This is a genomic window from Comamonas sp. GW821-FHT11H03 (assembly GCF_058807955.1).
Window position 1 is genome coordinate 234,888 of the sequence record NZ_JBXARF010000006.1, and the last position, 115,343, is coordinate 350,230.

Here is a 115,343-nt window from a genome sequence, read left to right on the forward strand (position 1 = left end):
CGGAATTGGTAGACGCACTAGTTTCAGGTACTAGCGGGTAACTCCGTGGAGGTTCGAGTCCTCTCCTGGGCACCAAATACGACAAGCCGTTGCATGCAAATGCAGCGGCTTTTTCGTTGACGAAGCCCCCCGCCAATGGCAAGCAGCACTGACCCGTGCGGCCATCGATTGACACCTATACGGGACTGATCTTCAGCCCAAGCTGGCTGACCAAAGACGCCCGATGTACCGCATCGGGCATTTTGCATTTTAGGGATAGGTGCGGCCTGCTCTCGTTGTACAGCCGGACCGATTCGCACACCATGGTACGTGCCTGCGAGAGATCCGCAGGTCGTTGCAGCAAGCATTCCATCACGTGCCAGCCAACGATCTTGCGCGAGCAGGCATCGGTCACCATCAGACAGGCAGCCTTCTCCTTAGGGGGCAGATACGTCATGTCAGCGCCCCACAACTGCGCACAGCCACTGGCCACTGTTTTGCCCGGCCCTCCTTGAATAGATTGGCATGCCGTCGGTAGTGATGAGGGCATGGGTGGTCTTGTGGTGCACATGCAGCGGCCGCACCAGCATGCGCGCTTCGCACAGCACGCCGAACAGTGCATCGCGCCCGACCTGGATTCCCGCCTGTTCAAGCGGCAGCTTGAGCAAGTGCAGCAGTTTGCGCGTGCCAATGCGTGGCTGATGACGCCGCTCTTCGCTGACCAACTCCACCACCGCTTTGTCCCGTTCGCTGCGTGCACGCAGGCAGACCAGGCGCTTCTAGTGCGCCTGACGGCTGACCCCCACGTAGCGGCAAGCCCTCGCGACGCTCAACGCTTGGACGAGTTTTTGCGTGAGGACTTGCCCGCAGGCTTTTTTGCGACCTGGACTCCGTAGTCGCGCTTGAGCACGTTTACTGCCGCTTCAAAGAAGGCCGCTTTCTCATTGGCCTGCTTCAGCTGCACTTCCAGTTCCTTGATGCGCAGCTCTGGCGTCAGCGGCTCGGGCGGCTCAGACATCTTCTGCAATCCTTTGCCCCTGGATGATGCAGCCCTCCACTCCTGCCGTCCGTGCTTGCGAAGCCGCACCAGTACGGTAGAGGCACCACGGATTCCGTACCGTTCGTGGACCTGCCGGCACGTCAGCTCTCCTCTTTCAATTTGATCGACTACAGCCAGTTTAAAAGCCAGCGTGTAGTCCCTCTGAGCTCTCTTAACCCATTGCTCCATTTGACTTCCCTTTCTGCTCTACAGAAAGGTGTCAACTCAATTCAGGACGGATCACACAAATGAAAAAGGGAGCCTAACGACTCCCTTTTTCTTTAGCAATCGCCTCTCATCGAGGCGATATGTCGCTTACTTGCGCAGCAATTGCTTGAGCGCGGTCTGCAGGCGACGGGCAGATGCCTCATCGCTGGCACTGCCCAGCACAGTCGCCACGTCCTGACCCCAGGTCTGCTGGGGCGAAGGATCGTTGCGGCGGGTCAGCATCTGCAGCTGCAGCGCACGGCGTGCCGTCAGCTGATCGGCAGGAGTGTGCACATCGGCAGCCATTTCCAGGCGCAGCAGGGCCTCTGCAGCATTGCCCTTGGGCGCAGCAGCCACAGCGCCGGACCAGGAAGAGCGCACAGGTGCCGTCACCTTGCCGCCCAGTTGCTGAGCCGATGGCAGCTGCGCAGCATCACGAGCCTGCCAGGCACCGAGCAACTGAGTCAGCGCTTCGCCGTGTGCCTGAGCCGCCAGCTTGCGCAGAGCTTCCTGGGCATGCTCCACGGCATCACGCTGAGCACGGAAGGCTGGATCGGCCAGGCGCGGCCCGCGCTCTTCGCGCGTGAACTCGCGGCGACCACGACCGGCATCGCGGCTGTCGCGACCATCACGGCCACCGCGCTCGCCACGCGCTGCATCGCGGCCACGGCCGCCATCCTTGCGATCGCCAGGACGAGCGCCTGCAGCAGCTGCAGCTTCCTTCCTCATGCCAGGGCGGTCATCGCCACGCACGGCCACCACGGGGCGTGCCGGCTTGGCCACTGCAGCGGCTTCGCTCGCTTGCGCCTCAACAGCTTCAGACGCTTGCTCCGTCCGGGCCTGGTTTTCATCAGACTTGGCGGGCTGAGCCTTGATGGCTGCTTCGAGCTCGGCCAGCGCTGCGTGAATCTTTTGCACATCGCCGCTGGCATTGGCCGCCTCGACCGCCTTGGACGCATCCAGCACCCGACGATCATGCTCGGACAACTCAACCGCCACCGGGCTGCGACCACCGCGCTCCACGCTCTTGCGATTGAAGGCATCGTCCAGCGGCTTGCGGAATGCATCCCAGAGTTTTTGCTCGTGCTTGCGATCCAGTGGCACCACCTGGGCTTCGGCCTGCCAGCGCTGCTGCAGCGCCTTCACGGCGTCGATGCGCAGACTGGGGGCGGCCCCCAAGGCCGTGGCTTCGTCGATCATGGCATGGCGACGCTCCAGGCTAGCCTTTTGTGCAGCCTGCAGGGGCGCTTCGGCAGCAGCCATGGCCTGCTTGAACAGGGGCTGCAGCTCGGCAAACAGCTTTTCGCCGATATGGCCGCTTTCACGCCAGCGCTCACCAAACTGGCGCAGCGCGCGCAACATGTTCTTCCAGTCCTGGCTGGCCGCATTGGCTGCAGCCCAGGCCTTGATTTCTTCGATCAGCGCCAGACGCTGAGCCTTGGCCTGCGTGCTGTCCTGACGAATCTTGTCGTGCCAGGACTCGACCACCTTGTAGGCTGCGTTGCAGGCCTCGTCAAACTTCTTCCACAGCGCATGATTGGCCACGGCACCTTGATCGGCCTGCTTCCACTGTTCGCGCAGGCTGCGCAGGGTTTCCTGGATCTTGCGACCACCCAGTGCCTGGCCTTCGGGACGGTTGAGCAAGGCTTCGGCCTTGGCCACCAGGTCTTCGCGCAGTTTCTCGGCCAGATGGCGCTGCCAACCCTCGGCTTCACCGGCGGCCAACAGGGCCTCATGCACTTCGCCCACCAGCGCTTCGTCCACAAAGCGGCCATGGGCCTTGATGGCTGCGCGCATGGCCTGGACGGCTTCGGAGCCGGCCTGGCTGTTGCCAGCTGCAGTTTCAGCCTTCAGCGCCTGCAGGGCTTGATCCAGGCCAGCCTTGGCGGCTTCCACCTGCTCGGGCGTGGGCTTGCCACGACCAGCAGCTGCTGCGCGCGGTGCAGCGGGCTTACCCACTTCCACAGCAGCGGCTTCGGGAGGCAGACCGCGAGCCACGCGGATTTCGTCGGCCCAGACAGGAACCGTGGGCAACGGCGCTGCCTCGTCGGCGGCAGCGGCCTCGGTCTGTGCCAGTGCAGACTGGAAAGCATCCCAAACCAGCGCCAGTTGTGCAGAGGCTGCCTCCAGCTGAGGAGGGAAACGGCCGTCCACGCTGCTCCAGCTGGCGTCGCCGGTCAGCTCCTTGGCCTGCTCCTGCCAACGCGCGACATCGACCCCCAGGGCTTCCAGCACCGCCTTGGCATCCTTCCAGGACTTGATGGACAGTACTTCGATGCGCTGCGCCAGCAGCAGCGCCACTTCGCGCTGCACCTGGGTGCGATGCTGCAGGTCTTCCACAGCCTTCACGCGCTCGCCCAGTCGGGCCTTGAACTGCGACAGAGGCTCGCGCGACAGCGCAGCACCGGCCTTGGCTGCATCACGCTGCCAGGCAGCTGCAGCTGCGGCATCGAAGGGCTCTGCAGCCAGCAGGGCCTGAGCCTTCTCGGCCCATTCCACGGAAATTTTTTCCTGATTGGCGGTACGACGGATTTCGTCAAGGCGCTCGCGCACGGCACGGGCAGCACTCTTGTCGCCCTTGCTCAGTTCCTTGTGAACGTCCTGGAGTTGCTCGACCGTGGGCTGAGTCGCCAACCAGTCGCGAATGCGCGCGGCGCGATCACCCGACGTCTCGGCGGAGAAAGCACCACCCGTCAATGCATCCAGCGGATGTTGCTCAGTATTCTTGGCAGAGGCCGGGTTCACTTCAGATGCATCAGACATGGTGCTGCTAGGAGAAATAGATGTCATGTAAGGGTCAGGAAATGCTTGGCAGCCAGCGCAGTCAACGCTGCAACAGGCCAGTGCCAACCCACATGAGGGCAGACTTTCCAAGCGCAAGCCCAGGCACATGAGCACCTGGGCAAACCGGTATTTTCGCCTTTATTTAAAGGCAAGCCAAAAAATGCGAAATCGAGGGGTGTTTTGCAGCACTTTCATCACTGCGCAGACAGGCTCAACTGGGCTCGTGGCGTCCAGTCCTTGTCCTGTGCATCCAGCTTGGGAGCACCCAGGAACAGACGCTCCAGCGGCAGCTGTTGCGTGGCTAGATAGTCCCGCACAGCCACGCCACGCGCCAGCGCCAGCTCGCGCATGGCGTCGTCGGGCACGTTGATGCTGGCCACCAGCAGCGCCGTCATCTGGTCGGCAGGCAGGTCCTTGGCCATTCCGACCATATTGCGGGGCTTTTTGATGTCGGCACGACCGTAAACGGCCTTGAGCAGAGCCGGGCGCTCGGCTTCGCTGAACTCCATCACCTCGTCGCCACTCTTGCCTTCGCGAATCACGTTGCGGCGCTTTTGGGCCAGCAGCAGACGGTCCAGCTCTTCAGTCTTCCAGGCCTCCTTGTCTTGGGCCTCACGCGACTCGCCCACCACCGTCATCTTGAGCGCGGGACGGTCGTTGAGTGCCTTGACGATCTTGGCCAACTGCTCCTTGGCCTTTCCATCGAGCTTGGCGCTGCCCGGCGCAAAGTTGACTGCGCCCGACTCGTCGCCACCCGAAAACGCTCCCGACAACAGCGCAAACGGCGCGGTCACGGCCTTCATGATGATGTTGCCGATCACCTTGAAGATGATGGGAGCCAGACGGAACTGCGGGTCGTTGAGCGAGCCGCTCAGAGGCACATCGAGATCGATCACGCCGTTGCGGTCGGACAGCAGGGCCACGGCCAGCTTGACGGGCAGCGATGCGGGCGCGCCTTCCACCTTGTCGCCAAAGGTCAGTTGGCGCAGCACCAGCTTGTTCGATGCCGTGAGCTGCCCATCAGGCTGCACCTTGTAGTTCACATCCATATAGAGCTTGCCGCGCTCGATGCCATAGCCCGCATACTTGATGGAATATGGAGACAGCGGCGACAGCTCCAGGTCATTCATCTGGGCGCGCACATCCAGCGCCAGAGGCTTGGCCAGCGGGTTGACCTTGCCGCTGATATCGAGCATCGCCGTACCCTGGGCCTTGCCCTTGATTTCAAGATCGGCCATTTGCGGCTCTACCTGGCCTGCAGGAGCCTGCGAAGAGAAGGCGCTCAGACGGCCGTTCAGCTCACTCAGATCGGCCGAGTAGTTGGGCTGAATGAAGTAGTCAGAGAACTGCACCTTGCCGCCCGTCAGTACAATGGGCCCGACCTTGATGATGGGCATGGGGCCGGCATCTTCGGGCTTCACGTGCTCGGCCACGGGCTTGCTGAGTTCGGGCTTCTCGCCAGCAGCCGCCTGTGCGTTCGCCTCTTCGTTCTGCGCGACGGACTGCTCGGACTTTTCGGTCTTCACGATGTCCTGCAGATTGATGCGGCCGTTGCGCTGCACGATGACGCGCGCAAAAAAGTCGCTCAGCGCGGTTTCACGCACGCTCACCCGCAGGGGCTGGGCCGGTTGCATATTCAGATCCAGGCCGCGCACCGCCAGTGTTTTCCAGGCCAGCAAATCATCGCCCAGACCCAGACCTGTGCGCGCAGCCAGTGCCTTGGCACGGTCTGCCGTGGAGTCATTGAGCACCGCCGTCAGCGCACCCTTGGCGGTACTGGGCTTGCCCACCTGCTCCTGCACCGGAGCTGCAAGCGTGGAGCGTACGCGCAGGTCGTTGAGCTCCACATCGCCCAACACGGACAACTGCGGCCCCTTGGCATGGGCCAGATAGTTAAGCTTGCCCCGGAAGTTGCCGTCGGCACGCACCAGATCCACATTGAGCTTGTGACCGAAGTACGGCTCCAGCGCATGCAACGGCACGGCACGGGCCTGCAACTGACCTTGCGCCGAAACAGGGGCCAGACCCAACTGCCCATTGAACTGAATATGACCTGCCTGCACACGGCGACTGGCAGCCAGCTGAGCCGAGACCTCCAGCGGAGTCGGCGCGGCCTTGGCCGCCAGAGGCTCGAAAGCACCCAGGCGTACGCGCAAGGCGCTCACATCCAGCTGCACGGGCCGCGCATTCCCACCTTGCACAGGTGCTGCATCGCGAAACTGCAACGCACCGCCATCCACGGCAATCGCTGCCAGCTTGACCGACCAGGGCTTGCCCGGCTCCGCCTTGCCGCCCTGCGTTGCCGGCTTGGCCGCAGACGCTGCCACGGGCAACCAACGCTCGTACATCCAGTGCCCTTGTGCGTCACGCATTGCCGCGAGTTGCGGCTTCTGCACGGCAATGGCCTGCACCTGCACCTGCCGGGCAGCAAGATCGACCTGAACGCCGCTGACCTTGATCTGCTCGATATTGACAGGGGCCTGCTTGTCCTGCAGCTGCAGTTTGTCGGCGGTCAGCTCTGTCACCTCTGCCACAACGTTGCCCTCACCCCAGGAGATCCGGGCATCGGCGCCCAGCATGGCGCTTAGCTGCGGCTTGAAGTGCGCCTCTATATAGGGCTGCACCCATTGCAGCGGCATCTGCTCGAGCTTGAGATTGAGCCTGCCCGCCTTGTCCGTGGCTTCTCCATCCACAGCCAGCCTGGCTGCCCCTTCCACCCGGGCCTGCTCAGCCGCTTGCAGGCCTGCAGTGGCCGTCAGTTGCAAAGGCGCATTCATGGGCCAAGCCAGATTCCTGGCCTGCAGCACCAAAGGAGCCAGAGTCAGGGCTGCAGGTGCCGCGCCTGTGGCCGCATCCCTCCAATGCACCGTAGCACTATCAATATCGAACTGCTTAACGCTCACTGCGAGGGGCTGGGCGGGCGTCTCGGCCTTGGTTCCCGCTTGGACCGAAGCCTTGGTGTCGGAGGAGTCAGACGCAGGCCCTGCATTCTCGGCAGGCGCTGCTGCAGCGGCGGACGGCGCATGCAACCCCAGCCAGTTGATCACGCCTTGCGCATTGCGGCTGGCATGAATCTCGGGTTTGACCCAGCGCACAGTCTCCAGCGCAATCTGGCTCTGCAGAGGTTGAGCATTCTGGAGCTGCAACTCCAGCGCCTCAAAGTTCAGCAGCGGCGCCCCCTGGCGGTCTTGCAATTCGACGTTGCTCAGGGCCAGCTTGCCGCTGATGCTGACTACAGGCTGATCTTTTTGCTCGAAGCTGATCTGCAGATCCGTATCGAGCACTCCCGAGAGGGGTTGCACGGGAACGCGGGCAGGCACATAGCCCAGATAAGGGGCCAGATCGATTCGATCCCATTTGAGGTGCATCGCCGTCTGACGGGTGTCGGTGAACGGCGTGCTCTCGCCCGACGTGTCGAACTGGCTGCCGTTGAGATCGAAAGCCAGATGCGGCAGCACCTTGATCTCGCGCTTGGACGCCAGATTGCTGATGAAAGGAATGCTCAGCTGCAAATCCTTGAGTTCATGCTTGCGCTGCACAAACTCGTCATTCAGTTCGATACGGCCATCGCGCAACGCAATGTTGTAGAGCGCGAAGCTCACGGGCTTGGACGGCTCTTCGTCCTTTGGCTCGGAGAGCCTGGCAATCACATCGTCGATATCGAGCTTGCCCAGTGAATACTGAGTCAGGCGCACCACCGGCGCATCGACCTCGATCGCATCCAGCACAGGAGCGAGCCTGAACAAGGACTGCGCGCTGGCATTGATGAAGATGCGCTTGATCTCCAGCTGAGGCTCCGCTGCGGACTTCAGATTGGCTTGGCCTGAAAGGTTTTGTGCATCAGAACCATCAGCTACTTTTTTTATAGCTTTATCAATCACCAGATCATGCAAGGTGATGGACATGGCCCAGGGAGCAAACTCGATCTTGCCTACATGCACGCCACGCCCCAGCTTCTCGGAAGCCTGTTTTTCCAGCTGGCTCTTGGCGACCCAAGGCACTACCGCCCAAAGCAGCAGCCATAACAGCAAAAGAGCAAGAACAGACCAGATCAGCCGACGAAGCCAGCGATTCGATGTGAGCAAGGACATGGGTAATTGTTATTGATGCAGAGAATGAAAGCCTTCCAAGACTCTCAGGGGCGGGACCCGCCACGCGCCCGGAACACCACTGTACCTTGAGCGCACCCTGGTGTATCTAGATTGCGCTCTATATATAGATAGAGGCAAGAGGCGGTTTACAGGGAGAAGTTTGCGCTATCGGAGCACCCGCCAGAGGCAGATGCGCGCGGAAAAATGCAAACAATGCGCTGCAGAAAAAGACTCGCCGGAAATGACAAAGCCCGGAAGTGGCGAAACCGACTTCCGGGCTTTACGGCCGGTACCAGACCGGACCGTTTTTCGCGGTTCAAGGAGGGTGTGGTCCTTGCCGCTGGAAGCAAAGATTGCTCCCTTTTGTGCCTCAAGCGAAGATAAAGAGCAAGTGCCAACAGCCCATGGAATCAAAGGCCTCGGCGGAGTTTGCTTTTCCTTTCCTTTGGCAAGCACCTGCAACGTGCAGGCAGATTCACTATATCTGTGCTCGCGTAGGGCTACCAGGCTTTTTGCACTTTATTTCGCCTTGATGACAAATAAAACGATGTGAGCGTATACACCTCTTGAGTCCGTGATTTTTTGCTGTAATTTTTCGAGCAAACTGTACATTCATACAGTTTTTATATAATTTTAAAATCTAAAAAGTATTTTTGTTAGTGTTGACTGAATATTTAGGGCGCTTCTAGAATCCGCCAGCGCTCGAAATGAGCGTTTTTTGTTTCCGCTGCCTCACGACTGAGCAGACCGATCGGCGCCCCAAGGGGCGCTTTTAATCGGCCCGCAGCAAACCTCATCGGCCAGTTGTCCTGGTTGCTCCGCGAGATTGATCCGGTGCGACCTCGGGCGATAGCCAAGAAAGGACAAGCTATGCCAGCGTCAGGAAAATTAATCGCCTCCGCGCGAACGTTGGGCCATAAGACGGCCCACGGTTTTCTTGCTCTTACTCACAACGGTTTCGCCCTGCTGGGCTTGGCCGTGGCCATTTCGGCCCTGATTTTGATCTCTCGTCCGGACCTGCGTCTGGCCGGCGCCACCGAACTGCGCGAGTGGCTCGACACACGCCTGCCCGCCAGCGCCGTTGTAGCAGCCGCCGAAGTGGAGGAAGCCCCTGCTTCCGCCAACATCGTCGTCGCCAGCGACCGCGCCACGGCCGTCAACCCCAAGAACCTGCCCAAGGAGCAGGCGGCTGTCGCCTACTGGCTCAGCAAAAAATACCGGGTGGCGCCCGAACCGATTGCCGCCCTGGTCAGCGAAGCCTATGCCCAGGGCAAGGCCAACAAGCTGGACCCGACGCTGATTCTGGCCATCATGGCGATTGAGTCGAGCTTCAACCCGTTTGCCCAAAGCTCGGTCGGCGCCCAGGGCCTGATGCAGGTGATGACGTCCGTGCACACCGACAAGTACGAAAGCTTTGGCGGCCAGCACGCGGCCTTCGACCCCGTCACCAATCTCAAGGTCGGAGTCAAGGTGCTCAAGGAGTGCATTGCCCGCGCCGGCTCCATCGAGGGTGGGCTGCGCTATTACGTGGGCGCAGCCAATCTTCCTTCGGACGGCGGCTACGCTGCCAAGGTGCTTGCCGAACACCAGCGCCTGCGCCAAGGCGTGGGACTGCAGGCCAGCCCGCTGATGACGGCCAAGTCCGACGAGGCCACCAAGGTCTCTCACGCTCAGCAAGTGGCACTGGCCAACTCCAACCTCTAAGCGGCAGATCCCTGCATTTCTCAAGCTGGCTGCGGCCAGCTTTTTTTATGCCCCGGCCAGGGCCAGCGGGAAAAACGGGCATAGGCTCTGCGGCCATGCCGGCTCAGCTACACTAACGGGTGTACGCAACTGGCGATAGGCGCAGAATTTTCTGCCGCTGACGTGGAATCCGGCAGACTGCAAGGTCTGTGAACCACCGGGGAGCGTACCGCCCAGGGTCGCAGCGACTGCAGCCTGCAAGCGTTTCAGCCGTTCGCCTGGGCAGCCCTTGGCCTCAAGGGAATTTCTAAGTTCACAGGACTGCCATGTTTCAACGCACCGATACCGTCGCGAAAGTCGACCCCGAACTGTTTGCAGCTATTGAAGCTGAAGACCATCGCCAGCAAGAGCACATCGAGCTGATCGCCAGCGAGAACTACTGCTCGCCCGCCGTGATGGAAGCCCAGGGCTCCCAGCTGACCAACAAGTACGCCGAAGGCTACCCCGGCAAGCGCTACTACGGTGGCTGCGAGCATGTGGACGTGGTCGAGCAACTGGCCATTGACCGCATCAAGCAGATCTTTGGCGCCGAAGCTGCCAACGTGCAACCCAATTCCGGCTCCCAGGCCAACCAGGCAGTGCTGATGGCTTTCGCCAAGCCCGGCGACACCATTCTGGGCATGAGCCTGGCCGAAGGCGGTCACCTGACCCACGGCATGGCGCTGAACATGTCCGGCAAATGGTTCAAGGCCGTCTCCTATGGCCTGAACGCCGACGAAGCCATCGACTACGACAAGCTCGAAGAGCTGGCACGCGAGCACAAGCCCCGCATCATCGTGGCCGGCGCTTCCGCCTATGCCCTTCGCATCGACTTCGAGCGCTTCGCAAAAATCGCCAAGGAAGTCGGAGCCATCTTCTGGGTGGACATGGCCCACTATGCCGGTCTGATCGCCGCAGGCGTGTACCCCAACCCCGTGCCCCACGCCGACGTGGTCACCACCACCACTCACAAGAGCCTGCGCGGCCCTCGTGGCGGCGTGATCCTGATGAAGGCCGAGCACGAGAAGGCCATCAACAGCGCCATCTTCCCCGGCCTGCAAGGCGGCCCCCTGATGCATGTCATCGCCGGCAAGGCCGTGGCCTTCAAGGAAGCCCTGACTCCCGAGTTCAAGGCCTACCAGGAACAGGTCGTGAAGAATGCCAAGGTGTTTGCCGAGACGCTGACCGAGCGCGGTCTGCGCATCGTCTCCGGCCGCACCGAAAGCCACGTGATGCTGGTGGACCTGCGTGCCAAGGGCATTACCGGCAAGGCTGCCGAAGCGGCCCTGGGTCTGGCTCACATCACCGTGAACAAGAACGCCATCCCCAACGACCCCGAGAAGCCCTTCGTGACCAGCGGCATCCGTATCGGCACTCCTGCCATGACCACCCGTGGTTTCGGCGAGGAAGAAACCCGCATCACCGCCAACCTGGTGGCTGACGTGCTGGACAAGCCCGAAGACGAAGCCAATCTGGCCGCCGTGCGCGCCAAGGTGGCCGAGCTGACTGCCAAGTTCCCTGTCTACAGCAAGTAAATCCTGCTGCGCTGAGCTGTCATGAAGTGCCCCTTCTGCAACCACCCGGACACGCAAGTTGTTGAAACCCGCGAGTCCGAGGACGGGGGCTTCATCCGCCGCCGCCGCCGCTGTGGCGGCTGCGACAAGCGCTTCACGACCTACGAGCGCCCCGAGGTCAGCTTTCCGACCGTGGTCAAGAGAGACGGCCGGCGCATCGAATACGAGCGCGCCAAGCTGCAAGGCTCTTTTCAGATCGCGCTGCGCAAGCGCCCCGTGAGCACCGAGCTCATCGATGCAGCCATAGAGCGCATCGAGGACAGGCTGCTCAATCTGGGTCAGCGTGAAATCGACTCCAGCCGCCTCGGCGAGCTGGTGATGGACGAGCTCAAGGGCCTGGACAAGGTCGGCTATATCCGCTTTGCCAGCGTCTACCGCAGCTTCGAGGATGTGGACGACTTCAAGAACATCATGGATGAGGTTCGCAGTCCCAAGGCCAAGGCCGCCAGAAAGCCCCAGGCCTGAGCGCCGCCATGACAAAAGCCACCCTCGGGTGGCTTTTGTTTTGTGTGCCTGGCGGTAGGCGAACGCTATGAAATAGTGAGCTTCTATCGCTTTATATAAAAGGATATCAGATAGATATTCATATGAAATCCTTAATGGACAAGCGCAATACGCTCCTTTAAAGGTAGCGTCATCGGGCCGCTGCGGCTTTGCTCGCGCACATGCTCGGCCAGGGCATCCAGATCCAGCATGCCGCCCACCACATCGATGCCTTGCGTGAAGATGCTGAAGTTGTCGCCGCCGCTGCCCAGATAGCTTTGCAGCCCCACACGGTAGTGCTGCGACATCTCGAGCTGCCGGCCGTTCAGGCGCAGCTCGCTCACGCGCCGGCCTGCGGGCTGGCTGCGGTCGAGGCGGTAGCTGAAGCCCTCGGACACCTGCAGGATGCGCGGTGCGCTCACGGTGTTGCTGCCGCTGTCGAATTGCTGCTCCAGCGCCTGGCGAATCTGCTCGCCCGTCAGGCTCATCACCATCAGCGTATTGCCGAACGGCTGAACGCTGAACAGCTGGCCATAGGTCACGCTGCCGTCGACCGCAGGCACCAGGTCGGCGCGCACGCCGCCGGGGTTCACAAAGGCTAGCTGCGCCCCGCCCGCGGCGGCATCGCGCGTGGCCGCGAGTATGGAGTCGGCCACGATGCGCCCCATCACGCTTTCGCCATTGACTTGAGGCATGCGGCTGGCAGCTGCGGCCAGCCGCCCTGCGTCGGCTTCGGCCAGCGGCCGGGCCGCAGCCTGGTAGCGCGCCACCAGCGCCGCAACCTGGGCGTCGGCATCAAAGACCGGAAATTCGGGCTGCAGGCCCACCAGACCGGCAGGGCTGCGATAGGCCTCGCCTTGCACAATATTCTGGCGCGCCGATTTGCGGCTCACGCGGCGTGTGCGCGCATCCACCGTGAGCCTGACCTCGGTCAGCAGCGTGCCGTACTGGCCGGCGCTGGTCAGTAAAAACGGCTTGCGGGCATCCACCCTGGCGTAATCGCAAATATAGGAGCGATGGGTATGACCGGAGATCACCACATCGACCTCGCCCGAGAGCTGCTCCAGAATCGGCACGATGGCGCCGGAGAGGCCTTTGCAACTATCGTCCTGCAGGCCGGACGTGGTGGCCCCGCCCTCATGGATCAGCACCACGATCACATCGGCCCCCTGCGCACGCAGCTGTGGAATCAGCGCATTGGCCGTCTGCGCCTCGTCGGCAAACCTCAGCCCCCTGACCCCGCTGGGGCGCACCATATGCGGCGTGTTCCTGAGCGTCATGCCGATAAAGCCCACGCCTATGCGCAGACCGTCCTGCTCGAAGAACTTCACCCCGGTTGCCGGCAGCAGCGGCCGGCCGTCGCCGCGCAGCGTATTGGCCGCAAGAAACGGGAACTGCGCCCCCTTGAAGGGCTTGCTGATCTGGCAGGGCTGCTTGTTCGTGAACTTCTCGCAGCCACCACTTTGCATGCGCTGCAGCTCGGCCACACCCTGGTCGTATTCGTGATTGCCGGTGGCCGCGAAGTCCACCCGCATGAGGTTGAGCACTTCTATCGTCGGCTCATCGAGAAACAGCGCAGAGACCATGGGCGAAGCCCCGATCATGTCCCCGGCCGCGACCAGCGCCACATGGCGGCTGGCCTGGCGACGCTGCGCGATGGCCCGGGCCATGTAGGCCACGCCGCCGGCGGGCACGGCGACGCTCTGCCCCTGCGCATTCTGGGCCGTCACCGCCAGCCCGGGCGGCTCCAGATGGCCGTGCAGGTCATTGAAGCCCAGCACGGTGATCTCCATGCTGGCCGGCCTGAGCGCACCGCCACCGCAGGCACTCAAACCCAGCGCGAGCAGCGCAGCGCACATGGGACGGGAGGCATTGCGAAAAGCGCAACGCCAGCCTGGCGACAAGGCGCGAGACTGGCGTTGATCCGGTTTTTTGTCAGCTGCAACCATCGGACTCTCCTGAGTCAGAGGTTGTAACGCACAAAAAGGTCTGGGCGATGTCAGCTGGCCGAGGCCGGAATCGGGGCCAGGCCGGAATCCACATCGGCATTCTGCGCGCGGTGGCGCAGCGCATGGTCCATCACCACCAGCGCCAGCAGCGCCTCGGCAATCGGCGCGGCACGAATGCCCACGCAAGGGTCGTGACGGCCCTTGGTGATGACTTCGGTGCTTTGACCTTGCATATCGATGGATTCACGCGGCGTGATGATGGAGCTGGTGGGCTTGATGCCGATGCGCACTTCCAGATCCTGGCCGGTGCTGATGCCGCCCACGATACCGCCCGCGTTATTGCTGCGGAAACCCTCGGGACTCAGCGAATCGCCATGCGTGGTGCCGCGCTGGGCCACGCTGTCAAAGCCTGCGCCGATCTCCACGGCCTTGACGGCATTCAGGCCCATCATGGCGTAGGCGATGTCGGCGTCCAGTCGGTCATACAGGGGCTGGCCCAGGCCGACCGGCATATTGCTGGCGTTCACACGCAGCGCCGCACCGCAGGAGTCGCCGCTCTTGCGCAGCTGCTCCATGTATTCCTCAAAGCGGCTCACATCGGCCACGGGCGCGAAAAAGGGGTTGTGCGGCACATGCTCCCAGCTCTCGAAACCGATGGGCAGCTCGCCGATCTGGGTCATGCAGGCGCGGAACTCGGTGCCGAACTTTTCCTTGAGCCACTTCTTGGCCACGGCACCTGCGGCCACGGTAGGCGCCGTCAGGCGTGCCGAGGAGCGGCCGCCACCGCGCGGATCGCGGATGCCGTACTTCTGGAAGTAGGCGTAGTCGGCATGACCGGGACGAAAGCTCTGCGCGATATTGGAGTAATCCTTGCTGCGCTGATCGGTGTTGCGGATCAGCAGGGCGATCGGCGTGCCTGTGGTCCTGCCTTCGTACACGCCGGAGAGAATCTCCACCGCATCGGGCTCGTTGCGCTGCGTGACGAACTTGCTGGTGCCGGGGCGACGACGATCCAGATCATGCTGGATATCCGCCTCGCTCAAGGCCATGCCCGGGGGGCAGCCGTCAATCACACAGCCAATGGCCGGACCGTGGGACTCACCAAAATTGGTGACCGTGAAAATAGTGCCGAAGGTATTGCCGCTCATAGGCTGCCGATTATCGTTGAAGTGATGATTGACGGCTGCGCGCTGTCATGCCAAAAGTCTTTTCACCATGCTCAGACCAGGCAGGACATGAAAAACCCCGCCTCGGCGGGGTCTGCAGCAAAAGCCGGGCGTGAAACGCTGGCTTATTCGGCACCCTGGCGTTCGCCTTCGGGCCAGTCGCGGATATAGGCCTTGAGCATGCGGTTCTCGAAGTTCTGGCTGTCCACCACGGCCTTGGCCACGTCATACAGCGAGATCACGCCCATCAGCATGCGCTTGTCCATCACGGGCATATAGCGCGCATGACGGTCCAGCATCATGCGGCGCACTTCGTCCATATCGGTTTCCATGGTGCAGGTCATGGGCGCGTCGTCCATGGCGCCGCGCACGGAGAGGTTCTCCACGCCGCCGGTCTTCACAAAGCCCTGGATCACTTCGCGGAAGGTGAGCATGCCCACCACATCGCCGTGATCCATCACGACCAGCGAGCCAATGTCCTTCTCCGACATCACCTGCACCGCCGCGGCCAGGCTTTCGTCGGGCGACACCGTGTACAGGGTATTACCTTTGACGCGCAGGATGTCACTAACTTTCATTGCTGTTCTCCGAAATCTGTTTGGCACACCGTGGCAGCTTTTGTCCTGCATGTGTCAGCACATGCGGCATCGCTTTACACAGAATGCAGGTGCGTGCACAAATATAGCCCACAATGGCTTGCATTGAGAAAAACTAAAGCAATGACGAAACACATGAATTTCTACATATTCATTCGTCTATCCGACCAAATCGATATTTGATTGCGTGCTTGATCACACATTGCGTCGATCAAAACCAGCCATGGAGACAAAACATGCCCGGCTACTCTGACCCCGGCTTTGACACCCTGAGCCTGCATGCAGGCGCCCAGCCCGACCCCGCCACCGGCGCACGTGCCGTACCCATCCATCTGACCACGTCCTTTGTCTTCGAATCCAGCGACCACGCGGCAAGCCTGTTCAATCTGGAGCGACCCGGCCATGTCTACAGCCGCATCTCCAACCCCACCAATGCGGTGCTGGAGCAGCGCGTCTCGGCCCTGGAAGGCGGCGTGGGCGCCATTGCCGTGGCCAGCGGCCAGGCGGCGCTGCACCTGTCGATTGCCACGCTGATGGGCGCGGGCAGCCACATCGTGGCCAGCACGGCGCTGTATGGCGGCTCGCAGAACCTGCTGCACTACACGCTGGCGCGCTTCGGCATCGAGACCACGTTTGTGAAGCCCGGCGACATCGATGGCTGGAAGGCTGCGGTGCGCCCCAACACCAAGCTGTTCTTTGGCGAGACCGTGGGCAACCCCGGCCTGGATGTGCTGGACATTCCCACCGTGAGCCAGATCGCCCACGAAGCCGGCGTTCCGCTGCTGGTGGACTCCACCCTCACCTCGCCCTGGCTGATCAAGCCCTTCGAGCATGGCGCGGACATCGTCTACCACTCGGCCACCAAGTTTCTGTCCGGTCACGGCACGGTGATTGGCGGCATCGTCGTCGATGGCGGCAGCTTCGACTGGGAAAAGTCGGGGCGCTTTCCCGAGCTGACCCAGCCCTATGACGGCTTTCACAACATGGTGTTCAGCGAGGAGTCCACCACGGGCGCCTTTTTGCTGCGCGCCCGCCGCGAAGGCCTGCGTGACTTCGGCGCCTGCATGAGCCCGCACAGCGCCTGGCTGATCCTGCAAGGCATAGAGACCCTGCCGCTGCGCATGGAGCGCCATATGCGCAACACCGAAAAAGTGGTGCAGTTCCTCGCCAGCCACCCGCTGGTCAGTCACGTGGGCCACCCCATGCTGGAGACCCACCCCTCGCACGCTCTGGCCAGCAAGCTGCTGCCGCGCGGCGCAGGCTCTGTGTTCAGCTTTGACATTGTGGGCAACCGCAACCAGGGCAAGAAGTTCATCGAGACACTGAAGGTCTTCAGCCATCTGGCCAATGTGGGCGACTGCCGCTCTCTGGTGATCCACCCCGCCAGTACCACGCATTTCCGCATGAGCGACGAGGCGCTGACCCAGGCAGGCATCGGCCAGGGAACGATCCGGCTGTCTATCGGCCTGGAAGATGCCGACGATCTGATTGACGACCTCAAGCGCGCCCTCAAGGCGGCCGAGAAAGCGGCCTGAGAGACCTGAACAAACATGGTTGCCACAACTTCTGCATCGCTGGACTGGAAGCAGTTTGAACAGACTTTATTCAGCATCTACTGGCAAGATGCTCAGGCGTTCCTGGCCGCGAACCCTCAGGAAAGCATCTACGCACTGGCACTGAACGGCCTGTACCGCGAGCAGGACGGCCCCATTTATCTGCCCACGCTGTCCGCCAATAGCGAGCGGGCCTATTCACAAATGGTGAATGCCCCATCGCCGCAGAGTCGCTTGTCCGAATTCGACCTGGATACCGGCCGGTTGGGCACTCTGCGCTGGAATCCTCCGGATTGGGAATGGGAAGCGCTGGATTCAGCCTCCGACTCTCAGGAGTTGGAGCAACTGGAGCAAGCCTTGCTGGCCGAAGCCAATAAAAGCACGCCTGCCCACTGGTTGCGTACCGAGGCGCACCTGATCAAGGCGCTGATCCGCATCTGCAAGCAGCTGACCAAAGCCTGTCAAAAATCGCCCTGGGCCAGCCAGCTCACTCCAGAGTTTGCGGTGCTGATCTATGTGCAAGACACTCAGGAATGCGAAGCCCTGGCGCGCCAGAGCATGGGGCAGGCGCGCTTTCTTGCCTTGTTTCCCAGCCATGACCTGGATGCGCAAAGACGCGCCAGAGTGGCTGCACTCTCCCCCGCTCAACAGCTGCAATACCATTTGAGCTGCCTGGAAGGTATCGGGTGCACGGAACTGGGACTGAGCCGCAAAGAGGCGCAATCGCTGGGCGAGGAGGCAGAAGCTGCTCTGCTTGTCATGGATCACCGCCAGGTGGCTCATGCGCTGCTGCCCATGCTGACTCGGCCTGGCAAACAGTGGCGTGCGGCCATGCTGCTGGCCCAGATGGCCTACCGGGACGAACAGATACTGACTGCACTGCGTCAGCAGGTGCAGGCCCCCATCCACAGCCCCGGGCAAGAAAGCGAGCGAGGCTGGTGCGCCAGTGCCCTGGGGGCGTTAGGCGACCAGGAATGGCTGCAGCAGCAAATAGGTGGCCCGGCCGTGCCTGCGGACAGGATCGCGCAAGGCATTGCCTACCCCTACCGCTCCTGGAACAGCAAGCCGGGAACCACGCCCCTGCACCTTGACTACGCGCCACTGGAGCGGGCGCTCGACCTCAAGCACCCGGCCTTGACCCAGGCGCTGAATGAAGAGCTATCACCTGGAGGTGGTTATTGCAGCCTTCGGGTTGCGGATTTGGAGCAAGCCCTGTGCGCTTTGCAGTCCGCTCACGCTCTGGTGCGCGTGCATGCTGCCTGCATCATGGGAGAGCGAAGCCTTGGTGCCGCTGCGGGCAGGCGCATCACCCCTGCACTGGCACAGGCCCTGAGTCACGACAGCAACGACGGCGTACGCTATCAGGCCATGCTGGGCCTGCGGTATTGGAAAAAAGCCAGCGCAGCGCAGCGAGCTGCGATTGAGCATGCCGCCGCACACGATGCCTGCGACAACATACGTGAGCTGGCTCAGCAATGGCTTGGTGAACACGGCTGAACCACAAAGAACAGAACCGGAGACAAACATGCAAATCAATGTGCAAGGCGCAGACATCTACGCCTACACCGGCGGCAAGGCTTTCGACGCGGCCAAGCCCACCGCCATTTTCATCCACGGCGTGCTCTGCGATCACAGTGTCTGGGCGCTGCAAAGCCGCTACATGGCCAATCACGGCTGGAACGTCCTGGCCATCGATTTGCCTGGCCATTGCAAAAGCGGAGGGCAAGCACCGGAATCCGTCGAGGAGGCAGCAGCCTTCATAGGCGCGCTGATGGATGCGGCAAGCCTGCAGCAAGCTGCGTTGATCGGCCATAGTTGGGGCAGCCTGATTGCCATGGAAACTGCGGCCAGGCTAAAGACGCGCATCAGCCATCTGGTGCTGGTGGGTACGGCCTTTCCCATGAAGGTCTCGCCCGCGCTGCTGGAGTCGGCGCTGAACACGCCCGAGAAAGCCATCCAGATGGTCAACACCTTCTCGCGCGCCACGCTGGCACCGCCCAATGGCGCAGGCAGCTGGGTGTTCGGTGCCGGCATGGCCCTGGGCCGCCGCGTGCTGGCCAGCAACGCTCGCACGAATCTGCTGCATGCAGGCTTCAAGGCCTGTGACAGCTATGCAGGTGGCGAAGCAGCCATGACGCAGGCCGCCTGCCCGCTTCTGTTCGTGCTGGGCGAACAGGACCAGATGACACCACCCAAGGCCGCAAAAGGCTTGATAGAGGCGGCCAAAGGCGCCGGCAAGGCAGTGAAGGTGCAGGTGATTCCCAACGGCCACAACCAGATGACGGAGTCGCCCGACGCGACGCTGTTTGCGATTCGGGATTTCCTGGCTGCATGAGCGATTAAGCTTGCGCCATGAGCCAAACCTTCCAGCACCACGGCCAGCTGGCTGCCGCCTGCGCCGAATGGGCCAAGATTTCACTGACTGGTTTGCAGCCCCGGCGCAATCTCAATCTGAGCGATAAAAAAGCCGACTGGAAGGAGGCACTGAGCGCGCTCAAGCGCTTTGCCGACGGCGATAGCTATAAAGCTCCCCAGGATTTCAAGGCGCATGCCGCACTGGAGAACTACTGGAGATGGAAGGAAGCGGGCGAGCAAGCGCGCTGGCTGCTGATCTATGGCATTGACCTGGGTCTGAGCGGCGATGTGCTGCGCCCCATCTACCAGGAAGTGGCCGCGCTGTGGATTGATGCTGCCTCGGTGGCCGAGCATGCGCGCGCCGGCATGGCGCAGGAAACTGGCGAGGACTATGGCGTAGGTGCGCCGGTCAATACACGCACCGACGATTACGCTATTGCCGTGACCCTGCTGTCACTGGCCACACTGCTGGATGCACAGGACGACGTCCCGGCGATTGATGAGTATGTGCTGGCGTTCGATACGGACCAGTTGCTCGATTATCTGTGTGCAGGCGGTCTGCAGTTGCAGCAAGTCAGTGAGGAGCTTTTCCACAAACGCCCTTACGGCGCCATGAAGCCTTTTTTTGAGCAGCTCGAAGCCCTGCCTGACCCACTGCTGCCCTATCTGCAAACCCAGTACCAGGAGTTTCTCAAGCTCTCGCCCAAGCAGCAGAAAAAAGGCGGCCCGTGGCTGGGCACGGGCTACTGGGCGCTCGAGGTGGCCGCCCTGGCCGTGCTCTACGGCTGGGATGACAGTGCCTTGCGCGCCAGCCCCCACTACCCGGCCGATCTGGTCGACTACGCACGCGGGCGACTGGCTCAAACAGAGTCAGGCGATTCTTGACAGAAAAGCGGCGATGCGGCGGCTGATGCGATCGGGCAGCTCGCGGTGCGGTACATGGCCGCCACCGGCAATGATTTCAGCCTCGCAAGGGCCTTGCGCCCAGGTGCAGATGTTCTCGGGATGCACCAGGGAGCCGAATTCATCGAGCTCGCCGTGAATCGCCAACACCGGGCAATGCACCTGCTTCAAGGCAGCATCCAGCCGGTAATGCGCAAAAGGCGGGCTCAGCCAGGTGTCCACCCAGGCCGACAGCACCCAGGCCGCCTTGTCGCCATGGTAGCGAGCGAGTCGCTCCAGCTGGCCGGGCTGGGCAAAGTTGTCGCGCGCCGCACTGATGCCCTGCAGCGTGCGGTCTTCGACAAAGCTTTGCGCCGATTCGGTGATCAGCGCCTGGCACTGCCTTCCATAGGCCGCCGCCACCATGGCCGCCATGCCGCCGCCCACGCTATGCCCCAGCATCACGAAAGCGTCCAGGCCCAGCGCCCGGTGAAGCGGCGTGAAACCGGCCTCGACCTCGCTCTCCACAAAACTGGGCTGAAGCCGATGCGGATTGGGGTCCGAATGGCCGAAGCCCAGGCGGTCATAGGCAATGACTTCGCGCCCGGTGGCCGCAGCCAGCTGGGCGGGAAATTCGCGCCACAGATCCACACTGCCCAGCGAGTCGTGCATCAGCACCAGCGGCGCCCTGGCCGCCTCGCCCTGGGCTTGCCAGCGCTTGACATGCAGCTGCCCGTCGGGCGTCTGAACACGGGTTTCACTGGAGCTGATCACAACGGGCGGCATGGTGTCGTCAAGCATGGGCAGGGTCTGGGTTGAATGGCGATGAGATGTGCTGCCACCTTAGCAAAAGAGCGCTCATGGCCGCTTGGCCAGAAGCTGGAGTGGCCGCAAAGATGGTGAATCTGGCCGATTTTGATCAGTCTTGGCCTCTACAGCCTGTCGTTCAGGTGACGAAGCGCGCTTGCGGCGACCTGGCAGCACTCGCTAACCCGCTGGCCCGCACAGGCGGTCGGCAGTATAAAAACAGCATCCACTTCAACGGGGTTCGCCATGTCACAGACCACGACCTCAGAACCGGACGGCGCTGTCAAGGCCAGCGTGGATCCGCGCCAGTTCAAGAGCTTTGCCGAGTTCTACCCCTTCTATCTGGGCGAGCACCGCAACGCCACCTGCAGGCGGCTGCACTTCATCGGCACCAGTCTGTCGCTGGTGTTTCTGCTGGCGCTGTTTTTGACGGGCGACTGGTGGTATTTGCTCGCAGGCCTGATCTGCGGCTACGCCTTTGCCTGGGCAGGACATTTCGGCTTCGAGAAAAACAAGCCCGCCAGCTTCAAGCGACCGCTCTACAGCCTTCTGGGCGACTGGATGATGTGGCGCGACATCTTGCTGGGTCGCCTCAAGATGTAGCACCGCACCGCCTCTGAAGCACTTGCGCCGGCCTGCTGTGCGGGCAGCGGATCGGCTGCCCATGGGCCATGCGACGCCTGCCTTCAAAGGTCCCGCCCTTAGTGCAGATATTCATAGATATCCGCCCGCCGCCATCAAACTCTATGAATATCTCCACCCGGGGCGGCAATCAACTCGGCCACGGTCATGGCATCGAGCTGGGCGCGCTGCCACAGCGGCCGCACCGCCTCGGACGGCTCAAGCAACAGGCTCTGCACCAGAGGCTCAACCCGCGTGGCCTGCGGATCGACCAGCAACACATAGCGCGGCTCGGTGCTCTCAAGCGACACATAGGCATCGGGCGGCTGTACGGCCCCTACCCAGTCCAGCTTGGCCAGCGCCTGCAGCACGGGTTGAATCTGGGAGGCTTCCACGCGCAGGCGGCGCGACAGCTGGTGCACATACAGGCCCTTGTGCGGCAGCTCGCGCTCCTTGGCCAGGCATTGCAGCACCTCCACCGCCAGCTCGAACTGCCAGCCGCGATGCCCCGTCATCCGCTCCACGCCGGCGAGTACCGTGGGCAGATAGGCCGTGACCAGAGCTCCCAGCAGCACAATGCTCCAGGCCACATACATCCAGATCAGCAGGATCGGCAGTGTGGCAAACGCGCCGTAGATCACCGAGTAGGTCGGCACGGACGACAGATAGAGGCCCAGCACCTTCTTGGCCACTTCCATGAACACGGCCACGAACACGCCCCCCACCAGCGCATGGCGCCAGCGCACCGGCGTGTTGGGCACATAGTGGTAGAGCCCTGCCATGCCGGCGGCCAGCACCACGAACTCTATGGAATCAAAGACAAAGCGCAGGCTGCCGGGCAGCGCATTGACCAGGCCCTTGGAAGCTGACATCACATAGGACGAAAGCACCAGGCTCAGGCCCAGCAGCAGCGGCCCCAGCGTGATGGCGGCCCAGTAGATCAGCACCCGCTGGCCCAGCGGCCTGAGCTGGCGCACGCGCCAGATGTTGTTGAGCGTGCGGTCGATGGTCAGGATCAGCGCAATGGCCGTGACCATCAGGATGGAAAAGCCGACCAGGCCCAGCTGGCTCGCCTTGGAAGCGAACTGCGTGAGATAGCCCAGCACCTGGCGCGCAATGGTCTCGGGAATCAGGCTGTCCATCAGCCAGCGCTCCAGCACCTTCTGCGCCTTGCCAAAAATCGGGAAGGCCGTGAACAGGGCCAGCGCCACGGTAAAGAACGGCACCAGCGCCAGCAGCGAGGTAAAGGTAAGACTGCTGGCGGTCACGCCCAGCCGGTCCTCCTTGAAGCGCGCCAGCAGCACCTGGGCCGTGTTGTGCCAGGGGAAGGTACGCAGGCGCTGCTGCGCACGGCGGCTCCTGCGGCGCAAGGCAGCCTTGAGCTCCTGCTGGCTGGGCATCTGGGGCTTGGGGATGCGCCCGGCCAGATCCTTGCAGCCCGCCGCCAGCGCCCTGGCCTTGTCGAGGCTGCGGCTGCGCGGGCGCTCGGCAACGCGCTGCGGGCGTAGGTCGGGACTGTCCGCGACTCCTGAAGCGTAAGCATGCGCCGCTTTTTGCTCCTGGGCTGACGTCGCATTCGGCGTGGAATAGCTGCTCCAGCCCTGAGCTGCCGTGCTGAATGCTGCTGCAGGCGATACGGCAGGAGCTGGCACGGGTTCGGGCGGGCTCATGCTGCGGCCAGGTTCGGCCATGGGCTCGAACACCGGCTCCAGCGGTATGCCCGGACCATCGAGGCTGGGCTCCTGGCGCTGATCGAGCGGCCCTGCGCTCGCTACCTGCGCTGCCGCAGGCGCGTGCGCCGAAGCCGGTTGCGCCGGACTGTCCCTATCCTCCGCCACCGGCCTGGCTTGCTGAGCCTTGCCTTCCAGCGCCGCCCAGAAGCCAGCACGCTCGTTTTTCTTCATGACGGCACTCCTTCTCGAACGCAAAAGGAGGACGGGTGCTGCGCAACATCAAGCGCAGAACGCAAAACAAAACGACCGGATTCAAACAAAGCTGGCATGACCGATATGATGCCACTGCTATGACCGACGCCCTCTCGCCCCAAGCCGCCGAAAACACTTCTTCACCAATCCAGCAGCCCGGCTCCGATGTGGCCGCCACGCGCTGGTTGGCCGTGGGCAGCCTGCTGGCACTGATGCTGCTGTGCGTGGCCTGGGAGCTGTGGCTGGCCCCGCTGCGCGAAGGCGGCACCTGGCTGTTTCTCAAGGCCCTGCCGCTGGCCTTTGCCGTGATCGGCCTGCTCAAGCGCCGCATGTACACCTATCGCTGGCTCAGCCTGCTGGTGTGGCTCTACTTCACCGAGGGCGTGGTGCGGGCCTGGAGCGATGCCGCGCCCAGCCGCTGGCTGGCGCTGGCAGAGGTGGTGCTGTGCGTGTTGCTCTTCATCGCCTGCGCAGCCCATGTGCGCCTGCGCCAGCGAGCCGTCAAGGCGGCCCGGCTCAATCAGGCGTAATGCCTTCGAACTGCGCCAGCGTCTGCACCTGCGCCGCCAGCGCATCGAACAGCAGCTGCGCGGCCGGTGACAGCGCACGGCGCGGGCGCTGAATCAGCAGCGTGCGGCGCAGGATGCGCGGCTCGTCCAGCAGGCGAAAGCCCAGATCGCCCTGCAAGCCCAGCGAAGGGTGACGCGCCGTCAGCGCCGGAACGATGCTCACGCCCAGGCCCAGGCTCACGGCCTCGAACAGCAATTGCGGATTGGACAGGCGCAGCGGTGTCTGCAGCAGGCTCTGCGGCATGCCCGGTGCCGAAGCCAGCAGCTGGCTGATGGCGGTGTCGGTGGTCAGCCCCACAAATGCCAGATGAGGCAGTTGGGCCAGATCGGCCGCCGTCAGCCGCCCGGCCTGCAGCAAAGGCTCATCGAGCCTGGCCACCAGCCCCATGGCATCGCTGATCAGCGGCTGGGTCAGCAAATCGCCGCCTGCCGGGTGCGCCGCTCCCACGCCGAAATCCACGCTGCCGGCCTGCACGCGCTGGGCAATGCCTTCGGCGCTGTCCTCGATCAGATCCACCTCGATGCCCGGATGCCGGGCCCGCAAGGCGGGCAGCACCGGCAGCAGCAACACCGCCAGCACCGACGGAGCGGCAGCAATGCGCACCTTGCCGCGGCGCAGCGCGGCCAGATCACCCAGGTTCTGAAAGCCCTGCTCCAGGCTCTCGAAGGCCTGGCGCACATCGAGCAAGAAGGCCTGACCGGCGGCCGTCAGCCCCACGGTGCGCGTGGTGCGGTCAAACAGCCGCAGGCCCAGGGCCTCTTCCAGCTGCCGAATGGATTCGGACAGGGCCGACTGCGTCAGGCACAGCTCGCGGGCCGCAGGGGCAAACGCACCCTGGCGCGCCACCTCGTCAAAGGCGCGCAGCTGGCGCAGACTGATATTGTTCGGAAAAACCGGCATAACCAAGCAATTTATTTCGATTGTCCGGTAGTCTGCCATGCTCTACGCTTGCGGCTTCATGGTTTTCCTGCCGCAGCGCTGTGCCTGGCTTAGGATTTCCGTCTGTTTTCCCTCTCTGCCGCCCCCGCTGCGGCCTGCTTGCCATGACTTCTACCGCTTTGCTTGAATCCCTGCGCCAGATTGTGGGCGCCCCCCATGTGCTGACCGAGGGCGATCTGACCGCCTACGAGCAGGACTGGCGCAAGCGCGTACACGGCAAGTCCCTGGCCGTGGTGCGCCCCGGCAACACGGCCGAAGTGGCCGGCGTGGTCAAGGCCTGCGCCGCAGCCGGCGTGCAGATCGTGCCCCAGGGCGGCAATACCGGGCTTTCCGTAGGCTCGACCCCCGACGACAGCGGCCAGCAGGTCGTGCTCAGCCTGACGCGCCTGAACGCCGTGCGCCATATCGACAAGGACAATCTGACCTTCACCGTCGAAGCCGGCTGCATTTTGCAGAACCTGCAGGATCTGGCGGACCAGCAAGGCCTGCTGTTCCCGCTGTCGCTGGCCGCCGAAGGCAGCTGCACGATCGGCGGCAATCTGGGCACCAACGCCGGCGGCACACAGGTGGTGCGCTATGGCAACACCCGCGACCTGTGCCTGGGCCTGGAAGTGGTGACGCCCCAGGGCGAGATCTGGGACGGCCTCAAAGGCCTGCGCAAGGACAACACCGGCTATGACCTGCGCGACCTGTTCATCGGCAGCGAAGGCACGCTGGGCATCATCACCGCCGCGACCATGAAGCTGTTCCCGCAACCGGCCGCCCAGCTCACCGCCTTTGCCGCCGTGCCGTCCATGGAAGCTGCGGTGCGCCTGCTGGGCCTGGCGCACCAGCATCTGGGTGCGGGGCTGACAGGCTTTGAAGTCATGGGCCAGTTTGCGCTGAGCCTGGTCGTCAAGCACATGCCGCAGCTGCGCGTGCCCTTCACCGAAAAGGGGGCCGACATGGGCGACGAAGCGCCCTACTGCGTGCTGCTGGAGAACAGCGACAGCGAGTCCGAACAGCATGCACGCCTGCGCTTCGAGCACCTGCTGGAGCTGGCCTTTGAAGACGGCTGCGTGGTCAACGCCGTGGTGGCGGAAAACCTGACCCAGGCCCATGACCTGTGGCATATCCGCGAGAGCATTCCCCTGGCCCAGGCCGAGGAAGGCCTGAACATCAAGCACGATATCTCGGTCGCCGCCTCGCGCATTCCCGCCTTTGTCGAGCATGCCGACGCCGTGCTCAAGCGCGAGATTCCCGGCGTGCGGCTGGTCAACTTCGGCCATCTGGGCGACGGCAATCTGCACTACAACGTGCAGGTGCCCGAAGGCGAGGACGGCAAGGCCTTTCTGCGCGACAAGGAGGCCCTGGTCAACCACCTGGTCTACGAGGCCGTGGACGCCTTCGGCGGCTCGTTCTCGGCCGAGCATGGCGTGGGTGCGCTCAAGACGGACAAGCTCGAAAAATACCAGTCCCCCGTTGCCCTGCAGATGATGCGCGCCATCAAGCAGGCACTGGACCCGCAGGGCATCATGAACCCCGGCGTGGTGCTGACGCGCGGCTGATCCCGCCGCCGCCGATAAAAAAAGCCCTGCCAGGATCGGCAGGGCTTTTTTTCTGGCCGCAGCCAGGGCTTCATTGGGTGGTCTCGATATTGCGCAGCATGCTTTGCACCGCACTGGGCCAGGGAATGTCTGCGCCGTCCACATCGGTGAACACGGTCTGCCGGCCCTCGCTGAGCAGCCAGACGCGCAGGCCGTTGCGCACCGGGTCGATCACCACGGCGGCCATTTCCTCGCCGCCCTGATGCTGGCGATTGCCCATCACGTACAGCACAGCTGCGGAAGGCTCCAGCGGACCCAGGGCCTGCAGGTTCTTGAGCAGCGTGTCGTACTGAGGGCCCATCAGCGTCTTCAGCCGCAGGGCCAGCACGCCATCCTTCACATAGTCCACTCCATCCCAGCGGTACTTGCCCTGCAGCGGCTTGAGGCTGTCCAGGCCTGGCTCGCCGTCCGTGGCCACATGGGGAACGCGCACTTCCTCGACGGGCGCCGTAGCCGCCGCCTCTATCTGTGCCGTGGCCGCCTCCTCGATCTGTGCCGTGGCAGCGGGCGGGGCCGCCGCCGCCCGGGCATCCGCTGCAGCGGCGGTGGGAGCCGGGGCCTTGGTCTTGTCGCAGGCGACCAGCAAGGCCGCAGCGGCCAGCGCAACCGCCGCAGTGCTCACAAAATTGCGTGACATGAGCTCACTCTCCTTGTTTCAGCTCGGTTGTTTTCCTTGCCATTGTGAAGCCAGCGACAGCGACTTTGGGACAGACAGGGCCGCAGGCCGGGTCATTGACAGCCGGCAAGCCGGCACGCTCGCGCACGTGGCACACTTCGGCTGTCGCGGCCCCTGCGGGCCCACCCTCTTCAAGAGCAGCGCCACCTTGTGTACGCTGACGGCACAGCCAGTCTTTGCAAGTCTTTGACCGCTTTTTGCACCATGAACTCCACCACCTGCACCCTGCGCCCCGTGCGCTGCCAGTACGAAACCTTTATGCGCCATGTGTTCGAGCACGGCGCATCCAAGACCGACCGCACGGGCACGGGCACGCGCAGCGTGTTCGGCTACCAGATGCGCTTCAACCTCAATGAAGGCTTCCCGCTGGTCACCACCAAGAAGGTGCACCTGAAGTCCATCATCCTGGAGCTGCTGTGGTTTCTGCGCGGCGACAGCAATGTGAAATGGCTGCAGGAGCGCGGCTGCACCATCTGGGACGAATGGGCCGACAAGGAAACCGGCGACCTGGGCCCGGTCTACGGCGTGCAATGGCGCAGCTGGCCCAAGGCCGACGGCACGCATGTCGACCAGATTGCAGAAGTCGTCAAGCAGCTCCAGAACAATCCCGACAGCCGCCGCATCATCGTCAGCGCCTGGAACGTGGCCGAGCTGGACCAGATGGCGCTCATGCCCTGCCACTCCTTCTTCCAGTTCTATGTGGCCGACGGCAAGCTCAGCTGCCAGCTCTACCAGCGCAGCGCCGACATCTTCCTGGGCGTGCCCTTCAACATCGCCAGCTACGCGCTGCTGACCCATATGCTGGCCCAGCAATGCGGCCTGGAAGTGGGCGACTTCATCTGGACCGGCGGCGACTGCCACATCTACAACAACCACTTCGAACAGGTGCAGACCCAGCTGTCGCGACAGCCCTTCGCCTATCCGACGCTGAACATCAAGCGCAAGCCCGACTCCATCTTCGGCTACGAGTACGAGGACTTCGAAGTGCTGGACTATCAGCACCATGCCGGCATCAAGGCGCCCGTGGCGGTCTAAACTGCTGCTCTTCGAATCACTATAAAAATAGAAGCTGCTATCGCTTGATAGAAAACGATTTCAAGTACTTTCATATCTGAAATCAATAACTGACAAGCGCTAGTAGCTTCTTTATTGATAGCTATGGCCATTCAACTCATCTACGCCCGCGCAGCCAACGGCGTCATCGGCAAGGACAACACCATGCCCTGGCACCTGCCGGAAGACATGGCGCATTTCAAGGAACTGACCCGGGGCTGCGCCGTCATCATGGGCCGCAAGACCTGGGACTCGCTGCCTGCGCGCTTCCGCCCCCTGCCGGGCCGCTGCAATATCGTCGTCACCCGCCAGACCGACTGGCAAGCCGAGCCGGCATCCGACCAGGTCCTGCGCGCCGCCAGCCTGCCCGAAGCGCTGGCGCTGGGCTGCAAGCTCTCGCAAGACGTCTGGGTCATCGGCGGCGCGCAGATCTATGCCCAGGCCCTGCCGCTGGCCGATGCCGTGGAAGTGACCGAAATCTGCCGCGACTTCGAAGGCGATGCCTTTGCCCCCGAACTGGGCGAGCAGTGGCAGGCCGTGAGCCGCAGCGAGCATGTCTCTGCCAATGGCCTGCCCTACCGCTTTGTCCGCTTCGAGCGGCAGGGCTGAGCCTTGTCGCGGGCTCGTGCCGTGCGGTATCGCATCGGCACCGGCCGGCCAGCAGTCCGGCACGAGACAAAACTCTCTTGCCCTCGCGGTGTTGCATTGCAACAATTGTCAGCTTCACTGCATGACTGTCGTATGACAATGGCAAGGTCGCCTGCTGCAGCCTGAGCCCTCCAACCCCGCAAGCCTATCGCCCTTTCATCATGAGCCTAGTCCAGCCCCTGCCTCCTGGCACCCTCGATATCGTTGGCGATATCCACGGCGAATATGCAGCGCTGGTGCAATTGCTGGGCCACCTGGGCTACGACCTCCAGGGCAATCACCCCGAAGGCCGGCGACTGGTGTTTGTCGGCGACTTCTGCGACCGCGGGCCGGACAGCCCTTCGGTGCTCGCGCTGGTCGGCGCCATGCTGGCCTCGGGCACGGCCCATGCGGTGCTGGGCAACCACGAAATCAATCTGCTGCGCGAAGATGCCAAGGATGGCTCGGGCTGGTTCTTCGACAGTCGCATCGACGCCGATCAGCCCAAGTACGCGCCTTTCGCGCGCATGCCGGCCGAGCAGACTCCCGCCATGCTCGAGCGGCTCGGTCAGTTGCCGATCGCGCTGGAGCGCGAGGATCTGCGCATTGTTCATGCCGCGTGGCGGCCCGAGCAAATTGCCATGATTCGCCAGTTGCCCAGCGGCAGCGCACGCGCTGCCTACGACCACTTCGAGACGATTGCCGACGAACAGGCCATCGCCCAATGCGTGGCTGAGCGTATGCGCCAGGAAGAACAGAGCTGGCCTTACAGCCTCGAAGACTATCGCCACGAGCCGCCGTTTCTGCCGGCCCATAGCGAGAACGAACTCAACAAGGCCATGGTCAACCCTCTGAAGGTGCTGACGGCCGGCGTGGAACGCGAATGCCGCAACCCCTTTTACGCGGGCGGCAAATGGCGTTTTGTCGAACGCGTGGGCTGGTGGAATGAATATGAAGAAGCGCCCGCCGTCATCGTCGGCCACTACTGGCGCCGCCTGCGCCCGGCCGACGCACCGGCGCATGGCTCGCAGTTTGAAAACCTGTTTGGCGCAACGCCCCCGCTGTCATGGCACGGCCTGCGCGGCAATGTGTTCTGCGTGGACTATTCGGTAGGAGCGCGCTGGCTAGACCGCCTGCGCGGCCACGACCCTGTGCAGCGCAGCAAGCTCGCCGCCATGCGCTGGCCCGAGCGCGTATTGGTCTTTGACGACGGCACACAGGCCATATCGGAGAATTTCGAGCACTCCGCGGTGCTGCGCGATTGAAGCCATCTTCCACGCCTGCCAGCCCCTGCGGCATCAAGACAGCGCTGGCCTGAGCCGCGCCTTGCCGCCGCCTGAAGCCAGCTCTGGGCCTCGACCTATTTCGCGGGCGGCTGCCGCGCGTGCTGCACCCACTCCTCAAAAGCAGAGCCGTCAGGCAGCACGCAGGTATTTCGATCAGCATCCGCCCCCTTCTCGGTGCGCAGCACGCCGCCCTGTTTCTTGCAGTTGGCTTCCGAGGGGTTGCCAAAATTGACCGAAACCGATTGCGCGCAGCCACCGGCCGCCGCCACGACGATCATCATCCCTGCCAGGCTTGAAACATGTTTCATGGGCTCAATGTAGCAAACCCCTGCACGCCGGCCCATGCGCATTGGGCTTCAGAGCCGCAAATGCCAAGGTCCGCCACCCGAGGGATCGCGGCGGACAGCCTTGCCGGCAACAGATCTTTGTGTGTGTGACCCGCAGAGTCATTCGTCGCCCAAGTCCCAGAATCCCAGGCGGCCAAGACTGCCTGCCAAACTCAAGCGATTCACCTGCCAACTCCGTGTAACTTCGATATGTTGCTCTTGCGCGCTTGCATAGGCGCTCATGGCATTGAGTACATCGGTCATGCTGCCCACGCCTGCTAGGTATCGACCTTGCATGATCTCTAAGGACTTCATCGATTGCTGGACTAATTGTGTCGTGTGTGAAAGATTCTCAGTCTCCATCTTCAAACTCGCGTGCTGCGTCCACACATCCATTGATACTTGCAACCGATGTGTATCCAGAGCCGCAATCTGAATGGCCGCTTGCGCTTGCGCTTCTTGTACTTGGTAAGTTTTCTCGAAACCGTGAAATATTGGGATGCTCAATTGCAGCCCTATCGTGCTTTCCTTGCGGTTGCTTTCAGCGCCTACGCTGCCTGTCATACGATTTTTTGCTTTATTCAGATTTCCCGTCAATGACAATGTCGGGCGACCCTGCGCCTTAACTTCAGCCACGGCCGCGTTAGCGGCGGCCACGCGCGCTTGTGCAGCTACCAGTACCGGATGTTTTTGCCGCGCCACCGCAATCAATTCGTCCACATGCTCAACGTAACGATGAGTTTGCAGATTCGTCTCGTCGACTATGACGGGCACAGGATCACTCGCGCTCAGCCCCATTCTTAAGGCCAGAACTCCTTGAGAGCTGACTAATGCGCCTTGTTCGCGCGACCGTCGCAGATTTGCTTGGGTGTAGGCAGTCTGTGCTTGATAGCGATCGGCCAATGCGGCGGCGCCGGCCTTATGCCTCTCGCTTGCCGCAACAAAGTGCTCTTTGGACATGGCTAAGACTTGCTCTGCCGCGGTTAAACGCCGATGCGCTGCTTGCACCGCAAAATACAGCTGAGCTGCGTCTAAAAATGCACGCTGCATTGCATCGTTTTGGTCGGCATTAGCGGCTGCAAGCAGCTCGCGCGCACCGTCTAGTGCCGATTTCCTATGGCCTGAATCAAATAGAACCCAACTAAAACTAAGCCCCCCCGATTGCACCCGGCTGTTCGTTCGCATTGGGCCACGCTCATCCTCGTAGGTCACCGAACGACCCGATGAATTGACGGACTGGCCATCGATACGTGGCAGGTATGCCGCACGTTTCTGGCCCAATTGAGCTAGACGCAGTTGCGCTCCGCTTAGCGCTTGACGTAGGGTGGGGTCATGACAAAGGCTTCGTTCTATTGCTTCAGCGAGGGCGAGCGGGGTGGCTATTTTTCCGGTTCTGCTGCAAGAATCACGGTCAGCGTGTAACGTCTGTTCAAGCGCTAGCTGGATTGGCTCAATCGCATTAGCTTTTGACCCCACGCCGTGGGCGGCAGAGATAGATGCAGAACAAGCGGTAGCAATCAAGAGGCTGAGGACGGCTAATCGACGCAAGAAAGCTGCTCCTCGTACCGGTTCGATGATGGACTATGGCTATGCAGGTCTGCGACGCGGCCATTAGCGAGGACGATGACTCGGTCGGCGCTGGCGATTGTTTCAGGCCGATGGGCAACGATAATGCAGGTAATCTTCAATGCTCTCACGGCAGCATTGACTCGACGTTCGCAGTCGGTATCGAGATGGCTGGTCGCTTCGTCAAGGAAAAGTATCTTGGGTCGCTTGTACAAGGCACGAGCCAGCAGCAGTCGTTGCCGCTGCCCGCCCGACAGCGCGGCGCCCATATCACCGACCAGAGTGCTGTATCGCATAGGCATACATTCAATATCGTCGTGTAGGCCTGCAGCTTTTGCGCATTCCATGACCCAGACCATGTCGGAATCAGGAGAGAAAAAGCTGATGTTCTCGGCAAGTGTCCCGGCGAATAACACGTCATCTTGCATAACGCTGCCGGAAATGTCGCGCAATGCGCCAACTCCTAGCGCCGTAATTTCCTGTCCCGACACACGTATGCTGCCCTGGCCGATTGGCAGGATGCCAAGCAACACTTTGCACAAGGTGCTTTTCCCACCACCAGACGGTCCCACTATCGCTACGGATTCACCCTCTGCAATGGTGAAATCAACCCCGTCAAGCACCCAAGGTTCCTGGTCCGAGTAGCGGTACCTCAAACCTTTCACCTCGATATTTGCGCGTAAATTTACGATTGATTCGCGGTCCATTTGAATCGCCTCATCCTCTGGAGGATGGAGGGCAATATCGGCGAGGCGCTCGCTATGTAGGCGCAACATGAACAGCTCGAAAACACGATCTATTAAGCTACCAACACGACCGCTGAACTGTGACTTGTACGCATAAAAAGCCATCAGCATGCCTACCGTGAACTCCCCGTCCATCACCATGGTGGCACCTAGCCAAACCACCACCAAGTTCTCAACTCCGAATAGCAGCGCATTGGCCTGCTGGTAAAAAAGTTGCAGCTTTTGAGATCGAATGCCTGCGTTCATCTGCTCAACGAATAGGCTCAACCAGGCTGAGCGTCGCAGATCAAGATGACGGAAAAGCTTGATTGCTTGGATACCCCGAATTGTTTCGAGGAAGTGGGTCTGCTGTCGAGCACCATGGACGATTTGCTCCTCAGTAGCGTCGCGCAACGGGGTGTACCAGGCGCATCGAATCATGGCGTAGATCGTCATGGCACCGACTACCACCATTGCTAGCTGGGGGCTAAAGACAAACATCAGCGTAACTGTCGTGATTGCCATCAGCCCGTCAAGAATGACGGACAGGAAGCTTGCAGTAAGGGTCTGCTGGATTTGATCAGCTGATCCAAATCGCGCGACCAAATCGCCCAAGTGCCTTTTCTCAAAATATTGGCTGGGCAATCTCAAAAGATGGCTAAAGACGTTGGTTCGCCATTGAACGCTAAATAGCGTGCTCATATGAATCATGGCCCAAGCGCGGGCGCTGCCGAGCACGACCTGCAAAATGAGCAGTGCCGAGAACGCTAGCACTAGCGTGTTAAGCAAGCCGCGGTCATCGCTGACAATTACGTTGTCGATGGTCCATTGCATTAAAAAGGGGCCAACGAGGGTGAATGCCTGCAACGCGCAGCCCAAGACCAGAATCTGGCCTAGCGAGCGTCGTAACCCGCTAATCTTCCCCATCAAACCAAGCAGCCGTATCCGGGGCTTAGCTTCTTTTTTCTGAAAGTCTGCGGACGGCCACAGTTCCAAGGCTATTCCTGTGAATTTCTTGGAAAAATCACTCAATGCCATGCGCCGGGCGCCGCAGGCTGGATCATGGATGTCCACGTGCCGGCCATTAACGGATTTGACGACAACAAAATGATCAAATTCCCAATGAACTAGGCAAGGTAACGACAAATTGTCTAGCTCATTCAACTCCAGTCGAAGAGCTCGCGTACCCAGTTTCAATTGCTGGGCTATTTGCATAATCTGCGCCAGAGTCATGCCTTTGAGCGACACACTGAAGCGCTGGCGTAATTCCGTCACATCTGCGCGGTATCCGTGGTAGCTGGCGATCATGGCGAGGCAAACCAGCCCGCACTCAGCCGCTTCTGTTTGTATAACCACAGGAAGGCGTCGGCCAAAGCCCAACGCGAGCGCATCGAATCCGTACATATCTTCTCCTACACCCGGCCCGTAAGACTGAACAACGGCTCAAGCACCCACTCATAGAGACGTCGCTTGTCCTGCATGATGTCTGCGTCCAAGTGCATGCCACTTTGCAGGGGGCGTGGCTGGCCATAAGCTAAGACGTCCTGTGCCGACAGCCCAACGCGTAGGCGATAGAGCTGCTCGGTACTGCTGTCCATGCCGTGAATTCCGTTTACGGTGCGAGCAAGCTCTGCCGGTGGAATGCTGGAGCGCGAGATCGACAGGACTTGTCCCTTATAGATGCCGAACTTTTGGTATGGGTACGCTTGATAGCGAATATTGACCGCATCACCTGATTTAATGAAACCGATGGACTTGCTGGGTGCGTACAGTTCCGCCTCCAACTGAGTGTTTGACGGCACAATGCTCACCAGCGGTAGCCCACTGTCAACGCTGTGTCCGACTTCGGCAAAGGCCGCAGTCGCAACTCCGGCCTCGGGTGCACGGATGAGCACGGTTCTTCGCGCTTCGCTTTCAGCAAGTTCCTGCTTAATGGCGGAAATCTGACGATCTGTTGCAGCCAACTGATTAGCCTGCCGCAGATCCAACCCCGATAGTTCGTTGCTTCGCTCTACGCGTTGCTGCTCTAGCGCGGCAAGTTCTCGTTCCAAGCCTTGAAGCACCTTCATCTGTGCGAGGTGGTCAGCCTGGCGCTGCTGAAATTGGTCGGTAGAGATGTAGCCTTTTTCGACTAAGCCCTGGTAACGCTGCGAAGCATCTTTGGTGATGTGAACCAATTGTCGCTGACTGACGATCTGGGCCTCCAGCGCTTTAGATTCCCGCGATATGCTGGCTAATTTGCTGACCAAGGTGTCGCGCTCATCGGCATGCAATTTACGCGCTTTGTCTAGTTCGCCAGTCAGTAGGTCGCGGCGGTCCGTGAGATGGCTGCTGATTTCCGCTTGCACCGGAGACGCGTTGGCATCGTAGCGTTCGCTGGAAATCTTATATAGCGGAGCACCGCGGGCTACCGTCATGCCCTCTGAGACGTATTTTTCTAGAATGACGCCGGCCTGCAGCGCGTAGACTTTCATCTGTCCGCCCACAGGCACTAATTGACCTTTTACCGTTGTCCGTTTGGTATAGGACCCCAGTATCAGTATTGCAAACAGCGTGACGGTCACGGTGCCTGCGAGAGTGACAAGCATCGTGAACGATAATGGCCGGGTCAGAATGATCTTTCCTAACCACGGCACAACCTCGGCAGAAGATGCCTCTTTTCGATAAAAATCGACTGGAGCCATACCCGTCACCGATTAGAAGACGGGTTCCAAGACATCTTGGCGGCAAAGCTCGGTGACAAGTGATCGAATCTTTTTAGGTGCGATGGCTTGGTGCTGTGACAGCAATTCACCGACTGCAATCCCCGGCGTTTGAGCAATTGACTGAATTACTGAAAGACTTGATTCGTCTAAATCTACTCGGGTTCCGTTTGCAATGAGGTAGTTTTTATCCATACCATGCAATGCAATCGCGCACAATCGCAGGCGCTGCTCGTCAGGCAGGGTGGCATCGCCTGGACTGCCCAGAGTCTCAATAGCTAACGACGAGTCGAGGCGGGCAGCCGCTAAATGCTCATCCTGAAACCTCCGGTAATTGTCGGAGTTGGCTAAAAAGGCTGCGATGTGGCTAGCCATTGCCTGGATGGTGTCTTGACTCTGGTCCCACTCAGAAAGAGGTTTGCGAAGTTCCACATACGACTTGGCCTGTTCGACGGCCCATGCGAGGTAATTGTGGGCAAGTGGCGGGAACGTACCAACCGATAGGTGAAATGTCGGCTCACCAAGGGGAAGAGGGTTGTGCCACCAGCCACGAGGCAGATAAAACACATCACCCGCTTCAAGCACGAAATCCATACAAGGCTGGTCCGGGCAAGGGTAGGCATGCTCGTAATCCTTGCTTTGCTGAGTGTAGATTGGGTAGGGCAGCGATGGTTCGTAAACAGTCCAGCGCTTGCGGCCAATTAACTGGATGGCAAATACATCGCGGGTGTCCCAGTGTGCGCGGAAGGAATCTCGTGTACCGAAAGCAGCGTAGATGCTACTAACCACTTGCTGCCCCGTAAACCGACAAATCTGTTTTGCAAGCGAGTCAATGAGTGGTTCATTCTTGATTTTATTGGCGATTAGAGTAGCTCCATCACGCAGATAGTCGTACACCACGGGTTTGATAAGGCGGTGTCGAAGAACGCCAATGTCCATGTACGGCTCCACATACAGGGACTTATCCACCGGGCCCCCATGTGAGATTTTGAAGTCTTTAGACAAGACATCGCACCGTCCGAAAACTTCGTTTGCAGCTTGCCAGGTAATCAAAGAGGGGGAAATTGCGCCACGGATTAGCAGCGGCTTTACCCCAAAATAATTCTTCTGAAAATCTGAAGAGGAAATGCCAAGCTCTAATTTCATATTATTAAGATTTTTGCTACTTGTCTTTTAACCGCGCAGCAGATAATATATTTACTGCACGGCAACTATTAATACAGTTGATTATTGATAATTAGTTCCGCTATAGTCAGTACCCGCTTCGTCTAGCATTCTTTGTCCCGCGCCGGCGGCCATTCCTACGTTGGCCCCGACCACAGAACCTACAATCGTATTGGCCATGAAAGACATAACGGTCGGAGCCGCGGGTCCAGTGACAAAGCCAGCAGCTGCGCCACCTAAGATCGCGAGGCCTAGCCCTCCCCATGAACCCGTACCAGAGACAGCGGAATGGGTTATAAACGTTGCACCCGACGATATACCTCCTATGACGGCTCCAGCGGGGCCAAATCCACCGCTAATCACTTCACAGTCACGTAAAGTTAGTTCTCTCATACATTTCCTTTCAAAATAATAACCACTTCTCAGCCATGGACGAGGCAAAACCGGAAGTAGATGTCATAAATATAAAAACTAATAGGTTTGGTTTTTTATCCCAATCTTTTTTCCATAACTTCCTTATTAGTTGGTAGGCGCCGTACAGCGCGAAAAAAACCGCGAACCAGGCAACACCCACTACTAGCATGTTTTCCCAGGTTCCGGTAACCCATGTGGCACCCATAAAATTCATCGCTTCCCTCCCAATTTTGGAAAATACGTAATGCCAAAATCAGCAAGAATCAAACTTAATGTAAACGAGAATGATTCTTTTTTAATCTAGCATTGAAAGTGAAAAGTCGGAAATTTCATGCAGAAACTGAGGGGGTAGTCAGTCCTTTTAAAACAAAAGCCACTTCTCGGCCATGGCTGAGGCATAAGCTGAAGTACATGTCATAAACAACACAACTAATTGGTTCGGTTTTTTATCCCAATCTTTTTTCCATAACTTCCTTATTAGTTGGTAGGCGCCGTACAGCGTGGAAAAAACCACGAACATAGAAACGCCTACTACTAGCATGTTTTGCCAGGTTCCGGTAACCCAGGTGGCACCCATAAAATTCATCGCTTCCCTCCCAATTTTGGAAAATCCGAAACGCCAAAATCAGCAAGAATCAAACTTAACGCAAACAAGAATGATTCTTTTTTAATCTAGCATTGATAGTGAAAAGTCGGAAATTTCATGCAGAAACTGAGGGGTAGTCGACTGAACCAGTGCGGTATGGCGATTTTTTCGGAGGCTACTGTGCCGTTGAGACTGGCTGGCCAGTAAATATTCCGATTTGCCACGCAAGCGAATCTATTATGGGTTCATTCTTGATTTTATTGGCGATCAGCGTTGCCCCATCTCAGGTAGTCGTACACCACAGGCTTGATCAAGCGGTGACGAAGATCGCCAATATCTCTGTAACGTTCCACATACCTGGACTTAGGGACAAGCCCAGTATGAGAGAGTTTGGAATCTCCTGCAAAGACATTGCAGCGTCCAAAAATTCCGTTTGCATCTCGCCAAGAAAACGATGAGGGTGAAAATGCTCTGCGCACCAGTAACGGCTTCACCCCAAAATATTCCCTTTGAAAGTCTTCAGAAGAAATTCCTAGCTCTATTTTCATTTTTATGATGAGTAGTGTTATTTGTTTTTAATAGTGCAATTAAAAATTGATGGGGCTCCGTAGAAAGATCTAAAGCATTGGGTTATTGATAGTTAGTACCACTATAGTTGGTCCCTGCTTGGTCGCTTATACTACTTTCGACCACACCACCGGCTAGGCCTGTGTAGAAGCCGACCTGAGATCCAATAATCAGGTTAGCACCCACCTGCATCGCGCTTCCTCCCGCAGGCCCTAACAAAAAGCCGGTAGCCGCACCTACAACAGTGCTGTTGAGTAGCCCGCCAAGCGAGCCGGTACCGCTACCAATGGTGGCACCAATATATGTCGTAGCCCCCGTCACTGCACCAATGCCAGCCCCCACAGGGCCGAAGCCGCCGCTTACCACTTCACAGTCCTGTATTGTTAGCTCTCTCATAATAATTTCCTTTCAACTAAATATCCATTTTTCGGCCCAACGGCCTATAACAACCGATACAGCAAGAGTCAGTGTGAAAAAACCGACGTTGAGTTCCTTTTTTCGATTTTTCTTTTGCATTTTCCCAAGTAATTGATAACCTCCAAAAATAATAAAGAAAACTATTAGCGTGATAGAAAATGTTACTAGGAAGTGAGAGGTTGTACCTAAATGCCATTTCGCGCCAAGAAAATCCATTTATTTACTCCTTCAAGATACCGGCAAATAGGCTGCAGTGAATGTAGGGTATATTCATAGTTTCTTTAGCTATTGGCCGTTTAAAAGCAAGCGCTGTCAGTGACTTTTGACTGGCAAGACGAGCAAGGTGCTCGAAACGAGGAACAGACTGCACATCTATAGGCGAGATCAGCCACTATCAGATCATTGCCGACACGCACGGATTAGCGATATTTTCCGGTGAGATTCTGAGGAAGGCTGCAGCAGGATTGTCTAAGATCAGAGCTTGCTGAGCGAGAACGACTGCTCCACTAGATATGTATCCGGCTTCTATGAACTCCTTCTTAATTCCTAGCCTTGGAAAAACTCCGAACCATTTATGACGGGGTGAACTATGCCAAATGTTCACCAATGCTAGGGGTTCGCAGCTTGAGCTGCTTTTGCAAGTTAGTTCTCTCACACATTTCCTTTCAAAATAACAACCACTTCTTAGCCATGGGCGAGACAAAACCGGAAGTAAATGTCATAAATATAAAAACTAATAGGTTTGGTTTTTTATCCCAATCTTTTTTCCATAACTTCCTTATTAGTTGGTAGGCACCGTACAGCGCGAAATAAACCACGAACCAGGCAACACCCACTACTAGCATGTTTTCCCAGGTTCCGGTAACCCAGGTGGCACCCATAAAATTCATCGCTTCCCTCCCAATTTTGGAAAATCCGTAACGCCAAAATCAGCAAGAATCAAACTTAATGCAAATAAGAATGATTCTTTTTAATTTAGCATTGAAAGTGAAAAGTCGGAAATTTCATGCAGAAACCGAGGGGGTAGTCGACTGAACCAGTGCGGTATGGCGGTTTATTCGGAGGCTACTGTGCCGTTAAGCACAAGTTGACTATGCAGCCGCCGCCGTCGTGAGAAGTGGCCCCATTCCTTTGAACAACGCAACCCTGTTGCTAAGCGAAATCCTCGGGGTTATGCCGCCTGCATTTGTGCAAACGGCAAAGCTGCAAAGTACGCCTCATCAGGGGTAGCCCGGTTGTGCGCCTGATGGGTGGCTGGAGAGGTGTCCAGCCCGCGTGAGTTTCGCAGCGGGGAAGCATGCCCGAACTCACCACTTGCGTGCACAGCATTGATGCGCCAGATACCTATTCTGCTGTACTCCCACTCCTGTATCTGCAGCCCTCGCTATCGACCAGGGCCTCTCTATCCTTAGTCTTTTAGCTGTGAAAGAACTGCTTGAGCCTTTCATAGAGGAAATCATTGAGCAACTTGATGCGCCGGGGTGTGTGTTCGCGCTGGGGAATGAAAACATGCACGTCCAGACGAGGGCCGCTGTAGCCGAGGGGGAGCTCTACCAGCGCTCCGCTGGCTATGAGAGGTCGCGCAAAGTAATCTGTCAGTTGGCCGATGCCTGCCCCCTGCAGCACGAGCTGCCGCTGTACGGCAGGGTCCTGCGTGATGAAGGAGAACGGCGGCTCCAGCATCGTCTGCCGGCGGGCCGATTGAAAGGTCCAGGGCCAGATGCGGTTGGTGCGTGGGTGCCTCAGGCCGATGCAGCAGTGCTGCAGCAGTTCTTGCGGGCTCTTGGGTGTCCCCTTGGCGGCCAGATAAGCAGGCGCGGCGCAGAGCATGTGAGTGAAGCGCCCGACTCTGCGCGCGACCAGCGATACGTTGAGCAGTGGCCCGCCGATCACACCGATATCCATGCCCAGGTCCACCGTGTCGGGCCAGGGGTTCTGCGTCACGAGTTCGATGCGGATATCGGGATAGCTTTCGTTGAACTGTGCCAGCAGTGGCGCCACCAGCAACTGCCCGAGACTCAGGCTTGAGGCCACCTTGATCGAGCCGGTGATGCCGCTTGCGCGGTCGCGCAATTCACGCTCGCCCTGGTCGATCGACTGAAGACCGACGCGGCAACGCTCATAGAACACACGGCCGTCTTCCGTCAATGCCATGCGGCGCGTGGAGCGGTGGAACAGGCGCACGCCCAACCACGATTCGAGCTGTGATATTTGCAGACTCACAGCCTGTGGCGTCAGGTGCAGCGATTGCGCGGCACGGCTGAAATTCTCTGCCTCAGCCACGTTCATGAATGTGGTGATGAGTCTAAGCCTGTCCATGGATTTACAAATTCTGCTTGAAGCTGTTTCAATCTTGCACCCACTGTGACAGCACGCGGGCGCTAAGTAAAGTTCGGCAAACATTCAAAATCGCCGGAGACACACAGATGCCCCACCTGCTTGGACAACTATTACTCCCCCTTTGCCTCGGCCTCGGCGGGGCAGCTTGGGGCGCGGCCGCGCAAACCGGTATGCCCACACATCCGGACAGGCCCATTACCTTGGTCGTCTCGTTCCCACCAGGAGGGGCTCCCGACCAGATAGCGCGCCTGTTGGCGCCCCAGCTTCAAGCGCGCTGGAAAAATCCCGTCATCGTGGTGAACAGGGCGGGAGCGTCGGGCAACCTGGGCAACGACTCCGTAGCCCGCGCCGAGGCCGACGGCCACACCCTGCTGGTGACACCGAATACCTTCACCATGGTCCCCCACGTGCTGCCGGCGGGCGGGCAGCATGCCGATGTCGTCAAGGACTACACTCCGATCGCGCTGCTCTCATCAGCCTCCATGCTGATGCTTGCCAACCCCAGACTCGGTGCAAAAACGGCGGGCGATGTGGCCCGGATGGCGAAGACACAGCCCGACCTGGGCTACGCCACCTCGGGCAATGGGTCTCCCATGCATATCGTGGGAGAACTGTTCAACAAGGTAGCTCGCGTGCAATTGCGCCATGTGCCCTACAAAGGCACGACACCGGCGATCAACGACGTGCTGGGCGGCCATGTGATGCTGACCTTCCTCGGCATGCCTGTTGCCAAGCCCCTGATCGATGCGGGGCGCCTGGTACCGCTGGCCGTGGCAGACAAGGCCCGCAGCGCTTTTCTGCCCAGCTTGCCAACCATGCAGGAACAAGGCTTTGCAGGGGTGGAGGTCGACATTTCCTTCGGCGTCTATGGCCCCCGCAACATGGACCCGGCGCTGGCTGACGATATCAACAAGACCTTGCGCGAGATTCTGGCAAAGCCCGAGGTCGCAGCCCAGTTCAGAAACCTGTACCAGAGCGTGGAAAACCAGTCACGCAGTGCTTTCGCCGAAAAGACCCGCACCGACTACAAGCGCTACGGCAAGCTTGTGAAAGAACTTGGCATCACTGCCGACCAGAAAGCCGGCCCCATGACGAACAAGACTCCCAACGTGCTGCTGATCGTCACCGACCAGCAGCGTGCCGACCACCTGGGCTGCGCAGGCAACACGCTGCTGAGGACGCCAAACCTCGACCGCCTGGCCCGCACCGGCGTACGCGCCAGTAACTTTCACGCTGCCAGCACCACCTGCATGTCCAATCGAGCCACGCTGATGACCGGACGGCTGCCATCGCTGCATGGCGTGGTGCACAACGGCATCAGCCTCTCGCGCGATCACACGACCTTTGTGGAACTGCTGCGCGCAGGAGGCTATGCCACGGCACTCATAGGCAAGTCTCACCTGCAGTCTTTTGGCTATGACGGCCCGGCACGCCGTCGCTGGAGCCATGGTGACCAAGGTGTCGCGCCGCCGCTGGAGCTACTGGACGCACGAAAGCGCCAGCGTGACGGCGACGGATATTTGAACGAATGGACGCCCGATTGGCGCAGTGGCAAGCGCATGGCGGTGACCACGCCTTACTACGGCTTCGAACATGTGGAGCTGGCTACGTTCCACGGCGACCAGGTCGACGGTGACTACGCCCGCTGGCTGGCCCAGCGCCACCCCACACCCGACAGTCTGCGCGGCCGTGCCAACGCCCTACCTTCGCCAGGCTACAGCGCGCCGCAGGCATGGCGCACGGCCATGCCCGAGGCGCTGTACCCCTCGGCCTGGGTGGGTGAGCGCGGCTGCAATTGGCTCAGAAAACATGTGCAAGGCTCGTCCGGCAAGCCGTTCTTTCTCAACCTGTCCTTTCCTGATCCGCACCATCCATTCACCCCTCCGGGACGGTTCTGGGATATGTACGAGCCTGAGGACATGCCATTGCCGCCCAGCTTCGGCAAGCCCGGCAACTCTCAACTGCTGGTCGACGTTCATCGTTACACCAGAGAGGGCGGCTCCCGCGAGGGTTACGGCGCCTACGCCGTAACCAGCCGTGAATGTAAGGAAACGCTGGCCCTGACCTACGGCATGGTCAGCATGATCGACGAGCAGGTCGGGCAGTTACTCCAGACTCTTCAGGAGTTGGGCATAGAGGACGACACGGTCATCATCTTCACCAGCGACCATGGCGACATGATGGGCGACCATGGCATCGTGCTCAAGGGTGCCATGCATTTCAGTGGGCTCACGCGTGTGCCCTTCATCTGGAAGGACCCATGCAGCCGGGCCGCTCCTCCAGTCCTGGAGCTGCCATCCGGAACCATCGACATTGCCAAGACCGTGCTGGCGCGCTGCGGGCTCGCCCCCTACAACGGGATCCAGGGACTCAATCTCCTGCCCTGGCTGGACGGGCAGTCGCAAACAGTCCCACCGCGCCCTGGTGTCATTGTCGAAAGCGAGCCCGTGGTGCTGCCGCACGGAAGAACGCGCCGCTACCGCCTTCGCAGCCTCGTCAGCGAAGAATGGCGCCTGACCTTGAGCAACTTGCCCGAGCTGTGCGAGCTCTACAACCTGCACGCCGATCCGCTCGAGCAACACAACCTGTGGCATGAGCGCGCTGCCGAGCGCGGACAGCTGTGTATGCAGCTGCTGATGGAGCTCAGCGAACAGGCTGATTGCTCGCCACTGCCGACGGCTATCGCCTGAGGTGCGTGCGGACGTTGGAGCGCAATGCTGGAGGAGACCCCGATGAACAAGCAATTTTTCTGTGCCGCTGCATTCCTGTGGGTGGGAGGCGCCTGTCATGCCCAGCCAAGCATCACGATCTATGGGTTGCTCGACACCGCTGTCGAGCACATCAACCATGTGGGTGCCACGGGTTCTGGGCTCACGCGCATCCCCAGCAATGCGGGCAACATTCCATCCAGGCTGGGATTTCGTGGCCGTGAAGATCTGGGTGGCGGAATAAGTGCCCAGTTCGTTCTCGAAATGGGCATCGCACCTGATTCGGGCGTCTTGAACCAAGGTGGGCGCGGGTTTGGGCGACAGTCGTTTGTTGGCCTAATCGGCCCCTGGGGTCAGGTTGGCCTGGGCCGGCAGTACACGATGCTGTTTTGGTCGATGCATGACGCCGATGTCATCGGGCCGGGTATGCACAGCATTGCGAACTTCGACAGCTATTTTCCGAATGCACGCGCCGACAACGCCATCTCCTACAAGGGCTCATTCTCAGGACTGACCGTGGGCATGACCTACAGCTTTGGGCGCGATACGGTCAATGCCGGCCCTAGCCCCGCCGGCACAAATTGTGCCGGCGAGAGTGGCACCGACAGGAACGCTTGCCGCGAATGGTCGATGTTGCTCAAGTACGACTTCGCCAGTTGGGGGACTGCGCTGGCTCATGACGTGCTGAAGGGGAGCTCAGGTGCATTTGGTGGTCTAAGCCAAAGCAGCATGAGCGACAAGCGCACCATGCTCAACGGTTATGTGAAATTCAACGGAATCAAGATTGGAGCGGGATTTCTGCGCCGCGACAACGATGGCTACAAGGTCTCCCCCCGCAGCGACCTGTGGTTCGTCGGCCTTTCATATTCTGCAGGGGCATGGACTTTCGACACCCAGTACTACCGGCTCCAGTACAAGTCCAATAGCGACAAAGGCCAGTTCATGGTGCTGCGTGGTACCTACCACTTCTCCAAACGAACCGCCGCCTACGCGTCACTGGGACACATGAAGAACAGCGGCAATGCCACATTCAGCGCTAGCAGCGGCCAGGCTGGCAGCCTGCCGGTCGCCGGAATCAACCAGACAGGCTTCGGCGTCGGTATCCGTCATATGTTTTAGCCAATGGCACTCGCCCAAATACGAGCCTGACGGAGATGCCGAACCAGCCTTGTTGCTGTGACATGGCTCAGTCACCTCGCTGGTACAGGCCGTCAAGGCCCTGGAGCGTGTGCGTAGCCTGATCGCACTATGGCTGTGGCACCGGCACGGCACAGCACGTGCAGGTGATGGCACATGTGAGACGGCTCAAAGGCATGTTCAGCACTCATAGGCTTGCGACTGCAACTTGGCCGCCTTATTCCAAAACGCGCTCGCTCAGCGGGAACTATGTGGCTGATACGATAGAAGAAGCTGAAAGCACGACCATTTTTTGAACACCTTTTTTGGGTTGCTGGCTGGGTAGCTAGAGCTAGAAACCTAAAAATCAGATACGCAACCCATTGAAATCAAGTGGGCTTATATGACATTGAAAATTGCCACCTGGAATGTGAACTCCTTGTCCGTACGACTGCCGCAGGTGCTGGACTGGCTTGCCGCCAACCCCGTCGATGCGCTGGGTCTGCAGGAGCTCAAGCTCACCGACGACAAGTTCCCCCACATGGCGTTCGAGGAAGCTGGCTACAAGGCTGTCAGCCACGGCCAGAAGACCTATAACGGCGTGGCCTGGATCACGCGCGAGCCGGGGCGCGATGTGGTGCGCAACATCCCCGGGTTTGACGACGAACAGGCCCGCATCATTGCCACGACCATAGACTCGCCAAGCGGCGAGATTCGTCTGATCAACGGCTACTTCGTCAACGGCCAGGAACCTGGCTCGGAAAAATTTGACTACAAGATGCGCTGGTTGCAGGCACTGCACGATTGGGTCCAGAACCAGATGGCACTGCATCCACGCCTGGTGCTGGTGGGGGACTTCAACGTGGCGCCCGAAGATCGCGACTCCTACGACCCCGTCGGCCTCCAGGACACGATCCACCACACGGTGCAAGAACGCGACCATTTCCAGCGCCTGCTGCAACTGGGCTTGAGCGATGCCTTCCGCATGTTCGAGCAACCGGAGAAAAGCTACTCCTGGTGGGATTACCGCATGCTGGGCTTTCAGAAGAATCGCGGCCTGCGCATCGACCACATTCTGGTCAGCGAGGCTCTCAAGAGCAAGGTCAGCGCCTGCAGCGTGGACCGCGCTCCGCGCAAGAACAAGCAGCCCAGCGACCACGCCCCCGTGGTTGTCACACTGGAGTGAGTCGGCACGCGGATCAGACGGCGCCGTGGCTGAGCCACTGCAAGGCCCGCAACTGGCCGCGCAACAGCATCACATGGCGCTTGAGCAGCTTGGTGACTTTGGCCGGCAAGTCCAGCTGAACAGTGTGCTCGGTGCGCTCCAGCCAGGTCTGCAAGCGCCGCAGCACACCCAGCCAGGTTTCGGCCGCCGTCTCTCCCAGGTAGTCAAGCCAGGTCTTGCGCACTCGCTGCAGCAGACCGCCCTCATCCAAGGCCATGGATAGCGGGGCCACCGCAACACCATCAAGCAGCTGCTCCAGCTCGGAAACCAGCTTGTGTGAATCGAGCGAGAAGCGGCGCAGGGCATCGACAGCCATGCTGGAGTCTGCGGCCGTCAAAAACTCTCTGGAGCTTTGCGCAAAACGCAGTGCTGCCTGTAACGCCAGAGCAAGACTGTTCCTCGCCATCTGGCCCAGTACAACCTCCGCGCAAGGCTTGGACGCGGGTGGAGCAATCGCACGGCGCCAGGCGGCCTTGACGGCTGCTCTGACCTGAGACCAGTCCAGCAGGCTGCCCCCGCAATGCAGCGACCAATGCTGGCGCAACTCGGCCTCCAGGGATTCGAAACTCCTGGCTCCTGCCGAAGCCGTCTGCCGAGCCCGATATCTGCCCGCCTGCCAGCCCAGCAAATAGGCGGGGTAATACTGATCAAAGCCACGCCCCGGGACGAAGTAAGGCTCGCACATATAGCGCTCGTGCCAGAAGGCTTCCTCGGCCTCCGGCATCTGCAGCAATGGCGACCAGGCGCTCGCATCCTGCGGGAAAGACCCCAGTGCAGGCGGGAAAGAGATGGATGAAGGCAAGGCAGACAACGCAAACAGTCCAATCAACAAAAGGCCTGTTGATTGTTATCCGTGCGCCATCTGCCTCATGTCGTCAACCGTGATTGCACCATGTAGGACGGATAAAACCTACCGCGAGAGCGAGTGAGCACTGCGACGCTTCAATCGAAGTTTTCGTTCTCCAGCCCCAGCTCCTGCAGCTTTCGGGTAATGGTGTTGCGACCAATCCCCAGTCGGCTGGCAGCCTCCACTCTGCGACCATGCGTGGCCGCCAGAGCCGTTCGCAGCAACTGTGCCTCGAACTGATGGGACAGCTGATCCCATACATCGTGGTGGCCTTGCGACAACAGTTCCTCGGCCTGCTTGCCCAACCCTTGCAGCCAGCCCTCGGTCGATGCCGAAGCGTCGCTCAAAGGCGTTGCCGCAGTGCCAGGCACGGACATGACTGCCGCCTCGGGCAGGTTGGCCTTGGAGTGGTCCAGGCCCACACCGCTGCTCAATGCGCCGGCAAAGACTGCCGTGTTCACCGATGCAGAGCTGCCCAGCACTTCAGGCGGCAAGTCCTTGAGTGCAATCTGCTGGGCCGGAGCCATGACGGTCAACCAGTGACAGATGTTTTCCAGCTGGCGCACATTGCCTGGAAAGCTGAAGGCCTGCAGGCGGCTCATGGCGGCAGTGCTCATGCGTTTGGGCTCCACCCCCAGCTGACGCGCGCTTTGCTGCAGGAAATGCTGGGTCAGCATGGGCACGTCTTCCTTGCGCTCGCGCAGCGCGGGCAGGCGCAGGCGGATCACATTCAGACGATGGAACAAGTCCTCGCGGAAAGCGCCGTCCTTGACGCGCAGCTCCAGATCCTGGTGCGTCGCCGCGATCACACGCACATGAGCCTTGACGGCCTGATGTCCGCCAACCCGGTAGAAATGACCGTCGGAGAGCACCCGCAGCAGACGCGTCTGCAGCTCGAACGGCATGTCGCCAATTTCATCGAGAAACAGCGTACCGCCTTCGGCCTGCTCGAAACGCCCCCTGCGCTGGGTCTGCGCGCCGGTAAAGGCGCCGCGCTCGTGACCGAACAGTTCGGACTCCAGCAGATCTTTCGGAATGGCGGCGGTATTGATGGCCACAAACGGTCCACCAGCAACCGGAGAATGCTTGTGCAGCGCTCGTGCAACCAACTCCTTGCCCGCGCCGGACTCCCCGGTGATCAGCACCGTGACATGACTCTGGCTCAGTCTGCCGATGGCACGAAACACGTCCTGCATGGCGGGTGCCTGGCCCAGCATTTCCGCCTGCACCGGTGCCTGCACATCGGCCACCTCCTCGCGCTGGCTTTCCTCCACGGCGCGCCGGATCAACTCCACGGCCTTGGGTACATCAAATGGCTTGGGCAGATACTCGAAAGCCCCACGCTGGAATGCCGAGACAGCACTGTCCAGATCGGAATAGGCCGTCATGATGATCATCGGCAGCCCGGGCTGCTGCGCCCTGACCTGCTCCAGCAGCTCAAGGCCCGAGCCGCCAGGCATGCGTATATCGCTGACCAGCACCTGTGGAGCCTGACGCTCGGGATCGCTGTTGTCCACATCAGCCAGGGCCTTGAGCACATCGCGCGGCTGGGTAAAGCTGCGAATGGGCCAGCCTTCACGCCCCAATGCTTTTTCAAGCACAAAGCGGATGGAAGGGTCGTCGTCCACAATCCAGATTGGCTTCATTCGTGCAACATCCTTCCCTTCTTCTGCATATTGATAATGTCAGGCTTTATGGCAGCGGTATCAGGATTCGGAAATCCGTCCTCCCCGGCTGGCTCTCGCATTCGATCAGGCCATGGTGACGCTGCACAAAGGTCTGAGCCAGCGTTAGCCCCAGGCCGGATCCGCCGTCTCTGCCCGAGACCAAAGGATAGAAAATCCGTTCCTTGATGGCATCTGGCACGCCTGACCCGTTGTCGATTACATGCAATTCCAGTGCCAATCTGTAGCGCTCGCGCCCCAGAGTGACCTGTCTGGCCACACGCGTCCTCAGAATGATCTCGGCATCGCCCTCTGCAATGCGCCGCCCCAGCGCCTGGGCCGCGTTCTGAACGATATTGAGCAGGGCCTGTATCAGCTGTGCGCTGTCGCCTCTGAACTCGGGGATGGAGATGTCATAGTCACGCGTGATCTTGAGCCCCTGGGGGTGCTCGACCAGCACCAGTGAGCGCACGCGCTCGCAGACCTCGTGAATATTGACATCGCCCACCTCATGCGGGTGGCGATGCGGGGCCAGCAACCTGTCCACCAGCGCCTGCAGGCGATCGGCCTCGTGAATGATGACCGTGGTGTATTCCAGCAACTCTGGCGTGACCAGATCCATCTGCAGCAGCTGGGCTGCGCCGCGAATGCCGCCCAGCGGATTCTTGATCTCGTGCGCCAGATTGCGAATCAGCTCCTTGTTCGCCAGCGCCTGCTCTCGGATGCGTTCCTCACGATCCTGACGAGCCTGCTGTTCCAGCGGCCACATCTCCACCATGACATGGCCAGCCTTCTCGGCCAGCGAAACAGCCGCGTGAATCGGCAGGGGCTCCTGCCCCAGGCGCAGCAGGCTGGCCTCGAAGCGCAGCGCCGCAAAATCGTTGGAACGCGCGCCACTGAGCGCCTTGTCCAGCAAGGCAGGCTCGGCAAAGCAGGTGGCGAAGTCGCTGCCCACCATGATGCGGCGCGACTGGCCCAGGGCGTTTTCCAGCGCCGCATTGACAAAGCGCACCATGCCGTACTCGTCAAGCACGGCAATCAAGGTGCAAAGCCAGTCCAGCGACTGGTAGCCGTTAGCATTGGCCTGATCCGGATCAGGCATGGAGATATCGGGAAGCGGGGCTGCAGTGGAACTCATGCGATTGACCAAAAATGACCAGCCCCAAGGGGCGGATTAGTTGACCGCAGGCAGCCGGTCCAGCTCTCGCTTGATGCCTGCGATATCACTTTCCTGGCGGGTGATATCGGCCTTGAGCTTGGCCACCCGCTCCGGGTAGCCCTGAGGATTGCGCAACTCCAGCGCCGTGCGCACGGGGTTGCCATCGTTGTACTCTGCCTTCAGCTCGGCCAGTCTAGCCTGGGCCTTGTTCAACTCGCCTTGCAGGATGGCGCGCGCATCGGAGTCACGTGCTTTCTGAGCGGCACTGTCGCTGCGGGCCGGGGCCGCCGGGGCGCTCAATGCAGAGCCGCTTACCGGCTTGGGCTTGGCCGGCGCCGCAGCGGCATTGCTACCCGAGGGTCTGGTGCCGTGAATCACCGTCACACCACTGCCATCGACCGGCTTGCATCCCTTGGCCTTGGCCTGCGAAACATTGTTGGTGTACTCATTGCCGCAGCGGTAGATTGCATCCTGGGCAAAAACCAGCCCGGATGCAAGACACAGCAACGACAACACATAAAACTTCTTCATTCGATCCTCTCAGGCAGACGGCGGCCGCAAGTCCGCAATACCCTGAGTATCGCTCCAAGCCTGCGGCTTTCATTGACTACTTGACCGCCACCAACCCGTTTGGTTCCTTTGCTGCCACGCGAGCTTCTGCGGGCGCTCAATAAAAAAGGCGGCTTGCGCCGCCTTTTTTGACCTCTGCTTTACAGCGAGAAGTACATATCGTATTCGACAGGGTGCACCGACTGGCGATAGCGAGTCACTTCGCCCATCTTCAGCTCGATGTAGGCATCCAGCATGCTGTCGGAGAACACACCGCCCTTGGTCAGGAACGCACGATCGGCGTCCAGGGCTTCCAGAGCCTGATCCAGGCTGTGGCAGACGGTAGGCACCAGCCTGTCTTCCTCGGGAGGCAGATGGTACAGATCCTTGGTCGCGGCTTCGCCGGGATGGATCTTGTTTTCCACGCCGTCAAGGCCAGCCATCAGCAAAGCTGCGAAACCCAGGTAGGGGTTCATCAGAGGATCGGGGAAGCGGGCTTCCACGCGGCGACCCTTGGGGTTGCTGACGTAAGGAATACGGATGGAGGCCGAGCGGTTCTTGGCCGAGTAAGCCAGCTTCACGGGCGCTTCGAAGCCGGGAACCAGACGCTTGTAGCTGTTGGTGCCAGGGTTTGTGATGGCGTTCAGGGCACGAGCGTGCTTGATGATGCCGCCGATGTAGTACAGGGCGAAGTCGGACAGGCCGGCATAGCCGTCGCCAGCAAACAGGTTCTTGCCATCCTTCCACACGGACTGGTGCACGTGCATGCCGGAGCCGTTATCGCCAGCGTAGGGCTTGGGCATGAAGGTTGCCGTCTTGCCGTAGGTGTTGGCCACGTTCCAGATGATGTATTTTTGCAGCTGCGTCCAGTCGGCACGCTCGACCAGGGTCGAGAAGCGTGTGCCGATTTCGTTCTGACCGGCACCAGCCACTTCATGGTGGAACACTTCGACAGGGATGCCGACCGCTTCCAGCAGCAGCGACATCTCTGCACGCATGTCCTGGGTGCTGTCAACGGGAGGAACGGGGAAGTAGCCACCCTTGTTGCGGGGGCGGTGACCACGGTTGCCGGTCTCGAACTTGGTGCCAGTGTTCCAGGGAGCCTCGTATTCTTCGATTTCGAAGAAGGGGTTGTGAGGCTCGGTGCCCCAGCGCACGCCGTCGAAGATGAAGAATTCGGGTTCGGGACCGAAGTAAGCGGTATCGCCTAGGCCGGAGGCCTTCAGATAGGCTTCGGCACGCTTGGCGATGGAGCGGGGATCGCGGTCGTAGGCCTTGCCATCACCGGGCTCGATCACATCACACTGCAAAATCAGCGTGGTTTCTTCAAAGAAGGGATCGATATTGGCAGTGTTGGGATCGGGAACCAGCTGCATGTCCGAGGCTTCGATACCCTTCCAGCCGGCAACGGAAGAGCCGTCGAAAGCATGGCCCGAGGTGAACTTGTCCTCGTCAAAGTGCGACACGGGCACGGTCACGTGCTGTTCCTTGCCGCGGGTATCGGTAAAGCGCAGGTCCACGAACTTGACCTCGTTATCCTGCACCATCTGCATCACGTCTGCAACGGTCTTCGCCATTAGATCTCTCCTGCCAACTTGGCTGATCAAATAAAGAATGAATAGTATCTAGCAGTTTGCGTGCCAACTCGACCTCGGTGCCTCACAACAACATCTGCGCACCGAAACCGAGCCTTGGTGTAAAGATATTCGGCACAAGACATAAGCACTTACCAGAGCCGCATCTGCAAACTGCACCAAACAGACGCGCATTGTCTCACTGCCAGAGCACACCCCACACATGCACCATCTTGGTGAATATATTGGCACCAATGTGGTGCATTTCGAAAATAAGATTGTTTTTGGTGCATGGCGCCTGATTCATGCCTGCTGCAGATGCTTCTCAGCGAGCCACCGAAGCTGCACCACCGGAATCATCTGCACCAGGTGCAAACGGAACCTGTGGATCAGCGGCACTCGGCATGGTCTGCACCCTCATCTGCTCCAGCGCCGCCAGACAGAAGTGAGCAAACCACAGTGCAGAGAAGGCAAACACCAGCGCATAGATCCAGATCGCAATCGGAATCAGAATCCAGAAAGCGGCCAGGAACAGCAGCCCGGAAATCCAGACCACACCGGGTGCTGTGCCCAGATAGCCGCAGATCACCCCCATCAGAATGAGCGACATGCGGTGACGGGCAAACAAGGCCCGGCGCTCATCCTTGCTGGCATGCTCGGACAAGGCGTCAAATGCCATGACCCTGTAGGTGAGCCAGCCCCAGATCAGGGGAGCCACCACCAGCATCAGCGGCGGGAACACCCATAGCGGCAAAGTGACAAACAAGGCCAGCAGCGCAATCAGCGTGGAGCCACCCGACCAGACCAGGCTGGCCACGGTAGAGCCGCCATGCTTTTTCTCCAGCCCGACAAAGCGCTTCTCGGCCACCAGCTGCGTCAGCACTGGTGACATGAACAGGCCCACCAGCAGCAAAACCAGCACCACGAGTACCGGCATTGCTCCCAACACCACAAAAATGGAAGCCACCACCTCCGAGGCATACCCAAGGCCCAGCCCTTGCAGCCATAGCCACAAGGCATGCAGCCAGCCCACCCCGTCCAGCAGGCTTTGCACCTTGAGGACCGCATCGGCCCAGAAGAAGTAACCAAGAAGCCAGGCCATCAAGGCCATGGCCAGCAGCGGCAAGAGTGACCAGACAATGACCCGCTTATGCAGGCAATACGCCAGGGCACGCCAAAAAGAGTCGAGTAGCAAGCTCATGCTGGCAAGCATACTCAAGGATTGACTTATGCGCGACCCATCAATCGCAGGACAGCCAGCCACTGCTGCGCCCAGAAGCCACGACCATAGTCGCGCAATTGTCCTTTTGCATTCGCTTGCACCTGATCGCGAATGCCAGTGGGGTCATAGCGCAGATCGAAGTTGGCCGTGCCAAACAATATGTCCCACCAGGGCAGCAATATGCCGAAGTTGTTGCCGTGCACCTTCTTGTTGCGCACGGGCGCCATGGGTTCGTGGCCAATACCGATGGCGTGATGGCGGCGGTGAAAGCGCGGGCTGATCCACAGGCGCTCGCCCAGTTGGCCAAACCAGATGCGCACGTTGGCATGCTGAAAGCTCTCGCTGAGCTGGGTCAGGGCCACGATGGCCACGAACTGCCCCGGAGCCACTCCAATCAGCTGGGCCACCAGCACGATGATGGCGTCATGGATCACGTCGTCGAGCAGGTGATTGCGGTTGTCGCTCCACACCGTCATCTGGCGCTGCGAGTGGTGCACGGCATGCAGCTTCCACCACCAGGCAAAGCCGTGCTGGCCTCGATGAATCCAGTACTCGACCAGATCGAAGACCACCAGATACATCAACAGACTGACCCAGCCATTGTCCGTCACGCCCGGCCAGATATCGTCAAGGTGAAAGCCCGGCAAGCCCCAGACATGGAGCTGGCCCATGAGCGAATTCCACAGCGGCTCCGTCGTGAAGAACAAGGCCAGCCTGAACAGTCCCAGCCGATGAATCAGCGTATAGAGGATGTCCACACGAATCGCCTGGCGGTCCACCACGGGCTCGACCGGCCTCCAGCGCTGCAGCGGCACGATCACCGCGACCATGACTGCTATCTGCAGCAGCCCCACCAGCAGCCAGCCCGTGGCCGTGTAGCCATCTTCGAGCAGGTTCGCCATGCCGAAATGGAACAGAAACGGCTGCACCACGCCTTCGAACAGACGTTGCTGCGCCTCACCAAACATCTGAACCAACCAATCCACGACTCACTCCTCCTGCAGCACTCAGCGGTGCTGCGCAATCCAGCCCTGATACGCCGGATGCTCGGCCAGCGTACGAAAGCAAAAACCCTTATCCAGCAGACCGACGATCAGCGGCTCCAGCACCGCCGGGGCCCAGGGATCCTGGCGCGACCAGATCCCCAGGTGCGCCAGCAAGATATCGCCGTTACCTATGTTTTTGAGTGCCTGGGCCAGCAAGCGTTCATTCGGATATTTGTCGCTGGGCAGCTCGTCGCCCAGAAAGCCTGCCGGCGCCCAGCCCACATGCTGAAAGCCGCCCTGCTGCGCTGCGGCAATCAGCGCTGGCGATGTCTTGCCGCCCGGAGCGCGATACAGCGGCAAGGTCTTGCGGCCCGTGATCTGGGTCAGCCGCTGGGCGGAGCGCGCAATCTCCTGCCGGTACTCATCGGCAGACACCACAAAGCTCTGGCCGGCCCTGGGCCCGGCCGAGGGCTTGACCTTGAAGTGCGTGACCTGGCCCGTGGCCTTGTCGCGAATATCGGCCAGCCAGTACATATGGTCGAAGGTATGGGATGCGAGCTGGTGACCTTCGTCGGCACGCGCCTTCCACCACGGGGCCCAGAAGTCACCCAGACTGCTGCCCCCCTCCTTCGTGGCCTCATTGGCTGCAAAGAATGTGACGGACACCTTGTGCTTTTGCAGAACCTGGGCGACCCACTGGGCAATGCCCATATGCCCTGTGTCAAAAGTCAGGTAAACCGCCTTGGAGCATGTGCCTGAAGCCATCTTCTTTGAAGCTTCGGCAGCGAAGGCTGGAACGGCAGGCAGGCTGCCGACCAGCGAGCCGAGCATGAAACAACGTCTTTGCATCCACCCTCCTTGAGGTGGTCAACACGAAAACCAGGCCGCCCCCGCCGCTCCGATGCGGCGTGGGACAAGCGCTTTAGCGCGCGGCGTGGGACAGCGTCCAGACCCCGTGGGGCGACTTGCCCACATTGACCTGATTGACCACCTTCTTCTCCACCGTGTCGATCACCGACAGCTTGCGCGCCCAGCGCGAGGCCACAAAGATGTAGCGGCCGTCGGCCGAGACATCCATGCAGTCCGGGCCGCCCGGTGCCGGGTAGTTGGCCACGACCTGGCTGCTGAGCATATCGATCTTGCTGATGGTATTAGCCACGCGATTGCTCACGTACAGATGGCGATCATCGCCGGCAGCGCGGAAGGCATGCGCTCCGGCTGCCGTCTTGATCTGACCCAGGCTGCGTGGCTCAGGAGCCGTGATGTCGAACACCTCGACGCCTTCGCCGCCCGTCAGGCCGACAAACAGCTTCTTGCCGTCAGGGCTGCCGTAGACGTCCGCAGGCATGGGGCCGGTGGGCACACGAGCCTTGATGGTCTGGGTGGCGATATCGATGGCCACCAGGGCATCGCTGTCCTGCATGGTGGAGTAAAGCGTCTTGCTCTGCGCGTCGATGAACAGATGGCTGGGCGTCTTGCCCGTGGAGACCCGTTTGACCAGCGTCGGCGTCTGCGTGGCCGCATCCCAGCGGTAAAAGTCGATGTGATTGAGTCGGTTGGCAGCCGTGACAAACCACTTCATGTCCGGCGAAAAGCGCAGATGGTACGGATCCACGATGTCGCGGATCACGCGCTGCACGGCACCCGTGCGCGGATCCACCAGAGTCAGCGAATCGCCCAGGGCATTGGCCACCACCAGCGACTTCTCATCTGGCGTCAGGTACAGGTGATGAGGCTCCTTGCCCGTGGGAATGCGCGACTGCTCTTTCCAGGTCTGCGGATCGATCACACTGATGGATGCATCCAGGGAGTTCAGCACAAAGATGGGCGTGGGGCCTTGAACGGCACGCGCTGCCTGTGCCGGCTTGACTGCGGCAGGCAGCGCAGGCGCTGTACCGGCCGGCACAGCAGCTGCGGGCGTGACTGCTGGCACTGCCGCGACCGCTGGTGCGGCTGCCTTGGCAGACTTGAAACCGGGCAAGGCCGAAGCCCCCAACCATGCCGCAGCGCCCACGCCCACGACCAATGCCACAGCAGCGCCAGTGCGCCCAATAGAAAGACGTCCCACAACCACCACCTTCTCAGAATCCATGCAGTGTAGCTGCGTCAATGCAGCCGCTGCCAACACAAGCCTTCTGGTTTACAAAGCTTGTTGAAATGCCGCGCCAACCTTGCCTGATCGGCGCAGGCCGCATCATGACAACAATTCAAAAACAGGAGCAGCTAGCTCCTGCTTTTATTACGGTACAGCTTTAAAAAAGCTTGAAACCGTTGAAATAAAGACACATGGCGCTCATTTATTGATGAACATCATTGCTCTATAAAAAAAGGAGCCCCAGAAGGGCTCCTTTGCCAACGTCGGTGACGGGTCCTCAGACCTTCCACTTCTCCGCCAGCTTTTCGGGACTCAGCGTGTCATAGCCTTCGAAAGGCTGGTGAATCCAGGGGTTGGTACCCAGATAGTCCACCGAGTAGTCAGGCTCGAAAGTCGACACACCCTTGGTCCAGATCACGGCGCTGCGCAGCTCAGTGATTGGAGCATAGTTGGTCTTGAGCATGGCGATCACGGCCTTGAGCGTCGCGCCCGAGTCCGCCAGATCGTCCACCAGCAGCACGCGGCCGGAAATGTCGCCCTTGGGCGTGGCGATGAAGCGACCGATGTCCAGATGGCCCTGCACCGTGCCGGCTTCGGCGCGGTAGGAGCTGGTGGACATGATGGCCAGAGGCTTGTCGAAAATGCGGCTCAGGATGTCGCCGGGACGCAGACCACCGCGTGCCAGGCACAGGATGGTGTCGAATTCCCAGCCGGACTGGTGGATCTTGATGGCGAGCTTTTCGATGAGACCGTGGTACTCGTCGTAGCTCACATACAGGTGCTTACCGTCTTCTGTCAGCATGGGCACAGTTCCTTTGAAAGTTCAGTAAAACCCGGCCCGTTCAGGCGGCGCTGTACGGGTTGTGCATCAGGATGGTGTGGTCGCGGTCGGGGCTGGTGGACACCATGGCAATGGGCACACCGGTCACTTCGGCGATACGGTCCAGATAACGGCGAGCATTCACGGGCAGCTTGTCGTAGTCGGTCACACCCACGGTGGAGTCTGTCCAGCCAGGAATGGATTCGTAGATGGGCTTGCAGCGCTCGATATCGTCCGCGCCCAGAGGCAGCAGGTCGATCTTCTCGCCGTCAAGCTCATAGCCCACGCACAGTTGCAGCTCTTCGATGCCGTCCAGCACGTCCAGCTTGGTGATGCACAGACCGGACAGACCGTTGATCTGGGCCGAACGCTTGAGCAGCGCGGCATCGAACCAGCCGCAGCGGCGCGAGCGGCCGGTGGTCACGCCCTTCTCGGCGCCCACAGTGGACATCACCCAGCCCGGAGTGCCTTCCTTTTCCCATTCCAGCTCGGTGGGGAAGGGACCGCCGCCTACGCGAGTGCAGTAAGCCTTGGTGATACCCAGGATGTAGTGCAGCAGACCGGGGCCCACGCCAGCGCCTGCGGCAGCATTGCCTGCCACGCAGTTGGACGAGGTGACATAGGGGTAGGTGCCGTGATCCACGTCCAGCAGCGTGCCTTGCGCGCCTTCGAACAGCAGGTTGCCGCCTTCGGCGTGCACTGCGTTGAGCTCGCGCGAAACATCGGCAATCATGGGCTTGATCAGCTCGGCATGATGCATGGCCTCGTCGTACACGGCGTCGAACTGAACTTCGCCATCCTTCATGTAGGCAGCCAGGCCGGCGCCGAAGTCGAAGTTCCTGGAACCCAGCACATTCACCAGAATGTGGTTGTGCAGGCTCAGCAACTCGCGCAGCTTGGTGGCGAAGCGCTCGGGGTGCTTCAGGTCCTGCACGCGCAGGGCGCGGCGGGCGATCTTGTCTTCGTAGGAAGGGCCGATGCCCTTGCCGGTGGTGCCGATCTTCTGCACGCCACCCTTTTCACGGGCCGCTTCACGGGCCACGTCCAGAGCCTGGTGGAAAGGCAGGATCAGCGGGCAGGCTTCGGACACGCGCAGGCGCTCACGCACTTGCACACCGGCCTTTTCCAGACCTTCGATTTCTTCAAACAGCTTGCCCACGGAGAGCACCACACCATTGCCGATGTAGCACTTCACGCCGGGACGCATGATGCCGCTGGGAATCAGGTGCAGAGCCGTCTTCACGCCATTGATGACCAGTGTGTGGCCGGCGTTGTGACCGCCCTGGAAACGTACGACGCCGTTGGCGCTCTCGGTCAGCCAGTCGACCAGCTTGCCCTTGCCCTCATCACCCCACTGGGTGCCGACGACGACCACATTGCGACCTTTGGATGTATTCATATTCCAATCCGATAAATCGAAGAATTAGTCAAATGCCTTAAATGGCTTGCACGACCCATTGCCCGCCAACATTGGCAAGCTCCCGGTCGCAGTGGAACTCGTCCACTTCGCTTTCATGCCCTGGCAGCACGCAGACCACCGTCTCGCCCTGCTGGCGCAATGCGGCAATGGCGGCTGCCACTTGCGCGTCATCGCCCCAGGGAGCGCGAATGGCAGCCTTGAGCGGACGCTCGGGCACGACAGCCACCAGTTGTTTGATATCGAGACTGAAGCCGGCAGCGGGACGATTGCGCCCGAACACTGCACCGACTTCGTCGTAACGGCCACCGCGCACCAGGGCATCGCTGCCGCCGGGCACATAGATCGCAAAGCGAGTACCGCTGTAGTAGGAGTAGCCACGCAGATCGGCCAGGTCGAAGCTGACCTTGACGCCATCCAGATGCTGCACCAGCCAGCGCAAATGTGACAGCACATTGCGCACGCCGGCAGTGCGCTCGAGCAGCTTTTCCGCTTGATCGAGCACTTCCATGCCGCCGTAGAGCTGCAGCAGCGCCATCAGGCCTTCACGCGAAGCTTCGGGGAAATCGCGGCTCAGCTGGGCCAGCTCGGTTGCATCCTTGGAAGCCAGGGCTGCATGAACGCCTCGCAGCACTTGCTCGTCCACCATCACGCCGGCCAGCAGACTGCGCACGATGCGCACATCGGCCAGGTCCACGATGACGTCCTTGACGCCCGCGCCCTTGAGGCAGTCCAGAGCCAGGTGCAAGGCTTCGAGGTCGGCTTCCAGGCCTTCATGACCGTAGATTTCAGCACCGAACTGGAACGGCTCACGCGTGGCACGCGGACGATCGGGACGCGCATGAACGACAGGGCCGCAGTAGCACAGACGGGTTACGCCCTTGCGATTGAGCAAATGTGCATCAATGCGTGCCACCTGCTGCGTCATGTCTGCACGCAGGCCCATGGTGCGACCGGAGAGCTGGTCAATCAGTTTGGAGGTTTGAAGGGCAAGAGCTTCGCCTGTACCCGTCAGCAAGGACTCCAGATACTCCAGCATGGGTGGCATGACAAGCTCATAGCCATAGCTGCGCGCAGTATCGAGCAATCCTCGACGCAATTCTTCGATGTGCCGTGCCTCGGAGGGCAAAACATCGGCAATGTGATCCGGCAGGACCCAAGCAGACATGGAGAAATGGGGAGGCTGTTAAAAACGTGATTCTACCGGCTTTGCCAGCCCCGCCCAATTTGACCGCTAAGGCCTAGCCAGTATCGGCAGTATTCAAAGCAGCACCAGCATGATGGCGCCTGCTGCGATACAGAGCAATCCGCAAAAGCGCAGCTGCCCATCCCTGAGCTGCAGCAGTTGGGCAAACAGCTGGCGCCACAGCCCGGGAGCAAACAGGGGCAGCAGCCCTTCCAGCACCAGCAGCATGGCGATCGCCAGCCCCAGACTCTCCCACCAGTCCATTGCAATCCCCCAATAAGCAATGGCCCTCAAGGGGCCATTGTTTGTATCGTTGTCAAAGCTCTCCGAACTTGCGCAAACCAGGATGCACCACAGGCATTGCTATCGGCAACACACCATGCCTGATCCGAACTTGCGCCAGCCAGGGCTTATTTGCCCGCAGAACCGCCACTGCGATAAGCCTTGAAGAAGTCGCTTTGCGAAGGATCGAGCACCAGCACATCGCTCTTCTTGGAGAAGCTCTCCTTGTAAGCATCCAGACTGCGATAGAACTGCGCAAACTGCGGATCCTTGCCAAAGGATTCTGCGTAGACACGTGCGGCTTCAGCATCGCCCTCACCCTTGATCTTCTGGGCATCGCGGTAGGCATTGGCAATGGTGATGTCACGTTGACGGTCGGCCTCGGCGCGAATCTTTTCACCTTCAGCCGCGCCCGTGGAGCGCAGCTCGTTGGCCACGCGCTTGCGCTCGGCCTCCATACGGCGATAGACGGACTCGGTGATGGTCTCGGCATAGTCCACGCGAGTGATGCGCACATCGACGATGTCGACACCCCAGGGCTTGGAGCCGCGCACGGTTTCCAGCACTTCACGCTTGACGTCGGCCATCAGCGTTTCACGCTTGGAAGACAGCAGCTCACGCACGGTGCGACGGTTGATCTCTTCCTGAAAGGCATTGCGCACCACACGGTTGAGCTGCATGGCACCGGCAGATTCATCCAGACCCACGTTACGGATGTATTCCGAAGGCTCGGAGATGCGCCAGCGCACATACCAGTCGATGACCACGCGCTGCTTTTCAGCCGTGAGCATGGGCTCGGTATCGGTGCTGTCGAGCGTCAGCAGACGCTTATCGATGTAGCGCACGTTCTGCAACGGTGGCGGCAGCTTGAAGTTCAGCCCGGGCTCGGTGATCACTTCCTTGATCTGACCCAGCGCATAGACCACCCCGAACTGACGCTGATCCACGACAAACAGGGTCGAGCTCAGCAAGGCCAGCACCACGAGAATGCTGGTCACAAAAAATCCGATTCGATTCACTGCATTCTCTCCTAGCGTGCGTCACGGTCACGGCTGCGCGCATCGCGGCTACGCGCATCACCGGCGGGATTGGGTACTACACGTACGTTGGCTGGAGCCGAAGCTGCGCCGCCAGCAGCCGCATCACCCGACGCAGCGGGAGCAGCGGCACTGCCACCCACGTTCTGCATGATCTTGTCCAGAGGCAGATACAGCAGATTGGAGCCCTGGCGCGACTCCACCAGAACCTTGGTCACGTTGGTGTAGACCTGCTGCATCGCATCGATGTAGAGACGGTCGCGTGTGACCTGAGGAGCCTTCTGGTACTCGGAATACAGCGAACTGAAGCGTCCGGCATCACCCTGAGCCTGGGCCACGATCTTGGACTTGTAGGCCGCAGCCTCCTCACCCAGACGCGCCGCGGCACCCGCAGCGCGGGGCACCACATCGTTGGCATAAGCCTGGGCCTCATTCTTGGCACGCTCACGCTCCTGACCAGCCTTGAGCACATCGTCAAACGAGGCCTGCACCTGCTCGGGGGGACGCACGCCGCCTTGCTGCATATTGATGCCCACCACTTCAACGCCCACCTTGTAGCGATCCAGAATGGACTGCATCAGATCGCGTACTCGCGGCGCGATCTGGTCACGCTCCTCAGCCAAAGCCGCATCCATCTTCATCTTGCCGACGACTTCACGCACGGCGGACTCGGCGACCTGGATCACGGCCTCGGAAGGACTGCGGCTTTCGAACAACCATGCTCGCGCGTCGCTCAGACGATACTGGACGGCAAACTTGATCTCGACGATGTTCTCGTCCTCGGTAAGCATTGCCGATTCACGCAGCCCCGTGCTGCGCACGATGTTGTCGCTGCCCACCTCGGCCGAGCGAATCTGCGAAACGTAGACCAGCTCATGCTTTTGAACGGGATAAGGCAGGCGCCAGTTAAAGCCCGCTCCCACGGTGCTCTTGTACTTGCCGAACTGCGTGATGACGGCCTGCTGGCCTTCCTGCACGATGAAAAAGCCTGTACCCAGCCAGATCAGCACGGCCACGCCGGCAATCAGGAAAATTCCTTTACCGGGGTTGAACGGCTCGCCAGGCTGGCCGCCACTTCGGCTGGGCGGCACACCACGGCCATTGCCGGAGCCACCACCGAACAGACCGGAAAGCTTGCGATTGAGATCACGCCACACCTCCTCCAGATCAGGCGGCTGGCCTTGCTGGGAAGAGGAAGGACGAGGCCGCTGCTCGGGTGCGGGCGGCATCGGAGGACGCTCCCCTTCGGGTGCCGAGCTGTCCGGCTTGGAGCCATCTTCGTTGTTGTTGTCGCCACGACCCCAGCGCGGATCGTTCAAATTGAACATCCCGCGAATGCGTTGCGGCAGCACCGCCAGGCGATGGACGCGTTGTGAAAAATTCATGCGAGACGTCTCTGTGTTTTCAAAAAGACATGGACCATGGCAAGCATTGTGCCCAATAGGAACGCAAGCCCCTAGTATTGCGCGTCGTCATCAGGGGACATCCAGTACGTATCGTCCTGCCCCTCGACTTCTTCGCGTGCCGCCTCTTCACGTACCTGCAAAACCCGGTCAGCCAACATCTGCCGCAGCTGCGCCAGCCCCTGCCCCGAGCGAGCACTGACAAACACACGCGGCACCGGTGTGCCATCGAGCTCATACATATCCTGCAGCATGGCAGGCTGACGCTCGGGCTCAATGGCATCCAGCTTGTTGAAAACCAGAATCTGAGGCACATCATCGGCCCCGATTTCACCCAGAACTTTTTGGACTTGTTGTATTTGTTCCGGGAATCCGGGGTTCGATGCATCCACGACATGCAGCAGCAGATCGGCGTCAATCGCCTCCTGCAAGGTCGCCTGGAAAGCATCCACCAGACCGTGCGGCAAGTCACGAATAAAACCGACGGTATCCGACAGGGAAACCGACTCCTCGGCCTCCACCAGATACATCTGCCGGGTGGTGGTATCCAGCGTGGCAAACAGCTGATCTGCGGCATAGGCGCGAGCCTTCACCATGGCATTGAACAGCGTGGATTTGCCGGCATTGGTATAGCCAACCAGGGAAATATTGAAAACTTCGCGACGCGAGCGCTGGCGCCTCTGCGTAGAGCGCTGCTTCTTGACCTTTTTCAGGCGCTCCTTGGTGCGCTTGATGGCATCGTCAATCATGCGGCGGTCCAGCTCGATCTGCTTTTCACCGGGGCCGCCACGGCCGCCGATACCGCCGGCCTGACGCTCCAGGTGACTCCAGCGGCGCACCAGGCGCGTGCTGATGTATTGCAGGCGAGCCAACTCCACCTGCAGCTTGCCTTCATGGCTGCGTGCACGCTGGGCGAAGATTTCCAGAATCAGCATGGTCCGGTCGTTGACCGGCATCTGGATATGGCGCTCCAGATTGCGCTGCTGCGCCGGACTCAGGGCCTGGTCGAACCAGACTTCCTTGGCGCCGTGCATCTGGGCCAGCATGCGGATTTCATCCGCCTTGCCACTGCCCACGAACAACGCGGGATCGGGGGCTTTGCGCTTGCAGGTCAAGCGCGCCACGGGTTGCAAGCCAGCGGTCTGTGCCAACAGGCCCAGCTCTTCCAGCTCGTCGTCAAAATGGGGAACACCAAAATCCACGCCCACCAGCAGCACTGGAGCAGACGCGGAACGTTCAAAGGATTCAGAACTCAAATACCTGTCCCGTAGGGTAAAAGCCGCGCCGGGCTAGCCGGCGGGCGTTGACGCAAGAAAGCTTAGGCAGCAGCGGCGTCGTTGTCAGCCGGAGTAGCGGCCGAGAAGTTCACGGCGCGACCGGGAACGATGGTGGAGATGGCGTGCTTGTAAACCATCTGGGTGACAGTGTTGCGCAGAAGCACCACATATTGGTCGAACGACTCGATTTGGCCTTGCAGCTTGATGCCGTTGACCAGATAGATGGAGACCGGCACGTGTTCACGACGCAGTGCGTTCAGGAACGGATCTTGGAGGAGTTGACCTTTATTGCTCACGATATTCTCCGTGTTCGAAGAGTGTTGTTGTAAACCGACACGTTACCACAGGGCCCGGGAAAAACAGTAAAAGGGGTTTTCCCGCAGGCTCCAGCAGGCAGATATTAATCCTTGTCGGCGTAAGGATTATGGGAGGTTTTCAAGTCGATGCGCAACGGTGTTCCGACCAAATTGAACTCCTTGCGGAACCGACCCTCCAGAAAGCGCTTGTAGGCATCGGTGACCAGTTCCAGCGAGTTGCCATGGATCACGATGATGGGCGGGTTCATGCCGCCCTGGTGGGCATAGCGCATCTTGGGGCGATAGGCTCCCACCTTCTTGGGCGTCTGGAACTGGATCGACTCCATCAGAATGCGCGTCAACACCGGCGTAGGCATCTTGCAGGTGGCTGCACGATGGGCCTGGATGATGGACTTCCACAGCGGCTCGAGACCCTGGCGCTTCTGTGCCGAGATGAAGTGCAGCGGCGCAAACTTCAGGAAGGACAGGCGCGTCTCGATGGAGCGCTCCAGCATCTGGCGCTGGTAGTCATCCACGGCATCCCATTTGTTGATGGCCAACACGACCGAGCGACCGCTCTCCAGGATATAGCCCGCGATATGAGCGTCTTGGTCGGTCACGCCTTCCGTGGCATCGATCAGCAGCAGCACGACGTTGGCGCCTTCGATGGCCTGCAGCGTCTTGACCACCGAGAATTTCTCGATGGCTTCAAACACCTTGCCCTTGCGGCGCAGACCGGCTGTATCGATCAGCTCGAACTTCTGACCATTGCGCTCGAAAGGCACGGTGATCGCATCACGCGTGGTGCCGGGCATGTCGAAAGCCACCAGGCGCTCTTCACCCAGCCAGGTGTTGATCAGCGTGGACTTGCCGGCGTTGGGACGGCCAGCCACCGCCAGACGCACGGGCTTCTGGTCTTCCTCGCCAAAAGTTTCCTCTTCGGGCTCGGGCAAGTTCAGGAGGCCCAGAGCCGCATCGACCAGGCTGCGCACACCCTGACCGTGGGCTGCAGACACAGGCACGACATCGCCGAGACCCAGCTCATAGAACTCGGACAGATGCGCACCATCCTGCATGCCTTCGGCCTTGTTGGCCACCAGCATGGTGGGTTTGCCCAGACGGCGCAGGTAGTTGCCGATTTCATGATCCTGACCGGAAAGACCGGCACGCGCATCCAGCACGAAGATCACGACATCGGCTTCCGCCACGGCCTGCTGCGTCTGCTTGGCCATCTCCTTGAAGATGCCGCGCGATGCGTCCGGCTCGAAACCGCCCGTATCGATGACGATGTACTCATGCTTGCCCTGACGGCCCTGGCCGTAATGGCGGTCACGCGTCAGCCCTGCAAAGTCGGCGACGATGGCATCCCTCGACTTCGTGAGTCGATTGAACAGCGTCGACTTGCCCACATTGGGGCGCCCTACCAGGGCAATAACTGGCTTCATTCCAAAAACAACCTATCAATCCGGCTTGAAGCCATACACAGTTCCGCTTCGGCTGACGATCACCAGAGTATTGGCGGCGACAACCGGGGAAGTGGCAACTCCTGCCTTGTCAGTTTCCAAACGGGCCAGTGCAGAGCCGTCTTCACGCGAGAGCATATGCACTGTCCCCAAATCATCGGCCAGCACCACGGAGCGGCCCAGCACCAAAGGCGCAGTCAGCTTGCGGTACTGCAGCTTGTCGATGGACCACAGACGCTGACCGTCTGCACGATTCCAGGCCTGCACCGTGCCGTTGCCTTCCGCACCAAACACGGCCTGCTCGTCGCCCGCCACGCCGTCGCTGCCCTTGGAGGTCTGCGTCCAGCGCACATTGGCCGTGCTCACATCCACACACCCCACCGAGGCCTGGAACGCACGTGCACAGACACTGCTGCCCACACGGCTGACGGGACCGACCAGATCTACCAGTCGCTCCACATCGTTGGTTCCGCGCGGTGCGGCCAGAGGAGCCATCCAGCGCACCGAGCCATTGTCAGGATCAACGCCTGCCAGACGTCCGGACACGCCTACCACCAGATTATTACCAACGGCCTGCAAAACGCCTGGCTGTCGCAAAATAAGCGGTTCATTGCTGGGGCCTTCAACCGACCACAGCTCACGACCCGTATTGGCATCGAAAGCAGCTAAAGAACGATCAGCCGCCATCACGAACACGCGACCGCCAGCCACCAGAGGCGGCGTATAGACCGCTGCGGTCAGGTTGTTCTTCCACAGCTGCTTGCCTTCGGCAAACACCATGAGCTGGTTGCTGCGTGTCACCACCGCTGTGCGCTGGCCGTCGCTGCCCACGCCGGTGGTCAGCGGCTCGCCCGCACTGAACTTGCCCAGCTGGCTGCCGGTATTGCCATCAAGCGTGGTAACGCTGCCATCCTTGGTGACCACGGTGACAGTATTGCCCTGCACCAGCGCAGGCATGGCCAGAGGCACTTCGCTGCCGAGCTTGGCCGACCAGGCCTGGTGCACGGCGATCTTGCCGGGGTTGGGGCCCAGATCCTGTGGCTTGGGCTTGTCCTTGCCGCCGAACATGGAGCAGGCAGCCAGCGACGCGGCCACAGCAGTCAGCACCAGCACACGGGCTGCGGATTGCGCTGCAGGGGCAGCGGACTTCACTTGATGGGCAAAAGTCTTCAAGATTATTTCTCCGACGGCGTTGTCTTTACCAGGGTTGCGGCTTCAGGAGCCACGCCCAGCGCGTTCAGCTTGAATTCCACCAGATGGCGGTAGTCCAGATCCTTGTCCAGCGCCTTGTAGGCTGCCTGGTACTGGGCAACCGCCTCAGCCTGCTTGCCCAGCGCCACATACAGATCGCCACGGCGATCAGCCTGCAGACCGGCATAGGACTCGGGCATGGACGCCTCAAGCACCTTCAGGCCTTCGTCATAGCTTTTTTGCTGCTCCAGCACGGAAGACAGACGAATGCGAGCGAGGGCCTTGAAGCCTTCATCGCCCTTGTCGGCCACCCAGCTCAGCTGAGCCTTGGCGTCATCGAGCTTGCCGGCATCCACCGAGGCCTTGGCCATCAGCAAAGCCGTCTGGGCGGCCTGCGCCGTGCCCGCGTACTTGTCCCGCAGCTCGCTGAATGCCTGGTCGGCGCGCGCCGCATCCTTGGCCGTCAGTGCTTCGTCCACGGCGAACTCCAGGGCCGAGGCCTGGGTGGCCTGACGCTTTTGCCAGTACTGCCAGCCGTTCCAGCCGGCCAGCCCGAGAAAGACCACGACCAGCACGCTGGTGATCAGGGTTCCCCAGGAATTCCAGAAATGCTTGAGCTGCTCAATTTGCTCTTGTTCTTCAAGATCGAGATGATTTGCCATGGCTACTTAGATTGAGTGGAACGCTGGTCGGAAAACGGGAAGCGGAAAATCAAACCGCCGATTTTAGGCTGCCGGCCCACAAGGCCACATCCGCCAGAGCTTGCTGCACCTGCTGGCCTTCGCCATCGCGCAGCGACTTCACAGTCACCTTGCCCTGGGCCAGCTCGTCGGCGCCGAAGATCAGGGCAAAGCGTGCACCCGAGCCATCGGCCTTCTTGAACTGGGATTTCATCGAGCCCATGCCTTCGGCAGAGCCGCCGGCCGCTGCATGCATCTGCACCGCCACACCGGCGGCGCGCAGCTGCTGCACAGTCTTGAAGACCTGGGGCAGCGCCGAGGCGTCGGGAATGATGGCGTAGACATCGGCTGCGGGCTGGGGAATCTCGGCCCCCACCTCCTTGAGCACTTCGAGCACGCGCTCCACACCCATGCCCCAGCCTACGGCCGGAGCGGGCTTGCCGCCGATTTCCTCGATCAGATAGTCGTAACGACCGCCGCCGCAGATCGTGCCTTGCGAGCCCAGCTTGTCGGTAATGAACTCGAACACCGTGAGGTTGTAGTAGTCCATGCCGCGCACCAGACGCGGGTTCAGGCTCCAGGCCACATCGTTGGCATCCAGAATCTCCTGCACGGCCTTCAGATGCGCCTTGGAGGCATCACCCAGGTAGTCCATCAGCTTGGGCGCTGCGTTGACCATGTCCTGCATGGCCGGATTCTTGGTATCCAGCACGCGCAGCGGGTTGCTGTACATGCGGCGCTTGGCCTCCTCGTCCATCACCTCGGTGTGCTGCTCGAAGTAGGCGATCAGGGCCGCGCGATGCGCCTTGCGCTCCTCGGGCTGACCCAGGCTGTTGAGCTCCAGACGCACGCCTTCAATGCCCAGCTCTTTCCAAAGTTGAGCGGCCAGCAAAATCACTTCGGCATCCAGCTCGGGGCCGGCAAAGCCCATGGCTTCCACACCGACCTGATGGAACTGGCGATAGCGGCCGCGCTGGGGACGTTCGTGGCGAAACATCTGGCCGATGTAGAACAGGCGCTTGCCGCCTTCGTAGAGCAGATTGTTTTCCACCACCGAACGCACCACGCCGGCCGTGCCTTCGGGGCGCAGGGTCAGGTGCTCGCCGTTGAGCTTGTCCTCGAAGGAGTACATCTCCTTTTCGACGATATCGGTCACCTCGCCCAGGCCGCGCACAAACAGGGCCGTGGGCTCGACGATGGGAGTGCGGATATTGCGATAGGCAAAGCGCCCCATCAGATCGCGCACCTTGGCTTCAAACCACTCCCAACGCGCCGAATCGGGTGGGAGAATGTCGTTCATGCCTTTGACGGCGGTCAGTTTTTCGTTCTTGGCCACGTGAAGTCTCACACTTGGGTTACTAGCAAAACAAGAGCATATTGCGCACGGCAATCATGCACTTCAACTAGAAACCTAATTCAAATCCATACAGATAGTGCGCAAGCAGCTATCAATTCCAAAGTCTTGGCTCGCTGGCATTGTGCCAGCAAGCGCAATCACCACCCGCATGCTGGGCCGCTGCAAGCGCTCGAGTCGCTCAGGCCTTCTGGCCGTAGCGGCGCTGCACATATTCCAGCACCAGGGTCTGGAACTCCTCGGCAATATGCTCGCCGCGCAGCGTCAAGGCCTTCTCGCCGTCGATGAACACTGGCGCCGCAGGTGCCTCGCCATTGCCGGGCAGACTGATGCCGATATCGGCATGCTTGCTCTCGCCGGGGCCATTGACGATACAACCCATCACCGCCACCTTCATGGCTTCCACGCCGGGGAACTGGGTGCGCCAGACCGGCATTTCACCACGCAGGAAATCGTCGATCTTCTTGGCCAGCTCCTGGAACGTGGTGCTGGTGGTGCGGCCACAGCCCGGGCAGGCGGTGACGCTGGGCACGAACACGCGCAGTCCCAGGGCCTGCAGGATTTCGGAGGCTACAACGACCTCCTGCGTGCGAGCTTCACCGGGTTGGGGCGTGAGCGAGACGCGAATCGTGTCGCCGATGCCTTCCTGCAGCAGCACCGACAGTGCCGCGGTGGAGGCCACCGTGCCCTTGGTGCCCATGCCGGCCTCGGTCAGACCCAGGTGCAGCGCATAGTCGCAGCGGCGCGCCAGCTCGCGGTAGACCGCAATCAGATCCTGCACACCGCTGACCTTGCAGGACAGGATGATGTTGTCGGGGTTCAGACCAATATTCCTGGCCAGCTCGGCCGAGCTGATGGCCGAGGTGATCAGCGCCTCGTACATGACCTGGCGCGTCTCCCAGGGCTTGTCACGACGGCTGTTCTGATCCATCAGATCGGCCATGATTTCCTGGTCCAGAGAGCCCCAGTTCACGCCGATGCGCACGGCCTTGTCGTATTTGGCCGCAATCTCGATCATCTGACCGAACTGCTTGTCCTTTTTGTCGCCCTTGCCCACGTTGCCAGGGTTGATGCGGTACTTGGACAGCGCCTGGGCGCAGTCGGGGTAGTCGGTCAGCAGACGGTGGCCGTTGTAGTGGAAGTCCCCGACCAGCGGCACGTACTCGCCCATGCGATCGAGCTGCTCGCGAATATAGGGCACGGCCGCCGCCGCCTCGGGCGTGTTCACCGTGATGCGCACCATCTCCGAGCCGGCCTGGGCCAGCTGACGCACCTGGATGGCGGTCTCCACCGCATCCACGGTGTCGGTATTGGTCATGGACTGCACGCGCACGGGCGCATCGCCCCCCACGGTGACCACGTTGTTGCGCCACACCACCCGGGCCTGGCGCGATTTGCGCGGCAGCGGGCTGGCGATGGCTATCGCCTGGCTGAGCTGCTGCGAGCTTTGAGAATCTTGCACTCTTGTTTACCTCGAACGGTTACTTCACCTCGAAGCGAGCCACATTGTCGCGTGTGCTCGAGATATCGAAGGGTTCGCCACGTACCGTCACCTGCGTGCCCTTGGCATTGCCCACAATCACCGACAGGGGCAACTGGCCTTCGGCAGTCGCAGATTCATCCTTGGACAGGGTCTTTTCCAGCACTACCTTGCCGCTCGCGTCCCTGACCTTGACCCAGGACTGGCCGGTATTCACCTTCAGCACCAGCAGGCCACCAGCGCCGGCCGCAGGCGTGGCTGCCTCGGTTGCCGGGGCTGCGGTTTGGGCCGCTGCCACAGGTGCGGGAGCGCTTGCTGCAGCGCTGTCGCCAGGCATGCTGGCAGCAGCTGCTGCTGCCGACACAGGCTCTGCCACCGGCGCTGCGGGTGTGGCAGAGCTGCCCTGTGCCCCCCCCTCAGCCTGGGCAAGCGGTTCTGCAGCCGGAGCGCTCACCACTGCCGTCTGGCCAGACTGTGCCTGAGCCGGCGCTGGCGCGCCTGCCCCATCGGCGCCGTCCACCATCTGCTGGAATGGCACAAAGTACACGGCAGCGGCAGCTGCCAGCAGAATCAGAACGCCTGCCGCAATCTTGCGAGAGCTGCTGTTGCCGGAGTCCAGCGATGTCCCTGTGACCTTGAAGCTGCTGCGCACCTTGACGGTCTCGTTGATGCCAGGACCTGTTTTGGCAAGGCTTTTGATCTCGGTGCGCGGCAGCTTGGCCAGCACCGATTCGGCATCGATATGCAAGGTCCGGCACATTCCCATGGCCAGAGCACGCATGAACACATGATCGGGAAAGGCCGCATAGTCATCGGCCTCCAGCGCTTGCAGCTTGTGCTGCGGCACCTTCAATGTCGCAGCCATCACGGGCAACTGCATCCTGGCTGCTTCCCGCGCCTGACGCAACAAGACCCCGGCCGTGGCCTGCCCATGAGTGGGCACCTGCTCTTCGCTTTGCATAGTTTCCTCTTCCACCGCAGCCTCATTCATTGAAAGCTCCACGTTCATAGGCCAGCCACTGACGCGATTGAGGAAAACGCTCACGCAACTGATCGGCCTGTTGACGCACTCCAATGTCGTCGTGCAGTGCCCTGTCTATTTTGATTCCAAGCCAGAGGCTTTCCGCACTGGCCTGATTGCTATTGTTATTCAAGCGCCGGATGTAGAACTGCGCCTTTTTCAGATCACCTTTGAGCCAAAGCACATTTGCCAGGTTGTAGCCTGCGGCGGAGTTGCCCACATCCATCTCGTAGGCGCGAAACATGTTCTGGTAGGCCTGCTCCAACTGTCCCGCCTGCTGGTAGCACATGCCCTTGGCCAGCAGGGTCCTGGGCTGCTCACGGTAGCCCGGGGCCTGCAAGGCTCTATCAAACCACTGCTGGGCCGCATCGAAATGCTTTTGCTGGCATTGCATCCAGCCGTAGTTGTGAATCTGGTTGCCGTCACGCGGATTGAGATCCACGGCCTTGCGCATGGCGACCTCGGCCTGCGTCCAGTCCTGGTTCTGCATGAGGATCAGGCCCAGCAGGCCGTATGCATCGGCGTAATCGGGCTTGGCAGCCAAGGCCTGCCCCACCTCATCCATGGCCACGTCCAGGCGCCCTGCCTGAAAGTAATTGGCAGCCAGCTCCAGGCGAATCTGTGCACGGCGATTGGCATCCGCCACCTGGGTCCCGCCCGTGCCAACCACGGAAGACTGGGGCACGGACGTAGAGGAAGTGGTGGTGGTCGTTGTCGAAGTGCAACCCACAAGTGCCGCGACCGCAACCGGTACCCCCCACCGGGCCAACAAGCCCCAATGTTGCCAAACCGGTCGCTGTACCACTGCCCTCATTGATTGTCCTTTATTCAAAACTCCGTCAAGACACCTGCTTGAGCGGGATAGTACGCTGCTTGGCCATACGCTCGGCAGCGCGAGTTCTGTCCTTTACATCGCCCGCGAGCTGACCACAGGCCGCATCGATATCATCACCCCGAGTCTTACGCACCGTGGTCACGATGCCGGCATTGCTCAGCAACGTAGCGAACTCGGTCACACGAGCCGAAGGCGAGCGCAACAAACCCGAAGCGGGGAAGGGATTGAACGGGATCAGATTGAACTTGCACCAGCTCTTGCCATCGCCGCGCGCGCGCACCAACTCTATCAGCTGGCGTGCATGCTCAGGTTGATCGTTAACGCCGTCGAGCATGCAATATTCAAAGGTGATGAAGTCACGCGGCGCGAACTCCAGATAGCGCTCGCAGGCGTCCAGCAGCTCGGCAATCGGGTACTTCTTGTTCAGCGGCACCAGGTTGTCACGCAACGGATCATTGGGCGCGTGCAGCGACACCGCAAGCGCCACCGCACAATCCTGCGACAGTCGGTCCATCATGGGCACCACGCCCGAGGTGGACACCGTCACGCGGCGACGCGACAGGCCATAGCCATGGTCGTCCAGCATCACCTTGAGAGCTGGCACCAGCGCACTGTAGTTCTGCAGCGGCTCGCCCATGCCCATCATCACCACGTTGGAGATGATGCGATCTTCGGTACCGAAGCGCTTGCGCAGCGAATGCTCGGCGTACCAGAGCTGAGCAAGGATTTCGCCGGTATTGAGGTTGCGGCTGAAGCCCTGATGCCCCGTCGAGCAAAAGCGGCAGCCCACGGCGCAACCTGCCTGGGACGATACACACAGCGTGCCACGGTCGTCCTCAGGAATGAAAACGGATTCAACGGCATTGCCGTCACCCACATCGAACAGCCACTTCACGGTGCCGTCGGCAGAGACATGCTCCGTCACCACAGGCAAAGCGGTAATGTGGGCCCGGCTTTTGAGCTTTTCGCGCAAAGACTTGGCCAGATCTGTCATCTGGTCGAAATCGGATGCACCACGCTGGTGAATCCAGCGGAACAGCTGCGTCGCACGGAAACGCTTCTCCCCGAGCTGCTCGCAATAAGCGGTCAGTCCTTCGAGGTCAAAATCAAGCAAATTAGTAGTCATATCGGCATGTGGCGAGGCGTCTTGCGAACGGTGTTTGCCACGCCGTGGCCAGCATCTTCAAGTGCTGACACCCGCTTTGCACGAATGCAAAGCGCCGGCGTCAGCGAGAGCATGCTGTAAAGCTAGCGTGGATTAACGCGAGTACACGTTCATGCCGGGGAAGAAGAAGGCAACTTCCACAGCAGCAGTTTCAGCAGCGTCAGAGCCGTGCACGGCATTGGCGTCGATGCTGTCGGCGAAGTCGGCGCGGATGGTGCCCTTCTCTGCCTTCTTGGGATCGGTAGCGCCCATCAGCTCACGGTTCTTCAGGATGGCGTTCTCGCCTTCCAGAGCTTGAATCATCACGGGGCCGGAGACCATGAAGTCAACCAGATCCTTGAAGAAAGGACGGGCGGCGTGCACAGCATAGAACTGCTCGGCTTCGCCGCGCGACAGGTGCACCAGCTTGGCAGCCACGATCTTCAGGCCAGCAGCTTCGAAGCGGGCGTAGATTTGGCCGATCACGTTCTTGGCAACTGCGTCGGGCTTGATGATGGAGAGGGTACGTTCGATAGCCATGATGATTATTTCCTAATCAGGGTTACTATGGGTTTTTGCCGAAAAAGCAAAACAGTTGATTTTAGCGGTGCCGCCATAGACCTTTAAGTCCAGGCAGCACTCAAATCCTTACGGACGACTTTTTAGCGACCGCCGCGACGACCACCGCCGCCACCGCCAGCAGGGCGACGCTTGGCGTTCTGGCGGGCACGCGATAGGCTGTCGCTGCCGATATAGCCCACCGAAGTGCGCATGGGGTCGGGCTGGCTATCCCCTTGCGAGCGACCCGAGCCACCGGAGCGGCCACCGGACTTGTTGCGCGGGCTGTCGCCCAGCATGCCGCTAGGTGCCGGACGATTGCCGTCCCACTCGCCACGGCGCTGACCACCGCCTTCACGGCGACCCTGAGGTGCGCGATCGGCATTCATGCCATTGCCGCGACCACCGCTGCGGTTGTTGCGGCCGCCACGGTTGTTGGCACCACGGGCGCCAGCGTTGTTGCGCTCGACAGGAGCACGCTCCTTGACGCCGGCTGCCGACATCAGCGCCTGGATATCGGCCTGATCGAGCTCCACCCAGGCGCCGCGCTTGAGACCGCGCGGCAGCATCATGGCACCGTAGCGAATGCGGATCAGACGGCTGACGGCATGACCCACAGCCTCGAACATGCGACGCACTTCGCGGTTGCGACCTTCGGAGATGGTCACGCGATACCAGCAGTTGGCACCTTCGCCGCCGCCGTCTTCCACGGCACCAAAACTGGCTTCGCCGTCTTCGAGCTGCACGCCGTCCAGCAGACGCTGCTTTTCTTCCTTGCTCAGCGCGCCCAGCACACGGGCCGCGTATTCACGCTCCAGCCCGAAGCGGGGGTGCATCAGCGAGTTCGCCAGCTCGCCCGAGCTGGTGAACAGCAGCAGACCTTCGGTATTCAGGTCCAGACGACCCACCGACTGCCACTTGCCATGCTGCAGCTTGGGCAGCTTGCGGAACACCGTAGGGCGGTTTTGCGGATCGTCATGCGTCACCACTTCGCCCACGGGCTTGTGATAGGCAATCACGCGTGCGGGCGGCGGGTCGATACGAAAGCGGATGGGCTGGCCGTTGACCTTGACGATATCGCCGAACTGAATGCGCTGGCCGACGTGGGCAGGCTCGTTGTTGACCGAGATGCGCCCTTCCAGGATCAGTTGTTCCATCTCCAGGCGCGAACCCATGCCGGCCTGGGCCAGCACCTTGTGCAGCTTGGGAGAATCGAGCTGGGGTGCAAGCACGCGCTTGGCGGGCATGGCGCTGCCGTTCTCTTCGTCGTCATCGAAGTCGCCCGAGATCACATCGGCAAAGTCGATGTTCTGCCCCTTGCGTCCCTTGTGCCCATGAGGAGCGGCAACGCTTCCCGCGGCCACCTCCGCGACGACGGCATCTGCTGCGTCATGGTCATGACCCTGGGACTGCACCTCCACATCCTGCTCGGCCACGGGCTGAACCGGCTCCTCGACGGCCACGGGTTCTTCGGCCCGGGGCTTGGTCACGCGCTTGCGCGCAGGCTTGGCCTCGGCAGCAGCGTCCTTTTTGACGCCGGCACGCTTGCGCGGTGCAGCAGGCTTCTTGGCCTCGACAGTATCCTTGGCACCATCGGCCTTGGCTGCGCGGGGCTTGCGAGTCTTCTTGACCGGCTCGGCTTCGGGCGAAGCGGCTGCAGACTCGGGCATCGGGTTCGATGTCTCGTTGTTCATTCCAGTTTTCCTTCGGGGACGACGCCATCGTCATCCTCCACAATTCGTTGTTCTGCCGACTCGACGGCATCGTCGGCCCGCGCTTTCGTCTTTGCGTCCTCGGCCTCGTCGTCGCTGCCGTAGTCATCCTCGAGAAACGCCTTCAGTCCCACCCACTCGGTACGGCCTGCTTTCTTGGCCGCCGGCTTGGGCTGCGACTCTGCCGCCTTGACAGTCCTGGCGGGCCTGGCCGCTTTGGGCTTGCTCACAGACGGCAGCTCCATAGCCGGCCCAGGCTCCGAGTCAGGCAGCGCGGTCTCTATTGTTTCCGTAGCAGCTTGTGCAATATCAGCCTGCGCTTGAACTGAATATGACTCCAGCTCCGGCACATCGGACTCAGGCTGAAGCTCCGCCTGAATCACCGCCCGCTCTTCCGCCACTTCATCAGCACCTAGAGCAGACTGATCCTCGGCGCCACCTTCCTCATTCAAGGCACCCAGAACTTCACTCTCAGCCGCATCGGACTCAGCAGCGACATCCGTATTCGCTACGACCTCGGCAGGCTCTGCGGCGTCCACCCCCTCCAGAGGCAGGGCATCCTCCGCTCCGGCCTGCGGTACGGCGGTCTGCTCGCCCTCCTCTCCATCCAGCGCCTTGAACAGACTTTGCTGGGCCTGGGTTTCCTCCAGCATGGGCAACTGATCCAGCGACTGCAGACCCAGATCATCGAGAAACTGGCGCGTGGTGGCAAACAGCGCGGGCCGACCCACGGTTTCACGATGGCCGATGACCTCGATCCAGCCTCGGTCTTCCAGCTGCTTGATGATCAGGCTGTTCACAGTCACACCGCGAATGTCCTCAATATCACCGCGCGTGACCGGCTGACGGTAGGCAATGATCGCCAGCGTCTCAAGCGTCGCCCGCGTGTACTTGGGCGGCTTCTCGGGGTGAAGCTTGTCCAGATAGACCCGCATCTCTGGCCGGCTCTGAAAACGCCAGCCAGAAGCCACCTGCACCAGTTCCACGCCCTTGAGGGCCCAGTCCTTTTGCAGATCCAGCAGCAAATCCTTAACCGTGTCCGAGCCCAGCACATCATCAAAAAGTGAGCGCAATTCCCGCAGCGTTACAGGCTGCGAGGCACAAATCAATGCTGTTTCAAGAACCCGCTTGGCATCTACCGTATTCATGGGCGCAGCGTTTCGGGAGCGGCCGTCGCACCGACTGCGGTGGGACGCCTGATTCTAAGAAGAGAGGGAAGCGCCCCAAAGATGCCATGCGAGTGATGGTCAGAGGCTTTCCGGCAGATTGTAACGCAGACCCCATAAATCCAGTGCACCGGCCATGTCTTGTGGCAGCGGCGCATAGTGGACCAGCGGCGTTTTCGTCACAGGGTGCTCAAAGGCCAGCCTGAAGGCATGCAGTGCCTGGCGCTCCAGTCCGCCCTCGGGCTGACCACCATAAAGCGTGTCGGCAATCAGCGGATGGCCGAGCGAAGCCATGTGCACCCGGATCTGGTGCGTGCGGCCGGTATGCAGCGTGCAGCGCACCAGGCTGTGCGCTGCATCGCCATCGAGCAGATCGAAATCGGTACGCGCCTGCTTGCCCGGGTGCAGATTCAGATCCACCACCGCCATGCGCAGGCGGTTGCGCGGATCGCGACCGATCGGCGCATCGACCTCGCGGTGCTTGCGGCTGCCCCATTGCTTGTGGGCAAGCGCCAGATACTGACGGCTCACATCGCGCGCGGCAATCATCTTGATGAGCGCATCCATGGTGCTGCGATTGCGTGCCACCACCATCAAACCGCTGGTGTCCTTGTCCAGCCGGTGAACAATGCCGGCACGCGGCACCTGGCGCGCTTTTTCATCACGCGCCAGCAGGCCGTTGAGCAATGTGCCCGTCCAGTTGCCGGGCGCCGGATGCACCACCAGACCCGCAGGCTTGTTGATGACCAGCAGATCCTCATCCTCATAGACCACCTGCAGATCCATGGCCTCGGGCTGGAAGGCCATGCTTTGCTGGGTGGGCCGCATTTCCACACTCAGGCGGTCGCCCACGGCCACTTTGACCGAGGGCTTGATCAAGACCTTGCCGTTGAGCGTGACCGCACCGTCGGCCAGCAACTGCTGCAGATAGCTGCGCGAGAACTCGGACACCCCCAGCGCCAGCACCTTGTCCACACGCTGACCATGATGCTCGGTGGCGACCGTGAGTTCGCGACTCTCGACCTCGGCCGAGGCAATGCCGTCTTCGGCTGCTTCGTCCCAGCTCTGCTCGACCGCGTCAGAAGGCACAAGCCCCTGCTGGGCAGGGGCTTGTGCGGCTTGCTTGCGTTGCGAGGCCATGCTCAACGCGAGGGCAGATAGCGCGAAGGATCGACAGGCTTACCCTGGCGACGCACCTCGAAGTGCAGCTTGACGCGATCGGCATCGGTGCTGCCCATCTCTGCAATCTTCTGCCCCTTCTTCACGGCCTGATCTTCCTTGACCAGCAGAGACTGGTTGTGGGCGTAGGCAGTCAGATAGGTGTTGTTGTGCTTGAGGATGATGAGGTTGCCATAGCCACGCAGGCCGGCACCGGCATACACCACACGACCATCGGCCGCAGCCACCACGGGATCACCGGCCTTGCCGCTGATGTCGTAGCCCTTGTTGCGCTGCTCGTCGAAGCCGGCAATCAGCGAGCCGCCGGCAGGCCAGATGAAGTTCACATCATCGGCTCCCTTGGCAACAGGCGCAGGGCTTGTTGCAGGCGTGGATGGCACTGCCGTTGCGGTTGCAGCCGGGGGCGTCACGGAGTTCGTCGTGGCTGCAGTGCTGCCACCGCCCACGACCACGGGCGCGACACCGCGACCCGAGCCGGACGATGCGACAGGCGCCTCGCGTCCGGGCGGCACCACACGCACCACCTGACCGACTTCAATCACATTGGGATTGTCCAGATTGCTCCAGCGAGCAATGTCCTTCCAGCTCTGGCCGTGCTCCAGACCAATCCTGATCAGAGTGTCGCCAGGCTTGATGGTGTAGTAACCCGGCTTGCCGGCATTTTCAGCGCCGGGCAGCGACTTGACGTCCACAGTTGAAGACGAGGAGGCCGACTGTCCGCGATCCTCCACAGGAGCCCTGTTTGCCTGGGCAGCACAACCGGCCAGGATGACACCTGCCAGCACGGCCGTTCCCCATGCACCAAGACTTCGCGATACCAACATAAGCTATTCCCTTCTAGGCGATCCCCGATTTTAGAGGGACAAAGTTGACTGCTTCCAAAACTGTCTGCGTAAAACCGTGTGAACTCTTGTCAATCACCAGCAGTGCCTGCTTACCCGCACCTACCACGACAGGAGCCACCAGACGCCCGCCCACCGCCAGTTGATCGCACCACTCTTGCGGCACCACATCACCTCCGGCAGCGGAGATGATGCCCGCATAGGGCGCGCCACTGGCAAAACCAACCATGCCGTCTCCAAGGATCAGATGCACATTCGATAGGCGCATGGGGCGCAGATGGCTGCGCGCTTTCTCATGCAGCCCACGCAGCCGCTCTATCGAATAAACCTCTTTGGTGAGCATGGACAGCACGGCGGCCTGATAGCCGCAGCCCGTACCGATCTCCAGCACGCGCCCTTGCCCGTTCCGAGCGGCATCCGAATCGAGCAGCAGCTCGATCATGCGGGCCACGATGCTGGGCTTGGAGATGGTCTGACCCAGGCCGATAGGCAAACTGGTGTCTTCATAGGCCTGGTTGACCAGAGCACTGTCGACAAAGCGGTGACGCTCCACAGTGGCCATGGCCTGAAGCACGGCAGGGTTGCTGACGCCGGCCGCACCGATGCGCTGGGCCATGCGGGCCCGCACTGTGGATGAGTCCAGCCCCACCCCCACAGGTGAAGCGGCCACACGCAGCGGATTGATGGACTTGGGAGCAACGGGCGGCCGCGCCGCGCTGGTGCCCGTCTGAACCGAGCGTGCAATCCAGCCCGGGACCTGAGGCGGACGACGCTCGCTCACGATGCTGCCGCCGATGTGGTGGATGGACCTGCCAGCTTGCTGGCCGTCTGCGCCCAATAGCCCAGGTTTTCATGATCGGTCAGATCGACCTTGAGCGGCGTCATCGAGACATGGCCGTGGGCCGTGGCATGGAAATCCGTGCCTTCGGAGTCGTCCTTTGCAGCGCCGGCGCTGCCGATCCAGTACATGGTCTCGCCACGTGGACTTTGCTGCTGAATGGCCTGCTCGGCCGCATGGCGGCGCCCCAGGCGACACAGCTTGACGCTTTTGAGTGCATGCAGCGGCATATTGGGAATATTCACGTTCAACAGCCAGGGAGCAGTACCGATCAGCTGCTGGGCCTGCATCTGCTGAACCATCTGACGGGCTGTGGCAGCCGCCGCCTCCAGCTCGGCCCAGCCCTTGTCCACCTGCGAGAAGGCAATCGACGGAATACCGAACAGATAGCCCTCCATGGCCGCCCCCACAGTGCCCGAGTAAATCGTGTCGTCGCCCATATTGGCGCCGTTGTTGATGCCCGAGACCACCAGATCGGGCCGGTAGCCAAGCAGGCCGGTCAGCGCGATATGCACGCAGTCTGCGGGCGTGCCGTTCACGTAGCGAAAGCCGTTGTAGGCCTGATGCACATACAGCGGCGCGTTCAGCGTCAACGCGTTGGACTTGGCGCTGTTGTTGTGCTCGGGCGCCACCACTTCGACGTCTGCCACGGTGCGCAGCGCATCGTGCAAAGCCACGATGCCTGGGGCCTGGAAGCCGTCGTCATTGCAAATAAGAATCTTCATGGATGAGGCGGATTGTAGGCGGCTCCAAGGTCACGACAGAGACACGCGGCATTCGCACCACACTTCTATCATCTGCGAGCCGATTCCCCCCAATCTCACCTCAAGAAGATCAGGAGACAAGATATGCACGCATGGCTTTGCACCACCCCCACCGGCGTCGAGACCCTGAAATGGACCGAGCAGCCCACACCGCAGCCAGGCCCCGGCCAGGTGCTGCTGGAAGTCAAGGCTGCCAGCCTGAACTTTCCCGATCTGCTGATCGTGCAGAACAAATACCAGATCAAGCCGCCCCTGCCCTTTGTGCCGGGCTCGGAATACGCCGGCGTGGTGCAGGCCGTGGGCGAAGGCGTCAAACACCTCAAGGTAGGCCAGCATGTGGCCTGTCTTTCGGGGACGGGCGGGTTCGCCACGCATACGCTGGCACCCGCCGCCATGTGCATGCCGCTTCCGGCCGACTTCCCCTTTGTCGATGCCGCCGCCTTCATCATGACCTATGCCACCTCCCACCATGCGCTGATCGACCGCGGTCAGCTCAAGGCCGGCGAGACCGTGCTCGTGCTGGGCGCGGCGGGCGGCGTTGGCACGGCTGCCATACAGATTGCCAAGGCGGCCGGTGCACGGGTGATTGCAGCGGCCTCCACGGACGAGAAATGTGCGCTGTGCAAGGCGCAAGGTGCGGACGTCACCATCAACTACAGCCAGGGCGATCTGCGCGAAGCCATCAAGGCTGCGACCAATGGCAAGGGCCCCGATGTGATCTACGATCCCGTGGGCGGCGAGTTCGCCGAGCCTGCCTTCCGCTCCATTGCCTGGCGAGGCCGCTATCTGATCATCGGCTTTGCCTCCGGCCCCATCCCCTCGCTGCCGCTGAACCTGCCTCTGCTCAAGGGAGCCTCTCTGGTCGGCGTGTTCTGGGGCGACTTCGCCAAGCGCGAGCCTCAGAACAATGCGGCCATGATGCAGGAGCTGTCGCAATGGTGGGCCCAGGGAAGGATCAAGCCCGTGATCGACCGCACCATGCCCATGAGCGAGCTGTTCGCCGCCTATGAGCGCATGGGCTCACGCCAGGTACAGGGCAAGCTGGTGCTGGTCAACGCGTAAAGCTGCGGTAAATCGCGGCGATGCCTGCGGGGTCGGGGAGATACTTCCAGCCACTGGCTACAAAACCCCGACACCAGAGCATCGCCATGTTTTCTCCTGCCCACACGCCCGCGCCGGATCGCCGGCGCTTTCTGATTGCCTCTAGCCTTGCCACGGCCGTGGGCGCCCTTCCCGCCTGGGCCCGCGCCACGGAATCACTGACCCACAACCCTTTCACCCTAGGAGTGGCCAGCGGCGACCCGGAACCCGACAACATCCTGATCTGGACGCGGCTCACGGCGCCTCTAGACTATCTTGGTACAGCGGTCGCGCCCAACCTAGCAGCACAGACCGTGCATTGGGAGGTGGCCCACGATACCCAGTTCCGCCAGCCCGTGGCTCATGGGCAGACTCAGGCCATGGCCGAATGGGGCCATGCCGTCCATGTACAGGTCAACGGCCTGAGCCCGGACCGCTGGTATTTCTACCGCTTCCGCTGTGGCGATGCCTTCAGCACCACCGCACGCTGCCGCACCGCCCCAGCGGCCGGAGCCGATGTCCGCAGGCTGCGTCTGGCCGTTGCCTCCTGCCAGCGCTGGGAGCACGGCTTCTACAGCGCCTGGGCCGATGCCGCGCAGGCCTCGCCCGATCTGGTGCTGTTTCTCGGCGACTACATCTATGAATATGCGCAACCAGCCAAGCCCGATGGACTGGCGCGTGCGCAGCCGCTGCGTACCGCCCAGACCTTGCAGGACTATCGCGACCGCTATGCGCTGCACAAAAGCGATGCTCATCTGCAGGCCGCCCATGCCGTATGCAACTGGTCCGTCATCTGGGACGATCACGAGGTTGAAAACGACTATGTAGCCCAGCACGGACGGGGGGACAGCGCTCACTTTCTGGCTAGGCGCATGGCGGCCTGGCAGGCTTTCTATGAAAACATGCCACTGCGTGACAGCGCATTGCAGCGCAACTTTCAAGGCCTGGCGCTGTACCGCAGCCTGCAGTGGGGCAAGCTGGCAAGACTGCACCTGCTGGACGGCCGCCAGTACCGCGATCTGCAGGCCTGCCGCCCCGAGGGCAAGGCCAGCACCGGCACCGTGGACCCGGCCGAATGCCCTGCCCTGCAAGATCCGGGACGCAGCTTTCTGGGCTGGGATCAGGAGCGCTGGCTGGCCCGGCAGTTGCAGGACGATGCACGCGAGAGGGTCGAGGCCACCCGCTGGAGCACCGTGGTGCAGACCACCTTGTTCGCGGCCCGCAAGCATCCCAACGGCCGGCAGTCGACCGACAGCTGGGACGGCTACCCTCAGGCCCGCCAGCGCCTGGTGCGCCAGATTGCCGAGAGCCAGCCACGCAACAGCGTGCTGCTTGGCGGAGACATTCACCAGAACTATGTCTGTGCCATTGCAGCCCGGGCCGATCAGGCCCCGGACAAGGCCAATCCGGTGATTGCCAGCGAATTCTGCGGCACCTCCATCAGCTCGCACAGCGGCACGACACAGGCCAGGGTCGATGCCATCGTGGCCCACAACCCCCAGGTAGTTTTCGCACGCTGCGAGGAGCGCGGCTACAGCCTCGTGGAGATCACGCCGCAGTCCATGACCACGGAGTTGCGCGCCGTGAGCAACCCACTGCAGGCCGACAGCAGTCTCTATACGCTGGCACGCTTTGTGGTGGAAGATCGCCGCCCCGGCCCTGTGAAGATCGCCTGATGCGCTGCGGCATACTCGGGCCATGCAAAACACACAGGCTTCGAGATCCGAACCTCCTCTGTGGCGCGGTACGGCGGCAGCCCTGCTGATCGCAGGTCTGCTCGCAGGCTGCGGCCTGCCGCCCATGCCGGATCGCACTGCCACCGAGGCCCTGAGTACTGAACAGGCACTGCAAACCCGGCTCGGCCAGGCACTGGAGCCGCTGCAGCAGGTGCATCCGGGGCAGAGCGGCATCCATATGCTGGCCGATGCCCATGACGCCTACGCGGCCCGCGCCCTGCTGGCCCGGGCCGCGCAACGCACGCTTGATGTGCAGTACTACATCTGGCGTAACGACACCACAGGCCATTTGCTGCTTGATGAGCTGCTGCTCGCTGCAGACCGCGGCGTGCGCGTACGCCTGCTGCTGGACGATGGCGGCACCGGCGGCATGGACGCCATGCTGGCCGCCCTGGACCAGCATCCGCAGATCGAGGTACGGCTGTTCAACCCCTTCGCTTTGCGCACACCCAAGGTGATCGGCTATGTGACGGACTTCGCGCGCACCCAGCGGCGCATGCACAACAAGAGCTACACGGCCGACTCCGCCGCCACCATCGTGGGCGGGCGCAATATCGGCGACGAGTACTTTGCCGCCTCCGATGGTGTGCTGTTCGCCGACCTCGATGTGGTGGCCACAGGCTCGGTGGTGAGCGAGGTAGCAGCGGAATTCGACCGTTACTGGAACAGCCCCTCCGCATACCCGGCAGCCAGCCTGCTGCCCGCCATGCCGCAGCAGGCCGTGGACAAGGTCTACGCAAGCCTGCACGCCGATGTGAACCGCCCGGAGTCCCAGGCCTATGTGCAGGCCGTGGGCCGCAGCCGCTTCAGCACCGACTTGCTGGCGGGTCGACTGCCGCTGCAATGGGCCGAGACCACCCTGGTCAGCGACGACCCGGCCAAGGTCCTGCGCGAAGCTGCGCCCGAGGACTTGCTGCTGTCCCAGCTCCAGCCTGTGATTGGCCAGCCCCAGCAGTTGCTGGAAGTGGTGTCGCCCTATTTCGTGCCCACCCAGGCCGGAGTCGACGCCTTTGCTCATCTGCGCCAGCAAGGTGTGCGAGTACGCATTCTGACCAACAGCCTGGAGGCAACCGATGTGGCCGTGGTGCACGCGGGCTACGAGAAATACCGCAAGCCGCTGCTGAAGATGGGCGTGGAACTCTACGAGATGCGCCGCCAGATCGATCTGCGCAGTCAGCCCGCAGCCGACGAGCCGGACAAGACCCGAAAGAGCAAGCCTGCCGAAAAGACTCCCAAGCACGAAGCCCCGTCACCTGCAGCGCTGAGCGGCAGCTCCGCCACCACGGGCAGCTCGGGCGCCAGCCTGCATGCCAAGACCTTCGCGGTCGACGGCAAGCAGCTCTTTGTCGGCTCCTTCAACTTCGATCCGCGCTCGGCCATGCTCAATACCGAAATGGGCGTGGTCATCAAAGACCCGGCCTTGAGCCAGCAGGTCAGCACCAGCCTGGATCAGCATCTGCCGCGCATGGCCTACAAGGTGCAGCTGGACCCGCAGGGCAGGCTCAGCTGGACGAGCCAGAATCTGCAGCCGCCCCATGAAACCCAGACCTTCAGTGCCGACCCCGGCACCAGCTGGTGGCAGCGTTTCATGGTGCGGGTGCTGAGCTGGCTGCCCATCGAAGGGCTTTTGTAGCTCAGTCCAGACGGATGGAGGGACGCAGCCGCGCGTTCATCAGATCGATCAGCCACAGCAGGCCACCGCGCCAGAAGCCGTAAAGCCGCGCTTGGTGCGAGCGGTACAGCATGATGTGGCTGAGCATGGCCATGCGGCCACGAATCACACCGCCGTTGAACAGACCGAACTTTCCCAGCGAGCCATAGGCGTCGTAATGCGCAAGGGACACCAAGGCGCCAAAGTCGCGATAGGCAAAGCCTACGGGTTTGGCCCCAGGGCGCTCCAGCACATGAGGCAGGGTCTCGATCAGATAGCGGGCCTGCTGGTGGGCCACCTGGGCCGTGGGAGGCAAAGCCTCCTGCTTGCCCGGCAAGGTATAGCTGGCGCAGTCGCCCAGGGCATAGATATCAGAGTCGCTGGTCTGCATCTCGTCATTGACCAGCAGCTGATTGCTGCGCGTGGTCTGCAAACCCAGCTGCATCAGAAATTCCGGTGCCTTGACCCCGGCAGCCCAGACACGCAGGCTGGCAGGAATCAGCTCACCATTGGCCAGCTCGAAACCTTGCTCCGTCGCACGGCTGACGCGGCCGCCGACGATCACGGAAACGCCCAGGGCCTGCAGCCGCACGCGCGTGGCCTCGGAGATTTCTTCGGGAAAGCTGGGTAGCAGGCGCGAGCCTGCCTCGATCAGCACGATGCGGAACTTGGCCGCCTCGCCCAATGCTCCGTAAGCCGTGGCACTTTCTGCAAGCTGAACAAGCTCTGCCGCCAGCTCAACCCCCGTGGCACCGCCGCCCACGATGGCGACCTGCAACTGCTCTCCACTGGTCATGCAGCGCACCATGCGCAGACGGATTTCCTGATTGAAGGCATCGGCCTTGCGACGCGAATCGATCATGAAGCAGTGCTCATGCACGCCGGGCGTGCCGAAGTCGTTGGCACCGCTACCCACCGCAATCACCAGCTTGTCATAGGCAAGACGCCGCCCCGCCACCAGCTCGCGACCATCGGGGGCATAAATAGGGGCAAGCAGAATCTCGCGTGCCTCACGGTCCAGGCCGCACATCTCGCCAGGCTGGTAGGCAAAGTCGGCATCGGTGGCCTGGGCGAGATAAGTGGTCTGCTGCTGCGCCAGATCGCGGGTGCCGGCCGCAATCGTGTGCAGCATGGGCTTCCAGACATGGGCGGAGTCGCTGTCCACCAGCGTCACCGTGTCAATGCTTTCGCTTTTGAGCTTGCCCAGGGCAGTGGCCACCTCCAGCCCCGCCACGCCACCGCCCACGACCACGATGCGGGCCGCATGCACATTGCGTGGAGGCTGTGGCTTTCGAGCTTGCCGCCCCTGAGATTCGATGATGGGCTGCTCGCCCTGCTCTGCCTGACTGACTGCGTTTTGCATGAACGACCCTGACTCTGCGTCTGTTGTAACCGGACGCCAAAACATCTCAAGATGTCTGGCACGCATTGATTGTTCTTCAATTTTTATAGCAGGAAACTCAATATGGACAAGGCAAATACTGATGATATATATCTTTTATAAGACTTGAGCGACACGGATGCAAGGCCTGCTTTAAAAGCTTTCAGTTTTCTGAACAGCCCTAGCTGCAAGCAATGCCAAGCAAGCGCAGAGTGCTATCAACTTCTTGGGCACTGTGTCATTCGGCAGTGGCGCAAAACCCTGCTCGACGAACTGCGCATGTCAAACGGTTGCAAAACCGCTGCTTCAACCATGCAATTTGCGTTTGTCAATATACGAAACGTATACAACCCTTATGATGCTCGGCCATGGGAATCGTCAAAATTTCAGACCAGTTGCACGACCAGATTCGTGTCTCCAGTGCGGCCCTCGGCCGCTCCATCAATGCCCAGGCCGAGCACTGGCTGCGTGTAGGCCAGTTGGCCGAACATCACCCCCAGCTCAATTACGAAGGCATTTGTGCCCTGCTTCTGCAGCAAGCCGAGCGTGAGCTGCAGCCTGCCAGCGCTCATGAACCCGATACAGTCATGCGCCGCCCCCGTCCGGTGCGCCTGGTAGGAGGCATGCAATGAAGCGCGGCAAACAGAAAGTCGTGCCCATTCATGACGCCACAGACATCTTTCTCTCGCGTAAGGCCGGTAGCCTGGCCGCCAAGGTGCTGGCCATGCTCACGCCCCATGTGCAGCCTGGCGTGAGCACCGAGGAACTGGACAAGATCTGCCACGACTACATCGTCAGCGAGCTGAAATGCACGCCCACCAATGTGGGCTATTACGGTTTTCCCAAGACCGTGTGCACCTCCGTCAACCATGTGGTCTGCCACGGCATCCCCAATGTCGAACAGGCCCTCAAGGACGGCGACATCATCAATGTCGACGTCGCAGTAACCACGCCCGAAGGCTGGATCGGCGACACCAGCCGCATGTACTACGTGGGCCAGCCAAGCAATCTGGCCAGGCGCCTGGTCAACACCACCTATGAAGCCCTGGTGGCCGGCATCCGCGCCGTCAAGCCCGGGGCCACTCTGGGCGATGTAGGCCATGCCATCCAGACCGTGGCCCAGCGTGAGCGCTTTTCCATCGTGCGCGAGTACTGCGGTCATGGCATCGGGAAGGTCTATCACGACGAGCCTCAGGTGCTGCACTACGGCACGCCCGGCCAGGGACTGGTGCTGCAGCCCGGCATGATCTTCACCATCGAGCCCATGCTCAACGCCGGCAAGGCCGCCACACGCGAACTGTCTGACGGCTGGACCGTGATCACCAACGACAAATCCCTCTCTGCCCAGTGGGAGCATATGGTGCTGGTGACGGAAACCGGATTCGAGGTGCTGACGCCCTGGCCCGAGGGGACAGGTGACTACCCTGCCATCTGACCAAGCGCGGCAAACCGCGCATATTACCCTCGGCGATGTGCGCACAGCCGCTGGATTTTGGCAATAACGGCCAGAAGCGGTCCGGGGTCTTGAAACCGGCCTGGAAACAGCCCGGCCTCGGCCGCACTACAGTGCCCGGCATGACAAATTACCTGTATCTGGGCCTGGCCATCATCTGCGAGGTGATTGCCACCTCCTTCCTCGCCAGGTCGGAAGGCTTCTCCAGGCTCGGCCCTACCGCTGTTTCCCTGGTGGGCTATGCGATTTCGTTCTATCTGCTGTCGCTGACGCTGCGCACCGTCCCCACGGGCGTGGCCTATGCGATCTGGTCCGGCGTGGGCATCGTGCTGGTCTCGGCCGTCGCCTATTTCTGGCAAGGCCAGAAGCTCGATGCTCCCGCTCTGGCCGGCATGGCCATGATTGTCGGCGGCGTGCTGGTGATCAATCTGTTTTCAAAGACCGCCGGTCACTGATCACCATCGCTTCCGAAGTCATCCGCCGACTGCGTCAGATCCTGCAGCCACTGCATGCTGGCACGCAGCTCCTCAGGCCGGATCTCATGGGCGCCCGGATACTCGTGATAGCTCAGCTGCAGGGGCAATGAGGCCAGGCGGTCACGCACGGCATGGGCGCTGGTCAGCGGAATCACATTGTCATAAGTACCGTGGCTGACCCAGGCCGACTTGCCCTCGAATGCGGCAGCGGGCGCATGCAGCGAAGCGATCTCGGGCAGCAGTCGACTGTGCCAGACCAGTGCGGCACGCAAGGTCTGGGGCTGCGTCAGCAACTGGCTCAGACTCATGATGCCGCCCTGGCTGAAGCCTCCCAGCACCACCCGCTCAGGCGGGATGTCCAGCTGCTGCGCGGCCTGCTCCACCGTCTGCTGCAGCAAGATGCGCGCCTGCTGCTCCTGCGGCACATTGATATGGCGCGTGCCATCGGCATCCACAGTGAACTGAAACCAGGCATAAGCGCCCATACCCATGGCAAAGGGCGCACGCAGACTGAGCACATGAAACTGCGGCGGCACATAGGGCACCAGGCCAAACAGGTCCTGCTCATTGCTGCCCACGCCATGCATGAGCACCAGCAGCCAGGCAGGCTGACCGGCGGCAAGCTGCGCGGGCCGCTCCAGATAAGTCAAAGGCAATGTGCTCATGGAAAACTCCCGAAGGCAGCACGGAATTTGATGGAAAACAGGCTGTAGCGCTCTTGCATTCTGCGACTGCAGCTATCAAAACAATATAGCGCAGACCCGCAGCCGGCTGACCGATCCGCACCCGGCCCGCCAGGGGACGCGCATGCCTTTTGATACAGTTGACTGACCTGAGCGTGGCTTTGCCGCTACAGAAGCTCAATCATGCACCCGGCCGCGCAAAGCCTTGATGCCGGAGCGCAGGCTTTTGCCCTGCAAGCGTCTTTGCTGCGAGCCCCATGTCGGCTTGGTGGGCTTGCGCGGGCGTGGCGGCCTGGCAACCGTGGCCACCAGCGCATTGAGGCGCTGCAACCCATCCCACAGGTTGTGCTCCTGAGTGCGGTATTTTTGCGCCTTGATGACCACCACTCCATCGGTGGTGATACGCGAATCACCCAAAGCCAGCAGGCGCTGCTGAACATCGGCAGGCAGACGCGAGGCTCGGATGTCAAAGCGCAGATGCACGGCGCTGGCCACCTTGTTCACATTCTGGCCGCCAGGGCCTTGCGAGCGCACGGCGCTCCATTGCACATCGGCTTCGGTCAGCTCGAAGACGGCAGCGTTGCTCACGACAGAGCCTCCTGCAGCGCGGCGCAGAAGGTGGCCGGGTCCTCGTGCTGCACCCAATGGCCGACGCCCGGCATCACCTGCCAGTCCAGCGCACCACCGCACTGGCGCTGCATCAACAGTTGCAGCTCTGCCAGGCAGCCCGCATACAGAGGGTCATGCTCACCATAGATCGCCGCCACCGGCACCTTGACACGGGTCAGGGCCCGGGCCAGCACATCGGTGCGCGACAGCCGCCTGCGCGGCAGCCGGTCACGAGCCACATTGAGCGCATGCAATGCCAGCGTCTCCTCGTCGATCAGTGTCGCGTCATGCAGCATGAGGGCCGCAATATTGTGGCGATGGGCCTGCATCTGCGCCTCCAGCCCCGGCAGGTGGCGCCAGCCCAGCAAACGCACGGTCCGCCCCTCGGTCATGCCCATGCCGGGTGCACCGACCACCAACAGCTTGCGGGCCAGTTCCGGATGCTCGGCGGCCAGCAGACCGGCGGTCATGCCACCAAAGGAAAAACCAACCAGATCGCAGACCGGACCCGCACCGGCATTGCCCAGCAGTTGCCCGATGCCATGGGCCAGAGGCTCCAGCATGGAGTCCACATCCATGCCGCCGGGCACGCCATCGGATTCGCCAAAACCCGGCAGATCGGCCAGCCACAGGCTGTAGCCCGCCTCGGTCAGCGGCTCAATCACGCGCAACCAATGCGTCCAGCTGCCGCTGCCGCCATGCAGCAGCACCAGCGGCAAGCCGCGCTGCGCCACCCCTGCAGGGGGCTGCCAGCCATGCCAGATCATCGCGCCGCTGCCGGCGGCTTCGCCAAGCCTAGTCTGCACGCGCCGCGCCGTGGCCTGCAGCCGGGCAATCGCTGCTGGCACGTCGACACTCAGCTCCTGCGAAACCTGTTCCAGGGAACAGGCTGCTTCAACCGCCGATGTCACCACTGCGCCACCGCATCGATAGCCAGGCCGTAGCCGGCCACGCCAAAGCCGCACATCACGGCGCGCGCCGTGGCCGACAGATAGGAATGGTGGCGAAAGCTCTCGCGCGCATGGACATTGCTGATGTGCAGCTCCACCAGCGGCACGGCCGTGCCCTTGACGGCATCGAGAATTGCCACACTGGTATGGGTATAGGCCGCGGCGTTCATGATCAGGGCCTGCAACGCCCCCTTGGCGTGCAGACGGCCTGCCTCGTGAATCCAGTCCACCAGCTCTCCCTCATGGTTGCTCTGGCGGAACTCCAGCTTCAGGCCATGGCGCACGCAAGCCTCCTCGCACAGCTTCTGGACATCGGCCAGCGTGGCCGAGCCATAGATGGCGGGTTCGCGCATGCCCAGCAGATTGAGATTCGGGCCATTGAGGACATAGACGGTTTTCACGGAAGCATCTCCTTATTTTTGAGGACTGCCCCGGATTATGCGAGCGCGGCACCCAGCCTGCAGGCATCAAAAACGGCTGCCTGGGCAGCCGTCTTGGGTGCAGAGTCTTTCAGGGCTCTGCTATCGATGCCATCAACGATAGTGATGATGGTGATGACCACGCCAGCGTGGGCCGCCACCGTAGTACATCGGGCCGGGCACGACCATCACGGGTGCGGGACGGTACACAGGGGGTGGCGGAGCATAGTAGACCGGTGCCGGAGGCGCATAGTAGACGGGGCGCGGCGGCATATAGACCGGGGCTGGCACCACATAGGGCGCAGCGTAGACGGGAGCGCCGACACCCACGGCCACACCAGGCACGCCGATGCCGACCGACAGGCTAACGCCACCATGTGCCTGGGCGCCTGCGGCTGCCATCAGGCCGGCCACAACGATAGAGCCAGCGGCAAGCAGCCTGGCCATGCGGGGGGAAGTTGTTCTGGACATCACAATCTCTCCTCTGTTTATGAGTCACCGGGGGCAAGCTTGCAAATCTGTGCTGCGCCTTCGGCCCTTGGGGATATAACGTTTCAGAGTCCCGTCAGGATGGCATGATTCCTCAAAAACATTGTGTCCAAATGCACACGAGGCAAAGCTGCAGTGTCCGCAGCTCGACATGAGGTCATGGCAGCCGGCCTAAAATGGTGCGATGAGCTCTGCTGACGCCTCCAAATCCAACAACTCCGCCCCCGAAGCGGTCAAGCCCACCAACTTCCTGCGCCAGATTATCGAATCGGATCTGGACAAGGGCACCTATGCCACCCGTCACTGGGGCGGTGCGCCCGGCGATGCCCAGCATCACCAGAGCGGCCAGGTCGATGAAGCCAAGATCCGCACCCGCTTTCCGCCAGAGCCCAACGGCTATCTGCACGTGGGCCATGCCAAGTCCATATGCCTGAACTTCGGTCTGGCACGCGACTTCGGTGGCGTCTGCCATCTGCGCTTCGACGACACCAATCCGGAAAAGGAAGATCAGGAATATGTGGACGGCATCATCGATGCCGTACGCTGGCTGGGCTTCGACTGGAAGGATGCCGACGGGCACGAGAACCTCTATTTCGCCAGCAATTACTTCGACTTTATGTACCGCTGTGCGGTCTACCTGATCGAGCAAGGTCTGGCTTATGTGGACGAGCAATCGGCCGACGAGATGAAAGCCAACCGCGGCGACTTCACCCGTCCCGGCGTGAACAGCCCCTTCCGCGACCGCTCCGTGGCCGAAAACCTGCAGCGCTTTGCCGACATGAAGGACGGCAAGCTCGCCGATGGCGCCGCCGTGCTGCGCGCCAAGATCGACATGGCCGCGCCCAATATCAATCTGCGCGACCCGGCCATCTATCGCGTGCGCCATGCCGAGCACCACAACACCGGCAACCAGTGGTGCATCTACCCGATGTATACCTTTGCGCACCCCATCGAGGATGCCTACGAGCACATCACCCACTCCATCTGCACGCTGGAGTTCGAGGATCAGCGCCCCTTCTATGACTGGCTGCTGAACCACCTGCGCGAAGGCGGTCTGATCGACGCCCCCCAGCCCCGCCAGTACGAGTTCTCGCGCCTGAACCTGACCTATGTGATCACCAGCAAGCGCAAGCTCAAGCATCTGGTGGACAACCAGTTCGTCACGGGCTGGGACGACCCGCGCATGCCCACCGTGGTCGGCCTGCGCAGACGCGGCTACACGCCTGCGTCCATCCGCAACTTCTGCGAACGCATCGGTGTGACCAAGGACTACGCCTGGATCGACTACGGCACGCTGGACGGCTGCCTGCGTGAAGACCTGGAAAGCAAGGCCCACCGCGCCATGGTCGTGCTGGACCCGGTCAAGCTCGAACTCAGCAACTGGGCCGAGGTGTTTGGCAGCGCCGAACATCTGGAGGACTGCCACCTGCCCGCCCTGCCCCACGCGGCAGAAGGTGAAACCGTGCCGGAACGCCGTTTCACCCTGGGCCGCGAAGTGTGGATCGAGCGCGAAGACTTTGCCGAAGTGCCCCCCAAGGGCTATAAGCGCCTTTTCCCCGGCAACAAGGTCCGCCTCAAGGGCGGCTATGTGATCGAATGCACGGGCGCCGAAAAGGATGCCGATGGCAATGTGACCAAGGTACTGGCCACCGTGGTGCCCGACACCAAGAGCGGCACGCCAGGCGCCGACAGCGTCAAGGTCAAGGCCGCCATCACCTGGGTGGGAGTGGCCGACGGCCTGCAAGCCGAAGTGCGCATGTACGACCGTCTGTTCACCGATCCGCAACCCGATGCCGGCGGCAAGGATTTCCTGAGCCTGCTGAACCCCGACAGCCTGAAGGTCGTCACCGCTTATGTGGAGCCTTCGCTCAAGGCGGCTCAGGCTGACGACAAGTTCCAGTTCGAGCGTTTTGGCTATTTTGTGGCCGACCGCAAGGATCACCGCAGCGACAAGCCCGTGTTCAACAAGATCACTGGACTCAAGGACAGTTGGGGTAAGTAAGCACTCCAGCCGATTCAGCAAGGCTGCCAGGATTCACTGGCAGCCTTTTTTTATGCACAAACCGCCGCAGCATTTATCCCGAGAACAGTTATTCGGTTCTCCGATCGGGAAATGGATAGCGCCCCATGAATCGTGGTTACATATTGAAATAAATACCGCAGGTATTGATTTTTAATACTCGATAAGCATTTGCATAAAATGTTCTTAAATTCAGAGCATTTCATTATTTTCTTTCTAGAATCCTGCTCACCACAACATTACTAATCCGCAATTCATTCGCGGATTTTTTATTTTCATCAAAGGTCAAGAATGAACAGAAAAGCAGGAGCAGGCATTACAGCGGCCATCGCCGTTATCGTGGCAGGAACACTGGGCACCAGCTATTACATGGGCGGCAAGCTGCAGCAGAGCTTTACCGAAGGCCTGGACAAGTGGAGCGAGCATGGCGTGAAGATTCAGGTCACCAGTTATGACCGTGGTGCTTTTTCTTCCACTGCCAAAACAGTCTGGACGCTGGACAGCGGCGACGAGCCCGTCCAGTTCACCGCCGAGCACAAGATCAGCCATGGTCCGCTGCCCCTGGGCCATGCCGCCGAAATTCACACCAGCTTCAATCTGCCCGAGGACGCGGACCCGGCGCTGAAAACCGCACTCAATGGTCGCTCTGCGCTGGAAGTCGACACCAAGGTCGGCTGGGGCCGCAGCAGCTCCAACGTCATGACATCGCCGGCCGTGAGCAGCAAGATCAAGGACAGCGAAATGAACTGGGGCGGCATGAAGATCGTTTGGGACATGCCCGCCGACATGAAGGCCGCCAAAGGCACGGGCAGCTTTGCCGGCCTGCAGTTCAAGGACGAGGAAGGCAGCGTGACGCTGGACAAGGCCGATATGCGCTTCGACATGAAGCAGCCCGCGGGCCAGCAATTCTGGACCGGCCCGTTTGCCATGACGATTGCCAAGATCGCCGCCACCAAGCAGGAAGAGGAAGGCAAGAGCTCTGCCAGCCACTTCGAAGGCATCACCATGGATTCGGACACCATCCTCAAGGGAGAGGTGGTGGAAATGACGCTCAAGACCGGCATCAAGACCGCCAAACTTGAGGACAAACAGGCTGACGACCTGCTGCTGGAGATGGCGTTCAACAATGTCGATGCCAACTGGATCAACCAGGTTGTAGAAATGAGCAAGCGCAAGAACCCGCTGCTCGGTGCTGCTGGCGAAGCCGGGGACGGTGAAGACACTGACGATCAGCAAGGCGGTGATCTGCGCGAAAAAATGCTCAAGTCGCTGACACAGGCGCTGGCACGACAGCCCGTGATCGAACTCAAACGCCTGTCCATGCGCACCCCTGACGGCGTGAGCGAGTTCGCGGCAGCCGTTCAGTATCTGGGCGATGGCGAGAAGATGGGTACTCTGCTGCAGGACCTGAAGGTCAGCCTCAAGGCCGATATGCCCAAGCCCTTCATGGAGAACATGATGCTCTCGCGCAGGCGCTCCAGCCTGCTGGCCATGTTTGAAGGCGAGAGCGAGTACAAGCCCGAAGACATTGAGGAAACCGCCAAAGCCCAGACTCAAGCCAGCCTGGAAATGCTCAAGGAGCAAGGCATCTTCGAAGACAAGGATGGCAAGATGCGTACCGAGATCGTCTATGCCAAGGGCGAATTCCAGGTCAACGGAAAGCCGCTGGATGCCATGGGTACGAGCACACTCATGGGCACCATGGCCGAATGATGTGACCCAGTTCCGGGAGGCGGGTTGCTTCGCGGATACCTCCAAGGCCTGCCTCGCGCAGGCCTTTTTCATGGGGAAATAGCGCACCAACCGCAGCGACGCGGACGAGAGGCCGCCCTTTGCATTTCTTGTCGTAAATTTTCACTATTTTTAGCATTAGCGCATTACTCACACTGAGATAACAGCTATCAAAATTTACAAGACCCTCTTGGAGCATGGACTGCAGCCACATGCTTTATTTGCTTACAACACACTGTCAACAACGGCTCAACACTGGCGTTAAAACAGCATCCGCCAAAGCTTCGTGATTCGCACGGCGCGGCGCAAGGAGCGTCAGATGTCGCATTTCTCCCGGACCCGGCCTGAGCAGCCGGAACTGCAGCCAAACATACTCTCCCGCCACTGGCACCCGGGCATGATTGCCCTGGCCGCTGCCATGGCGTTGAGTGCCTGCAACGACAAGGATTCGCCGATCAAGGCGGACAGCACACTGCCAGCCTTGGCACCAGCCGCCACGCCCGATGCAGCCCGGTCTGAGCCCGCAGCCTATGTGCCACCCGATGCAGACGCGCTCTACCGGATGGTGGCGCCGATTGCGCTTTACCCGGACAAGCTGGTGGCCCAGATCCTGGCCGGTGCCACCTATCCAGACCAGATCAGCGCCGCCGAAACCTGGCTGGGGCAAAACCCCGGCCTGCAGAGGACGGCGCTGAGCAATGCCGTCAACGCCCAGAACTGGGACCCGTCCGTCAAATCTTTGACCCAGTTTCCCAATGTGCTGGAACAGATGGCCTCCAACCTGCCCTGGACCACGGCGCTGGGCAAGGCCTATTACAACGATCCTTCGGATGTGATGAACGCCATACAGGTCATGCGCAACCGGGCCTACAAGGCCGGCACGCTCAAGACCTCGAGCCAGCTCAAGGTCAACCTGGCCTCCACGCCAGCCGCCGTGGCCTATACGCCTGGAGCCGTAGTCACACCGCTGCCCGACCCGGTCATAGACCCACCGGAGCAGTTCATTGAAATCAGCCCTTCCCAGGTGGATACGGTCTACGTGCCCCAGTACAACCCCGCTGCGGTCTACGGTCAGCCGCTACCCGTATATGGCGGCTATCGCTATGTGGAGGTGCCGCCTCCGGCTCCCGTGGCCGGCGTGCCCGTGATGGCCGGCCTGCTGGGCTTTGGTGCCGGCATCGTGCTGGCCGAGTCCATGGACAGGCATCCATCCTGGGGCTGGAATGCCTGGAATATGCACTGGGGCGATTCCGAAAGGCCCTGGCGCCACGGCGAGCGTCCCCCGCCCCCGCAGGCCCGTCCGGCCGTGGTCTACAACAACACCACCTACATATCGCAGTCGCGAACCGTGGTGCAGAACATCCACCGCACGGACAACACCTACATCAACAACATCCATGAAAATGGCGCAGGCGAGCGCCGGGGGCCAAGCGGGCAGTCTCAGGCCGCAGGCATCTTTGCCGCGCCGGGCACGATGGCTACGGGCGCTGCCGTCGGTGCCGCCGCCGTGGCAGCCGGTGGCCATGTCCTGAACCAGCGCCAACCAGCTCCGAGTCCCCTGGCGACACAGCCGCAGGGGCGGCCTGACTTTGCCCTGGGGACCAACCGGGCTCCAGGCCTACCGCGCGCGCCCAATGGCCATGCCCTGCTGCAGCCGCAAGAACCGCGTGATCGCTCCGGCAGCCCCGGGACCCATCCGCAGCAGACTGCGCAGATGCAGGCCGCCACGACGGAGAAGGCCTTGCAGCCACGCGCGCAGGAGCAAGCCCAGCGCCAGCAACCAATCCAGCAAGCCCACGAACAGCAGGAGCGCCAGCAGCAGGCCCAGATGCAGCAGGCCCAGATGCAGCAGGCCCAGATGCAGCAGATGCAGCAGATGCAGCAGCGTGCCCAGGAGCAGGCCCAACGCCAGCAGCCAATCCAGCAAGCCCGCGAACAGCAAGAGCGCCAGCGACAAGCCCAAACGCAGCAGCAGCAACAGCAGCGCGCCCAGGAGCAGGCCCAGCGCCAACAGCAAATGCAGCAAGAGCGTCAGCAGCAAGCCCAGATGCAGCAGCAGCGCGCCCAGATGCAGGCCCAGCGCCAGCAGCAAATGCAGCAAGAGCGCCAGCAGCAAGCCCGGATGCAACAGCAGCGTGCCCAGGAACAGGCCCAGCGCCAGCAGCAAATGCAGCAAGAGCGCCAGCAGCAAGCCCAGATGCAGCAACAGCGGGCGCAGGAACAGGCCCAACGCCAGCAGCAGGCCCAGATGCAAGCTCAACATCACCAGGCCGAGCAGCAGGCACGCATGCAGGCTGCGCGCGCCGAGGGCCGCACGCGCGGGGACCGCGAGCACCGCTGAAACGCCGCTGGTCCTCATGTCAGGCCGCCTGTCACACAGGCGGGTTGTGAGCGCGCGGCCTGCGCGGCTGTATAAACAAGGCCATGCTTTTTTGCGCCACTCACTGCAGCAGGTCTTCATGTACAACCCCAGCCATTTCAAGGTCGACGACCCCACCACCCTGCATGCACTGATCCAGGCTCACCCGCTGGGTTGCCTGGTCACCCAGTCCGACGCGGGACTGGATGCCAATCACCTGCCTTTCGAGTTGCTGCAGGGCGAGGACGGTTTGCTGCGCCTGATCGCCCACGTGGCGCGCGCCAATCCTGTGTGGCAGCAGATCCGGGAAGACAGCTCCGTGTTGGTGATCTTCCGTGCCGAGCAGGCCTATATCTCCCCCAACTGGTATCCCAGCAAGCACGAGAACCATGAGCAGGTACCGACCTGGAACTACCGTGTGGTCCATGCGCTTGGCCGCATCAGCGTTCGCGACGATGAAAAGTTCGTGCGCGGCGTGGTGGGCCGGCTCACCCGCCGCCATGAGGCCAACAACAATGCCCAGGCCCCATGGAAGATGAGCGACGCTCCGCCCGACTATCTGCAGCGCATGCTCGGCGCCATCGTGGGTCTGGAGATTACCGTCGACCGCCTGGAAGCCAAGTTCAAGCTGAGCCAGAACAAGCAGCAGCGCGACCGGCTCGGTGCGGTCCAGGCCCTGGAGCAGCTGGGACAGCTGGATCTGGCCCGGAGCATGCGCCAGCCCTGATCACCGCAACCGGTCTTCAAGGCATAGCCAGCGCAAAGCTCCCATCCCTGTATCGCCATTAGCTCCGCTATCGATAGCAATACAGCACAATGCATGCACAACCCGATAAGCACCATGCCAACCGAAAAACTCACCAGCCCTTCTCTCCCGCCCGAACGCCGTCGTCTGCTGCAATGGATGGCGCAAACGGCGCTGTTTTCCGCTGCACCGGCCTGGGCTGCACGTAGTGCCAGCCCGGACAGCGCGCTCTGGCCTCAGGACAGCAGGGTTCCTGGCGGCGTCGCGCGCCTGTCGCTGGGCCCGGCTTCCGCACGTCCCCTGGTCACGGCCGCAGAGGCAGAGATTCTGGTGGTGGGCGACATGATCGAATGGACCGCACTCGTGGGCATACCGCTTGCCGCCACACCGGGTGAGCAAAGCGTTGGCGTGAAGGTCGACGGCCGTTTGCGCACCATGAGCTATACGGTGCGCGACAAACAGTATGTGGAGCAACGCCTCAAAGTCTCGCCCAAGACGGTGGATCTGTCTGCCGAAGACAATGCCCGCTATGAGCGCGAGGCCGCCCACCTGAAGACCGTGATGGCCACCTTCACCGAGCCGCCACCTTCCGGCAGCCTGCACATGCGCGTGCCGGTGCCGGGTCGCCGCTCCAGCAGCTTCGGCCTGCGCCGTGTCTTCAACGGCCAGTCGCGCAATCCGCACAGTGGCATGGACATCGCCGCTCCTACGGGCACGCCGGTACGTGCACCGCTGCCCGGCAAGGTGATTGATGTGGGCGACTATTTCTTCAACGGCGGCACGGTCTGGCTGGACCATGGCGGCGGCCTGCTCACCATGTACTGCCACCTGAGCCAGGTGGACTGCAAGCCAGGCGAGCAGTTGCAGACGGGCGATGCGTTTTGCAAGGTCGGAGCCACCGGCCGCGTGACCGGACCCCACCTGCACTGGAGCGTGATGCTGAACCGAGCCATGGTGGACCCGGCGCTGTTCATCTGAACGGATCTCGCCGACTAACAAGCGGCTCCGCGAGCCGCTTTTTAGTTCTTGCTACCAGATCAGAATCACAAGCGCCCGACCTACCAAGCGCTACAGACCGGTTTGCTCGAAACTATGGTGAATCCTGATCCTGCTTCAGATAGTTTTCCACCAGCTCGAAAAAACTGTCGTAGAAGCTGCGTTTGGAAATGGTCTCGCTGCCCACCTTGACCAGCGAATCGTTGCTGGAAGAAAACGGCAGAGACAGCGACCCCAGAGCGCTCACGCCCACGCTGGCCGAGGTCGCGCTTTTCTTGAGCGAATAGCGATCCTGCAGCGCCGTCGCAAAACCCAGACTGACCAGTCCGTCGCTGGTCTGCGGCACGCAGACCACACGGAAATTGATTTCCAGATTGGTCTCCGTATTGGGCTGGAAGTTCTTGCGCCCTTCTATCAGCTCCTGCGTCCTGGCCGTTGCGATATAGCCTTGGCTCAACAAGGCGCGACGCGCGGCCTCGCAAGTCTGTGCCGGTGTCGCATCAAAGCCGCGGGAAAACGTGGAACTGGAGTCGAAGGTCTCCTGTACCGGCATATGCTGGGGTGCCGTTGCCGAGCATGCCCCCAGCAAACCTGCCAATATGCCCACAGAACCCAGCCGCCCCCAATTCAGCCTAAACAAAGCAACACCACCTAAGCGCACAGAAACTCCTTGATGCCTGGGCCATAGTTTCTTCATAGCCCGAACCTTTGAAGCGTAGCAGCTTGGCGAAGACTAATTTGACGAAGCGCTGTCTAGACGTACGGATTTTTTCGATCTTTACAGGGGCTTCACGCCCGAGCTGCACATCTGATTTCTCCGCCCGTCAGAGCGCAGCATTTGTTGACACTCTGAGGTTGTCGAAGCGCAAAACAACAGCAACGTTGAGTTAAGGTCAGATAAAACCGCAGGGAACTGATATGGTCAACAGAGACTCTGTTTGTGCTGACACGGTTTGCCGTATTCCTCTATTCCACCTTAAGGAAACCCTATGAAATTTCGCTGGACCTGGTGCCTTCCCCTTGTTGCTTCCATGACGCTTGCCGCCTGCGGTACGACAGGCGGCGGCGGTGCAAGCAAGCCCGGCCCTACAGGCCCCGCAGGCGATGCCGCGTCGCTGACCGCCTACCACTGGAAATTGCAAGAGGCCTTCACGCCTGCCGGCAATGAAGACCAGAGCTGGTTTCTGAGCTCCAGCCAGGCACCTATCGAGCTGGACTTCGTGGACCAGCGCGTCGTCGTCAAGAATCTGTGCAACGTCATCTCGTCGGCTTACACCGTTGAAGGCCAGCGCATCAATCTGCAGCGCGGCATGAGCACCCTGCGTGCCTGCAATGACAGCCAGCTGATGATGCTGGAGCAGAAGGTTGCGCGCATTCTGCCTACGGCCAAGCAGTGGAACGTGCAGCTCGGCGGCTCCACTACTGAACAGCCTCGCCTGACGCTGCAGTTCATTGATGGCACGCGCTGGCAGCTCAACGGCAAGCCCACCGCCCAGACCCAATACGGCAGCGCTCCCGAGCGCATATTTCTCGAGGTCGGTCCCGAGCGCAAGGCCTGTAGTGCAGGTGCAGGCCGCCATCAATGTCTGCAGGTGCGCGAGATCCGCTACGGCGACAACGGCGTCAAGACCTATACCGGCCAGTGGGAGAACTTCTACAGCGAGATTGAAGGCTACAAGCACGAAGCCGGTGTGAGCAATGTGCTGCGCATCAACCGCTTCAAGCGCCAAAATGTTCCCGCTGATGCTTCAAGCTATGTCTATGTGCTGGACATGGTGGTGTCCTCGGCCATCGCTGACAAGCGCAAGTAAATCAGCGCTTAGGCATTGAAAAAGCCGGCCCAGGTGCCGGCTTTTCTATTTTCATGCGTACATTCAACGCCGATGTTTCACGCTCCACACTCCATCAAGCAGATGCATTGCTAGAGGAGGATTTTCTTTTGGCAATAACTACTTAGGGAGTGTTTTCTGAACGTAGCAGTTCGGAAAACAGGATTGCAGGTTATGCCCAGCGTCTGTGGAGCCGCCTGTGGACAAGCCTCGGGAAAACAGGGCGGGGCCGCATAGGCATTGACTTCGGGCCCTGCGATCAAAAAATACGCAGGGATGGTCGAGCCTGCGATGTTTCACGGAGAAAAAAGCCGACACTTTTCGGATGTCGGCAAGAGAGGAAAGTCACTGACCTCACACACGCAAATCATTGAGCTGGCTCTTACCCCCGCTCCATGCCCTGAGCAAGAGCCGACAGATTCAACGCAGACGGAAGCGGCCTTCCACAAACATGGAGGAACGATGGCCGCTTTCACACTGGTTGTCGGCGTAGGACCAGAAAGCCTGAACCGTGCCCTTGGCCGAGTCTATGACTTGGCTGACCGTGAAGCCGGTTTTCTCGATCCAGTTCAAAAAATGCAGGTGGTCGCTCAGTTGCAGATAGCTGAGATTCTCGCAGCCCTCGGAAATATGCCCTTGCGAGTCCACCACGCGCCAGCGCATCTGACCGCTGGCGGTGTAGCGGACTTGGGCCTGGCTGTCCGGGAATTCAATGACTGCTTCGCGGCCCAGAAGAGTTCCGGCGTATTGCATCGAAAGCATGGACATGATGTGACTCCTTGAGAGAAAGATTCGCTATTCATAACGCAAAACCATTCGTGTGAAGCTATGATGAATCGCCACCGTTTCTTTGAGTGTGGGAAAGTGGCTCATGCCTTCGTCGGTAAACATTTTTTGACAAACAAGGCATCTCTCCTGCATGGCGTGAAGGTCAATCCGCAGCCTGCTTGCCGGATATGAACCACAACAGAAGTGAACGCTGAGAACGGCCACAGGCACTGCAGAAAACAAGGCAATCGCGCATACTCGGCCCTCTGACATTTCAGGTCGCCAAGGCAGGAAGTCGGCCCAGGCCAACTCCCGCCTCACCAGCCGCACTCACGGATCTCACCTTGTCCACCCCCGTCACCTCTACAGAGCCTCAGGTCTCCACCACCCCACCATTGCGCGACCCCGCTTTTGTCAATTTCGTGCTGGCACGCATGCTTGCCATGTTTGCCCAGCAGATGCAGGCCGTGGTGGTGGCATGGCAGGTGTACGACATCACGCGTGAGCCGCTGTCTCTGGCCTATGTCGGCCTGGCGCAGTTCCTGCCCATGGCTGGTCTGCTGATTCCCGCTGGCGATCTCAGCGACCGCATGAGCCGCAAGCGGCTGCTCGGCATCAGCTGGCTGGTGGCCGCAGTCTGCTCAGGCCTGCTCTGGTTGCTGGCCGAGAGCGGCGCGCACAATGTGCACTGGATTTACGCCGTGCTGGTGCTGTTTGGCTGCAGCCGGGCCTTCAGCGGACCGGCGCTGCAAAGCCTGCTGCCGCAGATCGTAGCCCGCGAGCGACTGGCCCAGGCCCTTGCCACCAACAGCATGCTGATGCGTATCTCGGCGATTGCCGCTCCCGTGCTGGGCGGCCTGCTGTATGCGCTTGGCGGCGGCGTGCTGACCTATGCGGTCTGCGGCGTTGCCCTGCTTCTAGGCGCAGGCCTGCTGAGCCAGGTCCCCGTGCACTTTGCCAGCCCCAGGATCGTCACTGACGTGCCAACAACCATGTGGCAACGCTTTTCCGAAGGCCTGCATTTCATGCGTACCCGCCCCATCATCCTTGGCACCATCTCGCTCGATCTGTTTGCTGTGCTGCTGGGCGGCGTTGTGGCCCTGCTGCCCGTCTATGCGCATGAAGTACTTCAGGTAGGTCCGCAAGGACTGGGCCTGCTGCGCTCCTCCATGGCTGCGGGTGAGGTCTGCATGGGCCTGTGGCTGGCATCGCGCCCCATCAACCGCCGCGTGGGCAAGGTGATGTTTGCCGCCGTAGCAGTGTTCGGACTGGCCAATCTGGTGTTTGCGCTCTCGCACTGGTTTGTACTGTCCATGCTGGCACTGGCCGTGGCCGGCGCGGCCGATATGGTCAGTGTCTATATTCGCGGCGCATTGGTGCAGTTTTCCACGCCCGACCATATGCGCGGCCGCGTGAATGCCGTGAACATGCTGTTCATCGGCTCCTCCAACGAGCTGGGCGAGTTCCGCGCAGGCAGCAGCGCGTCCTGGTTTGGCGCAGTTCCCGCCGCCATTCTGGGCAGCCTGTGCACCCTGGGCGTGGTGGGCGGCTGGATGACGCTGTTCAAACCTCTGCGCGATGTGGACAGGCTCGAAGATGCAGCGCGCGTGAGCGGCCTCGAGCCCCCGCAACCACTTGCAAATCAATAGCTGCCAACCATCGGTCAATTGGCGCTACAACCCGTTTCGACACAAAAAAGCCTCGCAGACTCTGCGAGGCTTTTTTCCTGATCGCGGCGGCTAATTTACAGCAGCTCGGCACGCAGTTGTTCGGCGCTCTTGGGCGACAGCAGGCCGGGGGCCACGTCAAACACGGTCTTGCAGCCATGTTGGCCGGCCTGGGCCAGGCGATGCACGGCGCGGGCATAGGCCACAAGCACGCTGGAAGTGAACTCGGGGTTGCTGTCCAGCTGCAGACGGTATTCGATGACCTGCTTGTTCTCGGCACTGGTGTTGCCGCTGCGGATCACAAAGCCGCCATGGGGCATGCAAGAGTGATCGCGGGCCAGCTCTTCGGCACTGATGAAGTGGACCGTAGTGTCGTACTGGTCGAAGTAGTGAGGCATTTCCACAATGGTCTTGCGCACGGCTTCGGCGTCGGCGCCATCCTTGAGCACCACATGGCATTCACGCTGGTGCTTCTCGCGAGTGGACAGCTCGGGGCGCACGCCGCAGCGCACCTTGTTGATGGCCTCTTCCACAGGGATGGTGTACTGCACGCCGCCGGCCACGCCTTCGACGCGGCGGATGGCGTCGGAATGCCCCTGGCTCAGGCCCTTGCCCCAGAAGGTGTAGGTAGCGCCGTCAGGCAGCAGGGCTTCACCCAGCACACGGTTGATGGAGAACATGCCCGGGTCCCAGCCGGCCGAGATCAGCGCCGTGCACTGCCCCCCCTGAGCGGCCTTGTCCACATTGGCAAAGTGTTCAGGGATGCGGGCATGGGTGTCAAAGCTGTCGACCAGATTGAAATGGGCCGCCAGTTCGGGCGCCTGCCTGGGCAAATCGTCCTTGGAGCCGCCGCAGAGAATCAGCACATCGACCTGGCCTTTGTGCGACAGCAAGGCCTCCATGGAGTACACCGGCGTGCCTGCATTCAGGGGCTGGAGCTGGGAAGGGTCGCGACGGGTGTAAATCCCCTTGAGCTGCATATCAGGGTTCCTGGCGACAGCAGCTTCCACGCCGCGGCCCAGATTGCCGTAACCGACGATTGCAACGCGGATAGGGGATGGAGTCGATGCCATGACGAGCAATTCCTTCAAACAAAACAAAACTTCAATTATTGTCCTTTGATGCACCAACTTGGGGCTGAAACTGCAGCAATCTCAGTCCGATGTGTGTGAACGCCCACGCCATGAATGCCGCAAACCGTCGCCGATCAGCAGGCCCACGGCGGCAAAGATCAGCGCATAGCTCAGTTGCTGCTGTGGCTCCATGCTCTCGCCCAGCAGCCAGGCCACCACGACCAGCAAGACCGGCTCCACATAGGAAAGCAGTCCGAACAGCCCCAGTGGCAGCCAGCGACTGGCAATCATGTACAGCGCCAGCGCCACGGCGCTGACGATGCCCAGCAAGGGCAGCAGGGCCCAAAGCGAGGGATGGCCCGCCAGCAGCGGCCAACTGCCGGGCACGCGCAGCGTGAAGCCGACGGCCACCGGCACCAACAGGGCCATGTCGATCCAGTGGCCTGCCAGGGTATCGGTCTGCAGCCACCGGCGCAGCAAGAAATACACCGTGTAACCCAGCGCCACCACCCAGGTCTCCCAGGACATGCCGCCCGCCTGCCAGAACTCGTGTGCCACGCCCGCCGCCGCCACCAGCGCGGCCAGGCCCTGGCCGGGCGTCAGGCGCTCGGCAAACAGCACACGCCCGGCCACGACCATCACCAGCGGCAGCAGAAAATAGCCCAGCGACACCGGCAACGCGCGCCCGTTCATCGGTGCCCACATGAAGATCCACAGCTGCACACCCAGCAACGCCGAGCTCAGCACCAGCAGCAGTCCAAACCGGGGCTGGGCCAAGGCTCGCGCCAGCAAGACGCGTACCGCCGCCACCTCCTTGAGAGCGAACAGCAGGGCCGTAGTGAAGGGCAAGGTCACCAGCACGCGCCAGCCAAAGATCTGCTCGCCATCGAGCGGGGCGAGAAAAGGCGAGAGGTAATACAGCGAAGCGAACAGCACGGACGCCAGTACCGAAACCACCACGCCCTTGAACATCACAGACACAAGATCAAGCCTCCAAATGGCTGCCGGCATTGAGCCATCATGCGCGGCACCTATTCCCAAAAAATGAGCCACCATCGAGCGGCCCGCACCGATTCTCGGTCACGGCGCGGCCTGTCAGCAGGCAGGCCCTGGTCAGCAAAGCTTTGCACTGTGCGCTAGAGTGCGGCTCGCCCTGTATTGCCTGTCCTCCTCATGCCCGACACCGCCCCGCCCGCCTGCTCTGCCAATCCCCTTTTGCATATCCTCTGGCAGGACGAGAACCTGGTCGCCGTCTACAAACCCGCCGGCTGGCTGGTGCATCGCACAGGGCTGGATGCGCACGAGACGCGCTTTGTCATGCAGACGCTGCGCGACCAGCTGGGTCGCCATGTCTGGCCCGTGCACCGGCTGGACAAGGGCACTTGCGGCGTGCTGCTCATGGCACTGAACAAGCAAGCGGCCCAGGCCCTGGCGGCGAGCTTTGCAGCCCATGAAACCCGCAAGGAATATCGGGCCCTGGTGCGCGGCTGGTTGCCCGAAATAGTGGAAGTCGATCACCCCCTCAAGCCCGACGATGCACCCGAGGATGCCCCGGTGCAGGAGGCGCACACGCGCTTGCGCTGCCTGGCACGCCTGTCCTGGCCCGAAAGCTATGACGGTCGGCACCCCGAGACCCGCATCAGCCTGGTCGAAGCCCTGCCCATCACGGGCCGCAGACACCAGATCCGCCGTCACCTCAAGCATGTGGCCCACCCCATCATCGGCGACGCCACCCACGGCAAAGGTCCGCTGAACCGCTGGTGGGCCGAGCGCCTGGGTCAGCAACGGCTGTGGCTGCATGCCAGGGCACTGGAGATCGCTCACCCCGTGAGCGGCCAGCCACTGCGCTTCGAGGCCGACTGGTCCACCCTGCCCCAGGTACAGGAAGCACAGGACTGGCAAACGCTGCTGGCCCTGCCGGGCTGGCAGTCCACCCCATAAAAATAGCTGAAAGTCCTTTTATATAAAGAGCTGACAGCTATTATTTTTGCTATTACGCAGACTTGGGCGTGGCGCGAATCCACTTGCCCTCTTCGTCGAACTGCAGGCTGGGTGCGGCCAGGAAATCGTACTGCGCTTCGGGGTCGGCCTTGAGCTCGCCCTGCAGCAACTCCACCAGACGCTCGTTGCCCATCTTGAAGCCACAGGCCTGGGCGTGACCGCCGCCTCCAAAGCTCTCGGCCAGAGGAATGCAGTTGAACTCCGAGCGCGAGCGCAGGCCCACCTTGGTGCCCTTGTGATTGGCATGCCACATCAGAGCAAAGCTGCCGCTCTGGCGTGCCAGCAAATCACCCACCTGGCTGTGGAACATGCCCGGGCAGTTGACCATCAGGCCCTGCCTGCCGTTGAAGACCAGCACCTGGGCGCCGTCGGCAATATCGGCACAAAGCTTCTGGAATTTCTCGTCCATGGCGCCGCCACGGGCCATGTAGACGGTTTCCTGCTCGGGCGTGAAGGCCGCAATCTCGGCCCAGCGCTCAAAGCTGCGCACGGGCTCCATATCCAGAGCCGCGAGAAACGCCGCGCTTTCGGGGAATTCCCATTTCCAGATATCGCGGTCCTCGATGTAGCGAATCAGACCGGGCACGGGCTTGTCGGCCTGGAAAAACTCCCAGGCCAGACGCGCGCCGGACTTGCTCATATCGAAATGCACCACGCCGCATTGGCATTGGTAGCCGCTGAGTTTCTCGGCCGCGCTCTTGTGATGGTCCAGCACCACGAGCTTGGCCACACGCGACTCGATCTCGGCCATCAGCGTGGGCTCGAAGGCGAAGTCCAGGACATAGACGGCGCGACCGGCCAGCTCGCCCAGGTCGTCGGCCGTCTGAATCTCGCCGTGATCCAGACCGCGAAACTCGGCCTGACCTTCATAGAACAGCCAGGCCGCCAGCGCCGCGCCGAAGCCGTCGGGGCAGCGACGGCCATGGTAGAGGATGAGCGGGTTGGGATCGTTGCGATCGGGGCGCACCAGCAACTGCTGGAACAGGGAAATTTTGGCGTTCTGTGCGGTCATAGCCCGGCATTTTCGCCGTTTGCGCCGAAACGAGGCGACGCACGGGGCATTGCGGGTTCACGGCTGACTGCATCCAGCAGATATTTCGCCCTGCCAGACACGGCCAGCAGGGCTCATCCGACCGCCCGCAAAAGGACTCATGTCTGGTAAGTCACCGCTTGCTTTTCCCTTGGTTAGCACAAGCGCTGAAATCCCTGATTTCGGTATCTACCTAAGCCCCCACTCTTCGCATACGCCTATGATGGGGGTCTTGCTATTGAAATGCTGCGGTCACCGGCAGGCCCGCAACGCTTGCCTGCCACGACAGTTACAGCGCTGGGTGCTCCGCGGCCCCTGTATGCGATCTACACCCGATATCACTCCTCACCTCGGTACGCTGCTCAGTTTTCGCCGCGACCTGCACGCCAATCCTGAGCTCAAATACGAAGAGCACCGCACCAGCGACAAGGTCGCCGCATACCTCACGGCCCTGGGCCTGACCGTGCATCGTGGGCTGGGCCAGACTGGCGTTGTCGCCAGCATCTACGGCAAGGGCCGCAGCAAGGACAACCCCGGCCGCAGCATCGGCATCCGCGCCGACATGGATGCCCTGCCGGTCACGGAAATCAACACCTTCGGGCACATCAGCCAAAACAAGGGCCGCATGCATGCCTGCGGCCACGACGGCCACACCACCATGCTGCTGGGCGCTGCCACCACCTTGGCTCAGCAGCCCGACTTTGACGGCACCGTACACCTGATCTTCCAGCCAGCCGAAGAAGGCGGCGCTGGCGCCAAGGCCATGATGGACGATGGCCTGTTCGACAAATTCCCCTGCGAAGCCGTGTTTGCGCTGCACAACTGGCCATCGCTGCCGGCAGGTCAAATGGCGGTGCGCGTTGGCCCCATCATGGCCTCCACCCTGCGCTTTCAGATCAGAGTCCACGGCAAGGGCGGCCATGCGGCCATGCCCCACACCACGCTGGACCCGATTCCCGTGGCCTGCGCCATCGTCAGCCAGTTGCAGACCCTGGTCTCGCGCAGCACCGATCCGCTGGACTCGGCAGTGCTCACTGTGGGCAAGATCACCAGCGGCACGGTGGAAAACATCATTCCCGATGACGCCATCATCGCCGGCACCGTGCGTACCCTGAAGAAGGAAACGCGCGAGATGTTTGTTGAAGGACTCAAGCGCATCAGCAGCCATGTGGCAGCCGCCCATCTGTGCACGGCAGAGTTCACGCTGCGCCCCGGCGCCTACCCCAACACCACCAACCACGCCCGCGAAGCCAAGTTCATGGCCGCCGTGATGCGTGAAGTGGTCGGCAATGACAACGCCTTTGACGATGTGCTGCCTGCCATGACCTCCGAAGACTTCGGCTTCATGCTGGAGGCCGTCCCCGGCGCCTATGGCTGGATTGGCAATGCCAAGGGCGACCAGCCCGGCGTGAGCCTGCACAATCCGGCCTACGACTTCAACGATGACAACATCGGTCGCGGCTCCAGGTTCTGGGATCTGCTGGCACGTCGCTATTTTGAGCAGCCTGCCGCCTGACGACTGCCAACAAATACGCTATTCATAGCTGACAGCCCTCAACCAGCAACGGTTGAGGGCTTTTTTCATATCTTGGCGGCGGCATCGGGCTCACCCAATACCTCGACCAGCCAACGCCGCTGCGGCATGGGCATGCCAAGCAGCATGCCCTGCAGCACGATATCCGGATTCCACTGCGTCAACTGCAGCGCCTGTTCGGACAGCTCCACGCCTTCGGCCACCACGCGCAGTTGCAAGCGGCGCGCCACCAGCAACATGGCTTCCACCAGAGCCGCATCTTTTTCGGAACGATGACTGCCGCTGACAAAGCTTCTGTCGATCTTGAGTTCCTGAATCGGCAGATGCTGCAGGCTGTACATGCTGGAATAGCCGGTCCCGAAGTCATCGAGAGAAATCTCTATGCCCAGGCCGCGCAGTGCCAGCATGCGCCGACGCGCCTGATCCAGATCCCGCAGCAAGGTGCCTTCGGTGATCTCCAGTGTCAGCTGGCGCGAATTGGCACCGGTTTCCCTCAAAACCTTGTCCAGCGTGGCCATGAAGTCGTCATGCGCAAATTGCTGGGCGCTGACGTTGACCGACAGACGCAATCCGCGCTCTGCCATGGCCGGTCTGGCCAACAGCATGCAGCCCTGACGCAGCACCCAATCGCCCAGACGCACAATGAGCTCGGACTCCTCGGCCACCGGAATGAACTCTCCCGGGCTGAGCAGCCCCCATTCGGGGTGCTGCCATCGCACCAGTGCCTCGGCACCCACACAGCGACCGCGCGCATCGGTCTGGCTCTGCAGATACAGGCGCAGCTCCCCGCCGGAGATGCCATGGTACAAATCCCTGGCAATGCGCACGCGCCGATACACATCCTGGGCCATGCGCGGCTCAAACAGCACCACACTGCCCGGACCGCCCTGCTTGGCCTCATGCAAGGCCACGCTGGCAAAGCGCAGTACGTCATGGCTGTTGCCGCCTCTGATGGCCGGCTCCAGCACCGCGCCACCTATGCAACAGCTGACAAACTCGGTTTCCACCCAGCTGTTGAGGGAAAACGGCTTTTGCAAGGCCTTCTTCAAGGTCAGCGCGTACTGCTGCAGCTGCTCCTCCACGCCCTGGGCCTGCTTGTGCAGGCTATCGAAGACGATAGCAAACTCCGCAGCCGCGATACGCGCAATCCAGGCATCGTCAGGCAGCACCTCAACCAGTCTGGCCCCTATGGCCTGTACCAACTCGTCGCTGTGCTGCATGCCATGCACATCGTTGAAGACGGAAAAGCGATCTACATCCAGCAGCAGCAAGCCATGGCTGGCATCCTGCCGAACCAGGGCCAGTTCGCGCAGATGCAAGGTCAGCGAATGGCGGTTGGGCAGCCCTGTGAGTGAGTCCAGGTAGACCAGGTCGTGGATACGGCGCTCGGCCAGAACGCGCTCGGAGAGATCGCGCTTGAGCTCCACATAATTGACGACCTCTCCCTGAGGCGTGCGAATCGGTGTCACCAGCACCGACTCCCGCAAGGCCTCACCCTTGCTCGTGCGATTGGTCATCTCGCCACGCCATAGCGTTCCCTTGGCCAGTTGCTTGAGCGCGCGCTGGCGATGACTGCGGTCCATGCCCATGGTGGATACCAGTTCGGTAGACTGGCCGAGCACCTGCTCACGCGCATAGCCGGAGCGCAGCAGAAAGGCCTCGTTGACATAGATGACCTTCAGCTCGGGATCGGTGATGACGATGCTCTCGGGGTTCTGCTCGACCGCCCGATAGAACTTGCGCAACTCGTTCTGGCTGGCCTCCAGTGCGGCCAGCATCTCCTGGCTTTTCTGCACGCGCCGCCCCAGGCTGGCTCTTGCCTGCAAGCAAATGATGAGCACAAGCATCATCATGCCCAGCAAATGCATCATCGCCAGCGTTTGTTCGGCTGCCGACAAAGCCGCAAATGGCGTGCCGATATGCGGCGCCAGCCACCATAGAGCGGCAACAACGACGGAAGACAGCCCCAGCATCGTCAGGGCGGCACGCGTGCCCTGCACCCAGAGCGCAACAGCCAACCAGGCAGGAAATGCCATCACGGCCGGCCCATAGAGCCCTCCCATGTGCCAGACCCAGAGCAAGCTCAACAGCCAGTTGCCCCAGACAAAGCAGGACACGGCCCAGACCCACTGTCTGGCCTTGGCCAGGCCCATGCACAGCAGCGACAACAGCATGATGCCGCCGGACAGCGCCAGATCCCTGTCGTCCATCGCCGGCGTCAGCATCCAGACCAGACTCATCGCAGCGCCCAGGACCCACATCCAGAGACAGCCCAGCCACACCATGCGGCGCATGGGCAACCGGTATCTGGCCTCGACGAAATGACGCTGCATGCAAGCCCTTTGGCATTCAGACTGAATGATGAATGCTAGGGGCAGTTGCCAATTAGTTCAATCGTCTGGCAAGCCAGGTCTTGAAAGCCCAGAGGCACGGCCTGCACGGCTTGAGCGCATGCCTGCCCTGGCCACGCATCGGGTTTGTCGCCAGCAGCTTAACGCTGCTGCTGGCGCCGCGCGCTTCGGCGCGCTTTGGTCTGGGCGTCCTTCCTGGCCTGGCGCTCCGCATCCTTTTGCTGGCCCTCGGCAAGCCAGGCCTCGAATTCGGCCGGAGTCTCCAGCGTGATGCGGCCTATGCTCACATCGCGGAAGTCCGTCAGCACCAGCTCGGCCGCCTTTTGCAGATTCACGCGGCCGCCGCTCATCACGGCACCACGCTTTTTGCCGATCAGCGTCAGCAGCTCGTCATCGTGCAATGCTGCGATCTCCTCGGCCGAGATGCCCAGCTTGTAGCGCGCCTCCAGCATGGGAGCGTAGTGCTTTTGCAGATACAAAAGCAGCTCCAGCGCCACCAGGTCTTCGTCATAGGCATTGCGCCCCACGGCACCGCTGGCCGCCAGGTTGTAGCCGCTTTTCTCCACGATGATGCGCGGCCACAGCATGCCGGGCGTGTCCCAGAGATAGAAGTCGTCGGCCAGCACGATGCGCTGCTCCAGCTTGGTCACACCGGCCTCATTACCGGTCTTGGCCTGGGTCTTGCCGCTCATGGAGTTGATCAGCGTGGACTTGCCCACATTGGGCACGCCGCAGATCAGCACGCGCATGGGCTTGGCCAGACCACCGCGCGAGGGCGCCAGCAACTTGCACTGCTCGATCAGGCGCTTGGTGGGAGCTGGCTCCGAGGCATCCAGCGCAATGGCGCGCGTCTCGCTCTGCGCGTTGTACCAGTCCATCCAGGCCTTGGTCTGTACCGGATCGGCCATATCCTGCTTGTTGAGTATCTTCAGGCGCGGCTTGTGTCCCGTCATCTCCTGCAGCAAGGGGTTGGCACTGGAGCCAGGCAAGCGCGCATCCAGAACCTCGATGACCACATCGATTTCCTTGACGCGCTCCGTGATGGCCTGACGCGTCAGATGCATGTGACCGGGAAACCATTGGATGGCCATAAGCGGAGATCTTTCTTTTTTGCAGGGTGTGAGCACGCAATGGGCGCAAACACCCTTTTATGTCAGTGAATTCAGGCGCGCAAGGATAATCTCCCTCTGCTTTTCTGACCTGTCCGCTCGCTTATGCCCTTGCCCTCCGCCCCCCAAAAGTCCAAAGCCCGCAACGAAGTTCTGATCAAGGGCCTGACGATTGCACTGATCGGCATCATCATCTTGCTGGCCCCTGTGTTCAAGCCTGAAAGCGGAATTGCCCAGCTGTTTGCCCAGTCCCATATCGTGGGCTGGTTTGCTCTGGTTCTGGGTCTGGCCTTCATCGCCCAGTTTCTCTGGGTTCGCTTCAAGAAATGAGCGACACAGCCCTGCTGCAGCCGCTGACCCAGGCGCGCAGCCAGATTGCGCTATGGCAGCAGCGCGCCGCAGCAGCGGCGGTGAAGCTGCGCCAGCCGCCGCCCGAGCCCACGAGTTGCTGCGGGCGCGGCTGCAACGGCTGCGTCTGGGAAGGTTATTACGGTGCGCTGACTTTCTGGCTGGAGGATGCAGCCCAAGTCCTGACTGAGGCCTGAGCGAGACCCGAGACCCGCTACTCGGGATTCATGCCATTTCGGCTTCCAGCGCAGCCAGCCGAGGCACATGGACTTCTTTTTCCATGACATCTACCTCGATATCGGCGATCTCGTTATCCAGCGCTTGATAGTCGATACGGAAGCGCCCCGCCCCTGCCTCCAGCCTTTGCGCCTGATGAAATAGCTCGCGCGCTGCTGCACTGGATTCGGCCACCAGACCCGCATTCTGGCTGGTCATATGGTCCAGTGCCTGCACCGCCTCGCTGATCTGGGCGATACCCTGGTTCTGCGCCTGGGCAGCTTCGGTGATCGACGCGATCAGACCGCTGACCGTGCGCACATCGCGCACGATATGCTCCATGCGCTGGCCGGCCTGCAGCGCCAATGTCTGTCCCGACTTCATCTGCTTGGTGGAATGCTCCATGAGCAGGCGGATCTGCTTGGCCGCTTCGGCGCTGCGCTGGGCCAGCTCGCGCACCTCGGCCGCCACCACGGCAAAGCCACGGCCCTGAGTGCCTGCCCGCGCCGCTTCCACGGCGGCATTCAGCGCCAGGATATTGGTCTGGAAGGCAATGCCGTCAATCACCCCCACAATGGCCGCCACCTGCTGGCTGCTTTGCGCCATGTGTTCCATATTGCGCACCACCTCCTGCACCACACTGCCGCCGCTGGCCGCCGCCTCGGCGGCACTGCGCGCGCTCTGGTCGGCATGGCGCGCACTGTCGGCCGAATGGGTGACCAGGGTGACCATATTTTCTATGCTGCTGACCGTGGCCTTGAGCTGCTCTGCCGCATGGGCTGTGCGATCGGAGAGATCGCTGTTGTCCTGCGCCATCTGGCTGGATGCGGCGGCCACGGCCTCCACTCCGCCCTGCACCTCGCCCACCAGGCCGCGCAGCTGACGCGTCATCAGCGCCAGCGACTGCATGAGCCGCCCCAGCTCGTCGCTGCGCCGCGTCGCCGGCGGTGCATAGCTGAGATCGCCCGCCGCAATGGTCTGCGCCAGTTGCACGGCCTCGCTCAAGGGCGTGGTGATGGAGCGAATCGTCGCCAGCGACAGCAATGCCCCCACCAGACCCATGAACAGGCCCACACCCATGGCCATGCGCTTGGCGATGGCGGTTTGCTCGCGGCCATGCTGCTCGGCCTCCAGGCGCTGCTGCTGCTGGGCCTCGATAAAGGCATCCTGGGCCTGGACATAGCGCCTGGAAGCGGGGATCAGTTGTTCGTCCACAAGCTTCTGCGCCTCCCAGGCCTTGCCCAGATCACGCGCCTGATAGGCCTGCTCGTAGATATCGAGCACTGCCTTGCGTTCCTGCTCCACCCTGGCCAGGCCGCTGCGATCGACTTCGCTTTGCGCATCGGCCTGCACCTGTTGCTGCAGACCACCGGCCTGTTGCATCAGCCCACGCGCTTTCTGCGAGAGCTGAGCAATCAGATGCTCTTCCGAGGAGAGCACGCTGGCCAGCGCAGCCTCCACGCTCTGCAGCGTCAGCGCCTGCCAGCGCAGCGCAAGATTGATGCGCTTGTCCGTGGCCTGAACAGCAGCGCTGACCCGCTGCTCCACATTCTGCAGATAGCTGAACAAGCCGCCTGCCACCAGCACATTGCACAGCAACAGCCCCAGGAACAAGGCCCACATCTTGCGAGCCACTGAAAGATTCTGGAATTTCTTCAACAACATGAGCACACCGCCGATCAAGCGCGGAGCGCAGCACTCCGCTGATGGTTACGATATGAAACACAGATGACAAGGCTATGACATCGCGACCTGCTCAAAAAGAAAAAGCGCTTGCAGCCCAAAGGCCACAAGCGCTTTCAGCTATCGAATTCAGAGAATCAGCGCAGGCTGGCCGGGTCCATATAGCGCTGGCGCCATTCTTCGAACGTCATGGTGTCGGCAGCCTCGATGGCTTGCTGCGCAGTCACCGACTGCTGGCTCATCTGCTCGTAGCGCGCCTGCTGCTCGGCCGTCCAGGGCATGGCCAGCAAGGCATCGCGGGCCTTGGCGGACTGCATGGTCATGAAGTCGATGAAACGATTGTCATAGGCGTCGGTGAGCTCCTTGAGCACATGGGCCGAGGGCGTGGACTGCGCATCCTGCACGCGGGCCAGAGCCTGATCCAGCGCAGCGCTGTAGTCGCTTGTGCCGTGAGCGGCGTCCAATGCCTGGGCATACGGGCGGCACTGCTCCAGCACATCCTGCGCCCAGTCGGTCAGCAGCACCTGCTGGCCGTTGCGCACCAGCTTCAGGCCCGGCTCGCGGCCCTGCTCTGCGGCCAGATGCTGGT

The 115,343-nt window shown here is 61.1% G+C and carries 99 protein-coding genes, 1 tRNA gene, 1 pseudogene and 1 riboswitch (1 of these 102 only partly in view); of the genes and pseudogenes, 34 read left to right on the forward strand and 67 right to left on the reverse strand.

The annotated features are described in order from the left end of the window. Window positions 1-75, forward strand: a tRNA-Leu gene (locus tag AC1RTQ_RS15345). A gap of 100 nt (window positions 76-175) precedes the next feature. Here the strand turns inward: AC1RTQ_RS15345 and AC1RTQ_RS15350 are convergent. The 3 genes and pseudogenes from AC1RTQ_RS15350 to AC1RTQ_RS15360 form a co-directional block, all read right to left on the reverse strand. Continuing rightward, window positions 176-1,207, reverse strand: a pseudogene (locus AC1RTQ_RS15350) (IS3 family transposase). 126 nt (window positions 1,208-1,333) lie between these two features. Beyond that, window positions 1,334-3,988: a DUF349 domain-containing protein gene (locus AC1RTQ_RS15355; RefSeq protein WP_492876960.1), complete on the reverse strand. Its 2,655-nt coding sequence runs from the start codon at window positions 3,986-3,988 to the stop codon at window positions 1,334-1,336. Window positions 3,989-4,203: 215 nt separating this feature from the next. Next, window positions 4,204-8,100 (reverse strand): DUF748 domain-containing protein, encoded by a 3,897-nt coding sequence (locus AC1RTQ_RS15360; RefSeq protein WP_492876962.1) that lies wholly within the window; start codon window positions 8,098-8,100, stop codon window positions 4,204-4,206. 870 nt (window positions 8,101-8,970) lie between these two features. On the opposite strand from AC1RTQ_RS15360, the gene AC1RTQ_RS15365 reads away from it, so the two are divergent. The 3 genes from AC1RTQ_RS15365 (at window position 8,971) to nrdR (ending at window position 11,861) form a co-directional block, all read left to right on the forward strand. After that, complete coding sequence (locus AC1RTQ_RS15365; protein WP_492876964.1) at window positions 8,971-9,804, forward strand: lytic transglycosylase domain-containing protein; 834 nt, start codon at window positions 8,971-8,973, stop codon at window positions 9,802-9,804. 115 nt (window positions 9,805-9,919) lie between these two features. Next, window positions 9,920-10,074: riboswitch (ZMP/ZTP riboswitch) on the forward strand. 35 nt (window positions 10,075-10,109) lie between these two features. Then, a complete protein-coding gene (gene glyA, locus AC1RTQ_RS15370) occupies window positions 10,110-11,357 on the forward strand; it encodes a serine hydroxymethyltransferase (RefSeq protein WP_302089899.1) in 1,248 nt (415 codons plus the stop codon). Between the two features lie 21 nt (window positions 11,358-11,378). Continuing rightward, on the forward strand, window positions 11,379-11,861 hold the full coding sequence (gene nrdR, locus AC1RTQ_RS15375; RefSeq protein WP_087081895.1) for a transcriptional regulator NrdR: 483 nt from the start codon (window positions 11,379-11,381) through the stop codon (window positions 11,859-11,861). Between the two features lie 131 nt (window positions 11,862-11,992). On the opposite strand, the gene AC1RTQ_RS15380 is transcribed toward nrdR, so the two are convergent. From AC1RTQ_RS15380 to AC1RTQ_RS15390, 3 genes are all read right to left on the reverse strand, one after another. Continuing rightward, the gene (locus tag AC1RTQ_RS15380; protein WP_492876967.1) at window positions 11,993-13,828 is read right to left on the reverse strand and encodes a bifunctional metallophosphatase/5'-nucleotidase; all 1,836 of its coding nucleotides are present in this window, start codon (window positions 13,826-13,828) and stop codon (window positions 11,993-11,995) included. 50 nt (window positions 13,829-13,878) lie between these two features. Next, window positions 13,879-14,976: a chorismate synthase gene (aroC, locus tag AC1RTQ_RS15385; RefSeq protein ID WP_492876969.1), complete on the reverse strand. Its 1,098-nt coding sequence runs from the start codon at window positions 14,974-14,976 to the stop codon at window positions 13,879-13,881. A gap of 143 nt (window positions 14,977-15,119) precedes the next feature. Then, window positions 15,120-15,572 (reverse strand): CBS domain-containing protein, encoded by a 453-nt coding sequence (locus tag AC1RTQ_RS15390; RefSeq protein ID WP_302089896.1) that lies wholly within the window; start codon window positions 15,570-15,572, stop codon window positions 15,120-15,122. Window positions 15,573-15,826: 254 nt separating this feature from the next. Here AC1RTQ_RS15390 and AC1RTQ_RS15395 point away from each other — a divergent pair, with 254 nt between their 5' ends. Genes AC1RTQ_RS15395 through AC1RTQ_RS15410 form a run of 4 tightly spaced genes read left to right on the forward strand, consistent with a single transcriptional unit; the run spans window position 15,827 to window position 20,383 of the window. Then, on the forward strand, window positions 15,827-17,125 hold the full coding sequence (locus AC1RTQ_RS15395; protein WP_492876971.1) for an O-acetylhomoserine aminocarboxypropyltransferase: 1,299 nt from the start codon (window positions 15,827-15,829) through the stop codon (window positions 17,123-17,125). A gap of 15 nt (window positions 17,126-17,140) precedes the next feature. After that, complete coding sequence (locus tag AC1RTQ_RS15400; protein WP_492876973.1) at window positions 17,141-18,640, forward strand: DUF4303 domain-containing protein; 1,500 nt, start codon at window positions 17,141-17,143, stop codon at window positions 18,638-18,640. A gap of 28 nt (window positions 18,641-18,668) precedes the next feature. Continuing rightward, window positions 18,669-19,478: an alpha/beta fold hydrolase gene (locus AC1RTQ_RS15405; RefSeq protein WP_492876975.1), complete on the forward strand. Its 810-nt coding sequence runs from the start codon at window positions 18,669-18,671 to the stop codon at window positions 19,476-19,478. 17 nt (window positions 19,479-19,495) lie between these two features. Continuing rightward, window positions 19,496-20,383, forward strand: coding sequence for a PoNe immunity protein domain-containing protein (locus tag AC1RTQ_RS15410; RefSeq protein ID WP_492876977.1), 888 nt, complete (start codon window positions 19,496-19,498; stop codon window positions 20,381-20,383). On the opposite strand, the gene AC1RTQ_RS15415 is transcribed toward AC1RTQ_RS15410, so the two are convergent. Beyond that, window positions 20,369-21,181, reverse strand: a complete 813-nt coding sequence (locus AC1RTQ_RS15415; RefSeq protein WP_492876979.1) for an alpha/beta fold hydrolase — start codon at window positions 21,179-21,181, stop codon at window positions 20,369-20,371. The genes AC1RTQ_RS15410 and AC1RTQ_RS15415 overlap by 15 nt on opposite strands. Before the next feature lie 252 nt (window positions 21,182-21,433). On the opposite strand from AC1RTQ_RS15415, the gene AC1RTQ_RS15420 reads away from it, so the two are divergent. Further along, complete coding sequence (locus AC1RTQ_RS15420; RefSeq protein WP_492876981.1) at window positions 21,434-21,790, forward strand: Mpo1-like protein; 357 nt, start codon at window positions 21,434-21,436, stop codon at window positions 21,788-21,790. Window positions 21,791-21,924: 134 nt separating this feature from the next. Here AC1RTQ_RS15420 and AC1RTQ_RS15425 read toward each other — a convergent pair whose 3' ends face one another. Further along, window positions 21,925-23,208 (reverse strand): YihY family inner membrane protein, encoded by a 1,284-nt coding sequence (locus AC1RTQ_RS15425; protein WP_492877126.1) that lies wholly within the window; start codon window positions 23,206-23,208, stop codon window positions 21,925-21,927. Between the two features lie 539 nt (window positions 23,209-23,747). On the opposite strand from AC1RTQ_RS15425, the gene AC1RTQ_RS15430 reads away from it, so the two are divergent. Next, window positions 23,748-24,263, forward strand: coding sequence for a DUF2069 domain-containing protein (locus AC1RTQ_RS15430; protein WP_080746895.1), 516 nt, complete (start codon window positions 23,748-23,750; stop codon window positions 24,261-24,263). Here AC1RTQ_RS15430 and AC1RTQ_RS15435 read toward each other — a convergent pair. Then, window positions 24,250-25,203: a LysR family transcriptional regulator gene (locus AC1RTQ_RS15435; RefSeq protein WP_492876983.1), complete on the reverse strand. Its 954-nt coding sequence runs from the start codon at window positions 25,201-25,203 to the stop codon at window positions 24,250-24,252. The genes AC1RTQ_RS15430 and AC1RTQ_RS15435 overlap by 14 nt on opposite strands. Window positions 25,204-25,346: 143 nt before the next feature. Between AC1RTQ_RS15435 and AC1RTQ_RS15440 the strand changes: the two genes are divergently transcribed. Further along, window positions 25,347-26,789 carry an FAD-binding oxidoreductase gene (locus AC1RTQ_RS15440; protein ID WP_302089889.1) on the forward strand — a complete coding sequence of 481 codons (1,443 nt, stop codon included), beginning with the start codon at window positions 25,347-25,349 and terminating at the stop codon, window positions 26,787-26,789. A gap of 70 nt (window positions 26,790-26,859) precedes the next feature. Here the strand turns inward: AC1RTQ_RS15440 and AC1RTQ_RS15445 are convergent, their stop codons facing one another. After that, window positions 26,860-27,465 carry an Ivy family c-type lysozyme inhibitor gene (locus AC1RTQ_RS15445; RefSeq protein WP_492876985.1) on the reverse strand — a complete coding sequence of 202 codons (606 nt, stop codon included), beginning with the start codon at window positions 27,463-27,465 and terminating at the stop codon, window positions 26,860-26,862. Between the two features lie 243 nt (window positions 27,466-27,708). Between AC1RTQ_RS15445 and AC1RTQ_RS15450 the strand changes: the two genes are divergently transcribed. The 3 genes from AC1RTQ_RS15450 (at window position 27,709) to AC1RTQ_RS15460 (ending at window position 30,449) form a co-directional block, all read left to right on the forward strand. Continuing rightward, complete coding sequence (locus AC1RTQ_RS15450; RefSeq protein ID WP_302089887.1) at window positions 27,709-28,539, forward strand: thymidylate synthase; 831 nt, start codon at window positions 27,709-27,711, stop codon at window positions 28,537-28,539. Between the two features lie 123 nt (window positions 28,540-28,662). Then, window positions 28,663-29,166, forward strand: a complete 504-nt coding sequence (locus AC1RTQ_RS15455) for a dihydrofolate reductase (RefSeq protein WP_492876988.1) — start codon at window positions 28,663-28,665, stop codon at window positions 29,164-29,166. A 200-nt stretch (window positions 29,167-29,366) separates the two neighbouring features. Further along, on the forward strand, window positions 29,367-30,449 hold the full coding sequence (locus AC1RTQ_RS15460; protein WP_492876990.1) for a metallophosphoesterase: 1,083 nt from the start codon (window positions 29,367-29,369) through the stop codon (window positions 30,447-30,449). A 95-nt stretch (window positions 30,450-30,544) separates the two neighbouring features. On the opposite strand, the gene AC1RTQ_RS15465 is transcribed toward AC1RTQ_RS15460, so the two are convergent. The 10 genes from AC1RTQ_RS15465 to AC1RTQ_RS15510 all read right to left on the reverse strand — a co-directional run bounded on the left by AC1RTQ_RS15465 (window position 30,545) and on the right by AC1RTQ_RS15510 (window position 41,256). After that, the gene (locus AC1RTQ_RS15465; RefSeq protein WP_409816692.1) at window positions 30,545-30,778 is read right to left on the reverse strand and encodes a putative hemolysin; all 234 of its coding nucleotides are present in this window, start codon (window positions 30,776-30,778) and stop codon (window positions 30,545-30,547) included. A gap of 138 nt (window positions 30,779-30,916) precedes the next feature. Continuing rightward, complete coding sequence (locus AC1RTQ_RS15470; RefSeq protein WP_492876992.1) at window positions 30,917-32,344, reverse strand: TolC family protein; 1,428 nt, start codon at window positions 32,342-32,344, stop codon at window positions 30,917-30,919. Then, complete coding sequence (locus AC1RTQ_RS15475) at window positions 32,332-34,491, reverse strand: peptidase domain-containing ABC transporter (protein ID WP_492876994.1); 2,160 nt, start codon at window positions 34,489-34,491, stop codon at window positions 32,332-32,334. Before AC1RTQ_RS15475 ends, AC1RTQ_RS15470 begins: the two co-directional genes overlap by 13 nt. Window positions 34,492-34,499: 8 nt before the next feature. Further along, window positions 34,500-35,771 carry an HlyD family secretion protein gene (locus tag AC1RTQ_RS15480; RefSeq protein WP_492876996.1) on the reverse strand — a complete coding sequence of 424 codons (1,272 nt, stop codon included), beginning with the start codon at window positions 35,769-35,771 and terminating at the stop codon, window positions 34,500-34,502. A 12-nt stretch (window positions 35,772-35,783) separates the two neighbouring features. Then, window positions 35,784-36,935 (reverse strand): cupin domain-containing protein, encoded by a 1,152-nt coding sequence (locus tag AC1RTQ_RS15485; RefSeq protein ID WP_492876998.1) that lies wholly within the window; start codon window positions 36,933-36,935, stop codon window positions 35,784-35,786. 421 nt (window positions 36,936-37,356) lie between these two features. Then, entirely contained in the window at window positions 37,357-37,581 is a 225-nt protein-coding gene (locus AC1RTQ_RS15490) for a hypothetical protein (RefSeq protein ID WP_492877000.1), read from the reverse strand. Between the two features lie 147 nt (window positions 37,582-37,728). Beyond that, on the reverse strand, window positions 37,729-37,953 hold the full coding sequence (locus tag AC1RTQ_RS15495; RefSeq protein WP_492877002.1) for a hypothetical protein: 225 nt from the start codon (window positions 37,951-37,953) through the stop codon (window positions 37,729-37,731). Between the two features lie 975 nt (window positions 37,954-38,928). Continuing rightward, window positions 38,929-39,153: a hypothetical protein gene (locus AC1RTQ_RS15500; RefSeq protein WP_304349552.1), complete on the reverse strand. Its 225-nt coding sequence runs from the start codon at window positions 39,151-39,153 to the stop codon at window positions 38,929-38,931. A gap of 449 nt (window positions 39,154-39,602) precedes the next feature. After that, window positions 39,603-39,827 (reverse strand): hypothetical protein, encoded by a 225-nt coding sequence (locus AC1RTQ_RS15505; protein ID WP_492877004.1) that lies wholly within the window; start codon window positions 39,825-39,827, stop codon window positions 39,603-39,605. A 526-nt stretch (window positions 39,828-40,353) separates the two neighbouring features. Next, window positions 40,354-41,256 carry a LysR family transcriptional regulator gene (locus tag AC1RTQ_RS15510; RefSeq protein WP_003063765.1) on the reverse strand — a complete coding sequence of 301 codons (903 nt, stop codon included), beginning with the start codon at window positions 41,254-41,256 and terminating at the stop codon, window positions 40,354-40,356. A 191-nt stretch (window positions 41,257-41,447) separates the two neighbouring features. Here AC1RTQ_RS15510 and AC1RTQ_RS15515 point away from each other — a divergent pair, with 191 nt between their 5' ends. The 3 genes from AC1RTQ_RS15515 to xth all read left to right on the forward strand — a co-directional run bounded on the left by AC1RTQ_RS15515 (window position 41,448) and on the right by xth (window position 46,287). Beyond that, window positions 41,448-43,967, forward strand: coding sequence for a tripartite tricarboxylate transporter substrate-binding protein (locus tag AC1RTQ_RS15515; RefSeq protein WP_492877007.1), 2,520 nt, complete (start codon window positions 41,448-41,450; stop codon window positions 43,965-43,967). A gap of 42 nt (window positions 43,968-44,009) precedes the next feature. Continuing rightward, window positions 44,010-45,104, forward strand: a complete 1,095-nt coding sequence (locus AC1RTQ_RS15520) for a porin (protein ID WP_492877009.1) — start codon at window positions 44,010-44,012, stop codon at window positions 45,102-45,104. 406 nt (window positions 45,105-45,510) lie between these two features. Then, on the forward strand, window positions 45,511-46,287 hold the full coding sequence (gene xth, locus AC1RTQ_RS15525) for an exodeoxyribonuclease III (protein ID WP_492877128.1): 777 nt from the start codon (window positions 45,511-45,513) through the stop codon (window positions 46,285-46,287). A gap of 13 nt (window positions 46,288-46,300) precedes the next feature. On the opposite strand, the gene AC1RTQ_RS15530 is transcribed toward xth, so the two are convergent. The 32 genes from AC1RTQ_RS15530 to surE form a co-directional block, all read right to left on the reverse strand. Continuing rightward, window positions 46,301-47,128: a hypothetical protein gene (locus AC1RTQ_RS15530; protein WP_492877011.1), complete on the reverse strand. Its 828-nt coding sequence runs from the start codon at window positions 47,126-47,128 to the stop codon at window positions 46,301-46,303. 140 nt (window positions 47,129-47,268) lie between these two features. Then, window positions 47,269-48,819 carry a nitrogen regulation protein NR(I) gene (gene ntrC, locus AC1RTQ_RS15535; protein ID WP_492877013.1) on the reverse strand — a complete coding sequence of 517 codons (1,551 nt, stop codon included), beginning with the start codon at window positions 48,817-48,819 and terminating at the stop codon, window positions 47,269-47,271. Window positions 48,820-48,865: 46 nt separating this feature from the next. Continuing rightward, window positions 48,866-49,939, reverse strand: a complete 1,074-nt coding sequence (glnL, locus tag AC1RTQ_RS15540; RefSeq protein WP_492877130.1) for a nitrogen regulation protein NR(II) — start codon at window positions 49,937-49,939, stop codon at window positions 48,866-48,868. A gap of 72 nt (window positions 49,940-50,011) precedes the next feature. Next, window positions 50,012-50,527, reverse strand: a complete 516-nt coding sequence (locus AC1RTQ_RS15545; RefSeq protein WP_492877015.1) for a hypothetical protein — start codon at window positions 50,525-50,527, stop codon at window positions 50,012-50,014. Window positions 50,528-50,706: 179 nt separating this feature from the next. Continuing rightward, on the reverse strand, window positions 50,707-52,122 hold the full coding sequence (glnA, locus tag AC1RTQ_RS15550; protein ID WP_492877017.1) for a type I glutamate--ammonia ligase: 1,416 nt from the start codon (window positions 52,120-52,122) through the stop codon (window positions 50,707-50,709). Window positions 52,123-52,444: 322 nt separating this feature from the next. Beyond that, window positions 52,445-53,332 (reverse strand): EI24 domain-containing protein, encoded by an 888-nt coding sequence (locus AC1RTQ_RS15555; RefSeq protein ID WP_492877132.1) that lies wholly within the window; start codon window positions 53,330-53,332, stop codon window positions 52,445-52,447. Between the two features lie 14 nt (window positions 53,333-53,346). Continuing rightward, complete coding sequence (locus AC1RTQ_RS15560; RefSeq protein ID WP_492877019.1) at window positions 53,347-54,327, reverse strand: sterol desaturase family protein; 981 nt, start codon at window positions 54,325-54,327, stop codon at window positions 53,347-53,349. A gap of 21 nt (window positions 54,328-54,348) precedes the next feature. Next, on the reverse strand, window positions 54,349-55,176 hold the full coding sequence (locus AC1RTQ_RS15565; RefSeq protein ID WP_302089878.1) for a polysaccharide deacetylase family protein: 828 nt from the start codon (window positions 55,174-55,176) through the stop codon (window positions 54,349-54,351). 73 nt (window positions 55,177-55,249) lie between these two features. Next, entirely contained in the window at window positions 55,250-56,419 is a 1,170-nt protein-coding gene (locus tag AC1RTQ_RS15570; RefSeq protein ID WP_492877021.1) for a YncE family protein, read from the reverse strand. A gap of 280 nt (window positions 56,420-56,699) precedes the next feature. Beyond that, window positions 56,700-57,224: a phosphoribosyltransferase gene (locus tag AC1RTQ_RS15575; protein WP_302089876.1), complete on the reverse strand. Its 525-nt coding sequence runs from the start codon at window positions 57,222-57,224 to the stop codon at window positions 56,700-56,702. Between the two features lie 40 nt (window positions 57,225-57,264). Next, window positions 57,265-58,641, reverse strand: coding sequence for an adenylosuccinate synthase (locus AC1RTQ_RS15580; RefSeq protein WP_492877023.1), 1,377 nt, complete (start codon window positions 58,639-58,641; stop codon window positions 57,265-57,267). A 37-nt stretch (window positions 58,642-58,678) separates the two neighbouring features. Next, entirely contained in the window at window positions 58,679-59,827 is a 1,149-nt protein-coding gene (locus AC1RTQ_RS15585) for an ATP phosphoribosyltransferase regulatory subunit (protein ID WP_492877025.1), read from the reverse strand. Between the two features lie 93 nt (window positions 59,828-59,920). Beyond that, window positions 59,921-60,109, reverse strand: a complete 189-nt coding sequence (locus tag AC1RTQ_RS15590) for a DUF2065 family protein (protein ID WP_304349560.1) — start codon at window positions 60,107-60,109, stop codon at window positions 59,921-59,923. Between the two features lie 146 nt (window positions 60,110-60,255). Further along, window positions 60,256-61,146 carry a protease modulator HflC gene (gene hflC / locus AC1RTQ_RS15595; protein ID WP_003077535.1) on the reverse strand — a complete coding sequence of 297 codons (891 nt, stop codon included), beginning with the start codon at window positions 61,144-61,146 and terminating at the stop codon, window positions 60,256-60,258. An 11-nt stretch (window positions 61,147-61,157) separates the two neighbouring features. Continuing rightward, a complete protein-coding gene (hflK, locus tag AC1RTQ_RS15600; protein ID WP_087864539.1) occupies window positions 61,158-62,549 on the reverse strand; it encodes an FtsH protease activity modulator HflK in 1,392 nt (463 codons plus the stop codon). A 71-nt stretch (window positions 62,550-62,620) separates the two neighbouring features. Next, window positions 62,621-63,784: a GTPase HflX gene (gene hflX / locus AC1RTQ_RS15605; protein ID WP_409816731.1), complete on the reverse strand. Its 1,164-nt coding sequence runs from the start codon at window positions 63,782-63,784 to the stop codon at window positions 62,621-62,623. A 101-nt stretch (window positions 63,785-63,885) separates the two neighbouring features. After that, entirely contained in the window at window positions 63,886-64,140 is a 255-nt protein-coding gene (gene hfq, locus AC1RTQ_RS15610; RefSeq protein WP_012839170.1) for an RNA chaperone Hfq, read from the reverse strand. A 104-nt stretch (window positions 64,141-64,244) separates the two neighbouring features. After that, window positions 64,245-65,585 (reverse strand): ribosome biogenesis GTPase Der, encoded by a 1,341-nt coding sequence (gene der, locus AC1RTQ_RS15615; protein ID WP_304349561.1) that lies wholly within the window; start codon window positions 65,583-65,585, stop codon window positions 64,245-64,247. A gap of 15 nt (window positions 65,586-65,600) precedes the next feature. Then, a complete protein-coding gene (bamB, locus tag AC1RTQ_RS15620) occupies window positions 65,601-66,776 on the reverse strand; it encodes an outer membrane protein assembly factor BamB (RefSeq protein WP_302089870.1) in 1,176 nt (391 codons plus the stop codon). Window positions 66,777-66,778: 2 nt separating this feature from the next. Next, a complete protein-coding gene (locus tag AC1RTQ_RS15625) occupies window positions 66,779-67,456 on the reverse strand; it encodes a YfgM family protein (RefSeq protein ID WP_492877029.1) in 678 nt (225 codons plus the stop codon). Window positions 67,457-67,505: 49 nt separating this feature from the next. Continuing rightward, the gene (gene hisS, locus AC1RTQ_RS15630) at window positions 67,506-68,774 is read right to left on the reverse strand and encodes a histidine--tRNA ligase (RefSeq protein ID WP_302093233.1); all 1,269 of its coding nucleotides are present in this window, start codon (window positions 68,772-68,774) and stop codon (window positions 67,506-67,508) included. Window positions 68,775-69,009: 235 nt separating this feature from the next. Further along, window positions 69,010-70,290 carry a flavodoxin-dependent (E)-4-hydroxy-3-methylbut-2-enyl-diphosphate synthase gene (gene ispG / locus AC1RTQ_RS15635; protein WP_302089868.1) on the reverse strand — a complete coding sequence of 427 codons (1,281 nt, stop codon included), beginning with the start codon at window positions 70,288-70,290 and terminating at the stop codon, window positions 69,010-69,012. A gap of 19 nt (window positions 70,291-70,309) precedes the next feature. After that, the gene (locus AC1RTQ_RS15640) at window positions 70,310-71,299 is read right to left on the reverse strand and encodes a helix-turn-helix domain-containing protein (protein ID WP_492877031.1); all 990 of its coding nucleotides are present in this window, start codon (window positions 71,297-71,299) and stop codon (window positions 70,310-70,312) included. Continuing rightward, complete coding sequence (gene pilW, locus AC1RTQ_RS15645; RefSeq protein WP_492877033.1) at window positions 71,292-72,143, reverse strand: type IV pilus biogenesis/stability protein PilW; 852 nt, start codon at window positions 72,141-72,143, stop codon at window positions 71,292-71,294. Before pilW ends, AC1RTQ_RS15640 begins: the two co-directional genes overlap by 8 nt. Window positions 72,144-72,168: 25 nt before the next feature. Further along, entirely contained in the window at window positions 72,169-73,290 is a 1,122-nt protein-coding gene (gene rlmN / locus AC1RTQ_RS15650; RefSeq protein ID WP_302089865.1) for a dual-specificity RNA methyltransferase RlmN, read from the reverse strand. A 132-nt stretch (window positions 73,291-73,422) separates the two neighbouring features. Beyond that, window positions 73,423-73,848 (reverse strand): nucleoside-diphosphate kinase, encoded by a 426-nt coding sequence (gene ndk / locus AC1RTQ_RS15655; protein ID WP_003053316.1) that lies wholly within the window; start codon window positions 73,846-73,848, stop codon window positions 73,423-73,425. A gap of 122 nt (window positions 73,849-73,970) precedes the next feature. After that, window positions 73,971-75,560, reverse strand: coding sequence for a pseudouridine synthase (locus AC1RTQ_RS15660; RefSeq protein WP_492877035.1), 1,590 nt, complete (start codon window positions 75,558-75,560; stop codon window positions 73,971-73,973). After that, window positions 75,557-76,726: an SMC-Scp complex subunit ScpB gene (gene scpB / locus AC1RTQ_RS15665; protein WP_492877037.1), complete on the reverse strand. Its 1,170-nt coding sequence runs from the start codon at window positions 76,724-76,726 to the stop codon at window positions 75,557-75,559. The genes AC1RTQ_RS15660 and scpB overlap by 4 nt, the downstream gene beginning before the upstream one ends. A 99-nt stretch (window positions 76,727-76,825) precedes the next feature. Continuing rightward, the gene (locus tag AC1RTQ_RS15670; protein ID WP_492877039.1) at window positions 76,826-77,884 is read right to left on the reverse strand and encodes an RluA family pseudouridine synthase; all 1,059 of its coding nucleotides are present in this window, start codon (window positions 77,882-77,884) and stop codon (window positions 76,826-76,828) included. 2 nt (window positions 77,885-77,886) lie between these two features. Then, the gene (locus AC1RTQ_RS15675; RefSeq protein ID WP_492877041.1) at window positions 77,887-78,747 is read right to left on the reverse strand and encodes a peptidoglycan DD-metalloendopeptidase family protein; all 861 of its coding nucleotides are present in this window, start codon (window positions 78,745-78,747) and stop codon (window positions 77,887-77,889) included. 13 nt (window positions 78,748-78,760) lie between these two features. Then, the gene (locus AC1RTQ_RS15680) at window positions 78,761-79,546 is read right to left on the reverse strand and encodes a protein-L-isoaspartate(D-aspartate) O-methyltransferase (protein WP_302089860.1); all 786 of its coding nucleotides are present in this window, start codon (window positions 79,544-79,546) and stop codon (window positions 78,761-78,763) included. Then, on the reverse strand, window positions 79,543-80,328 hold the full coding sequence (surE, locus tag AC1RTQ_RS15685; RefSeq protein WP_302089859.1) for a 5'/3'-nucleotidase SurE: 786 nt from the start codon (window positions 80,326-80,328) through the stop codon (window positions 79,543-79,545). The genes AC1RTQ_RS15680 and surE overlap by 4 nt, the downstream gene beginning before the upstream one ends. 123 nt (window positions 80,329-80,451) lie before the next feature. Here surE and AC1RTQ_RS15690 point away from each other — a divergent pair, with 123 nt between their 5' ends. The 3 genes from AC1RTQ_RS15690 to AC1RTQ_RS15700 all read left to right on the forward strand — a co-directional run bounded on the left by AC1RTQ_RS15690 (window position 80,452) and on the right by AC1RTQ_RS15700 (window position 84,816). Further along, window positions 80,452-81,429, forward strand: a complete 978-nt coding sequence (locus tag AC1RTQ_RS15690) for an NADPH:quinone oxidoreductase family protein (protein ID WP_492877044.1) — start codon at window positions 80,452-80,454, stop codon at window positions 81,427-81,429. Window positions 81,430-81,515: 86 nt separating this feature from the next. Beyond that, window positions 81,516-83,123, forward strand: a complete 1,608-nt coding sequence (locus AC1RTQ_RS15695) for an alkaline phosphatase D family protein (RefSeq protein ID WP_492877046.1) — start codon at window positions 81,516-81,518, stop codon at window positions 83,121-83,123. A 22-nt stretch (window positions 83,124-83,145) separates the two neighbouring features. After that, window positions 83,146-84,816, forward strand: coding sequence for a phospholipase D family protein (locus tag AC1RTQ_RS15700; protein ID WP_492877048.1), 1,671 nt, complete (start codon window positions 83,146-83,148; stop codon window positions 84,814-84,816). 1 nt (window position 84,817) lies between these two features. Here AC1RTQ_RS15700 and AC1RTQ_RS15705 read toward each other — a convergent pair whose 3' ends face one another. Continuing rightward, the gene (locus AC1RTQ_RS15705) at window positions 84,818-86,197 is read right to left on the reverse strand and encodes an NAD(P)/FAD-dependent oxidoreductase (protein ID WP_492877050.1); all 1,380 of its coding nucleotides are present in this window, start codon (window positions 86,195-86,197) and stop codon (window positions 84,818-84,820) included. Window positions 86,198-86,583: 386 nt separating this feature from the next. On the opposite strand from AC1RTQ_RS15705, the gene AC1RTQ_RS15710 reads away from it, so the two are divergent. The 3 genes from AC1RTQ_RS15710 (at window position 86,584) to AC1RTQ_RS15720 (ending at window position 88,123) form a co-directional block, all read left to right on the forward strand. After that, window positions 86,584-86,847: a ParD-like family protein gene (locus AC1RTQ_RS15710; RefSeq protein ID WP_302089854.1), complete on the forward strand. Its 264-nt coding sequence runs from the start codon at window positions 86,584-86,586 to the stop codon at window positions 86,845-86,847. Further along, the gene (map, locus tag AC1RTQ_RS15715) at window positions 86,844-87,650 is read left to right on the forward strand and encodes a type I methionyl aminopeptidase (RefSeq protein WP_492877052.1); all 807 of its coding nucleotides are present in this window, start codon (window positions 86,844-86,846) and stop codon (window positions 87,648-87,650) included. Before AC1RTQ_RS15710 ends, map begins: the two co-directional genes overlap by 4 nt. Before the next feature lie 140 nt (window positions 87,651-87,790). Further along, window positions 87,791-88,123 carry an SMR family transporter gene (locus AC1RTQ_RS15720; RefSeq protein ID WP_034359382.1) on the forward strand — a complete coding sequence of 111 codons (333 nt, stop codon included), beginning with the start codon at window positions 87,791-87,793 and terminating at the stop codon, window positions 88,121-88,123. Here the strand turns inward: AC1RTQ_RS15720 and AC1RTQ_RS15725 are convergent. The 5 genes from AC1RTQ_RS15725 to AC1RTQ_RS15745 all read right to left on the reverse strand — a co-directional run bounded on the left by AC1RTQ_RS15725 (window position 88,117) and on the right by AC1RTQ_RS15745 (window position 91,252). Next, a complete protein-coding gene (locus AC1RTQ_RS15725; RefSeq protein ID WP_302089852.1) occupies window positions 88,117-88,809 on the reverse strand; it encodes an alpha/beta hydrolase in 693 nt (230 codons plus the stop codon). The two genes, AC1RTQ_RS15720 and AC1RTQ_RS15725, sit on opposite strands and share 7 nt — an antisense overlap. 195 nt (window positions 88,810-89,004) lie before the next feature. Then, the gene (gene arfB, locus AC1RTQ_RS15730) at window positions 89,005-89,415 is read right to left on the reverse strand and encodes an alternative ribosome rescue aminoacyl-tRNA hydrolase ArfB (RefSeq protein ID WP_302089851.1); all 411 of its coding nucleotides are present in this window, start codon (window positions 89,413-89,415) and stop codon (window positions 89,005-89,007) included. After that, window positions 89,412-90,350, reverse strand: coding sequence for an alpha/beta fold hydrolase (locus tag AC1RTQ_RS15735; RefSeq protein WP_492877056.1), 939 nt, complete (start codon window positions 90,348-90,350; stop codon window positions 89,412-89,414). Before AC1RTQ_RS15735 ends, arfB begins: the two co-directional genes overlap by 4 nt. Beyond that, entirely contained in the window at window positions 90,344-90,787 is a 444-nt protein-coding gene (aroQ, locus tag AC1RTQ_RS15740) for a type II 3-dehydroquinate dehydratase (RefSeq protein ID WP_492877058.1), read from the reverse strand. The genes AC1RTQ_RS15735 and aroQ overlap by 7 nt, the downstream gene beginning before the upstream one ends. Window positions 90,788-90,919: 132 nt before the next feature. Further along, entirely contained in the window at window positions 90,920-91,252 is a 333-nt protein-coding gene (locus tag AC1RTQ_RS15745; protein ID WP_302093231.1) for a hypothetical protein, read from the reverse strand. A 226-nt stretch (window positions 91,253-91,478) separates the two neighbouring features. On the opposite strand from AC1RTQ_RS15745, the gene AC1RTQ_RS15750 reads away from it, so the two are divergent. From AC1RTQ_RS15750 to AC1RTQ_RS15770, 5 genes are all read left to right on the forward strand, one after another. Beyond that, window positions 91,479-93,296 carry a glutamine--tRNA ligase/YqeY domain fusion protein gene (locus AC1RTQ_RS15750; RefSeq protein WP_492877060.1) on the forward strand — a complete coding sequence of 606 codons (1,818 nt, stop codon included), beginning with the start codon at window positions 91,479-91,481 and terminating at the stop codon, window positions 93,294-93,296. Window positions 93,297-93,605: 309 nt separating this feature from the next. Beyond that, entirely contained in the window at window positions 93,606-95,027 is a 1,422-nt protein-coding gene (locus AC1RTQ_RS15755) for a YdgA family protein (RefSeq protein WP_492877062.1), read from the forward strand. 337 nt (window positions 95,028-95,364) lie between these two features. After that, entirely contained in the window at window positions 95,365-97,386 is a 2,022-nt protein-coding gene (locus AC1RTQ_RS15760) for a DUF3300 domain-containing protein (protein WP_492877064.1), read from the forward strand. 118 nt (window positions 97,387-97,504) lie between these two features. Then, window positions 97,505-98,131, forward strand: coding sequence for an FMN-binding negative transcriptional regulator (locus tag AC1RTQ_RS15765; protein ID WP_492877066.1), 627 nt, complete (start codon window positions 97,505-97,507; stop codon window positions 98,129-98,131). Window positions 98,132-98,245: 114 nt separating this feature from the next. After that, window positions 98,246-99,127: a peptidoglycan DD-metalloendopeptidase family protein gene (locus AC1RTQ_RS15770; RefSeq protein WP_492877068.1), complete on the forward strand. Its 882-nt coding sequence runs from the start codon at window positions 98,246-98,248 to the stop codon at window positions 99,125-99,127. A gap of 112 nt (window positions 99,128-99,239) precedes the next feature. Here the strand turns inward: AC1RTQ_RS15770 and AC1RTQ_RS15775 are convergent, their stop codons facing one another. After that, window positions 99,240-99,698: a DUF2242 domain-containing protein gene (locus tag AC1RTQ_RS15775; RefSeq protein ID WP_302089844.1), complete on the reverse strand. Its 459-nt coding sequence runs from the start codon at window positions 99,696-99,698 to the stop codon at window positions 99,240-99,242. A 436-nt stretch (window positions 99,699-100,134) separates the two neighbouring features. On the opposite strand from AC1RTQ_RS15775, the gene AC1RTQ_RS15780 reads away from it, so the two are divergent. Beyond that, complete coding sequence (locus AC1RTQ_RS15780) at window positions 100,135-100,956, forward strand: META and DUF4377 domain-containing protein (protein WP_302089843.1); 822 nt, start codon at window positions 100,135-100,137, stop codon at window positions 100,954-100,956. A 438-nt stretch (window positions 100,957-101,394) separates the two neighbouring features. Here the strand turns inward: AC1RTQ_RS15780 and AC1RTQ_RS15785 are convergent, their stop codons facing one another. Continuing rightward, entirely contained in the window at window positions 101,395-101,742 is a 348-nt protein-coding gene (locus AC1RTQ_RS15785; protein WP_003053278.1) for a MoaF-related domain-containing protein, read from the reverse strand. Between the two features lie 344 nt (window positions 101,743-102,086). Between AC1RTQ_RS15785 and AC1RTQ_RS15790 the strand changes: the two genes are divergently transcribed. After that, entirely contained in the window at window positions 102,087-103,391 is a 1,305-nt protein-coding gene (locus AC1RTQ_RS15790; RefSeq protein ID WP_492877071.1) for an MFS transporter, read from the forward strand. Window positions 103,392-103,486: 95 nt separating this feature from the next. Here AC1RTQ_RS15790 and AC1RTQ_RS15795 read toward each other — a convergent pair whose 3' ends face one another. Together AC1RTQ_RS15795 and rarD are read right to left on the reverse strand one after the other, a co-directional pair. After that, on the reverse strand, window positions 103,487-104,482 hold the full coding sequence (locus AC1RTQ_RS15795; protein WP_492877073.1) for a diaminopimelate dehydrogenase: 996 nt from the start codon (window positions 104,480-104,482) through the stop codon (window positions 103,487-103,489). Window positions 104,483-104,563: 81 nt separating this feature from the next. Continuing rightward, window positions 104,564-105,454, reverse strand: a complete 891-nt coding sequence (rarD, locus tag AC1RTQ_RS15800; protein WP_492877135.1) for an EamA family transporter RarD — start codon at window positions 105,452-105,454, stop codon at window positions 104,564-104,566. A 201-nt stretch (window positions 105,455-105,655) separates the two neighbouring features. On the opposite strand from rarD, the gene AC1RTQ_RS15805 reads away from it, so the two are divergent. Further along, window positions 105,656-106,423 (forward strand): pseudouridine synthase, encoded by a 768-nt coding sequence (locus AC1RTQ_RS15805; RefSeq protein ID WP_492877075.1) that lies wholly within the window; start codon window positions 105,656-105,658, stop codon window positions 106,421-106,423. A gap of 52 nt (window positions 106,424-106,475) precedes the next feature. On the opposite strand, the gene AC1RTQ_RS15810 is transcribed toward AC1RTQ_RS15805, so the two are convergent. Continuing rightward, window positions 106,476-107,495: a DHH family phosphoesterase gene (locus AC1RTQ_RS15810; protein WP_492877077.1), complete on the reverse strand. Its 1,020-nt coding sequence runs from the start codon at window positions 107,493-107,495 to the stop codon at window positions 106,476-106,478. A 337-nt stretch (window positions 107,496-107,832) separates the two neighbouring features. On the opposite strand from AC1RTQ_RS15810, the gene AC1RTQ_RS15815 reads away from it, so the two are divergent. Next, window positions 107,833-109,029, forward strand: a complete 1,197-nt coding sequence (locus tag AC1RTQ_RS15815) for a M20 aminoacylase family protein (protein WP_492877079.1) — start codon at window positions 107,833-107,835, stop codon at window positions 109,027-109,029. Between the two features lie 65 nt (window positions 109,030-109,094). On the opposite strand, the gene AC1RTQ_RS15820 is transcribed toward AC1RTQ_RS15815, so the two are convergent. Beyond that, the gene (locus AC1RTQ_RS15820) at window positions 109,095-111,380 is read right to left on the reverse strand and encodes a putative bifunctional diguanylate cyclase/phosphodiesterase (RefSeq protein ID WP_492877081.1); all 2,286 of its coding nucleotides are present in this window, start codon (window positions 111,378-111,380) and stop codon (window positions 109,095-109,097) included. 158 nt (window positions 111,381-111,538) lie between these two features. After that, the gene (ylqF, locus tag AC1RTQ_RS15825) at window positions 111,539-112,489 is read right to left on the reverse strand and encodes a ribosome biogenesis GTPase YlqF (RefSeq protein WP_302089836.1); all 951 of its coding nucleotides are present in this window, start codon (window positions 112,487-112,489) and stop codon (window positions 111,539-111,541) included. Window positions 112,490-112,612: 123 nt separating this feature from the next. Between ylqF and AC1RTQ_RS15830 the strand changes: the two genes are divergently transcribed. Further along, complete coding sequence (locus tag AC1RTQ_RS15830) at window positions 112,613-112,837, forward strand: hypothetical protein (protein ID WP_182283576.1); 225 nt, start codon at window positions 112,613-112,615, stop codon at window positions 112,835-112,837. Further along, entirely contained in the window at window positions 112,834-113,052 is a 219-nt protein-coding gene (locus AC1RTQ_RS15835; protein WP_080995980.1) for an oxidoreductase-like domain-containing protein, read from the forward strand. Before AC1RTQ_RS15830 ends, AC1RTQ_RS15835 begins: the two co-directional genes overlap by 4 nt. Before the next feature lie 28 nt (window positions 113,053-113,080). Here the strand turns inward: AC1RTQ_RS15835 and AC1RTQ_RS15840 are convergent, their stop codons facing one another. Next, window positions 113,081-114,736, reverse strand: coding sequence for a methyl-accepting chemotaxis protein (locus AC1RTQ_RS15840; RefSeq protein ID WP_492877084.1), 1,656 nt, complete (start codon window positions 114,734-114,736; stop codon window positions 113,081-113,083). Between the two features lie 155 nt (window positions 114,737-114,891). After that, window positions 114,892-115,343, reverse strand: the 3' end of a protein-coding gene (gene gshA / locus AC1RTQ_RS15845) for a glutamate--cysteine ligase (protein WP_492877086.1). 1,075 nt of this gene lie beyond the right edge of the window; the window shows 452 of its 1,527 coding nt (coding positions 1,076-1,527); its start codon lies beyond the right edge, outside the window — the gene reads right to left on this strand; its stop codon occupies window positions 114,892-114,894.

Bases quoted from the DNA above. Each gene is read 5' to 3' on its own strand.
- AC1RTQ_RS15355 (WP_492876960.1), bottom strand. From the start codon at position 3,988: ATGTCTGATGCATCTGAAGTGAACCCGGCCTCTGCCAAGAATACTGAG.
- AC1RTQ_RS15360 (WP_492876962.1), bottom strand. From the start codon at position 8,100: ATGTCCTTGCTCACATCGAATCGCTGGCTTCGTCGGCTGATCTGGTCT.
- AC1RTQ_RS15365 (WP_492876964.1), top strand. From the start codon at position 8,971: ATGCCAGCGTCAGGAAAATTAATCGCCTCCGCGCGAACGTTGGGCCAT.
- glyA (WP_302089899.1), top strand. From the start codon at position 10,110: ATGTTTCAACGCACCGATACCGTCGCGAAAGTCGACCCCGAACTGTTT.
- nrdR (WP_087081895.1), top strand. From the start codon at position 11,379: ATGAAGTGCCCCTTCTGCAACCACCCGGACACGCAAGTTGTTGAAACC.
- AC1RTQ_RS15380 (WP_492876967.1), bottom strand. From the start codon at position 13,828: ATGGTTGCAGCTGACAAAAAACCGGATCAACGCCAGTCTCGCGCCTTG.
- aroC (WP_492876969.1), bottom strand. From the start codon at position 14,976: ATGAGCGGCAATACCTTCGGCACTATTTTCACGGTCACCAATTTTGGT.
- AC1RTQ_RS15390 (WP_302089896.1), bottom strand. From the start codon at position 15,572: ATGAAAGTTAGTGACATCCTGCGCGTCAAAGGTAATACCCTGTACACG.
- AC1RTQ_RS15395 (WP_492876971.1), top strand. From the start codon at position 15,827: ATGCCCGGCTACTCTGACCCCGGCTTTGACACCCTGAGCCTGCATGCA.
- AC1RTQ_RS15400 (WP_492876973.1), top strand. From the start codon at position 17,141: ATGGTTGCCACAACTTCTGCATCGCTGGACTGGAAGCAGTTTGAACAG.
- AC1RTQ_RS15405 (WP_492876975.1), top strand. From the start codon at position 18,669: ATGCAAATCAATGTGCAAGGCGCAGACATCTACGCCTACACCGGCGGC.
- AC1RTQ_RS15410 (WP_492876977.1), top strand. From the start codon at position 19,496: ATGAGCCAAACCTTCCAGCACCACGGCCAGCTGGCTGCCGCCTGCGCC.
- AC1RTQ_RS15415 (WP_492876979.1), bottom strand. From the start codon at position 21,181: ATGCTTGACGACACCATGCCGCCCGTTGTGATCAGCTCCAGTGAAACC.
- AC1RTQ_RS15420 (WP_492876981.1), top strand. From the start codon at position 21,434: ATGTCACAGACCACGACCTCAGAACCGGACGGCGCTGTCAAGGCCAGC.
- AC1RTQ_RS15425 (WP_492877126.1), bottom strand. From the start codon at position 23,208: ATGCCCAGCCAGCAGGAGCTCAAGGCTGCCTTGCGCCGCAGGAGCCGC.
- AC1RTQ_RS15435 (WP_492876983.1), bottom strand. From the start codon at position 25,203: ATGCCGGTTTTTCCGAACAATATCAGTCTGCGCCAGCTGCGCGCCTTT.
- AC1RTQ_RS15440 (WP_302089889.1), top strand. From the start codon at position 25,347: ATGACTTCTACCGCTTTGCTTGAATCCCTGCGCCAGATTGTGGGCGCC.
- AC1RTQ_RS15445 (WP_492876985.1), bottom strand. From the start codon at position 27,465: ATGTCACGCAATTTTGTGAGCACTGCGGCGGTTGCGCTGGCCGCTGCG.
- AC1RTQ_RS15450 (WP_302089887.1), top strand. From the start codon at position 27,709: ATGAACTCCACCACCTGCACCCTGCGCCCCGTGCGCTGCCAGTACGAA.
- AC1RTQ_RS15455 (WP_492876988.1), top strand. From the start codon at position 28,663: ATGGCCATTCAACTCATCTACGCCCGCGCAGCCAACGGCGTCATCGGC.
- AC1RTQ_RS15460 (WP_492876990.1), top strand. From the start codon at position 29,367: ATGAGCCTAGTCCAGCCCCTGCCTCCTGGCACCCTCGATATCGTTGGC.
- AC1RTQ_RS15465 (WP_409816692.1), bottom strand. From the start codon at position 30,778: ATGAAACATGTTTCAAGCCTGGCAGGGATGATGATCGTCGTGGCGGCG.
- AC1RTQ_RS15475 (WP_492876994.1), bottom strand. From the start codon at position 34,491: ATGTACGGATTCGATGCGCTCGCGTTGGGCTTTGGCCGACGCCTTCCT.
- AC1RTQ_RS15480 (WP_492876996.1), bottom strand. From the start codon at position 35,771: ATGGCTCCAGTCGATTTTTATCGAAAAGAGGCATCTTCTGCCGAGGTT.
- AC1RTQ_RS15485 (WP_492876998.1), bottom strand. From the start codon at position 36,935: ATGAAATTAGAGCTTGGCATTTCCTCTTCAGATTTTCAGAAGAATTAT.
- AC1RTQ_RS15490 (WP_492877000.1), bottom strand. From the start codon at position 37,581: ATGAATTTTATGGGTGCCACATGGGTTACCGGAACCTGGGAAAACATG.
- AC1RTQ_RS15495 (WP_492877002.1), bottom strand. From the start codon at position 37,953: ATGAATTTTATGGGTGCCACCTGGGTTACCGGAACCTGGCAAAACATG.
- AC1RTQ_RS15500 (WP_304349552.1), bottom strand. From the start codon at position 39,153: ATGGATTTTCTTGGCGCGAAATGGCATTTAGGTACAACCTCTCACTTC.
- AC1RTQ_RS15505 (WP_492877004.1), bottom strand. From the start codon at position 39,827: ATGAATTTTATGGGTGCCACCTGGGTTACCGGAACCTGGGAAAACATG.
- AC1RTQ_RS15510 (WP_003063765.1), bottom strand. From the start codon at position 41,256: ATGGACAGGCTTAGACTCATCACCACATTCATGAACGTGGCTGAGGCA.
- AC1RTQ_RS15515 (WP_492877007.1), top strand. From the start codon at position 41,448: ATGCCCACACATCCGGACAGGCCCATTACCTTGGTCGTCTCGTTCCCA.
- AC1RTQ_RS15520 (WP_492877009.1), top strand. From the start codon at position 44,010: ATGAACAAGCAATTTTTCTGTGCCGCTGCATTCCTGTGGGTGGGAGGC.
- ntrC (WP_492877013.1), bottom strand. From the start codon at position 48,819: ATGAAGCCAATCTGGATTGTGGACGACGACCCTTCCATCCGCTTTGTG.
- glnL (WP_492877130.1), bottom strand. From the start codon at position 49,939: ATGCCTGATCCGGATCAGGCCAATGCTAACGGCTACCAGTCGCTGGAC.
- AC1RTQ_RS15545 (WP_492877015.1), bottom strand. From the start codon at position 50,527: ATGAAGAAGTTTTATGTGTTGTCGTTGCTGTGTCTTGCATCCGGGCTG.
- glnA (WP_492877017.1), bottom strand. From the start codon at position 52,122: ATGGCGAAGACCGTTGCAGACGTGATGCAGATGGTGCAGGATAACGAG.
- AC1RTQ_RS15555 (WP_492877132.1), bottom strand. From the start codon at position 53,332: ATGCTTGCCAGCATGAGCTTGCTACTCGACTCTTTTTGGCGTGCCCTG.
- AC1RTQ_RS15565 (WP_302089878.1), bottom strand. From the start codon at position 55,176: ATGCAAAGACGTTGTTTCATGCTCGGCTCGCTGGTCGGCAGCCTGCCT.
- AC1RTQ_RS15570 (WP_492877021.1), bottom strand. From the start codon at position 56,419: ATGGATTCTGAGAAGGTGGTGGTTGTGGGACGTCTTTCTATTGGGCGC.
- AC1RTQ_RS15575 (WP_302089876.1), bottom strand. From the start codon at position 57,224: ATGCTGACAGAAGACGGTAAGCACCTGTATGTGAGCTACGACGAGTAC.
- AC1RTQ_RS15580 (WP_492877023.1), bottom strand. From the start codon at position 58,641: ATGAATACATCCAAAGGTCGCAATGTGGTCGTCGTCGGCACCCAGTGG.
- AC1RTQ_RS15585 (WP_492877025.1), bottom strand. From the start codon at position 59,827: ATGTCTGCTTGGGTCCTGCCGGATCACATTGCCGATGTTTTGCCCTCC.
- AC1RTQ_RS15590 (WP_304349560.1), bottom strand. From the start codon at position 60,109: ATGGACTGGTGGGAGAGTCTGGGGCTGGCGATCGCCATGCTGCTGGTG.
- hflK (WP_087864539.1), bottom strand. From the start codon at position 62,549: ATGAATTTTTCACAACGCGTCCATCGCCTGGCGGTGCTGCCGCAACGC.
- der (WP_304349561.1), bottom strand. From the start codon at position 65,585: ATGAAGCCAGTTATTGCCCTGGTAGGGCGCCCCAATGTGGGCAAGTCG.
- AC1RTQ_RS15625 (WP_492877029.1), bottom strand. From the start codon at position 67,456: ATGGCAAATCATCTCGATCTTGAAGAACAAGAGCAAATTGAGCAGCTC.
- hisS (WP_302093233.1), bottom strand. From the start codon at position 68,774: ATGAACGACATTCTCCCACCCGATTCGGCGCGTTGGGAGTGGTTTGAA.
- AC1RTQ_RS15640 (WP_492877031.1), bottom strand. From the start codon at position 71,299: ATGAATGAGGCTGCGGTGGAAGAGGAAACTATGCAAAGCGAAGAGCAG.
- pilW (WP_492877033.1), bottom strand. From the start codon at position 72,143: ATGAGGGCAGTGGTACAGCGACCGGTTTGGCAACATTGGGGCTTGTTG.
- rlmN (WP_302089865.1), bottom strand. From the start codon at position 73,290: ATGACTACTAATTTGCTTGATTTTGACCTCGAAGGACTGACCGCTTAT.
- ndk (WP_003053316.1), bottom strand. From the start codon at position 73,848: ATGGCTATCGAACGTACCCTCTCCATCATCAAGCCCGACGCAGTTGCC.
- AC1RTQ_RS15660 (WP_492877035.1), bottom strand. From the start codon at position 75,560: ATGAACAACGAGACATCGAACCCGATGCCCGAGTCTGCAGCCGCTTCG.
- scpB (WP_492877037.1), bottom strand. From the start codon at position 76,726: ATGAATACGGTAGATGCCAAGCGGGTTCTTGAAACAGCATTGATTTGT.
- AC1RTQ_RS15670 (WP_492877039.1), bottom strand. From the start codon at position 77,884: ATGGCCTCGCAACGCAAGCAAGCCGCACAAGCCCCTGCCCAGCAGGGG.
- AC1RTQ_RS15675 (WP_492877041.1), bottom strand. From the start codon at position 78,747: ATGTTGGTATCGCGAAGTCTTGGTGCATGGGGAACGGCCGTGCTGGCA.
- surE (WP_302089859.1), bottom strand. From the start codon at position 80,328: ATGAAGATTCTTATTTGCAATGACGACGGCTTCCAGGCCCCAGGCATC.
- AC1RTQ_RS15690 (WP_492877044.1), top strand. From the start codon at position 80,452: ATGCACGCATGGCTTTGCACCACCCCCACCGGCGTCGAGACCCTGAAA.
- AC1RTQ_RS15695 (WP_492877046.1), top strand. From the start codon at position 81,516: ATGTTTTCTCCTGCCCACACGCCCGCGCCGGATCGCCGGCGCTTTCTG.
- AC1RTQ_RS15700 (WP_492877048.1), top strand. From the start codon at position 83,146: ATGCAAAACACACAGGCTTCGAGATCCGAACCTCCTCTGTGGCGCGGT.
- AC1RTQ_RS15705 (WP_492877050.1), bottom strand. From the start codon at position 86,197: ATGCAAAACGCAGTCAGTCAGGCAGAGCAGGGCGAGCAGCCCATCATC.
- AC1RTQ_RS15710 (WP_302089854.1), top strand. From the start codon at position 86,584: ATGGGAATCGTCAAAATTTCAGACCAGTTGCACGACCAGATTCGTGTC.
- map (WP_492877052.1), top strand. From the start codon at position 86,844: ATGAAGCGCGGCAAACAGAAAGTCGTGCCCATTCATGACGCCACAGAC.
- AC1RTQ_RS15720 (WP_034359382.1), top strand. From the start codon at position 87,791: ATGACAAATTACCTGTATCTGGGCCTGGCCATCATCTGCGAGGTGATT.
- AC1RTQ_RS15725 (WP_302089852.1), bottom strand. From the start codon at position 88,809: ATGAGCACATTGCCTTTGACTTATCTGGAGCGGCCCGCGCAGCTTGCC.
- AC1RTQ_RS15745 (WP_302093231.1), bottom strand. From the start codon at position 91,252: ATGGCCAGGCTGCTTGCCGCTGGCTCTATCGTTGTGGCCGGCCTGATG.
- AC1RTQ_RS15750 (WP_492877060.1), top strand. From the start codon at position 91,479: ATGAGCTCTGCTGACGCCTCCAAATCCAACAACTCCGCCCCCGAAGCG.
- AC1RTQ_RS15755 (WP_492877062.1), top strand. From the start codon at position 93,606: ATGAACAGAAAAGCAGGAGCAGGCATTACAGCGGCCATCGCCGTTATC.
- AC1RTQ_RS15760 (WP_492877064.1), top strand. From the start codon at position 95,365: ATGTCGCATTTCTCCCGGACCCGGCCTGAGCAGCCGGAACTGCAGCCA.
- AC1RTQ_RS15765 (WP_492877066.1), top strand. From the start codon at position 97,505: ATGTACAACCCCAGCCATTTCAAGGTCGACGACCCCACCACCCTGCAT.
- AC1RTQ_RS15770 (WP_492877068.1), top strand. From the start codon at position 98,246: ATGCCAACCGAAAAACTCACCAGCCCTTCTCTCCCGCCCGAACGCCGT.
- AC1RTQ_RS15775 (WP_302089844.1), bottom strand. From the start codon at position 99,698: ATGCCGGTACAGGAGACCTTCGACTCCAGTTCCACGTTTTCCCGCGGC.
- AC1RTQ_RS15780 (WP_302089843.1), top strand. From the start codon at position 100,135: ATGAAATTTCGCTGGACCTGGTGCCTTCCCCTTGTTGCTTCCATGACG.
- AC1RTQ_RS15785 (WP_003053278.1), bottom strand. From the start codon at position 101,742: ATGTCCATGCTTTCGATGCAATACGCCGGAACTCTTCTGGGCCGCGAA.
- AC1RTQ_RS15795 (WP_492877073.1), bottom strand. From the start codon at position 104,482: ATGGCATCGACTCCATCCCCTATCCGCGTTGCAATCGTCGGTTACGGC.
- rarD (WP_492877135.1), bottom strand. From the start codon at position 105,454: ATGTTCAAGGGCGTGGTGGTTTCGGTACTGGCGTCCGTGCTGTTCGCT.
- AC1RTQ_RS15805 (WP_492877075.1), top strand. From the start codon at position 105,656: ATGCCCGACACCGCCCCGCCCGCCTGCTCTGCCAATCCCCTTTTGCAT.
- AC1RTQ_RS15810 (WP_492877077.1), bottom strand. From the start codon at position 107,495: ATGACCGCACAGAACGCCAAAATTTCCCTGTTCCAGCAGTTGCTGGTG.
- AC1RTQ_RS15815 (WP_492877079.1), top strand. From the start codon at position 107,833: ATGCGATCTACACCCGATATCACTCCTCACCTCGGTACGCTGCTCAGT.
- AC1RTQ_RS15820 (WP_492877081.1), bottom strand. From the start codon at position 111,380: ATGCAGCGTCATTTCGTCGAGGCCAGATACCGGTTGCCCATGCGCCGC.
- ylqF (WP_302089836.1), bottom strand. From the start codon at position 112,489: ATGGCCATCCAATGGTTTCCCGGTCACATGCATCTGACGCGTCAGGCC.
- AC1RTQ_RS15830 (WP_182283576.1), top strand. From the start codon at position 112,613: ATGCCCTTGCCCTCCGCCCCCCAAAAGTCCAAAGCCCGCAACGAAGTT.
- AC1RTQ_RS15835 (WP_080995980.1), top strand. From the start codon at position 112,834: ATGAGCGACACAGCCCTGCTGCAGCCGCTGACCCAGGCGCGCAGCCAG.
- AC1RTQ_RS15840 (WP_492877084.1), bottom strand. From the start codon at position 114,736: ATGTTGTTGAAGAAATTCCAGAATCTTTCAGTGGCTCGCAAGATGTGG.